At 56.6% G+C, this 115343-nt stretch carries 97 protein-coding genes and 1 tRNA gene (1 of these 98 running past the window's edge); 72 read left to right on the top strand and 26 right to left on the bottom strand.

Annotated elements, in window-relative coordinates:
* Positions 1–784 carry the end of an efflux RND transporter permease subunit gene (locus tag ACP2AU_RS11340; RefSeq protein WP_426376299.1) on the top strand. The gene continues 2306 nt to the left of window position 1, outside the view, so only the last 784 of its 3090 coding nucleotides appear in the window; the start codon falls outside the window, past its left edge; its stop codon occupies positions 782–784.
* On the opposite strand, the gene ACP2AU_RS11335 is transcribed toward ACP2AU_RS11340, so the two are convergent.
* Positions 778–2403, bottom strand: a complete 1626-nt coding sequence (locus ACP2AU_RS11335) for a methyl-accepting chemotaxis protein (RefSeq protein WP_426376298.1) — start codon at positions 2401–2403, stop codon at positions 778–780. The genes ACP2AU_RS11340 and ACP2AU_RS11335 overlap by 7 nt on opposite strands.
* 98 nt (positions 2404–2501) lie before the next feature.
* On the opposite strand from ACP2AU_RS11335, the gene ACP2AU_RS11330 reads away from it, so the two are divergent.
* Together ACP2AU_RS11330 and ACP2AU_RS11325 are read left to right on the top strand one after the other, a co-directional pair.
* Positions 2502–3257 (top strand): pseudouridine synthase, encoded by a 756-nt coding sequence (locus tag ACP2AU_RS11330; protein ID WP_426376297.1) that lies wholly within the window; start codon positions 2502–2504, stop codon positions 3255–3257.
* Between the two features lie 132 nt (positions 3258–3389).
* Positions 3390–5264: a sensor domain-containing diguanylate cyclase gene (locus ACP2AU_RS11325; RefSeq protein ID WP_426376295.1), complete on the top strand. Its 1875-nt coding sequence runs from the start codon at positions 3390–3392 to the stop codon at positions 5262–5264.
* Here the strand turns inward: ACP2AU_RS11325 and ACP2AU_RS11320 are convergent.
* The gene (locus ACP2AU_RS11320) at positions 5243–6691 is read right to left on the bottom strand and encodes an amidase (RefSeq protein ID WP_426376293.1); all 1449 of its coding nucleotides are present in this window, start codon (positions 6689–6691) and stop codon (positions 5243–5245) included. The two genes, ACP2AU_RS11325 and ACP2AU_RS11320, sit on opposite strands and share 22 nt — an antisense overlap.
* Before the next feature lie 185 nt (positions 6692–6876).
* Between ACP2AU_RS11320 and ACP2AU_RS11315 the strand changes: the two genes are divergently transcribed.
* Positions 6877–7485: a methyltransferase family protein gene (locus ACP2AU_RS11315; protein ID WP_426376291.1), complete on the top strand. Its 609-nt coding sequence runs from the start codon at positions 6877–6879 to the stop codon at positions 7483–7485.
* On the opposite strand, the gene djlA is transcribed toward ACP2AU_RS11315, so the two are convergent.
* Both djlA and ACP2AU_RS11305 read right to left on the bottom strand, forming a co-directional pair.
* Complete coding sequence (gene djlA / locus ACP2AU_RS11310; protein WP_426376290.1) at positions 7486–8268, bottom strand: co-chaperone DjlA; 783 nt, start codon at positions 8266–8268, stop codon at positions 7486–7488.
* A gap of 49 nt (positions 8269–8317) precedes the next feature.
* On the bottom strand, positions 8318–11119 hold the full coding sequence (locus ACP2AU_RS11305; RefSeq protein WP_426376289.1) for an HD domain-containing phosphohydrolase: 2802 nt from the start codon (positions 11117–11119) through the stop codon (positions 8318–8320).
* Positions 11120–11205: 86 nt separating this feature from the next.
* Between ACP2AU_RS11305 and alkB the strand changes: the two genes are divergently transcribed.
* Positions 11206–11856, top strand: coding sequence for a DNA oxidative demethylase AlkB (gene alkB, locus ACP2AU_RS11300; RefSeq protein ID WP_426376287.1), 651 nt, complete (start codon positions 11206–11208; stop codon positions 11854–11856).
* A gap of 3 nt (positions 11857–11859) precedes the next feature.
* Here alkB and ACP2AU_RS11295 read toward each other — a convergent pair whose 3' ends face one another.
* Positions 11860–13140 (bottom strand): MgtC/SapB family protein, encoded by a 1281-nt coding sequence (locus tag ACP2AU_RS11295; RefSeq protein WP_426376309.1) that lies wholly within the window; start codon positions 13138–13140, stop codon positions 11860–11862.
* Positions 13141–13456: 316 nt separating this feature from the next.
* Here ACP2AU_RS11295 and ACP2AU_RS11290 point away from each other — a divergent pair, with 316 nt between their 5' ends.
* Genes ACP2AU_RS11290 through ACP2AU_RS11280 form a run of 3 tightly spaced genes read left to right on the top strand, consistent with a single transcriptional unit; the run spans position 13457 to position 17445 of the window.
* On the top strand, positions 13457–14944 hold the full coding sequence (locus tag ACP2AU_RS11290; RefSeq protein ID WP_426376285.1) for a SulP family inorganic anion transporter: 1488 nt from the start codon (positions 13457–13459) through the stop codon (positions 14942–14944).
* Position 14945: 1 nt separating this feature from the next.
* The gene (locus ACP2AU_RS11285) at positions 14946–15884 is read left to right on the top strand and encodes a universal stress protein (RefSeq protein ID WP_426376283.1); all 939 of its coding nucleotides are present in this window, start codon (positions 14946–14948) and stop codon (positions 15882–15884) included.
* 37 nt (positions 15885–15921) lie between these two features.
* Positions 15922–17445 (top strand): phospholipase D family protein, encoded by a 1524-nt coding sequence (locus ACP2AU_RS11280; RefSeq protein WP_426376281.1) that lies wholly within the window; start codon positions 15922–15924, stop codon positions 17443–17445.
* A 20-nt stretch (positions 17446–17465) separates the two neighbouring features.
* Here the strand turns inward: ACP2AU_RS11280 and ACP2AU_RS11275 are convergent, their stop codons facing one another.
* The 3 genes from ACP2AU_RS11275 to ACP2AU_RS11265 are packed head-to-tail and all read right to left on the bottom strand — an operon-like array spanning position 17466 to position 19813.
* Entirely contained in the window at positions 17466–18656 is a 1191-nt protein-coding gene (locus ACP2AU_RS11275; RefSeq protein WP_426376280.1) for an NAD(P)/FAD-dependent oxidoreductase, read from the bottom strand.
* Positions 18657–18701: 45 nt separating this feature from the next.
* Positions 18702–19511, bottom strand: a complete 810-nt coding sequence (locus ACP2AU_RS11270) for a PhzF family phenazine biosynthesis protein (protein WP_426376279.1) — start codon at positions 19509–19511, stop codon at positions 18702–18704.
* Complete coding sequence (locus tag ACP2AU_RS11265) at positions 19508–19813, bottom strand: hypothetical protein (protein WP_426376277.1); 306 nt, start codon at positions 19811–19813, stop codon at positions 19508–19510. The genes ACP2AU_RS11270 and ACP2AU_RS11265 overlap by 4 nt, the downstream gene beginning before the upstream one ends.
* A 206-nt stretch (positions 19814–20019) precedes the next feature.
* On the opposite strand from ACP2AU_RS11265, the gene ACP2AU_RS11260 reads away from it, so the two are divergent.
* The gene (locus ACP2AU_RS11260) at positions 20020–21435 is read left to right on the top strand and encodes a PLP-dependent aminotransferase family protein (RefSeq protein WP_426376276.1); all 1416 of its coding nucleotides are present in this window, start codon (positions 20020–20022) and stop codon (positions 21433–21435) included.
* On the opposite strand, the gene ACP2AU_RS11255 is transcribed toward ACP2AU_RS11260, so the two are convergent.
* Both ACP2AU_RS11255 and ACP2AU_RS11250 read right to left on the bottom strand, forming a co-directional pair.
* Positions 21423–22073, bottom strand: coding sequence for a response regulator transcription factor (locus ACP2AU_RS11255; protein ID WP_426376275.1), 651 nt, complete (start codon positions 22071–22073; stop codon positions 21423–21425). The genes ACP2AU_RS11260 and ACP2AU_RS11255 overlap by 13 nt on opposite strands.
* Positions 22073–23587 carry a PAS domain-containing sensor histidine kinase gene (locus ACP2AU_RS11250; RefSeq protein ID WP_426376273.1) on the bottom strand — a complete coding sequence of 505 codons (1515 nt, stop codon included), beginning with the start codon at positions 23585–23587 and terminating at the stop codon, positions 22073–22075. Before ACP2AU_RS11250 ends, ACP2AU_RS11255 begins: the two co-directional genes overlap by 1 nt.
* A 147-nt stretch (positions 23588–23734) precedes the next feature.
* Here ACP2AU_RS11250 and ACP2AU_RS11245 point away from each other — a divergent pair, with 147 nt between their 5' ends.
* Positions 23735–25363, top strand: coding sequence for an acyl-CoA synthetase (locus ACP2AU_RS11245; RefSeq protein ID WP_426376272.1), 1629 nt, complete (start codon positions 23735–23737; stop codon positions 25361–25363).
* Positions 25364–25458: 95 nt separating this feature from the next.
* Positions 25459–26835, top strand: coding sequence for a solute carrier family 23 protein (locus ACP2AU_RS11240; protein WP_426376271.1), 1377 nt, complete (start codon positions 25459–25461; stop codon positions 26833–26835).
* Between the two features lie 76 nt (positions 26836–26911).
* Here the strand turns inward: ACP2AU_RS11240 and ACP2AU_RS11235 are convergent, their stop codons facing one another.
* Together ACP2AU_RS11235 and ACP2AU_RS11230 are read right to left on the bottom strand one after the other, a co-directional pair.
* Positions 26912–28267 carry an ATP-binding protein gene (locus ACP2AU_RS11235; protein WP_426376270.1) on the bottom strand — a complete coding sequence of 452 codons (1356 nt, stop codon included), beginning with the start codon at positions 28265–28267 and terminating at the stop codon, positions 26912–26914.
* Positions 28257–28922, bottom strand: a complete 666-nt coding sequence (locus tag ACP2AU_RS11230) for a response regulator (protein ID WP_426376269.1) — start codon at positions 28920–28922, stop codon at positions 28257–28259. Before ACP2AU_RS11230 ends, ACP2AU_RS11235 begins: the two co-directional genes overlap by 11 nt.
* A 165-nt stretch (positions 28923–29087) precedes the next feature.
* Between ACP2AU_RS11230 and ACP2AU_RS11225 the strand changes: the two genes are divergently transcribed.
* The 7 genes from ACP2AU_RS11225 (at position 29088) to ACP2AU_RS11195 (ending at position 36859) form a co-directional block, all read left to right on the top strand.
* Positions 29088–30392, top strand: a complete 1305-nt coding sequence (locus ACP2AU_RS11225; protein WP_426376268.1) for a ferredoxin reductase family protein — start codon at positions 29088–29090, stop codon at positions 30390–30392.
* 76 nt (positions 30393–30468) lie between these two features.
* Positions 30469–30864 (top strand): PepSY domain-containing protein, encoded by a 396-nt coding sequence (locus tag ACP2AU_RS11220; RefSeq protein WP_426376267.1) that lies wholly within the window; start codon positions 30469–30471, stop codon positions 30862–30864.
* Positions 30865–30920: 56 nt separating this feature from the next.
* On the top strand, positions 30921–31391 hold the full coding sequence (locus ACP2AU_RS11215) for a DUF2271 domain-containing protein (protein ID WP_426376266.1): 471 nt from the start codon (positions 30921–30923) through the stop codon (positions 31389–31391).
* A 21-nt stretch (positions 31392–31412) separates the two neighbouring features.
* Positions 31413–33626 carry a PepSY domain-containing protein gene (locus ACP2AU_RS11210; RefSeq protein WP_426376265.1) on the top strand — a complete coding sequence of 738 codons (2214 nt, stop codon included), beginning with the start codon at positions 31413–31415 and terminating at the stop codon, positions 33624–33626.
* Positions 33627–33802: 176 nt separating this feature from the next.
* Positions 33803–34621, top strand: a complete 819-nt coding sequence (locus tag ACP2AU_RS11205; protein ID WP_426376264.1) for a metal-dependent hydrolase — start codon at positions 33803–33805, stop codon at positions 34619–34621.
* 118 nt (positions 34622–34739) lie between these two features.
* Entirely contained in the window at positions 34740–35690 is a 951-nt protein-coding gene (locus ACP2AU_RS11200) for a DegV family protein (RefSeq protein WP_426376263.1), read from the top strand.
* A 131-nt stretch (positions 35691–35821) separates the two neighbouring features.
* Positions 35822–36859 (top strand): hypothetical protein, encoded by a 1038-nt coding sequence (locus ACP2AU_RS11195; RefSeq protein WP_426376262.1) that lies wholly within the window; start codon positions 35822–35824, stop codon positions 36857–36859.
* Positions 36860–36924: 65 nt separating this feature from the next.
* On the opposite strand, the gene fdxA is transcribed toward ACP2AU_RS11195, so the two are convergent.
* The 4 genes from fdxA to ACP2AU_RS11175 form a co-directional block, all read right to left on the bottom strand.
* The gene (gene fdxA, locus ACP2AU_RS11190; protein WP_426376261.1) at positions 36925–37248 is read right to left on the bottom strand and encodes a ferredoxin FdxA; all 324 of its coding nucleotides are present in this window, start codon (positions 37246–37248) and stop codon (positions 36925–36927) included.
* A gap of 163 nt (positions 37249–37411) precedes the next feature.
* On the bottom strand, positions 37412–40036 hold the full coding sequence (mutS, locus tag ACP2AU_RS11185; protein WP_426376259.1) for a DNA mismatch repair protein MutS: 2625 nt from the start codon (positions 40034–40036) through the stop codon (positions 37412–37414).
* A gap of 111 nt (positions 40037–40147) precedes the next feature.
* Positions 40148–40771: a TIGR04282 family arsenosugar biosynthesis glycosyltransferase gene (locus ACP2AU_RS11180; RefSeq protein ID WP_426376257.1), complete on the bottom strand. Its 624-nt coding sequence runs from the start codon at positions 40769–40771 to the stop codon at positions 40148–40150.
* The gene (locus ACP2AU_RS11175) at positions 40768–41472 is read right to left on the bottom strand and encodes a TIGR04283 family arsenosugar biosynthesis glycosyltransferase (RefSeq protein WP_426376256.1); all 705 of its coding nucleotides are present in this window, start codon (positions 41470–41472) and stop codon (positions 40768–40770) included. Before ACP2AU_RS11175 ends, ACP2AU_RS11180 begins: the two co-directional genes overlap by 4 nt.
* A gap of 117 nt (positions 41473–41589) precedes the next feature.
* Between ACP2AU_RS11175 and ACP2AU_RS11170 the strand changes: the two genes are divergently transcribed.
* The 5 genes from ACP2AU_RS11170 to ACP2AU_RS11150 all read left to right on the top strand — a co-directional run bounded on the left by ACP2AU_RS11170 (position 41590) and on the right by ACP2AU_RS11150 (position 46781).
* A complete protein-coding gene (locus tag ACP2AU_RS11170) occupies positions 41590–42717 on the top strand; it encodes an FAD-dependent oxidoreductase (RefSeq protein ID WP_426376254.1) in 1128 nt (375 codons plus the stop codon).
* Between the two features lie 12 nt (positions 42718–42729).
* Positions 42730–43227, top strand: coding sequence for a nicotinamide-nucleotide amidohydrolase family protein (locus ACP2AU_RS11165; protein WP_426376253.1), 498 nt, complete (start codon positions 42730–42732; stop codon positions 43225–43227).
* A 156-nt stretch (positions 43228–43383) separates the two neighbouring features.
* Positions 43384–44427 carry a recombinase RecA gene (recA, locus tag ACP2AU_RS11160; RefSeq protein ID WP_426376251.1) on the top strand — a complete coding sequence of 348 codons (1044 nt, stop codon included), beginning with the start codon at positions 43384–43386 and terminating at the stop codon, positions 44425–44427.
* Positions 44428–44449: 22 nt separating this feature from the next.
* A complete protein-coding gene (locus tag ACP2AU_RS11155) occupies positions 44450–44911 on the top strand; it encodes a flavodoxin family protein (RefSeq protein WP_426376308.1) in 462 nt (153 codons plus the stop codon).
* A 49-nt stretch (positions 44912–44960) separates the two neighbouring features.
* Entirely contained in the window at positions 44961–46781 is a 1821-nt protein-coding gene (locus ACP2AU_RS11150; protein ID WP_426376250.1) for an SLC13 family permease, read from the top strand.
* A 380-nt stretch (positions 46782–47161) separates the two neighbouring features.
* Here ACP2AU_RS11150 and ACP2AU_RS11145 read toward each other — a convergent pair whose 3' ends face one another.
* Positions 47162–47539, bottom strand: a complete 378-nt coding sequence (locus tag ACP2AU_RS11145) for a PilZ domain-containing protein (protein WP_426376248.1) — start codon at positions 47537–47539, stop codon at positions 47162–47164.
* 238 nt (positions 47540–47777) lie between these two features.
* Here ACP2AU_RS11145 and ACP2AU_RS11140 point away from each other — a divergent pair, with 238 nt between their 5' ends.
* From ACP2AU_RS11140 to ACP2AU_RS11130, 3 genes are read left to right on the top strand one after another with little or no spacing between them, the layout of a single operon-like run.
* Positions 47778–50186: a Lon protease family protein gene (locus tag ACP2AU_RS11140; protein WP_426376246.1), complete on the top strand. Its 2409-nt coding sequence runs from the start codon at positions 47778–47780 to the stop codon at positions 50184–50186.
* A 38-nt stretch (positions 50187–50224) separates the two neighbouring features.
* Positions 50225–50845 (top strand): response regulator FixJ, encoded by a 621-nt coding sequence (fixJ, locus tag ACP2AU_RS11135; protein ID WP_426376244.1) that lies wholly within the window; start codon positions 50225–50227, stop codon positions 50843–50845.
* Between the two features lie 51 nt (positions 50846–50896).
* On the top strand, positions 50897–52462 hold the full coding sequence (locus ACP2AU_RS11130) for an ATP-binding response regulator (protein ID WP_426376242.1): 1566 nt from the start codon (positions 50897–50899) through the stop codon (positions 52460–52462).
* A 6-nt stretch (positions 52463–52468) separates the two neighbouring features.
* On the opposite strand, the gene ACP2AU_RS11125 is transcribed toward ACP2AU_RS11130, so the two are convergent.
* Entirely contained in the window at positions 52469–53341 is an 873-nt protein-coding gene (locus ACP2AU_RS11125; RefSeq protein ID WP_426376241.1) for a MaoC family dehydratase, read from the bottom strand.
* A 235-nt stretch (positions 53342–53576) separates the two neighbouring features.
* On the opposite strand from ACP2AU_RS11125, the gene ACP2AU_RS11120 reads away from it, so the two are divergent.
* Positions 53577–54614, top strand: coding sequence for an AraC family transcriptional regulator (locus ACP2AU_RS11120; RefSeq protein WP_426376240.1), 1038 nt, complete (start codon positions 53577–53579; stop codon positions 54612–54614).
* Between the two features lie 119 nt (positions 54615–54733).
* A tRNA-Asp gene (locus tag ACP2AU_RS11115) sits at positions 54734–54810 on the top strand.
* A gap of 45 nt (positions 54811–54855) precedes the next feature.
* Here the strand turns inward: ACP2AU_RS11115 and ACP2AU_RS11110 are convergent.
* Positions 54856–55908: an AraC family transcriptional regulator gene (locus ACP2AU_RS11110; RefSeq protein ID WP_426376239.1), complete on the bottom strand. Its 1053-nt coding sequence runs from the start codon at positions 55906–55908 to the stop codon at positions 54856–54858.
* 135 nt (positions 55909–56043) lie between these two features.
* Here ACP2AU_RS11110 and ACP2AU_RS11105 point away from each other — a divergent pair, with 135 nt between their 5' ends.
* From ACP2AU_RS11105 to ACP2AU_RS11005, 21 genes are all read left to right on the top strand, one after another.
* A complete protein-coding gene (locus ACP2AU_RS11105; protein WP_426376237.1) occupies positions 56044–58107 on the top strand; it encodes an FAD-dependent oxidoreductase in 2064 nt (687 codons plus the stop codon).
* Between the two features lie 134 nt (positions 58108–58241).
* Positions 58242–59477, top strand: a complete 1236-nt coding sequence (locus tag ACP2AU_RS11100; RefSeq protein WP_426376236.1) for a DNA repair protein — start codon at positions 58242–58244, stop codon at positions 59475–59477.
* Positions 59478–59608: 131 nt separating this feature from the next.
* Entirely contained in the window at positions 59609–60493 is an 885-nt protein-coding gene (locus ACP2AU_RS11095; protein WP_011785545.1) for an NAD(+) kinase, read from the top strand.
* A gap of 2 nt (positions 60494–60495) precedes the next feature.
* Positions 60496–61509: a metallophosphoesterase gene (locus ACP2AU_RS11090; protein WP_426376235.1), complete on the top strand. Its 1014-nt coding sequence runs from the start codon at positions 60496–60498 to the stop codon at positions 61507–61509.
* A gap of 16 nt (positions 61510–61525) precedes the next feature.
* Positions 61526–62200 carry a rhomboid family intramembrane serine protease gene (locus tag ACP2AU_RS11085; protein ID WP_426376233.1) on the top strand — a complete coding sequence of 225 codons (675 nt, stop codon included), beginning with the start codon at positions 61526–61528 and terminating at the stop codon, positions 62198–62200.
* A gap of 172 nt (positions 62201–62372) precedes the next feature.
* Positions 62373–62672 (top strand): YeaC family protein, encoded by a 300-nt coding sequence (locus tag ACP2AU_RS11080; protein WP_426376232.1) that lies wholly within the window; start codon positions 62373–62375, stop codon positions 62670–62672.
* Positions 62669–63505 (top strand): DUF2797 domain-containing protein, encoded by an 837-nt coding sequence (locus tag ACP2AU_RS11075; protein ID WP_426376231.1) that lies wholly within the window; start codon positions 62669–62671, stop codon positions 63503–63505. Before ACP2AU_RS11080 ends, ACP2AU_RS11075 begins: the two co-directional genes overlap by 4 nt.
* A gap of 30 nt (positions 63506–63535) precedes the next feature.
* Positions 63536–66178, top strand: coding sequence for an aminopeptidase N (gene pepN, locus ACP2AU_RS11070; protein WP_426376229.1), 2643 nt, complete (start codon positions 63536–63538; stop codon positions 66176–66178).
* 195 nt (positions 66179–66373) lie between these two features.
* Positions 66374–67762, top strand: coding sequence for a DUF1329 domain-containing protein (locus tag ACP2AU_RS11065; RefSeq protein ID WP_426376228.1), 1389 nt, complete (start codon positions 66374–66376; stop codon positions 67760–67762).
* 138 nt (positions 67763–67900) lie between these two features.
* Complete coding sequence (locus ACP2AU_RS11060; RefSeq protein WP_426376227.1) at positions 67901–69049, top strand: WD40/YVTN/BNR-like repeat-containing protein; 1149 nt, start codon at positions 67901–67903, stop codon at positions 69047–69049.
* A 46-nt stretch (positions 69050–69095) separates the two neighbouring features.
* A complete protein-coding gene (locus ACP2AU_RS11055; protein WP_426376226.1) occupies positions 69096–71483 on the top strand; it encodes an efflux RND transporter permease subunit in 2388 nt (795 codons plus the stop codon).
* A 185-nt stretch (positions 71484–71668) separates the two neighbouring features.
* Complete coding sequence (locus ACP2AU_RS11050; protein ID WP_426376224.1) at positions 71669–72652, top strand: TAXI family TRAP transporter solute-binding subunit; 984 nt, start codon at positions 71669–71671, stop codon at positions 72650–72652.
* An 81-nt stretch (positions 72653–72733) separates the two neighbouring features.
* Positions 72734–75334 carry a TRAP transporter permease gene (locus ACP2AU_RS11045; RefSeq protein ID WP_426376223.1) on the top strand — a complete coding sequence of 867 codons (2601 nt, stop codon included), beginning with the start codon at positions 72734–72736 and terminating at the stop codon, positions 75332–75334.
* A 151-nt stretch (positions 75335–75485) separates the two neighbouring features.
* The gene (gene thrS / locus ACP2AU_RS11040) at positions 75486–77411 is read left to right on the top strand and encodes a threonine--tRNA ligase (RefSeq protein WP_426376222.1); all 1926 of its coding nucleotides are present in this window, start codon (positions 75486–75488) and stop codon (positions 77409–77411) included.
* Positions 77412–77413: 2 nt separating this feature from the next.
* The gene (gene infC, locus ACP2AU_RS11035; RefSeq protein ID WP_426376306.1) at positions 77414–77953 is read left to right on the top strand and encodes a translation initiation factor IF-3; all 540 of its coding nucleotides are present in this window, start codon (positions 77414–77416) and stop codon (positions 77951–77953) included.
* Positions 77954–78045: 92 nt separating this feature from the next.
* The gene (rpmI, locus tag ACP2AU_RS11030) at positions 78046–78237 is read left to right on the top strand and encodes a 50S ribosomal protein L35 (protein WP_007151842.1); all 192 of its coding nucleotides are present in this window, start codon (positions 78046–78048) and stop codon (positions 78235–78237) included.
* Positions 78238–78287: 50 nt separating this feature from the next.
* A complete protein-coding gene (rplT, locus tag ACP2AU_RS11025) occupies positions 78288–78641 on the top strand; it encodes a 50S ribosomal protein L20 (protein WP_011785532.1) in 354 nt (117 codons plus the stop codon).
* 136 nt (positions 78642–78777) lie between these two features.
* A complete protein-coding gene (gene pheS / locus ACP2AU_RS11020; RefSeq protein ID WP_426376221.1) occupies positions 78778–79776 on the top strand; it encodes a phenylalanine--tRNA ligase subunit alpha in 999 nt (332 codons plus the stop codon).
* Between the two features lie 62 nt (positions 79777–79838).
* A complete protein-coding gene (pheT, locus tag ACP2AU_RS11015; RefSeq protein WP_426376220.1) occupies positions 79839–82211 on the top strand; it encodes a phenylalanine--tRNA ligase subunit beta in 2373 nt (790 codons plus the stop codon).
* Between the two features lie 3 nt (positions 82212–82214).
* Positions 82215–82517, top strand: a complete 303-nt coding sequence (ihfA, locus tag ACP2AU_RS11010; RefSeq protein ID WP_011785529.1) for an integration host factor subunit alpha — start codon at positions 82215–82217, stop codon at positions 82515–82517.
* Complete coding sequence (locus tag ACP2AU_RS11005; RefSeq protein ID WP_426376219.1) at positions 82498–82863, top strand: MerR family transcriptional regulator; 366 nt, start codon at positions 82498–82500, stop codon at positions 82861–82863. The genes ihfA and ACP2AU_RS11005 overlap by 20 nt, the downstream gene beginning before the upstream one ends.
* Positions 82864–82948: 85 nt before the next feature.
* Here ACP2AU_RS11005 and ACP2AU_RS11000 read toward each other — a convergent pair whose 3' ends face one another.
* A complete protein-coding gene (locus ACP2AU_RS11000; protein ID WP_426376218.1) occupies positions 82949–83137 on the bottom strand; it encodes a YgaP family membrane protein in 189 nt (62 codons plus the stop codon).
* A 111-nt stretch (positions 83138–83248) separates the two neighbouring features.
* On the opposite strand from ACP2AU_RS11000, the gene ACP2AU_RS10995 reads away from it, so the two are divergent.
* Positions 83249–83890 (top strand): Crp/Fnr family transcriptional regulator, encoded by a 642-nt coding sequence (locus ACP2AU_RS10995; protein ID WP_426376216.1) that lies wholly within the window; start codon positions 83249–83251, stop codon positions 83888–83890.
* Here ACP2AU_RS10995 and ACP2AU_RS10990 read toward each other — a convergent pair.
* Positions 83879–85015: a glycerate kinase gene (locus tag ACP2AU_RS10990; protein ID WP_426376215.1), complete on the bottom strand. Its 1137-nt coding sequence runs from the start codon at positions 85013–85015 to the stop codon at positions 83879–83881. The genes ACP2AU_RS10995 and ACP2AU_RS10990 overlap by 12 nt on opposite strands.
* A gap of 1 nt (position 85016) precedes the next feature.
* Positions 85017–85469 (bottom strand): winged helix-turn-helix transcriptional regulator, encoded by a 453-nt coding sequence (locus tag ACP2AU_RS10985; protein WP_426376214.1) that lies wholly within the window; start codon positions 85467–85469, stop codon positions 85017–85019.
* 200 nt (positions 85470–85669) lie between these two features.
* On the opposite strand from ACP2AU_RS10985, the gene putA reads away from it, so the two are divergent.
* From putA to ACP2AU_RS10945, 8 genes are all read left to right on the top strand, one after another.
* Positions 85670–89299, top strand: a complete 3630-nt coding sequence (putA, locus tag ACP2AU_RS10980) for a bifunctional proline dehydrogenase/L-glutamate gamma-semialdehyde dehydrogenase PutA (protein WP_426376213.1) — start codon at positions 85670–85672, stop codon at positions 89297–89299.
* Between the two features lie 117 nt (positions 89300–89416).
* Positions 89417–90628 (top strand): MFS transporter, encoded by a 1212-nt coding sequence (locus tag ACP2AU_RS10975; protein WP_426376212.1) that lies wholly within the window; start codon positions 89417–89419, stop codon positions 90626–90628.
* Positions 90629–90806: 178 nt separating this feature from the next.
* Positions 90807–90929: a hypothetical protein gene (locus tag ACP2AU_RS10970; RefSeq protein ID WP_426376211.1), complete on the top strand. Its 123-nt coding sequence runs from the start codon at positions 90807–90809 to the stop codon at positions 90927–90929.
* A 125-nt stretch (positions 90930–91054) separates the two neighbouring features.
* Positions 91055–91408, top strand: a complete 354-nt coding sequence (uraH, locus tag ACP2AU_RS10965) for a hydroxyisourate hydrolase (RefSeq protein WP_426376210.1) — start codon at positions 91055–91057, stop codon at positions 91406–91408.
* Positions 91409–91474: 66 nt separating this feature from the next.
* A complete protein-coding gene (locus ACP2AU_RS10960) occupies positions 91475–92692 on the top strand; it encodes a urate hydroxylase PuuD (protein ID WP_426376209.1) in 1218 nt (405 codons plus the stop codon).
* 57 nt (positions 92693–92749) lie between these two features.
* Complete coding sequence (gene puuE / locus ACP2AU_RS10955) at positions 92750–93694, top strand: allantoinase PuuE (protein WP_426376208.1); 945 nt, start codon at positions 92750–92752, stop codon at positions 93692–93694.
* Complete coding sequence (locus ACP2AU_RS10950; RefSeq protein WP_426376207.1) at positions 93694–94545, top strand: bifunctional allantoicase/(S)-ureidoglycine aminohydrolase; 852 nt, start codon at positions 93694–93696, stop codon at positions 94543–94545. The genes puuE and ACP2AU_RS10950 overlap by 1 nt, the downstream gene beginning before the upstream one ends.
* 20 nt (positions 94546–94565) lie before the next feature.
* Positions 94566–95054: an ureidoglycolate lyase gene (locus ACP2AU_RS10945; RefSeq protein ID WP_426376206.1), complete on the top strand. Its 489-nt coding sequence runs from the start codon at positions 94566–94568 to the stop codon at positions 95052–95054.
* A gap of 18 nt (positions 95055–95072) precedes the next feature.
* Here ACP2AU_RS10945 and ACP2AU_RS10940 read toward each other — a convergent pair whose 3' ends face one another.
* Positions 95073–95810 carry a GntR family transcriptional regulator gene (locus ACP2AU_RS10940; RefSeq protein WP_426376205.1) on the bottom strand — a complete coding sequence of 246 codons (738 nt, stop codon included), beginning with the start codon at positions 95808–95810 and terminating at the stop codon, positions 95073–95075.
* A 123-nt stretch (positions 95811–95933) separates the two neighbouring features.
* Between ACP2AU_RS10940 and uraD the strand changes: the two genes are divergently transcribed.
* Positions 95934–96449 (top strand): 2-oxo-4-hydroxy-4-carboxy-5-ureidoimidazoline decarboxylase, encoded by a 516-nt coding sequence (gene uraD, locus ACP2AU_RS10935; RefSeq protein ID WP_426376204.1) that lies wholly within the window; start codon positions 95934–95936, stop codon positions 96447–96449.
* A gap of 60 nt (positions 96450–96509) precedes the next feature.
* On the opposite strand, the gene ACP2AU_RS10930 is transcribed toward uraD, so the two are convergent.
* Positions 96510–97976, bottom strand: coding sequence for a uracil-xanthine permease family protein (locus ACP2AU_RS10930; RefSeq protein WP_426376203.1), 1467 nt, complete (start codon positions 97974–97976; stop codon positions 96510–96512).
* Between the two features lie 548 nt (positions 97977–98524).
* Between ACP2AU_RS10930 and ACP2AU_RS10925 the strand changes: the two genes are divergently transcribed.
* The 7 genes from ACP2AU_RS10925 to ACP2AU_RS10895 all read left to right on the top strand — a co-directional run bounded on the left by ACP2AU_RS10925 (position 98525) and on the right by ACP2AU_RS10895 (position 104316).
* Positions 98525–99937, top strand: a complete 1413-nt coding sequence (locus tag ACP2AU_RS10925; RefSeq protein WP_426376202.1) for a tyrosine-type recombinase/integrase — start codon at positions 98525–98527, stop codon at positions 99935–99937.
* 47 nt (positions 99938–99984) lie between these two features.
* The gene (locus ACP2AU_RS10920) at positions 99985–100842 is read left to right on the top strand and encodes a DUF6387 family protein (protein ID WP_426376201.1); all 858 of its coding nucleotides are present in this window, start codon (positions 99985–99987) and stop codon (positions 100840–100842) included.
* A gap of 91 nt (positions 100843–100933) precedes the next feature.
* Entirely contained in the window at positions 100934–101134 is a 201-nt protein-coding gene (locus tag ACP2AU_RS10915) for an AlpA family transcriptional regulator (RefSeq protein ID WP_426376200.1), read from the top strand.
* Between the two features lies 1 nt (position 101135).
* Entirely contained in the window at positions 101136–101492 is a 357-nt protein-coding gene (locus tag ACP2AU_RS10910) for a hypothetical protein (protein ID WP_426376199.1), read from the top strand.
* A 120-nt stretch (positions 101493–101612) separates the two neighbouring features.
* Positions 101613–102497: a toprim domain-containing protein gene (locus tag ACP2AU_RS10905; protein WP_426376198.1), complete on the top strand. Its 885-nt coding sequence runs from the start codon at positions 101613–101615 to the stop codon at positions 102495–102497.
* Positions 102494–103708, top strand: a complete 1215-nt coding sequence (locus ACP2AU_RS10900; RefSeq protein ID WP_426376197.1) for an AAA family ATPase — start codon at positions 102494–102496, stop codon at positions 103706–103708. The genes ACP2AU_RS10905 and ACP2AU_RS10900 overlap by 4 nt, the downstream gene beginning before the upstream one ends.
* A 14-nt stretch (positions 103709–103722) precedes the next feature.
* Positions 103723–104316, top strand: coding sequence for a hypothetical protein (locus tag ACP2AU_RS10895; RefSeq protein WP_426376196.1), 594 nt, complete (start codon positions 103723–103725; stop codon positions 104314–104316).
* Between the two features lie 137 nt (positions 104317–104453).
* Here ACP2AU_RS10895 and ACP2AU_RS10890 read toward each other — a convergent pair whose 3' ends face one another.
* Together ACP2AU_RS10890 and ACP2AU_RS10885 are read right to left on the bottom strand one after the other, a co-directional pair.
* Entirely contained in the window at positions 104454–104897 is a 444-nt protein-coding gene (locus ACP2AU_RS10890) for a hypothetical protein (RefSeq protein WP_426376195.1), read from the bottom strand.
* Between the two features lie 35 nt (positions 104898–104932).
* Positions 104933–105640 (bottom strand): hypothetical protein, encoded by a 708-nt coding sequence (locus ACP2AU_RS10885; protein WP_426376194.1) that lies wholly within the window; start codon positions 105638–105640, stop codon positions 104933–104935.
* 109 nt (positions 105641–105749) lie between these two features.
* Between ACP2AU_RS10885 and ACP2AU_RS10880 the strand changes: the two genes are divergently transcribed.
* The 6 genes from ACP2AU_RS10880 (at position 105750) to ACP2AU_RS10855 (ending at position 114679) form a co-directional block, all read left to right on the top strand.
* Positions 105750–108524 (top strand): class I SAM-dependent DNA methyltransferase, encoded by a 2775-nt coding sequence (locus tag ACP2AU_RS10880; RefSeq protein WP_426376193.1) that lies wholly within the window; start codon positions 105750–105752, stop codon positions 108522–108524.
* The gene (locus ACP2AU_RS10875; RefSeq protein WP_426376192.1) at positions 108521–109312 is read left to right on the top strand and encodes a hypothetical protein; all 792 of its coding nucleotides are present in this window, start codon (positions 108521–108523) and stop codon (positions 109310–109312) included. The genes ACP2AU_RS10880 and ACP2AU_RS10875 overlap by 4 nt, the downstream gene beginning before the upstream one ends.
* Positions 109309–110340, top strand: a complete 1032-nt coding sequence (locus ACP2AU_RS10870; RefSeq protein ID WP_426376191.1) for a virulence RhuM family protein — start codon at positions 109309–109311, stop codon at positions 110338–110340. The genes ACP2AU_RS10875 and ACP2AU_RS10870 overlap by 4 nt, the downstream gene beginning before the upstream one ends.
* A 15-nt stretch (positions 110341–110355) precedes the next feature.
* Positions 110356–112449 carry a DEAD/DEAH box helicase gene (locus tag ACP2AU_RS10865; RefSeq protein ID WP_426376190.1) on the top strand — a complete coding sequence of 698 codons (2094 nt, stop codon included), beginning with the start codon at positions 110356–110358 and terminating at the stop codon, positions 112447–112449.
* A complete protein-coding gene (locus ACP2AU_RS10860; RefSeq protein WP_426376188.1) occupies positions 112439–113626 on the top strand; it encodes a GIY-YIG nuclease family protein in 1188 nt (395 codons plus the stop codon). Before ACP2AU_RS10865 ends, ACP2AU_RS10860 begins: the two co-directional genes overlap by 11 nt.
* 510 nt (positions 113627–114136) lie before the next feature.
* Positions 114137–114679, top strand: coding sequence for a PH domain-containing protein (locus ACP2AU_RS10855; RefSeq protein ID WP_426376186.1), 543 nt, complete (start codon positions 114137–114139; stop codon positions 114677–114679).
* The last annotated feature ends 664 nt before the right edge of the window (positions 114680–115343 follow it).

The following is a 115343-nucleotide window of genomic DNA, read 5'->3' as shown; positions in this document are numbered from 1 at the left end:
GCTGTCGGAATTCGTGAACCTGGAACCGGGTGACAAAGTTGGCTCGATTGTCCGGGTCGACGGCCAGCGCACCATTACCATCAAATCGGATGTCGCTCCCGGCCAGCGGATGGACGAGTTGCTACGAACTCTGCAGGCCGAAATGCCCGAGCCGCCGGAAGGCACAAGTGTGCGCTTTGCCGGTGAAAATGAAGACCAGACCCAGGCCGCGAATTTCCTGACCACGGCGTTTCTGGTGGCAGTGGGGCTGATGCTGTTGATTCTGGTAACCCAGTTCAATTCCCTGTATCAGACCCTGTTGATTCTTTCCGCCATTGTGCTGTCCACCGCGGGCGTATTGATGGGGTTGCTATTCTCCGGTCAGCCGTTCGGCATAGTCATGGTGGGCATGGGCATTATTGCCCTGGCGGGTATTGTGGTGAACAACAACATCATTCTGATTGATACGTTTAACCAGATGAAACGGGAAGGTAAGGCAGCCTACGAAGCGGCGCTGGAAACCGGTTGCCTGCGTTTCCGGCCGGTGCTGCTGACCGCCGTAACCACCATTCTTGGCCTGACTCCCATGGTACTGGGTGTGAATGTGAATCTGCTGGAGCCGTCTCTGGGGCTGGGGGCGCCGTCCACCCAATGGTGGACGCAGTTATCCAGCGCCATTGCGGGTGGGCTGGCATTTGCGACCTTGCTGACCCTGCTGCTGACGCCCGCCCTGCTGGTACTCGGTGAGCGCACCGGCCAGCAGCTTAGAGGGCTGGCCGGGCGCGTTGTAAGGCGGCGTCAGTAGCGGATGCGTTCTGACAGCTCTTTCGCTTTTTGGGCCATGGCGTCGAGCTCCGGAACCGTGCGCATATTCTCCTCGGCCGCACGGTACATGGCTTCCGAAATCTCGGCAACTTCGGTGACATTGCGATTGATGTCTTCGCTCACGCTGGTTTGTTCCTCTGCGGCCGTGGCAACCTGAGTGGTAGCGTCGTTTACGCTGACCATACGCTGGGTAATGTCTTCCAGCGTTTTGCTCACCGCATCGACAGATTCGCTGCTCTCCCGTGCGACAACTTCCGAAGCCTGCATATAGTCTGTTGCGTCCCTTGATCCACCCTGAATGCTGGCGATAATCTCATCGATCTCGACCGTGGCTTCCTGGGTTTTGGCGGCCAGGTTACGGACTTCGTCGGCTACCACAGCGAAGCCGCGCCCGGCCTCTCCGGCCCTGGCTGCTTCAATGGCCGCATTGAGCGCCAGCAAATTGGTCTGATCGGCAATTTCTCGAATGACCCGCATCACATCACCAACGCGCTGGCCGCTTTTAGCCAGTTCCGCCACGGTCGCCGCCGAGCTTCTGATTTGATCTGTCAGGCGGTTCATACTGCTGACTGCAGCATTGATCTGTTCATCGGCCTGCCGGGTCTGACTGGTGGTCTCATCAACCTGGCCGGCCACCGAAGCCGCGTGTTGAGCGACATCCTGTGCTGTGGCCGACATCTCGTTCATGGCGGTTGCGATCTGGTCGATACGCTGGTGAGCCTTGTCGGATTGTGCGGAAACCGCATCGGCGTTGGTGCGTATCATGGCGCCGGTATCGGCCAGCTGCTCGGCATTGTGTTTCATCATATCGCCGGTTTCATGCAGAAAGCGGTGCAGAGCACGGGCCGTATCGGCCAATTTACCCAGCTCATCCGGGCGTTCGAGTGTGACCGGGTCGGTCAGGTCACCCCGGCCGATGCGATCGAGTTTGCTGATCAATTCCTGTGCTGGTCGAATCACGGAGTAGACCAGTACGCCCAGGCAGGCCAGGGTGCCTATGAGAATGGCGGCCAGCAGCAAGCCGCCCATCAGCCAGGTTGTGCTGGCGGCATTATCACGGAGTTGGGTGGACTGGGCCACCGCATTATCGCGGATTCTGGCGGACGCTGTCTCAATCAGTTTGGCGGGCTCGCGATCGATCCCCGAGACCGCTTTGTCCCCTGCGGTATGGTCGTAGCCGGCCGCGACAAAGTCCTGGAATCCCTTGTGATAAGCCTCACCCATGCGCTGGTGCGCTGTCTGGAACCGCGTCATCAACGTTTTAGCCTTCGGATCTTGCAGCTTGGGGATGAGAGTAGCCAGCTGATTCTGAATGTCTGCTTCCACCCCCTGAAAGCGCTGCCAGTATTTTTCACGCTGCCCGGAATCGGCGCCGCGGATGAGTACGTTTTTCCACTCCTGAACCTGGGTTTTGAAGTCGCTGAGAATGTCCTGAGCTTGTAATGCCTGAACCATTTGAGTGCTTATCAGGCGGTCGTATTCGTTCTGGGTCTCGAGCGATCGGTCAAAGTAGATGCTGGCGACGATAGCGATGACCAGGTTGGATACGACAACGATGGTGAGAATCCGGTTTAGAATGCTTTTGGAGTACCAGTTCACGTTTGGGGTCCTGTCTTAATCCGGGGGGTGGGGTTAAGATACTGGTTCTTTGGAAGCCGGTTGGCTTTCCGCACTGATATTAACGGCCATAATTGTTCATGCTGAACCCCCTCACAGAAATTTATTGCGATGACTGGGTTCTGGCCGTCCATAAGCCCGCTGGCCTGCTGGTTCACCGCAGCCCCATCGACAAGCACGAGACCGAATTTGCCCTGCAGTATGCCCGGGCTCTGAACGGCGGCAGGCATGTGTACCCGGTGCATCGGCTGGATCGTCCTACATCGGGTGTACTGTTGTTTGCCCGCGATCAGGAAACCGCACGCTTGCTTGGGTTGGCCATGATGGCTGGCGGTGTGGCCAAGACCTATCTGGCAGTAGTGAGGGGCTGGGCTCCGGAGCAGGGGGTGATTGACCATCCGCTCCGGGAAGAGCCCGACGACCGGCGCCTCAAGGAACAGGAGCAGCCGGTTCGTGACGCGCTGACCCGCTATCGTCGGTTGGCCACCACCGAACTGCCCGTGGCGATTGAGCGTTATCCCACCAGCCGTTACAGCCTGATGGAGCTGAGGCCGGAAACGGGCCGCAAGCACCAGCTGCGTCGCCATATGAAACACATCAACCATCCGATCATTGGCGATGCCAACCACGGCCGGGGCCGGCACAATCGTTACTTCGCCGAGCGGTTCGGGCAGGGAAGGCTGATGTTAGCAGCCACGGAACTGTGTTTGCGACATCCGGTTACCGGCGACATCCTGCATCTGCACGCGCCTCCGGAACACAGTTTCGAGCAGGTTTTAGAGATTTTTCAATCCTCTATTCTTTACAGCGTCAATAATTGCAGATCGCAACCGTAAGCCCCTACTTATGTAGCTTTTTATGTCAATTTGCGACAAATCGTACCTCAGGCAGAAGATTTGAACCCCGTGGTGCATACTCGTTCAGAAGCTTATAACCAATAACAAGGGCGCATGACGCCAGAGAACGCTATGCCAAGGCTCTTTGTCTTCTTTGTACTGACGGCTTGTCTGATATTTCCCTCGCTTTGCGCCGCAGAAGCAGTGGAGTGGAGCCAGTTCTCCAAACGGCTGGAACTCTCCCGTTCGGTGGATTACTGGCCTGAAGCAGGTTCGCCTTCGATTGATCGGGTTCGCCATTTGCCGGAGCAGGCCTGGACCCGAAACGACAGTGACAGTGTCAGCCTGGGCTATGGCGATGAGGTTTACTGGTTCAGGGTGAAGCTGGCCAATACCCTGGATGCCCGTGCAGACAATTTTCTGGAAATCAGTTATCCGGTACTGGATTTCATTGAGGTATATCGGGTAGATCGCGGGGCGGTGGTGGAGTCCCTCCGGATGGGAGACAAGCGCCCCTTCTATGACCGACCGATCCATCATCGCAATTTCATTATTCCCTTGTCTCTACCTCCTGATTCGACCACGACCCTCTACCTTCGGGTTGATACCACCAGCTCGATGCAGGTGCCGATGACGCTGTGGGATCAGGATGCTTTTTATGCTGCCGAGCAAGCCCGAAGTCTCTTTGAAGGCGTTTACTACGGCATCGTTCTGGTGATGATTCTCTATAATATTTTTGTGTTCATGGCGGTGGGTGAGCGCAGCTTTCTCTACTATGTGGGTTATATAGCGGCCATGCCGCTGTTCCTTGCTTCCTTGCACGGCGTGGCTTTCCAGTATTTGTGGCCGGAGGCTACCTGGTGGAACGACCAGTCCATCATTGTTTTTCTGAACCTGGTGGTCTTGTTCGGTGGTGCATTCAGTATCCGGTTCATCAGTGTGACCCGAAAAAACCACCCGTGGCTCAACCGCTGGACCTGGGCGATGATTATGACCGCAGGCCTGCTGGCAGCCAGCGGCCTGTTCGTTCCTTATCGTTTGATGATTCTGCCCACCATTCTGGTAGCATGTACCGGGTGCTCGACCATGCTGATGCTCAGCATTGTGCGCTGGATCAAGCATGATCCAGCTGCCCGTTTTTATACGGTGGCCTGGATTTTCATGCTGGCAGGAGGGATTGTTCTGGCGTTGAGCAAGTTCACGGTGCTGCCCCGGAACCTGTGGACCGAAAATGCGACCCAGGTAGGGTCGGCGCTCGGGGTGATTTTGCTCTCACTGGCGCTGGCTGATCGATTGAACCGTGAGAAAAAGAAATCATTTGCCGCCCAGCAAAAGCTCCTGCTTGAAGAGCGGAAAGCGCGCCTGGCGCAGGAAAAATCGTTGCGTGTTCAGCAGGAGGCCAATGCCTTGCTGGAGCAGCGAGTACAGGAGCGTACCCGGGATCTCGAAACGCTGAACGAACAACTGCTTGAACTTAATGCCACCGATCCGCTGACCGGTCTGAAAAATCGTGGGCATTTCGACATAACGTTCCAGTCGGATGTCGTCCATGCTTACCGGTTTGAGGAAACCCTGTCGTTGCTTGTCGTGGACATAGATCATTTCAAGACGTTCAACGATACCTATGGCCACCTGGTGGGCGACGATTGTCTGAAAATGGTCGCGGACGGCATCAAGCGTCACGTGACCCGGCCGCAGGACCTGGCCGCTCGCTACGGAGGGGAGGAGTTTGTGGTGGTGTTACCCGACACTCCGGAGGACGGCGCACTCCGTGTTGCAGAGCGAATCCGCCAGGATATCCAGAACACGGCCTTCCGGGTGTCGGATCAAATGCTTCATTTAACCGTCAGCATTGGTGTATACAGTTGTGCTCCGGATCGGCCGGATATGACCAAGGAACTGTTCGCCTGCGCCGATGAGGCGTTGTACCAGGCCAAGGCCGAAGGTCGAAACCGGGTAGTCGCAAGCTCCGCCTCTGACCGGAATCAGGTGCTTTGCCTCGTTTGAGCTGACTGATACAGCTGTGGCCAGGGGTGATGTGCCTCCAGCAGATAGGCGATTTCCAATAGCGTTCGCTCGTCGCCGTGGTGGCCCATGAACTGTACCGAAACCGGGAGCTGCTGGTGGGTCTGGCCCATTGGCAAGGAGATGGCAGGCGCCCCGGTGGCATTGGCCAGGGGAGTAAAGTTTGCGTAGCGATTAAGGCGCTCGAACAGCGTATCAAACGGTACTTCGGGGTGAAGGTGCCCAAGTGGTGGCGTGGTCTGGCCCAGCACGGGTGTGAGCACGGCATCGTAATCACGCATTTGCTGCTGGTAGTCGCGCCAGGACCGTTTCAGTCGCCAGATGGCGGCCGGCAAGCGCCAGAACTGCTTTCGGAACAGCCGGTCCAGGCCATTGGTCAATCCATCCACCTGCCGTTTGTCGAACTCCGGGTGAAACAATTTTTTGCCTCGGGCCTTCACTCCGAAGGCAAGCATGGCCCAATACAGTGCGAAGTCCTCCGGGAAAGAGCTGGCGACGGGAACATTCATGGGTTCGATGATGTGCCCCAGCTTTTCCAGATGCCGGGCTGTGCGCTCCACCGTTTGACGGGTTTCCGGATCAGTTGCATGGCCGTTGATGGAGTCCAGCACCAGGCCGATGCGAAGTTGCCGGCCTGAATGACCGTGAACATCGCCAACAGCCGGCAGCTTGTGATTGTGGTACCAGGATTCGGCATGGGCCAGAAAGCCAGCGGTATCGCGCACTGTGCGGGTTACCACCCCGTCTGCAATGATGTTTACCGGCAGGTCCCGGGCGGCATCGTTGTCGACCAGGCGGCCCCGGGTAGGTTTCAGCCCCACCAGGCCGCAACAGGCAGCCGGTATTCGGATGGAGCCCCCGCCATCATTGGCATGAGCAATGGGAACCACTCCGGCAGCTACTAGGGCTGCGGCGCCACCGGACGAGGCACCGGACGAGTAGTTCAGGTTCCACGGATTGCGGGTGGGTTCACCGGAGGCTGGCTCTGTGGTGGCGTTAAAGCCGAATTCCGGTAGCGCCGATTTGCCAAGACAGTTGTATCCCTGGGTGAGCATCTGCGCGGCAAACGGGCTGGTGCGTTTTGCCACTTTCTGAGGCACGGCCCGGGAACCGTGCCCGGTGGGTAGCCCCTCCACATCGGTATTGTCTTTCATAAAGGTGGGGACGCCCGCAAAAGGTCCGGAGAAAACGCCGGTTTGGCGGCTTTGGGCCAGCGCCGCCTGGTACCGCTCGGTGACGACGGCCCGAATGACAGGCTCAGCCAGATGGGCGCGCTCAATAGCGGCTTTGGTCACTTCTCCGGCCGAGACCTCGCCAGCCCGGATTCGTGCCGCGATGGCGGTGGCGTCACCGTTGGCCATCGCGTCGTCGCGAAAGCAATGGAACTGAGTACTGGCTGGCGTCGTCATGGTACCTCCCGGGCTTGTTACAGAGCCCATCAACATAACCCAGCGATAAACGTGACGATATGTCATTTCAGGTAGAAAACGACAAAGTGTGAGCAAAAGCGGTGGTGCTGGTTTGATTCGTATCACTTTTAATGCGCCATCAAGCGCAGTAAGCTGGCTGTTAACCTATTGAATCAGAATGACAGATGGATTTTATCGAGCCTGCTATCCGCGCCTTTCTTGGCGTTTTTTTCCTGATGATTGGTCTGCAATTTGCCGCCCGCGCCCTTGGCCTATACTCCCGGTTAGGCTTTTCGCACATCAATTACGGCCGGGCGGGCACGGCCCCCTGGTGGCACCGTCACACCTTTAATCTGTTTCGTGCGGCCATTCTTCTGGTTTGCCTCGCCAGAATAGGGGTGGATCTCGATCCCTGGCTTGGAGTCTGTCCGGTTCTGTATCAGTGGCCGCTCCTGTTGACGGGCGTTTTGCTGCTGCTGGTTTCCTACACGGCGGTGAATTACCTGCAGGCCTATATGCATGAAGACTGGCGCTCGGGCATTGACGAAACGAATGGCAGCGGGCGCCTGATCACAACCGGGCCATTCAGCCGAAGCCGTAATCCGCTGTTTACAGGCGTGATTATAGGGCAGTTGGGGTTCTTTCTGGCCTTGCCCAGCGTGTTCTCACTGGTTTGTCTGGTCACCGGAGTGCTGGTGATTGCGCGCCAGGCCAGGGAAGAGGAAAAGGCCCTGGCGCGGCGGTTTGGCTCCGTGTACGAGGACTATTGCGCAAGAGTGCCCCGCTGGCTTTGATCAGGAGGCGTTCTTTCGTGCTTCCTTGATCACATCGTAAGCGTGGCTGATTTCCCGCGTCTTTTCCTCAGCCATCTCGCGCATACTCTCCGGCAGGCCCCGGCCTGCGAGTTTATCCGGGTGATTCTCGCTCATCAGTTTGCGATAGGCGCGCTTGATTTCCGCATCAGAGGCGGAAGACGAGACCCCCAACACTTTGTAGGCATCTTCAATCTGCTGGCTGCCGGAATAGTTAGGGGTGCCACCGGCCTGGCCAGCGTGGGCACCACGCAGCATGGCCTCGAGCTGATCAACCTGGCTTTCGGGCAAGCCCAGGCCTCGGGCTATGCGCACCAGCATTTCGTGCTCGGCCGGATGCACCTGGCCGTCTGCCGCCACGGCAGATACCTGCACCTGCAGAAACATTTGCAGCAACACCGGCTGGCGGCCAGAGGCCTGCATGAAGCGTTGGAGTTCGGCGTCCAGATCGAAGTCGGAACTTTTGCCCCGGTTGAATGCCTCTTTGGCCATGGCCTTCTGGGATTCGTTCAGGCGGAACCGGACAAACATCGTCTCTGCCAACTGGATTTCGTCGCGAGATACCACGCCGTCGGCCTTGCAGAGGGCACCCATCACGGCAAATACCGATTCGATGAAGCCCATCTGCAGGCCCTGGATCCTGCCCAGCAACCGGTTTTTCAGACGCTGGAAAAGGAAGGCACCAATTGCCGCGCCTACCAGAAAGCCCGGGAAACGACCGAAGGCGTAACCGATCAGACCGCCAACAATGATTGCAAACAGCATTCTGTATCCTTTGTTGAGTAAACAGTCATGAGAATATACGTGTTTTTGGTCAGGGCTTCATGAACAGGCTTTCATCCACGGTGTCTATCTGTTCGGCGTTCAGGTGTTGATCGCCATAGCGTCGATAGGTGCCGGACTCCACGAAGAGCTGGAATACGTCCCGGTCAATGTGTCCCCGCCGGGCCATGCCGTCCATAATGTGCAGTGATTCAGATAAGGTTTTGCCTTTCTTGTAAGGTCTGTCGACGGCGGTCAGGGCCTCGAAGATATCTGCAACGGCCATGATTTTTTCGGGAATGCTCATGTCTTTTCCCCGTAAGCCGAACGGATAGCCTTTACCATCCATGCGCTCGTGGTGGGTCCCGGCCAAACGTGGCACCCTGGCCAGACGATCAGGCAGGGGCAGGGCGTTCAGCATACAGACGGTCTGTACGATGTGTTCATTGATGCGGAAGCGTTCCTCTTCGGTCAGAGTGCCGTATTGCACGGTGAGGTTATGCAGCTCCCCGCGATTGTAGGCGTGCTCCGGCAGTGTCATATCAAAGCCCCAGACGTTGCGAGGGTCATCCCATTGTACCGGAGGCACCCGGCCATCCCAGAAGCGCAGGTGCCACGGCTTATCGGCGAGCAGAGGCTCGGTGGCCGGTAATGGGGCCTCCGGGATACCGGCCAGAGCCTGCTCTTCGTCGTCGGATAATCCCATTCGGTCACTGAAGTGACGCTGCCAGGTTTGTGCGCCAACGCGGATTATCCGCTGAACATCCTCATCAGACATTTTCTCACTGCCCAGGTTGGCTCCCGCCAGGAAACGGAAGTCTGCCTGCAGTTGCTCCTGAGCCTCGTTCCTCTGTTGTTCAGCCTTGTTCCGGTCTTCACCGTTGCAGCAGGCCTGCCAATACTGAATGTCAGCGTCTCGATGCAGTATTTCGAAGCGGGCGCGTATTTCATGGATCCGGTTGTAAATGGTCTCCAGTTTGACCGCCTTGTCGACGACATATTCCGGGCTGGTGATTTTCCCGCAGTCGTGTAACCAGGCCGCAAGATGGAATTCGTAACGTTCGTCTTCGCTCATGCGGAAGTCGGCAAATAGACCCTCTGAAGCCTGTTCAGCCTCGTCTGTGAGCATCTGGGCCAGCTTGGGTACTCGCTCACAGTGACCACCGGTATAGGGCGATTTTGCGTCTATCGCACCGGCGACCAGGCGAATGATGCCGTCGAGCAGGGCCTGTTGGCTTTCAATCAGTTCCCGGGTTTCAATAGCCACAGCTGCCGAGCCGGCGATTTCATCGACAAAGACAATCAAGTCGTCATTGAGATGGCTGTGCTCACCCACCTCCATCTCGATAATCAGGGCGCCAATGAGTTTTTTCTGGCGATTACGGAGGATGGCGAACACAGGCTGGCCGCGGATATGGGCCTTCAACTGACGGATGATTGCGTTGTCGCCCGCCTCCGGATCTACGGCGCTCAGACTGGCTGGTAGCGCCAGGTCGCGATTGACGGCCAGGTCCAGTTGCTGTTCCTGACTGGTATACAAATAGATGGCGCCGCGCTTCTGGCTGACAATAGTGATTATCTGGTCAAGGATATCCCGCAGCAGCTGGTGCAGATCCTGGCCCCGATTGAGCACCGTGGCGATACTCTGGAAGCTGCGGATGGTGCGGGCCATATCGTCCAGGGCAATGCTGAGCTCGGACGCCTCCCGAATATGGGATTCCGATCGAATGGCGGTGTCGAACCGGAACTTCGACAAATGGCTGACCCGGTCTGTCAGCTGCTCAAGCGGTTTGCCGACCTGCCGGCCCAGTAACCAGCCCAGTATTAACAACACCATCGCGAACCCTCCGGCGATGACGGTTTGATGCGCTAACGCCGCCCAGACATCCGCGAGAAGTTCGTCAGAGGGAATGGCAACCACAATGGAAAGCGACTCGTCGGGTAGGGTTTTCAGGGGTTCGACGATACCGTACCAATCCCGATCTTGCTGCTCAAAACGACGGACGTCCCGGGACGAGCCGCCGCCCAGAGTCCGGCGGATAACCGGGCCTGTTGCCTTATTGCCATCGGCGTCTGCGAGCAGTTCGCCGCCGCCACTGACAATCGCCAGCCGGCTGCCCTCGGTTTGCTTGAGTTGCGCCAGCTGCGCTCCCAGGTCGGATACTGTGACATCAATGCCGATGACTGTTCCAGGCGCGCCTGCAGCCCTTTGTGACAGGGTCAGGCCGGTCTCCTGGGTCGTGAAAAACACATAGGGGGAGGAGAGTTGCAGTTGCTCGCCGGTCCGCGCGGTGCGATACCATGGTCGGTCCCGGGGGTCGTAGTCGTAACTCGGCAGAGATCGGTGTTCGATCAGCTCAAGGTCGCTCGTATAAAAGCGCCAGACGCCCTGTCTCTGATTATGACGATGTTCCAGGCTCTGGAGCAGATAGCGACTGTTGGTCGGAGCGTCCGGAAACTGCTGCGATCCCGAAGGGTGGATTTTTCTGAACAGGAAGAAATCGCCGTTGTCATAACCCACGTACACTGCGCTGACGATGTCACTGCTGTCGAGTACGTCGGCAATAACGGGCAAGCGCTGCAGCCGCTGTGCCAGTGCAGAATGCTGCGTCAGGGGATCGTAGCGCAGCAGGGCCAGCGCAGTCGCGGGCGGTCGGGTGACGGCGTTGATGCGGTCGTCGACACTCAGGGCCAGTTGTCTGGCGGTGGCTGCGGCGGCAGTCACTTTGGCTTGCTCCATACCCCGGTAACTCTGTGCCACCAATACGATGGCCAGAACCAGCATTCCCAGGGTAATGGCTGAGGCGATCAGGAAGGCCAGGGATACCCGGGTTTTTCGTGTGGTCTTTTCCATGCAAAAAGATCCGGCAATCGGTGAAGGGCCTTATCAGTGTAGACGTTCCACAAGCGTTATTTTCACAGAACCATAGCGGGTGGCTTATGACGGCAGATCTGTTTTCCGATTTGATGGACGACGCCGCAATCGAGACCTTCGATGACGGCGTGGTTGTGCTGCGGCGTTATGCCTTGCCCTGGCAGCAAGAACTGATGAGCGATATTGACCGCGTGGCGCGGCAGAGCCCTTTTCGCCAGATGAGAACGCCGGGTGGCCACAAGATGTCGGTGGCCATGACCTGTTGTGGGCCGCTGGGTTGGGTTACCGATAAGGGAGGCTATCGTTACCAGCACCAGGACCCCATTACCCGGTCTGCCTGGCCGGCGATGCCGGAGCGTTTTTCCGAACTGGCGAGCACCGCAGCAGACACTGCGGGATTTCCCGGTTTCGAGCCGGATGCTTGTCTGGTTAACCGCTATCAACCGGGGGCCAAAATGGGGCTGCATCAGGACAAGGATGAGCAAGATTTTGCCTGGCCGATCGTGTCGGTCTCTCTGGGGCTGCCGGTTATGTTCCAGTTCGGTGGGCTCAGGCGCAGTGACCGGCCCGAGCGCATTCTGCTGGAGCACGGTGACGTGATTGTCTGGGGCGGCCCTGCGCGACTGCGCTATCACGGCGTGCTCTCTTTGAAGCCCGGAGAGCATCCCGTGACCGGGTCTGCGCGCTACAATCTTACGTTCCGCAAGGCGGGCTGACCATTACTGGAGCCAGGCCACCAGCAGACCAGCTACCAGGGAGAGTACCATCGGGCCAGCCACCAGCAGGCCGATTGTCCGGTTGCCGATGCTCCAGGCAATGCCGGATTTCACCAGATTATTCACCGCTGCCGCGATGACAATCCCCAGTACGGCTGCGTCCATGCCCAGCCCATCGTTGGACATACGGGTGAGCGACAGGGTGATGGCGTCAACGTCTGCGACGCCGGAGGTGGCTGCCAGGGCGTAGATGCCGGCATCGCCAAAGGCATTCTTGAGAAATTCCCCCAGTAAAAGAATGGCTGTCAGTAAGAGCCCGAACACCAGCGCCGAAGAAAGATCCAGCGGATTCTGGTTCATGCTGGGCTGGCTGACCTGCCGTTGCCGGGCACTCCGGCGCCAGATAATGAGCGCCGGGACGTAAAGCAGGAGGGTCATCATGGCCACGGGCCACACAAGGCTGGGCAAGAGGGCCTGGTTGATGACCAGGCAGTAAACCAGGATGCGGGGGAACATGGTGCCACAGGCAATCAGGATGCCGGCGGCAAACTGTGGGCTGAAATCCGGGTTTTTCGCCGATTGCCGGGCAAAGTGCAGGCTCAGGGCAGTGGATGAGCTCAGGCCGGCAAACAGGCTGGTGAACAGAATGCCCTTGCGGGCACCGGCGACGCGGATGGCAAAGTAACCGACAAACGAGATGGAGGCGATCATCACCACCATCCACCAGATTTCCCGCGGATTGAGCACGCCGCCGGGGCCCATGGCGGCATTTGGCAAAAGAGGCAGCATCACCACCGAAATCAGCAGCAGCTTCAGGGCGGCATCCAGTTCGCTGGCCTGGAGTTTATGCACCCAGCTGTGAATTTCCTGCTTGTTGTCCAGAATGAGGGCGGTGACCACGGCTGCCGCGGTGGCCATGACCGGATCGACCGCCACGGCCACCGCCCCGAAACAGAACGTCAGCAGCATGCCGACCATACCGGTGATGCTGAAGTTGCGGATATGTTCCAGACGCTCGCTGTACGCCACCAGCCCCATAGCCACGACACTCAGTAACAGAACCGGGAATGCCCAGGGGGTTATCTGTGCCGACAACACTGCGGCAATCCCGCCCAGCAACCCGACCAGGGAAAAGGTGCGGATACCGGCAATGCGTTCGCCGGATTTCTGTTCGCGGGCATCCCAACCCCGCTCCAGGCCGATGATAGCGCCCAGCAACAAGGCAACGGCCAGATTGATGGTGGTCTGGTTGGCTGCAAGGAACTGGCTTGCTACATCGTCCATGTGTTCGTCACCAAAAGAGTATTTGGGAGGCATTCTAGGCAATTCCCGATGCTTCGGCATCCCCGGATGGCTGATCAGGCCCTGTGCCTTACCTTGAGCGGCGCGTTCTGGTAAGCTTCGCGGCCCGATTTTGCAGTAACCCGGCTCCACTCAAGCGCAGCTCGCCAACACCGTGACGATGCTTCCATTCTGGCGTTTTATCTTTTCTTCACTGGCCTGAGTCAGTAGTGCGCGTCAGCTTTTCGTTCTTTGCCCGGCTGCCGGTGGATGTATGAATTAACCGTTATCCCTCTGAATATACTGGACTTACCCGATTATGGTGAACACGCTCAAGCAAAACTGGTTTTCCAATATCCGCGGCGATTTACTCGCCGGTGTCGTAGTCGCACTGGCGTTGATTCCGGAAGCGATCGCTTTTTCCATTATTGCCGGTGTCGACCCGAAGGTCGGGCTTTATGCCTCGTTCTGTATCGCCGTCATTATTGCCTTTGTTGGCGGCCGGCCAGGGATGATTTCGGCGGCTACCGGTGCCATGGCGCTGTTGATGGTGACGCTGGTGAAAGAGCACGGCCTGCAATACCTGCTGGCGGCGACGCTGTTGACCGGGGTTATCCAGATTGCCGCCGGTTATCTGAAGCTGGGAGGGCTGATGCGGTTCGTATCGCGCTCTGTGGTGACGGGGTTTGTGAATGCCCTGGCCATTCTGATTTTCATGGCCCAGTTACCGGAGCTGACCAACGTTACCTGGCACGTCTACGCCATGACCGCGGCGGGGCTTGGCATTATTTACCTGTTCCCGCTGATTCCAACGGTAGGTAAGCTGATTCCCTCACCGCTGGTCTGCATTGTTGGCCTGACCATCGTGTCCATGATGCTGGGGCTGGATATCCGTACCGTGGGCGACATGGGCGAGTTGCCGGATACGCTGCCGATATTCCTGTGGCCGGATGTGCCGCTGACTCTCGAAACCCTGATGATTATTCTGCCGTATTCTGTGGGTTTGGCGGTTGTCGGCTTATTGGAATCCTTGATGACGGCGACCATTGTGGATGACCTGACCGACACCACCAGTGATCGTAATCGCGAATGCCGAGGCCAGGGCATTGCCAATATTGGCTCCGGTCTGCTGGGCGGCATGGCCGGCTGTGCCATGATCGGGCAGTCGATTATCAACGTGAAATCCGGTGGTCGTACTCGTTTGTCCACGCTGACGGCGGGAGTTTTCCTGCTGATTCTGGTACTGGTGCTGGACAAGTGGCTGGTGCAGATTCCCATGGCCGCGCTGGTGGCGGTGATGATCATGGTGTCGATTGGTACCTTCAGCTGGGACTCCATCCGCAATCTCAGGGAGCACCCTTTGTCCACGAACATCGTGATGCTGGTGACCGTGATCGTGGTGGTGGCTACCCACAACCTGGCATTCGGTGTACTGGCCGGCGTGCTGCTGGCGGCCCTGTTCTTTGCCAATAAAGTGGGGCGCTACATGCTGGTGACCTCGGAACTGGACGAAGCCACCGACACGCGTCGCTACACCGTCGTGGGGCAGGTTTTCTTCAGTTCGTCGGAAAAATTCCTGGAATCCTTTGACTTCAAGGAAGCCGTGGACAATGTTGTGATAGACCTGAGCCGGGCGCATTTCTGGGATATCACCGCCGTAGGTGCGCTCGACAAGGCGGTGATCAAGTTCCGCCGGGAAGGCTCTGATGTGGAAGTGATTGGCCTGAACGAGGCCAGTGCCACCATCGTTGACCGTTTCGGGGTGCACGACAAGCCCGAGGCCGTTGATCAGTTGATGGGGCACTGATATGACCCACACCAAAGAAAACTCTGAAATTCGCAGCAATAATAACAACCAGAACCAACAGCAAGGCGAGGCAGTTATGGCGGCAGACAAGCTTAGAATTGTGGCGTGTATCGATGGTTCCCGGGCCGCCCCGGCGGTCTGTGATTATTCCGCGTGGGCAAGCCGGCATATGGAAACATCGCTGATGCTGCTGCACGTTCTGGATGAAGAACGTTATCCGGCCGAGCCCGATCTGGCGGGCAGCATTGGTCTGGGCAGCCGCGAGCATCTGCTCGATGAACTGGCAGAGCTGGATCGCAAGCGTTCCAAGCTGGCCCTGGAACATGGCCACCATATGCTGGACGAAGCCGAGGCCCGGGTAAAAACAGCAGGGGTGGGAAACACCGTCAAGCGCCAGCGCCACGACAACCTGTCTGAAGCTCTGATTGCGCTGGAAAAAGAAACCCGGTTGTTTGTCATGGGGCTGCACGGCGAGAGCAGCTCCGACCGTGACGTTCATATGGGTAGCCAGCTTGAGACGGTGATTCGCAGCGTTCACCGTCCGATCCTGCTGGTGCCGGATGAATACCGTGAACCCAAAAGCGCCATGGTTGCCTTTGACGGCAGCGAGACCGCCTTCAAGGGTATTGAAATGATTGCTGCCAGCCCGGTACTTCGCGGTATGCCGCTGCACCTGGTGATGGTGGGTGCCGATACCGCAGATCGCTGGGAGCAACTGAAAAAGGCGGAAAAAATGCTGCAGGGGCTGGGCGTGGAGATCACGCTGGCGATTCGGGCGGGTGATGTTGAGCCCACCCTGCATTCTTACCAGGAAGAGCAGGATATCGACATTCTGGTGATGGGAGCCTATGGCCACTCGCGGATTCGCCAGTTCCTGGTAGGCAGCACCACCACGACCATGCTGAAAACGGCGCATAAACCCCTGGTTATTCTCCGGTAGGGTCAAGCCATTGCTCAAACTCAGCGGGACAGGGCCGATGTTTAGCCGGGTGTTTTGCGCCCTGCTAGTGTCGTGGCTGTTCACCGGCTGTGCAGGAGGTATCCAGGCCATGGAGCACGGGCCGGTTGTTACCGTAACAGCAAAGCCAGACGCATTTTTGCAGGCGCATTATCAGCAACAGGCCGAGGCCGGACTGCCTGCGGTAAAACTGCTGAACACCGGGCAAGAAGCATTGCGGGCCCGGGCAGCCCTTATTGAAACCGCCAACCAGCGCATTGATGCCCAGTATTATATCTGGAATGACGACGGCAGTGGCCGCTACCTGGCCAGCAGGCTGGCGGCGGCAGCGGACCGTGGCGTGGTGGTCCGGCTCTTGCTGGATGATATCAATGTCGTGGGTAAGGAATCTCTGTTTGCGCTGCTGGATTCGCACCCCAACATCCGCGTTCGCATCTTCAATCCGTCCCGTTCACGGGACGGGGTTGGCCGATGGCTCTCGTTTCTCACCGATTTTGATCGTATCAACCGGCGGATGCACAACAAGACCTTTGTGGTGGACGGGCTTGTGGGCATTGCGGGCGGCCGGAATGTGGGGGACGAGTACTTCGGCCTGCATCCGTCTCTGAATTTCCGGGATCGCGATGTCATGGTGCTGGGGCCTCTGGCGGGCGACATGACCGGCAACTTCGAGGCCTATTGGCGAAGCCCCTGGTCATTGCCGCTGGAACGTCTTTACCCGAAACCGGAAAAAACCGCGGCCGGACTGCGTGCACTGATCAAGACAGCCGGAATCCAAATGGATGCCCCGGCGCTGCCAACGGAAAAACCGGCGGCCCGGGCTTATCTGGGGGAGCTGTTTGCAGATTCGGTGTCTGCCTCCGCTGAACTTGTGTTCGATCCGCCACCGGAAAATCCCGACGCGCCGGCCGATACCCCTCAGCAAACAGCCGAGACGCTTTACCAACTGGTTGAACGCGCGCGCTCCGAGATTCTGATCGAATCTGCGTATCTGATTCTCACCGACGAGCAGTTGCAGGCGGTCAATGATCTGGGCAAGAGCGAGCTGGAGGTGGCGGCGGTGACCAATTCACTGGCCACCAATGACCTGGTCACCAACCATTCCGGCTACGCCCGTTGGCGCCGTGCGATGCTGGCGCAGGGCATGGAGTTGCACGAATTACGGCCGGATGCGCCTGCGTGTAAACGCTGGGTCGAGGCCCTGGCGGCCTGTGACGGCGGCGAAGTGAGCCTGCACTCCAAGGCGGTGGTGTTTGACCGGAACACTCTGTTTATCGGGTCTTTCAATGTGAACCTTCGCTCGATCTATCTCAATGGCGAAACGGCGCTGGTGATACGCAGCCCCGAGCTTGCCGGAGGGGTTGCCGACGATATCCGCTATGCCATGGAGCCGGTGAACAGCTGGCGGGTCGATCTCAACGACAGCAATGAACTGGTCTGGCGTTCGGAAGGCGAGGACCTGTACCACGAGCCCGAGGTGGGTTTCTGGCGCAGAGCAATGTCGCGAATGCTGTCCTGGCTGCCGATCGAGAAGTATCTTTAAGGGCTGGGGCAGCCGCCAGCTTAAACCTCGTTTCCTGCCGCAACACCGGAAGCCCAGGCCCACTGGAAATTGTGCCCGCCGAGGTGCCCGGTAACATCCACCACTTCCCCGATAAAGAAGAGATTCGGCCGCTCCAGCACCGCCATGGTTTTGGAGGAGAGCTGGCGAGTGTCGATTCCGCCGAGTGTGACTTCCGCTGTCCGGTAACCTTCGGTGCCACCGGGTTTGATGGTCCAGTTGCCCAGGGTGTTGGCTATCTGTTCGATATCCTGATTGCGGCAGGCTTGAAGCGGCCCGTTCCAGCCCTGTAATTCGTTGAAAGCCTGAGCGAAACGCTTGGGCAGGTGCTGGTTCAGGTAGTGCGCCAGCGTGGATTGCGGTTTGTCTTTACGAAGTTGCAGCAGGTCGTCCCGGATGTCGCGGGCGGGCAGCAGATTAATGTGTACGGCGTCTCCTGGCTGCCAGAAGCTGGACACCTGCAGCATGGCTGGCCCGCTCAGCCCGCGATGGGTAACCAGCATGGGCTCACGGAAATGCTGGTTGGCGCAATGCGCATCCACGGGGCAGCTGACCCCGGATAGTGGTGCGAGTTGTTGTTTCAGTTCTGGCTGAAGGGTAAACGGCACCAGGCCTGCCCGCGTAGGCAATACCTTCAGGCCAAACTGTTTGGCCAGTTCGTAACCAAACCCGGAGGCACCCATGGTGGGAATAGACAGGCCGCCAGTCGCCACCACCAGGGATTCGCAGCTCAGCACACCGCTGCCGGTCACCACCTGGTAACCATGGCTGATCTCCCGCACCCTCCGGACCTCGGTTTTCAATCGAACCTCTGCGCCTGCCCATTCACATTCCGTCAGCAGAACATTGAGGATGTCTTTGGCACTGTCCCGGCAGAACAACTGGCCGGGAGCTTTTTCTTCATATTCGACGCCATGGCGATCCACCAGATCCAGGAAATCCTGGGGGGTATAACGCTTCAGGGCTGATATGCAGTAGTGCTGGTTGTCGGACAGGAAATTGGCGGGTGTGCTGTTCAGATTGGTGAAATTGCAGCGCCCGCCGCCGGACATCAGAATCTTTTTGCCCGGCTTGTTGGCATGATCCAGCACCAGCACGCGCCGACCCCGGTAGCCGGCCGTGGCGGCACACATCAGCCCGGCTGCGCCGGCGCCGATGATGATTACGTCATACGCTGAAGATGAACCTGCCATGAGACTGCCTGCCGTTGATGAAAAACGCGGGGCAGTATACCAGCCTCAGGGCAGAGACACGGAGCCTTCCATGTAGAAGACGGCCTGGCCGGCGATGGCCACGCGCTCGCCCCGGAGTTCGCAGCGCAGTTCGCCGCCGCGGGCAGAAATCTGGCGGGCCCTGAGAGCCGTTTTGCCGAGCCTTTCGGCCCAGTAGGGCACCAGTACGCTGTGGATGGAGCCGGTGACGGGGTCCTCGTCGATACCGGCACCGGGAGCAAAATAGCGGCTGACAAAATCGCAGTTCGTTCCCGGGGCGGTCACAATCAGGCCCTGGTTGCCCAGTTCAGCCAGCTTGCGGTTATCCGGGTTTGCGCTCCGCACCTCGTCCTCGGAACCCAGCACCACCATGTAATTGGTGTCGTTATGCACATAGAAAGACTCGGCCGGCGCCCCGGGCAAAGCCTCCAGAACCAGCGCCGGTGTTGGCCTGTGCTCGAAGGGCAGGTTAGGGAAATCCAGCTCCAGCCATCCTTCTGGCCTCCGGGTAACCGCCAGCGGACCACTTTGCGAATGGAAACGCACGGTGTCGCCCGCCCAGTTCAGCCGGTTGAACACCACCCATGCCGAGGCCAATGTGGCATGGCCACACAGGGGGACTTCCACCGCGGGCGTAAACCAGCGGATGTGAAAATCCGCCGGGTCGGACTCCGGTAGCCGCATCAGAAACGTGGTCTCCGACAGGTTGTTCTCAAGCGCTATTGCCTGCATTTCTTCGTCTGGCAGCCATCGGTCCAGCGGCATAACAGCCGCCGGATTGCCGCCGAACAGGGTGTTGGTAAAAGCATCGACCTGATAAATCGGTGTGGTGTTCATTGGCTCTTCCTGTTGGGGTTGGTCAGAGAATGTCTGGCTCGCGAACGGGCGAAGCGCTGCAATTCCCGCTCACTGTAGCAATGGACTTCCGGCAGCGGGCGGTTGCCGGTGAGAATCCAGTGGTTGTGGCCGGCCGGGATCACCTGGATGCCCTCCCGGGCCAGGCCTTGTATGGTTTTGAGGTGAAGGCCGTTGCCTGTAGTAGCGTCTGCACCGGCAAGGTTGAACAGGTCTTTCTGACTGGCTCTGGATCTATCTGGTTGTTGATTAAAACGCTCGTGGGTTTTCTGTACCTGTGCCATGGTGAAACTCCTTCTTCAGTGGATGGCTTTATTGTTCGCCTATCCGTGTTGCCATAACAGATTCAGTTAACCAGGCATTGAATCGGTACAGATGGCTTATAATCTGAACTGTGCTGGCCGAAAAGTAGCCAATCTGTACTGCCTGAATTGGCGCCGGATCTGCTGCAATAGATATTGACCGGCCCACCGTAAACAGGGAGATGACCATGGGCGTGCTTTATAACCAGGTGGCAGATCAGCTGCAGGGGCTGATCCGGGATGGCGTTTACCGGGAGGGGGAACGGTTGCCCGGGGTTCGGGTGCTCAGCCGCCAGTTCGGCGTGAGCATTTCCACCGTGCTTCAGGCCCACCAGACGCTGGAAGCCCGCGGCTATCTGCAGGCCAGGGAGCGCAGCGGCTATTTCGTAGGGATGCCTGCCAAGGACGTGCCGGAGCCCAGAATGTCAGAACAACGCAGCCAGCCGCTGCCGGTGTCTGCCCGGGAAATGACGCTGGATCTGTGCGCGGACGAGCAGAAGCGCATGGTGCCGTTGGCAACCGCCATACCCCACCCGGATTATCTGCCGTTGCGGCAGATCCAGCAGAGCACCCTGTGGGCTGCCCGGCGGGGCCTGGAAACCCTGGATTATGCCTTCCCGGGCAAGGAATCCTTTCGCCGGCAGATTGCCCAGCGCATGGCCAGCCTTGGCGTGCCGATCTCCCCAGACGATGTGCTTGCCACCAATGGTGCCCAGGAAGCCATCATTCTGGCCCTGCGAGCGGTCACCCAGCCCGGTGACATTGTGGCCGTGGAATCGCCATCTTTTCCGGGCATCCTGCAGGCGCTGGAAGTCGTAGGGCTGCGGGTGATAGAGATTCCAACCCATCCGTCCGATGGCATCAGTCTGGAGGGTCTTCAACTGGCCCTGGAGCAGTGGCCTTTAAAAGCCTGTGTGGTGGTGCCGAACCACAGTAATCCCATGGGTGCCCGGATGACGGACGAGCGCAAGCAGCAGCTGGTGGCCATGCTGGCGGCCGCTAATGTGCCGTTGATTGAAGATGATATCTATGGCGATCTGTACCACACGGGTGAACGACCGCGGCCGGCCAAGGCCTTTGATCGTGCCGACAACGTGATCTACTGCAGTTCCTTCTCGAAAACCATTTCACCGGGCCTGAGACTGGGCTGGATGATTCCCGGCCGACACATGGCCAGTGCCCGCCAGCACAAATATTTTGTGAACCTGGCAACCTCGTCCATTCCACAGCTGGCGGTGGCGCATTTTCTGGAGCAGGGCGGTTACGACCGATATTTGCGCGGTGCCAGGCAACACTTCCGGGAGGCGACCGAGAGGCTGCGATCGTCCGTGGCCCGGTCATTCCCGGAGGGCACGGCGGTCAGCCGACCCCAGGGTGGGTTTGTGCTATGGGTGCAGCTGCCGGATGGTGTGTCCGGTACCGAAGTGTATCGGCGGGCCCGGGCAGAAAACATCAATGTAGCGCCGGGGCTGATGTTTTCTACCACCAACAAGTTCGAGAACTGTCTGCGGCTGAACGGCGGCAACCCCTGGACGGACCGCCTGGAGACCGCGGTGATACGGCTGGGCTCTCTGGCCCACGAAGTCCAGCGTCAATCCGGCTGAGTGGGCTGCCTGAGTTCAAGTGGATCCAACAAACCCGCGGCAATGGCGACTCCGGTCACATCCGGCAGGCGCTCCGCACCCAGGCGCTTCATTACCCTTGCCCGGTACAGGTCGATGGTTTTGACGCTGACATCCAGCTGCTCGGCAATTTCCTTGCTGGTATAGCCCTGGGCCAGGGGCAGGAACACATCCTTTTCACGGCGGGTTAGGCTGGCCAGCCGTGCTTCGGTGTCGGCAGTTGGGGCCGTCATGGGGGCAGTCTCGCCGGAATCCTGCAAGGCCTGTTGCACGCTGTCCAGTAACAGCTGCTCGTTGAACGGTTTTTCGATGAAGTCGAAGGCACCGGATTTGAATGCGCGTACCACAATGGGCACATCGGCGTGGCCGGAGACGAAAATGATGGGCACATCCAGGCTTCGCTTCTGCAGCTCCTCCTGAACGTTCAGCCCACCCAGCCCGGGCATCCGGATATCGAGAATCACACAGCCCGGCTTCAGGTCTTCCACTGCCTCGAGAAACTGGCGGCCATCGCTGTAGGCATTGACGTTCAGGCCAACGGATTCGAGCAGCCACTGGGTGGATTCGAGCATACCGGCATCGTCATCGACCACATAAACGGTGTTGTCACTGTCGGGCATCAGGGGGTGTCTCCTGGTGAAAGGGCAGAATCTGGGGTGCGATGTGCGGGCGATAGTCGATTTTGATGGGGTGGGAATCGGCAAATCAGGGCCAGGCCTCCGGTACTGGCGGGCATGGCATCGAGAAAGCCGCCAAAGCCTTCGATGATCGAGCGGCTCATGGAAAGCCCTAGCCCCAGGCCTTTGGGTTTGCTGGTGAAAAACGGCTGGAACATCTGGCGGATGCCTGCCTCGCTCAGGCCCGTACCCTCGTCGGTCACCTGAATCAGTGTCTCGTGCTGCTCGTTAATGCAGGTGGTGACCACAACACGGGAGGGGCGACTGCTTTCAACCTTTGCTTCGACATTGGCTTCGATGCCGTTGCGAATCAGGTTAATGAGTACCTGTTCAAGTAGCACCGGATCTGCAGTAATGACGGGCGAATCCGCTGCCAGGTGATCCTGCAGGCGTACGCCGTTCTTTTCTGCTTCCCAGTGGCACAGTTTCACCACATCGCTGATCACCGCGTTGAGCGACACCGGTGCCATCTGTTTCTGGCCTTTGCGCAGGAATGCCCGCAGGCGCTTGATCACCTCCGATGCTCTGTTCGCATGGTGGACGATTTTCTGCAGGCCATCGTCGACTTTCAGCAGTCGCTCCGGATGGTCTGCGGCCCCTTTCAGGAACCGCTGGCTGGCACTGGCAAAATTGACGATTGAGGCCAGCGGCTGATTCATTTCGTGGGCGATGCTCGACGCCAGTTCGCCGAGGGTGGCCAGCCGGGCGGTGTGGGCCAGTTCATCGGCCAGCAGCCGGTTCTGTTCTTCCGATTCCACCCGGGCAGTAATATCCCGGGACACGCTGATGACTTCCACGACAGCCCCGGTGTAGGTTTCTCGTATGGCCCGGCTGGCAATCTCGAACCAGCGCCGGCTGCCGTCGCGATGATGAAGCTCCAGCGTCAGGGTGGCGTAGCCGTCTTCCCGCAACCGGTGCCTGGTGTCTGCCAGCTTTTCCGGCAGGTTGTCGCCCTGGAAGACGTCCCCCAGTGCTTTGCCCCGCAATTCTTCCGGCCAGTAACCCAATAATCGCCATGATGCGGGCGTTGCATCAATAAAGCTGCCGTCAGGCGCATGACGGGAGATCAGGTCCGTGGTGTTTTCTGTAATCAGGCGGTACAGGCGGTTGGAGCGGATAGCCTGTTCCTGGTCAAGAATGTCTGTCGTGGCATCCCGACCCCGCACCAGCACCTCTGACCCCCCGGCGAGCGGCACAAAGTTCCATAGGTAAATCCGGTCTGCGAACCGCGATTCCACGTTTTCAATGGCGCGCCCCTGGTTGAGGGTGGCCTGGATCAATGCCGCCGCGTTTACCGGCAACAACCGCTCCGGCGACGCCAGGCGACTGGCCAGCAGGAGCTCATGAGCCGCAGGATTGCAGCCGGTTACCTGTGCTTCTGAATCCAGAATCATCGTGGGTTGCGGGTCGCTGTCCAGTAACGGGTTGATTTTCTTGATATCGTTAGGAATGCTCATGAGTATAGTGGTTTTACCATAATACCTTGGTAGAGTTTCTAGTATTTTTTCTGTGGTCTACCATTTTTGGCAATGCTGATTATAGCTGTTTTAGCGATTCGTCTGTATACGCCATAAAAACAACATTCGAGTTAGAGGACCACACCAATGACGTCAATTTTTGACCAGGGCCTTGAGCCCCGCGATGCAAACTACGCTGTGCAGTCTCCCATTGATTTTATCGAGCGCACAGCCAATGTATACCCGGATTACCCGGCAATCATCCATGGGGCCATCCGCCGAACCTGGTCAGAAACCTACGACCGGTGTCTGCGCCTGGCCTCTGCGTTGAAAGGCCGTGGCATTGGCCGTGGAGATACAGTTGCGGCGATGCTGCCGAACATCCCCGCCATGGTGGAATGTCATTTCGGCGTGCCCATGATTGGTGCCGTTCTGAATACCCTGAACGTGCGGTTGGATGCCGAAGCTATCGCCTTCATGCTGGAGCATGGCGAAGCGAAGGTAGTCATTGCCGACCGGGAGTTCGGTGAAGTCGTCAAAGAGGCGGTCAGCCGGCTTGAAAACAAGCCTCTGGTCATTGATGTGGATGATCCCGAATACGGTGAGGGGGTTCAGGTCAGTGATCTGGATTATGACGCTTTCCTGCAGGAGGGCGATCCTGAATTCCAGTGGAACTTCCCGGAAAACGAGTGGGATGCCATTTCCCTGAACTACACCTCGGGCACCACGGGCAATCCCAAGGGTGTGGTGTATCACCATCGTGGTGCCTACATCAATGCGCTGGGCAATCAGACCGTCTGGTCGATGGGTATGCATCCGGTGTACCTGTGGACCCTGCCGATGTTCCACTGTAACGGCTGGTGTTTCCCCTGGACCATCACGGCGATGGCCGGTACACACGTCTGCTTGCGCCGGGTCGATCCGGAGAAAATTCTGCAGCTGATTCGTGATCACCAGGTGACCCATATGTGCGGAGCGCCGATTGTTCTGAATGCGCTGCTGAATGCGTCTCCGGAAGCCAAGGCCGGGATCGAGCACGAGGTGAAGTCGATGACCGCAGGCGCAGCGCCCCCCGCACAGGTCATTGGTGCTATCGAAGAGCTGGGTATCAAGGTCACCCACGTTTACGGCCTGACGGAAGTCTATGGCCCGGTCACCGTTTGCGCCTGGAAATCCGAGTGGGACGAGCTGCCGCTGCAGGAGCGCGCCAAAATCAAGGCTCGCCAGGGTGTGCGTTATCACACGCTGGGCGGCACCATGGTCGGAGACCCGAACACCATGCAGCCAGTGCCCAAAGACGGTAAAACCATTGGCGAGATTTTCCTGCGCGGTAACACCGTGATGAAAGGCTACCTGAAGAATCCCAAGGCCACCGAGGAAGCGTTCCGGGGCGGGTGGTTCCACACCGGCGACCTGGCGGTGTGGCACGAAGACGGTTACATGGAAATCAAGGACCGCCTGAAAGATATCATCATCTCCGGTGGTGAGAACATTTCCACCATCGAAGTGGAAGACACGCTGTACCGTCATCCGGCGGTCATGGAGGCCGCCGTGGTGTCCCGGCCGGACGAGAAGTGGGGCGAAACACCCTGTGCCTTCATCACCCTGAAACCCGAAGCCGGCGATGTCTCTGAAGACGACATCATCAGCTTCTGCCGGGAGCACCTGGCCCGGTTCAAGGTGCCGAAGACGGTGGTCTTCACCGACCTGCCAAAAACCTCAACGGGCAAGATCCAGAAGTTCGTGTTGAGGGACCAGGCCAAAGAACTGAACTGATTCCTTGAACGGCTGCGTCCTCACCGGGCGCGGCCAACCTCTCCACAAAAACAACACAGGCTGGCATCTGGAACAGGGTGTCTGGAGGTATCGTTATGCAAATGTTTCACCGAAAAAATGGGGAAGAGCAGCCGTTCTGGCCGGCGGGTCCCTTTAAAATAAGACTGCCCTTTGTCCATTACCGCTGGGAATTCGCGGAAATGGTGCAGGCGCTGATTATGTTCGTGGTCAGTCTGGCCATGATTCCCCTGCTGGAAAAATACCTGGGCGTGCCCTACGACGTGGCGCTGGCCTATGTGGTGGTGTGTGGTATCGGCTTTATGCTGCCTGCGCTGCTGGGGGTACCGCTGGTGCCGGGCTGGATTACCCCGGGCATCCCGGTGGTGCTGCTTTTCCTCTCCGATTACGAACCCGGCCCCGAGGCTATTCAGGCGCTGTTTGCCTTGCAGTTCCTGGTGTTTCTGATTTTCCTGATTCTGGGTGTTACCCGCCTGGGCAGTAAGCTGGTGGAGTGGATTCCCCGTTCCATGAAAGGCGGTATCATCATTGGTGCCGGTATTGCCGCATTAATGGGTGAAATCGAAGCCGGTGGCCGCCTGGCCAACACGCCGATCTCCCTGATTGTGGGCGGCCTGGTGTGTCTGTACCTGATGTTCTCGGTGTCGTTCAAAGGTTTTGTCGACAAGAGCAACATTGCCCGCAAGATTGCCAACTACGGCATGGTGCCGGGCATGGTGGTCGCCATTCTGGTGGGTTTTGCCACCGGTGAGTACGCCGTTCCGAACGTGGAGTGGGGCATCACCAAGCCGGCCTTCGACCAACTGTGGAACTACCTGCCGTTCAGTGTCGGCTTCCCGGATGCGAGCGTGTTCCTGTACGCCATTCCGACCGCGGTCATTGCCTATGTTATTGCCTTCGGTGACATTGTGGTGGGCCAGTCCCTGATGAACCGTGTTGATCATCTGCGCAAAGACGAAGACATCGACAACAGTATTGACCGGGTACACCTGGTGACCGCACTGCGTAACGGTGGCCATGCTTTCTTTGCGCCATACCCCGGCCTGGCCGGCCCGATCTGGACGGCGGTCACCGCCACCATGGCCGAGCGCTACAAGTATGGCCGCAATGCCATGGACTCCATCTACAGCGGTGGCGGTACCTTCTGGATTACCGGCTTCATTGCCCTGTTCGTGCTGCCGCTGGTGAGCTTTTTCCAGCCGGTCCTGCCGATTGCGCTGTCGCTGACCCTGCTGCTGACCGGTTACATCTGTTTGATGGTGGGCCTGGAACAACTGGAGAATAATACCGAGCGCGGCATTGCCGGTACCATGGGCGTGGTGCTCGCGGTATACGGCGCAGGCTGGGGCCTGGCGACCGGTGCGGTACTGTACTTCCTGATTGAGCGCACGCACCTGCTCGGATTCACGCCGGACCCGGAAGCACCGGGTGCGGAACCCATCAAAGAGCACTGAACCTGATGCCGCTGTCTTCGGCGGCGGCATCTACCCCCTGTGTGTCCTTGGGAGGCCTTTGTGCCTCCCTTTTTTATCAGACGGTATTTGTTGTCTGTTTTACTATTCCCGCTCTGGTTAAATCTACCTCTGCTTCAAATCCCTCTGCCTTCCCGCTTGCGGGTGATCGCAAATGCAACGTTATTCCTGACCCTGAAGCAATGGCATCAGCAATGGCAAGTCCCAGACCGGAGCCTGTGGCTTTGGTGTCGTAGCGGGAAAACCGATGTCGCAGGGAGGCCAGTTGGTCGGGAGGGACAACATCTCCATGGTTGCAGACTCTCAGGATGCCTTCACTGGTCAGGATGACCTCCACTGGCCGTTGTAAGGCACCGTGCTTCAGAGCATTTTCAATCAGGTTTCGGGCCAGAATCGCAAAAGCATCGGTGTCAAGAAGGGAGTTCACCTCACCCTCGGGCAGCGCCAGACGAATCCTGTCCGGCATCTGGGCCTCAAAATCCCGGACGATCATGGTGAGTATGGGCGCCAGATTGTGAGGTTCTTGTGAGAGGGCACCTCCGCCTTCCGCCTTGGCCAACTCGAGCAGTTTTCCAGACAGGGTGGACAGGCCGCGCAGTGCCTCCTCGATTTCAACGGCGTTCTTTTTCAGGTTTTGATCCGCCAGCTGCGTTTTCAGCCGTTGCACCTTGGCCAGTGCCGTTGCCAGGGGAGTCCGCAATTCGTGCGCGCTGTTGGCGGTGAAACTCCGTTCGGCGTCAAGCGCGCGATTCAGCCGCTCCAGCAGGTGGTTGACGGCAACGGCGGTTGGTAAAAATTCCTGTGGCAAACCCTCCTGGGTAACGGGCGAGAGATCGCTCGCGCTCCGGGATTCAATGGAGTGCTGGAATTCGACCACCGGGCGCAGAGATCGCCGAACCATCCACCAGACTCCGAACAGGCTGACCGGGATCAGGATGAGTAGCGGCAGCAAAAGCGCCAGGCCTGCTTCGAGTGCGGCCTCGCGCCGATGCGCCAGGGGCTCGGCAACGTCGATGAAGAAGGTGTCACTGACAGCCGCCTCGCCGTAGATGCGGTGGGTGGCGGTGTTGGTGAAGCCTTCGCGGGGTAGATTCTCAAAGACGCCAAGGTCGGCATCGTGCGACTTCAGCAGGAGGTTGCCCTGGCGATCCCGGACCACATAGGTGAGGTATTCGTTGTGTGGCTTCAGGGCGGGCGCGGTCCGGTTTCCCGTATCCGTTTCCCGGTTCAGGATATCGGTAACGGCCAGCGGCAGAATGCGTTGCGCGGTTTCTTCCAGGGCGCTGTCAAAGACTTCGTCCATTTCGTGCTGCGCCACCAGGCCGGACGCAGCAACCCCAAGCAGCCACAGAAGGGTAGCCCCCAGCGTGAGGCCAATGCCAAGGCGTTTTTGCAGGCTTTGGTTATGTCTCATGGGTTTCCAGCCGGTAGCCCATGCCCCGCACCGTGGCGATGGCCTCGCGCCCGAGCTTTTTCCGCAGGCGACTGACATAGACTTCAATGGTGTTGCTCTCGATTTCGGCCCCGAAGGCGTACAGCCGGTCTTCCAGTTGTTGCCGTGACAGCAGCATTCCTGGCCGCTGAATAAAGCCCTCAAACAAGGCCCACTCCCGGGCCGTTAGTTCCACGGGCTGACCATCGCGCTGGATTCGGTGATGGCTCAGGTCCACCTCCAGATTGCCGACCTGTATCAACGGGTTCGGATTGCCACGGTAACGGCGAGCGACAGCCGCCACCCGGGCAGACAGCTCCGAAAGATCGAAGGGTTTGATCAGGTAGTCGTCGGCGCCGGCATTGAGCCCGCTGATGCGGTCTGAAACCTGGTCCCTGGCGGTAAGGATAACGACGGGTGTGCGATTTCCCGTGGCTCTTAGGGTTTTCAGAAAATCCAGGCCGTGGCCATCCGGCAGCAACAGGTCGAGCAAGATCAGGTCGTAATTGGTCGTCCGCAGGCTGTTCTCAGCAAACCGGAGGGACTGCACCCAATCCACGGCGTGGCCGTCCTCGGTAATTTGTTCTCGCACGGCCTCTCCCAGCCCTGCGGTATCTTCCACCAGCAATATTCGCATAGAGCACCTGTGCTGCGATTTCTGAAAACGATACTACAGCCATAACCTGACAGCAGCCTGAAAGATCAAGAATTGGCCCGGTGGCCGGAGCGGCTTCAGTTGGCTGTCAGGTTCCGGCGTTAGCCTGATCTCTAACATTTCCTAAGCTGATCTGAGGGAGACACCATGATGCGGTTAATATTACCGTTCATTCTTTTGGCTACCGGGCTGTGGGCATGGAGCCTGACAACTTCCAGTTTGGTCTGGTCCGCCTATGACCAGAGCCTCCTGCTTAGTGGTTGGCTATCCATTGCGTTAATGTCCCTGACCATGATGCTGGCCCTTCGCCCTGCTTGGCTTGAGTGGCCAATGGGAGGGCTGGACAAGATTTATCGTACCCATAAGTGGGCAGGCATTCTGGCGGTGGCGTTCGCGGCGGCGCACTGGTTGATCGAGATGGGTGATGATGCCATCGAGGCGGTCTTCGGTGGCATCAGCCGGCTCGACAATCTGCACGTCAGCGGACTGATCGATACCATGCGTGATGCCGCAGAAGATGTGGGCGAGTTTGCCATCTACCTTTTGTTCGCCATGTTGTTGATTACGCTGTGGCGAAAGTTTCCCTACCGGTACTGGCGTTACCTGCATCGGGCAATGCCTGCGCTTTATCTGCTGCTGGCGTTCCATGCTGTTTGGTTGGCGCCGCTGGATTGGTGGCGCCAACCCGTCGGTTGGCTGATGGCCGCCTTGTTAACAGGAGGTAGCCTCGCCAGCCTGCTGTCGCTGTCCGGGAGAGTGGGTAAGCATCGTCAGGTGCAGGGCACCATTGCTGCCGTCGAGACCCCGGAACCAAACATCACGGAGGTAACCGTAGATCTGGGGCTGGCGTGGCAAGGGCACCGGCCGGGGCAGTTTGCCCTGGTAACCTTTAACAAATCCGAGGGCTCACACCCTTTCACGATTGCCAATGCTGATCTTGGTGATGGTCGCACGACCTTTCTGATCAAGGCCCTTGGCGATTTCACCCGTAATCTCGCCAACAAAATCTGTGTGGGACAATCGGTAACGGTGGAAGGCCCCTATGGTTGCTTCGACTTCAACCGCCGAAACCGTAAAGCTCATCAGATCTGGATTGCCGGCGGCATCGGTATCACACCGTTTCTGGCCTGGCTGGATGCGTCCGCGGCCGCCAATCAGACTGCGCCTGAAGCCGATCTGCATTATTGCACCGGCAATGCTTCCCGAGATCCGGTGATCGGGCGCCTTCAGACCCTCTGCCAGAAGTTTCCGGGCATCCGCCTGCACCTTCACGATAGCAGCAAAGGCCAGAGCCTCTCGGTAGAAAACCTTTCTGCCAGTGAACCGGCTGATGCCCGTGCTGAAGTCTGGTTCTGTGGACCAGTCGGACTGGGGCAGGCTCTGGAGCGGGGATTGAAGGTGGCACCGCTGCGATTGGCCGGCTTTCACCGGGAAGCTTTTCAATTCCGTTAATGCGGTTCCGGGCGTTCAGGCCCCTGTCAGGTTCGGGGCCCAGAATCGGTGTTGTGGATTCAACAGGAGATATCCCATGAAGACTAAACCCGTACTTATCAGCCTCACGGTGCTGTGCCTCAGCACACCGCTGCTGGCCGACGACGACTGTGACAATCCGATGACTGACTGGCAGCCGCGGGAACATCTGCGCCAGAAACTGGAGGCTGAGGGCTGGACCGTTTACCGCATCAAGGTGGACGACGGTTGTTATGAAGTGAAGGGGGTGGCTCCGGAAGGGTTTCGGGCCGAGGCCGAATATGCACCGGCGTCTTTCAAACTGATGGAGCTGGAGCGGGAAGACGATGACGATGACGAAAAGCACGAGCGGAATGAGTGGCGTGAGCATAAAACCCGGGACAAGCGCCCAACGGATCGCGCGGCGCCAGGTAATGGCATCGTCAAGGGGCGCCCGGCAGTGACAGTGGAATAACCCTCTCGCTGCTTCAACTCGCATTTTGAAATACAGCATGATTTCGGAGCTACGGTATGAAAACGTTCTTGCTCGCCCTGGGGCTCTGTGCCGCAGTCGCTTTGCCCGCACTTGCACAAGCCCGTGAAGTTACCTTCACAACTGAGTTGCTCAATTACGGTGGAGACGGGGCCTATATGGCTCTGTATTTGACCGATGCCTCCGGAGCGTACCAGGGGACACTCTGGGTAGCCGGGGAAAAATCCAAGTACTACAAGCACCTGAGCGGCTGGGCTCGCGGCAGCCGGATGGCCCCCGCCGAATACGACGGACTGACGGGCGCCAGCATTACCAGCGGCCGCACGCTGAAAATAACCCTGGAGCTTGACGACGCTTTGATCGACAGCGGCCATGAGATTCGTGTTGACACTGCGGTTGAGGATATGCGCGACAACCGGGCCGATGTTGTTGTGCCGCTGAGTACGGACGGAGCCGGCCAGGCTGTCTCTGGGCGCGGATACGTTCGCTCTTTCCGTTACGACTTTTAAGGATACCCGGGAGCAAGATCGATGTTGCGTAAATTACACGGCCTGCCTGGTCTGATTGCGGCACTGTTCCTGGTAATGCTGGCGGTTACTGGTGCGATTCTGGCCATCGCGCCGGCATTGGATCGGGCCGGGGTGTCGCCTTTGTCGGCAGGGGAGATCAGCGTGGCCGAGTTGGCAGGGCGGGTAGTTGATAACTACCCCGGCACGGAGCAGATTGTGCGCGATCTATCGGGTCAGGTTGTGGTTTATTACAGCCGGAACGGCCAGCCCGGAGCGGATCGGATTGATCCCACCACGGGAGAGAGCCTTGGAGCTTATCAGCCCTCGGCGTTTTTTGTCTGGATCAAAAACCTGCATCGTTCATTTTTGTTGGATACGCCAGGCAGGGTGCTGGCGGGTGTTTCAGCCGTCGTGATGCTTTTGATCTGCGTGTCTGGACTGGTGTTACTGGTGCGTCGATGCGGTGGTTGGCGGGCATTGATGCGGCCTTTGGCCGGCAGCGGCAGCGCACGCCTCCATGCCGAGCTCGCCCGGCTGGCCACTCTGGGGCTGTTGTTGTCGGCGTTGACCGGCAGTTACTTGTCGGCTCAGCGCTTTGGTCTGGTTCCCGAGGTCTCGAGCCTCGGGCCAGATTTTCCCGCCGAGGTTTCCGGAGGCCAGCCGCAGCCGGTGGATCAGCTGCAGGCGCTTTCGGGGGTTGATCTCAACGATCTCCGTGAACTGGTGTTTCCGTATCCCGGTGACCCCCGGGATGTTTACTCCCTGACCACCACGGCCGGGGCGGGGTTTGTTGACCAGTCCACCGGTGAGCTCCTGCAATTCAGGCGCCGGTCTGTGGGCAGTCAGGCCCAGCACTGGATCATGCGCTTGCATACCGCTGAGGGCCTTTGGTGGTGGGGGTTGATTCTCGGTATTAGTGCGCTTGCCGTGCCGGTGCTGTCGGTAACGGGCGCTGTGATCTGGTGGCGCCGCCGGTCTCCGACAACGGCTATCGATAACGCTTCGGCCGCCGAAGCCGATGTGATTGTTCTGGTTGGTAGCGAGGGCGGTTCGACCCGGGGCTTTGCCCGGGTGCTACAAATGCAATTGAGCGGGGCGGGGTTCCGGGTGCACTGTGCGGAAATGAATGCCTTGGCGCCGTCGTATCCGCAGGCCAGTAAGCTGCTCATAATGACCTCTACTTATGGCGATGGCGATGCTCCGGCTTCTGGCCGTCAGTTTATGGCCCGGCTTGGTGATTTCAAAGCCGGGAAGGCGTTGAAATATGCTGTGCTGGGGTTCGGTGACCGGCAATTCCCGCGCTTTTGCCAGTTCGCACTGGATGTCGATGAAGCACTATCGGACAAAGGCCTGAGCCGTCTACAACCCGTTGAATTGATTGACCGCTGTTCGCCTGCCCGGTTCAGCCAGTGGGGCGATCAACTGGGTGCCGCGCTGGGTACATCACTGTCATTGAGTCACGAGCCTTCGCCACCCGCTGCGTTCCCGCTGGAGCTTGTCGACCGGGTGGATTACGGGCAGGCGGTTAACGCCCCGACGAGCATCCTGCGCTTCCGGCCGGTCGATGAGGGGCGATCCTCGTTGTTCCGGTGGGGGCGCAAGCGTATTCCGGACTTTGAAGCCGGGGACCTGCTCGGCATTCTGCCGCCCGAAGACCAGAAGGCGCGCTTTTACTCATTGGCGTCGTCGGCACGCGATGGGGTGTTCGAAATTTGCGTTCGGAAGCAGCCGGGCGGGCTTTGCTCGGGTTACCTGCACGATTTGACGCCGGGCGATTGCGTTACGGCTTTTATTCGCCACAATTCAGGGTTTCGCCCGGCCAGTGGCACGGTGCCCGTCATTCTTATTGGGGCGGGTGCCGGGATTGGCCCGCTGGCGGGATTTATTCGCAACAACTCCGCTCGACATCCCATGTATCTGTATTGGGGAGGTCGGAACCCGAATTCGGATTTCCTCTATCAACCGGAACTGGGGCACTACCTTGCGGATCATCGCCTTACCGGATTGAGCACCGCGTTTTCAAGATCTGATGAAAAGGCCTATGTTCAGGACAAGCTCCGTCAGGATCAGACCGCGCTGCGGCAGATGGTCGATACCGGGGCTCAGATTCTGGTCTGTGGCGGGAGAGATATGGCTGCCGGCGTGAAACAGGTGTTCGAAGAGATCCTGCGGCCTTTGAGTCTCGGGGTGGAAGACTTGAGAGAACAGGGGCGTTATCTGGAGGACGTATACTGACAGCTTTGCCGGGCAGCTATTCAGTCTCGTGACAGTTTGTCATATTGTGACAAAGCGTCTGCTTTTCCCGGGATGGCCTTCCTGTCTGTGAGCAAGCGGAGTTAGACTGGCTGTGGCGATGAAACAATGCTCGCAGCCAAACCCCGATAACAACAAACAGATCACAGGAGGCTGTCATGACGATCAGCTCCACCCCCGATGGCGTCAGGGTCGAACCCAGGCATCTCAGGTTTGATGTGCGCACCGAACTGAGAACGCTCTGGCATGGCAACGATGCCTTTCGAACGGCATTTTTTAACGCGCTTTCTCTGCAGTTTCCCGATGGTGAGCAGCAGTTCATCAACGCGGTCAGGCTTTATCGGGACCAGATTACCGACCCCAAGCTCAAGGCAGAGATCAAAGGCTTTATCGGCCAGGAGGCGTTGCACAGCCGCGAACACAAGGAATACAACGAGGCTCTGAAGGCCCGTGGGTACAACATTGACGCGCTGGATAAACGCTTTCGCAAACATATGGAGTGGGTCGGGCGCTTGCCACCGAGCCGTCAGCTGGCCGGCACCTGCGGGGCCGAGCATTATACGGCCGTTCTGGCCAATGCCATTCTCAGCCATCCGGAATGGATGGAGGGCGCGACCCCGACCATGAAAAAGCTCTGGCGCTGGCACGCGATCGAGGAGACAGAACACAAGGCGGTGGCGTTTGACGTCTACCGTGCCTGCGTGGGTAACGAAAACCTGCGGCGGATTGTATTCCTGTTCGTGACCTGGAATTTCTTTAAATACACCTTTCTCAACACCTGCAGTTTATTGAAAACCGATGGCAGGCTCTGGAGCCTTCGTACCTGGGTGGGCGGTATTAATTTTTTGTGGGGAAAGCCGGGTATCCTGCGCCGGTGCCTGCCTGAATTTCTGGCGTACTTTCGCCGGGGCTTTCATCCCTGGCAGCAGGACAACCGGGGGTTACTGGAAGCCAATCTGAAAGAGCTGGAGGCCTGATTGGCCTCTGGCCGCCAAGGTATTTCATGCCCAGTGCAAAACGGGGTGCCTGAACCAACAATAATCATAAAAAGGGCCCACCTGCCACAGGATGCGCCCGAGCCGGGAGATGTTGAATATGCGAGTTGGCCTTATTGTTGATAGCGCTTGTGACCTGCCTTACGAATTTGCCCGCAAGCATGACCTGTTTGTGTTGCCGGTGACCGCCATTATCGATGGCCAGACTTATATCGACAATCACGATCCCGTTCGCACCCAGGAGTTCTATCAGAGTGGTTTGCTCGATAAAGGCCACGAAGCCGAGACCAAGGCATTCAGCGCCAGTCAGATACATGACCTGTTCATGCAGAAAATCGTCACGGATTATGATGTGGCCATCTGTGAAACCGTTACCCGAAGCCGCAGCCTGATCTACCAGAACGCTTCCGAAGCCATGAACTCGGTGATGGCGAACTATGAGGAAGCCCGCAAGGCGGCCGGCCGTGAGGGTAAGTTCTCCATGCGGGTTATCGATAGTAAACAGATCTTTGCCGGTCAGGGATTGTTGGCGGCCCATACCCTGAAACTGATTGGCGAGAAAGTTTCGAAGAACGTACTGCGTCATGAAGTGGAAAATTTCACCGACAAGATATACACCTGCGTGATCCCTCGGGACCTTCATTACATCCGCGAGCGTGCCCGGCGACGTGGTGATAAAAGCGTGTCCGCCTTGGCTGCTTTTCTTGGCAAGGCGCTGAACATCATTCCGGTGATATTTGGCCAGGGTGTTGAAGGCAAGCCAGTGGCCAAGACCCGCCACTTTGATGTCGCGGTGGAAAAGGTCATGAACTATGCCATTGCCCGGGTGGAAGCCGGTTTGCTGACCCCGTACGTGAGTCTGTCGTGCGGTTTGAGCTGGACGGAAATTGAGGATCTGCCGGGCCTGAACCGACTTCGGGACGCCTGTGAAAAGAACGGAGTTGAGCTGTTGTTGTCGCAGATGGGCATCACCAGCGCCATTTATGTGGGGCCCGGCAGTATCTGCCTGGCACTGGCATCGGAGCCTCACGAGTTCAGTGATTTTCAGTAAACCTGCGCGGGCCGGTTCCTCTGACTGGCCCGGTGTACTGCCCGCCGCCGTGTTTCCGGCAAACCCGTCATCGGCATGAACGTGTTAGCCTCGGTGCCCGACTCACGAACTCGCCAAAGGAAAACAGGCTTATGACCCAACCCACTGCAACGCTGGCCGACGAACTGCTCGAAGCCCATGTCAGGCATGAGTTGAGTGCCCTGAAGGGCGCCAAATTGAAGAAGTTCCTGCACCGGGAAGTTGAGGCGCTGCTGGAGCACGCGCAGACCATTACTCTGGCGCGCGTTATCAGCCCGGACCAGGTTATGAACCTGATCCGGCGGGTGGTGATAGACATGGAGCTGGATGCGGGCATTCCCGAGCTGGCGGCAGAGCTGGCGACCGAGGTTGTGAACGCACCGGTTCAGAAGGAAACCCGGCTGGGTGATATTTTATCCCGGGAGCAGGCCAGCGCTTTCGTTGAGGAGGCCCTTGAACTAAGGCACCAGCGCGAGCGGGTGATCATTGAAATCATGGCGCACCCGGTCTATCAGGAGTTGGTGTCGAATGTGGTCTATCACGGTCTGGTGAGCTACCTCTACGAGGATAATCTGATTACCCGTTCGGTGCCGGGTGTAGGCTCAATGATGAAGTTCGGCAAAAAGATGGCCAACAAGGCCGTGCCGGGGCTGGATGAAACCTTCGAGCGCCGGATCAAAGCCTGGTTGTCCGAAAGCTTGCCGAGCCTGATTGTCCGAAGCGAGCAGTTTCTGCAAAAGGCACTGAGCGATGACGAGTTGCGGGATACGGTGATGGCGGCCTGGGTTTCGCTGGAAGACCGGAGCATCGCCGAGTTACAGGATGGGCTGGGGGATGTCCAGCTGCAGGAATTTGTGGTGTTGGGCTATGACTTCTGGCTGCATTATCGCCAGACCCCCTATTTCCAGGGTTGCGCCCAGGCGGTTGTTGATGGGTTGTATGCGCGTTACGGCGATCAGCCGGTAATGAACCTGCTGAACGAACTGGGTGTCACACAGGAGGTGATTATTGCGGAGCTGGAAGCGGTGGGTGTGCCGCTGGTGGATGTGCTCCGTGAGGAAGGGTATCTAGAAGCTCTGCTGAGGCGGCGCCTGGAGCCTTTCTATCGCTCCACTGCCGCCAAAAAGCTGTTGGCGGGTGTGGATGGTTGAGACTGTAACAGGACAGAAACAAAAAGGCCGGAGGGGATACCTCCGGCCTTTTCGATAATTGAGCCTTAGCGCTCCAGATACTGAAGCTTGTCGGGCTTGCCGTCCCACTCTTCTGCTTCAGGCAGCGGGTCTTTCTTCTCTGTGATATTCGGCCACTTGCCAGCCAGATCGGCGTTGATTTCCACGAAGGCTTCCTGACCTGCCGGCAGTTCGTCTTCGGAGAAGATGGCCTCGGCCGGGCACTCCGGTTCACACAGTGCGCAGTCGATACACTCGTCCGGGTCGATGACCAGGAAGTTGGGGCCTTCGTAGAAGCAGTCCACCGGGCAGACTTCTACACAGTCGGTGTATTTGCACTTGATGCAGTTATCAGTAACGATAAACGCCATAGTCAGATCCCTGGTTCGTAGAAGATTCAGTCTCATCAGGAGCCTGTGAGTTACTCGGCCCCGGTTATAATTTGGAGCGATATTGTAGGGAGCCCCCTCCACTGCCGCAAGCATTGGCCTGCTATATCGTTATTACCCAGATCAAGTTTGGCTCAGATTGCCATTATTTTTCCAGCAATCTCTGGAGCTCGTAAAGCTGATTCAGCGCGTCCCTGGGGGTGAGCCCATCAAGATCCAGCTTTTCCAGTGCCTGTTCCACGGCACTTGGCTCCGCGATAGTAAACATATCGCCCTGGAACGCCGAATCCACACTGCCGGTTTTTGTTGCTGGCTGAGCAGACGGTGCGGGGGCGGCGGGGCGTTCCGCCACGGTAGCACTGCTGTTGGCTGCTTCCGTGCCTTCCAGGTGCGCCAGCTGAGCCTTGGCGTTGCGAATCACATCCTGCGGCACCCCGGCCAGTTTGGCGACTTGCAGGCCGTAGCTCTGGCTCGCCGGGCCGTCGTGGACATTGTGCAGAAACACGATGGAGTCGTCGTGTTCCGTGGCGGTCAGGTGCACGTTTACCGCGTGCTCCAGCTCGTCGGCCAGTTGGGTCAGTTCGAAATAGTGCGTGGCGAACAGGGTATAGCAGCAGATGTTTTTCGCCAGGTGCTCCGCAGTGGCCCAGGCCAGGGAGAGGCCATCGAAGGTACTGGTGCCCCGGCCCACTTCATCCATTAACACCAGGCTGTGTTCGGTGGCATTGTGCAGGATGTTGGCGGTTTCGGTCATTTCCACCATGAAGGTGGAGCGGCCACCGGCAATGTCGTCTGAAGAACCCATGCGGGTGAAGATGCGGTCCACCGGGCCCAGCACCGCGCGGTCGGCGGGGACGAAACTGCCGGTATAGGCCAGCAGGGCAATCAGCGCCGCCTGGCGCATATAGGTGGACTTACCCCCCATGTTCGGGCCTGTGATCACCAGCATCCGGCGTTTCGTGTCCATCAGCAGGTTGTTGGGCACAAACGGTTCGTCCAGTAGCTGTTCCACCACCGGGTGCCGGCCTTCCTCCACGTTAAAACCGGGTTGGTCGGTAAATTCCGGCGCGGTAAAGCGCAGGGAGGTGGCTCGCTCGGCGAAGTTGCTCAACACGTCGAGTTCGGCCAGGGCCTGAGCGGCGTCCTGCAAGGGCGCCAGCTGTTCGGCCACGGTTTCCAGAACGTCGTCATACAGGCCTTTCTCACGGGCCAGGGCCCGGCTTTTGGCGCTGAGGGCCTTGTCTTCAAATTCTTTCAGTTCGGGGGTGATGAAGCGCTCGGCGTTTTTCAGGGTCTGGCGGCGAATGTAGTCTACCGGCGCCTGTGCAGACTGGGCACGGCTGATTTCAATGTAGTAACCGTGTACCCGGTTGTAGCCCACCTTGAGGGTGGAAATGCCGGTGCGTTCGCGCTCGCGGGTTTCAACATCCAGCAGGTATTGGCCGGCGTTTTCACTGATGTTGCGCAGCTCGTCCAGCTCCTCGTCAAAGCCCTCGGCAATCACGCCACCATCACGGATAACCACCGGGGGATTGTCGATGATGGCCCGCTCCAGAAGATCCGCCTGGTCGGGGTATTCGCCGATAATCGTGGCAAGCTTCACCAGGTGATGGGAATTGACCGGCTTCAGGGCCTCTTGCAGAGAGGGCAGGGTCTGGAAGGCGTCCCTCAGGCGGGCCAGGTCCCGGGGGCGTGCCGAGCGCAGGGCCACCCGAGCCAGGATGCGTTCGATATCCCCCACCTGTTTGAGCAGATCGTGGATGGGCTCGTAGTGAAATCCATCCAGCAGTGCGGAAACCGCTTGCTGGCGCTGACGGACGACATTGACATCCCGCAGGGGCCGGTTCAGCCAGCGGCGAAGTTCCCGTGCCCCCATGGCGGTAGCGGTGCGGTCCATCACCCAGGCCAGAGTGTATTGGTTCCCGCCCATCAGGTTGGTGTCGATTTCCAGGTTGCGGCGGCTGGCGGCGTCGAGAATGACGGCGTCTTCCCGACGCTCGCGGGTGAGCTTCCGAATATGTGGCAGAGCGGTACGCTGGGTTTCCCGGGCATACTGCAACAAGCATCCGGCGGCGCAAACAGCCAGGTGGAGCTCTTCACAGCCAAAGCCGGTGAGGTCCCGTACCTGCAGCTGCTGAGTGATCACCCGCCGGGCTGAATCCGCTTCAAACAGCCAGGGGCCCTGTCGGCGTACGCCGGTGAATCCTTCCAGGATTTCGCCATAGGGGAAGTCTTCACTGATCAGGATTTCCGCCGGCAGCAGCCTCTGCAGTTCGCCTTGCAGGGCTTCCAGGCTGTCCAGTTCCGCCACTGCAAAGCGACCACTGGAAATGTCCAGCGAGGCAAAACCAAACTGTTCTTTATGATTGAAAATAGACACCAGCAGATTATCCCGCCGGTCTTCCAGAAACGCTTCGTCGCTCAGGGTGCCGGGGGTAACTACACGCACCACCTGGCGCTCTACCGGCCCTTTACTGGTGGCCGGATCGCCAATCTGTTCGGCAATGGCGATGGATTGTCCTGCACGCACCATGCGGGCAATGTAGCCCTCTGCGGCGTGGAACGGCACCCCGGCCATGGGGATGGGGTTGCCGCCGGACTGGCCCCGGGCGGTCAGGGTGATGTCCAGCAATTCCGCAGCTTTTTTGGCGTCGTCGTAAAACAGCTCGTAGAAATCCCCCATGCGGTAGAACACCAGCTCGTTCGGGTGCTCCCGTTTGATTTTCAGGTACTGCTGCATCATCGGGGTGTGCTTGGACAGATCCGTCATAATTCCTCAATTTTTCCGGCAATGATCGGCAAGGTCGGTGGTGTGCCGTCGGGGCTTTTGAAAACCCGCGATGGTATCACGGTCCGGGGGCGCCAGCAGCCGACCAGTGCCTCAGGAAACCATCAGTTCCGGGTGATCCGTCATCAGCTTTTCCAAATCGGCCGGCTCGTCAACGTCATTCAGCGGGTCGCTCTCTGCCAGCCGCCATCCCAGCGCCGCTAATCGTCGCCGTGTAATGTCGGCCACCGCTGCTGTACTCCAGGGAATCTCTGAAAAAAGCGTGGCGTTGAAGCGTTGAAGCCCCAGCAGGGCATAGCCGCCATCAGCCACCGGGCACATACAGGCATCGTGGTGCTGGAGCTGGCGAGCCATTTGCTGTAACCGGTTTGCTGTCAGATCCGGGCAGTCGGTTCCGATCAGGATGACGGGGGAACCATCGTTCAGGGCCTTTTGGGCCGCCTCTGCCATGCGGTGGCCAAGGTCGCCCCCAGCCTGGGAAGACAGGATGGCGCGATCACCGAGACCGGGCTGTTGCCAGTAAACCGCTGCCGGATCCGGACTGACGCAGAGTTCAACCGGGCCGATATTGGCCGCCAGTGCCTGCGCCAGCGTGTGGCGTAGCATTCGGTCTGCAAGCTGCGCAGCGCCGGCCTCACCCAGGGCCGGGATCAGCCGGGTTTTCACGTGCCCCGGGCGGGGCTCTTTGGCGATCAGGATAATACGTGTTTTGCTCATTGATAACGGGCTGCCAGTTGGTCTGCCGGAACGCCGCGCCAGTATGCCCAGCGTAACTGCCACATTAAAAGAATGGTCCGCCAGCTGCCGCGCTCGTCCCAGCGCCGGCCAGAGGTAACGACCTGGTCTCTCAGGCAAACCGGGGGGACGATGTGTTTCAATCGTTTACTGAATTCCACGTCTTCCATCAAGGGCTGTTCAGGAAAACCACCCACTTTGTTGAACAGTGCCCGAGTAAGAAAAAGTGCCTGATCCCCGGTCGCGATGCCGGTAAGTCTTGAGCGGATATTCATCAATGTACCAATGAGGGGCAGTAACCGTGATCGGCCCTCTATGCGCACATCAAAACGGCCCCAGGCCAGAAGCGAAGTGCGCAGGTGTGCGAAGATGCGGGCATCGGCGTGTTCCGGCAAGCGAGTGTCGGCGTGCAGAAATAGCAGATAGGGTGCGGTGCTGGCATTGGCACCGGCATTCATCTGCAGAGCGCGCCCTTGGGCTGAGCGGATAACGGTAAAGCCACGCGAGCGGATAACCGCCTCCGAATTGTCGTTGCTGCCGCCATCCACCACAATGACCTCAGCGCCGCGCCGCTGCCAGAACCGGAGATGGTCCAGCAGTGCGTTTATGCCCTGCATTTCATTCAGTACGGGAACGATGATCGCCAGCGAGGGATCTTCCCTCGTGAGTTGTTGTTGGAACATGGGTGTCGGTCGCCTCCGGTGAAGAGCATATCAGAGGCCAGGATGTTGAGCATGGTGAACGGGTCCCGTTGTCATCACGTACGAGTGTCGGGCCAGCGGATAACAGAGGATGAGTGAATGAAGCGACTGGTTTTACTGGGTGCCGGCCACGCGCATATGGTGGCTTTGCAGCACTTTGCGCGTCATCCGCTGCCAGATACCGAACTGGTGGTGATTACGCCATCTTCCTGGCAGTACTACTCCGGCATGATTCCTGGCTGGGTTGCGGGCCATTATCGGCTCGATCAGTGCCGCGTGCCGGTTGAGCCTATGGTTACGGCCGCCGGTGGTCAACTCGTGCTTGATCGGGCTGATGGGTTGAAGGCGAAAGAGCAGGTCATCACGCTGGCCAGTGGTAAGCGGCTGACCTACGATTTTCTATCGATTGATGTCGGCTCTGCCAGTAACAGTGTGCCCGGGTGCCCAGGGGCGGAAGCAGCGATGGTGGGCGTTAAACCCATCGAGCGTTTTGCCGAAACCTGGCAACAAGCCAGCTCATCACTCGACACTCGCCAAGGCCCTTGCGTTGCCGTGCTCGGAGGCGGAGCGGGCGGAGCCGAGCTGGCCATGGCCATCGCCCGGTGGCTGGAGGGGCAGGGCGGAGCTTACGTTGTGCTGGTGGCTGGCGGCAAGGGTGCGGTTCCGGATTTTCGGCCTCGTTTTCGCCGGCTCGCGCATCGGGCGCTGGTCCGAAGCGGGGTGGAGGTTATTGAAGACTATGGCGAGCCGCTGGCAAACGGGGTTCATCTCGGCCGGGGTGGTGACATTCGTGCCGATGTCGTATTGGTGTCTACGGGGGCGAAGGCGTTGCCATTTCTCGCTAACAGTGACCTGGCCACGGATGAGGCCGGATTTGTCAGCGTGGATGCCTGTCATCGCAGTACCTCACACCCGAACGTGTTTGCCGCAGGCGATGCCTGTGCGAGGGTAGACCGGCGCCTGGACCGGTCTGGGGTTCATGCCGTTCGGGCGGGGCCGATATTGGCCCGTAACCTCGCCGCCGCGGTATGTGACGAGCCGCTGAAACGCTTTTATCCGCGCCGCTTTTCGTTGTATTTGCTAGCGTCGGGCGATCAGACGGCGATCGGAAGTTATGGCCCTCTGACTTTTTCTGGGGCCTGGGTGTGGCGCTGGAAAGACCGCATCGACCGGGGATTTGTTGACAGTTTTCCGGAGGTTGAACAGGTCGCCGGCGGTGGTCATTAACAGGAGAATACGATGAAGGTGACAGACAGGCAGTTGGCAGATGCTGGTGATGCGCTGGGGCAGGTACTTGAGCGTAAGGGGCTGACCATTGCCACAGCAGAAAGCTGCACCGGAGGCTGGGTGGCCAAGGTGCTGACCGACAGGGCCGGATCGTCCGGATACCTGATGGCAGGCCTGGTGACCTACAGTAATGATGCCAAACAGGGAATTCTGGGGGTAAAGGAAACAACGCTGGAGCAGTACGGCGCGGTAAGCGAGCCCGTGGTACGACAGATGGTGCAGGGCGCGGTGGATGCCGTGGGCGTTGATGTTGCCGTGGCCGTCAGCGGCGTTGCCGGGCCAGGAGGCGGAAGTGCCGATAAACCCGTTGGGACTGTCTGGTTTGCCTGGGGCGGGGCAGACCGGGTTGAAGCCCGTGTGATGTATTTTGAGGGCGACAGAGATGAGGTGCGCAGGCAATCGGTTTTGTATGCTTTACAGGAAGTTGCCAGTTTCGTTGAAACACTGTGACGAATTTCCCCTTGCCAGGGGTTGGTCTCGTTCTGGCCATGTGTTTTAATACTGTTCAAATATACAGGAAAATACTGGATGACTATTCAGGTTTTCTCCGGATTCGCCGCATTGACCGAGAGGGTGGAGCGGCTCAGGTAACGAGGGTTTGCAAGAATGGAAGATAACCGCAAGAAGGCGCTAGGCGCAGCATTGAGCCAGATTGAACGCCAATTCGGCAAAGGTGCCGTGATGAAAATGGGCGATCAGCCCCGTGAAGCGATTCCTGCTGTATCCACTGGCTCTCTCGGTTTGGATGTCGCCCTGGGTATTGGTGGTTTGCCGTATGGCCGGATTGTGGAAATCTACGGGCCTGAGAGTTCCGGTAAAACCACGCTGACCCTGCAAGTAATTGCCGAAGCGCAGAAGCAAGGCAAAACCTGTGCGTTCGTGGATGCCGAGCACGCCCTGGACCCGGTCTACGCGGAAAAGCTGGGCGTTAACGTCGATGAACTGCTGGTTTCCCAGCCAGATACCGGCGAGCAGGCGTTGGAAATTGCCGATATGCTGGTACGTTCCAATGCGGTTGATGTCATCATTGTTGACTCGGTGGCGGCCCTGACCCCGAAGGCGGAAATCGAAGGTGAAATGGGCGACAGCCACGTGGGCCTGCAGGCCCGTTTGATGTCCCAGGCCCTGCGGAAGCTGACCGGTAACGTGAAGCACGCCAACTGCCTGATGGTGTTTATCAACCAGATCCGAATGAAAATCGGCGTGATGTTCGGCTCGCCGGAAACCACCACAGGCGGTAATGCTCTGAAATTCTACTCGTCCGTGCGGCTGGATATCCGTCGTATTGGCGCGGTGAAAGACGGTGACGAAGTGGTGGGTAACGAAACCCGCGTGAAAGTCGTCAAAAACAAGGTGTCACCACCGTTCAGGCAGGCCGAGTTCCAGATTATGTACGGCAAGGGCATTTACCACATGGCCGAAGTGCTGGACATGGGCGTTAAAGAGGGCTTTGTGGACAAGTCCGGCGCCTGGTACGCGTACAACGGAGACAAGATCGGCCAGGGTAAGGCGAATGCCTGCAAGTTCCTGGAAGAGAATCTGGACATGGCCCATGAGATTGAAGCCAAAGTGCGCGACAAGCTGATGCCGAAGCCGGACAAGAAAGAGGCGGCCGAGGCCCCCGCCGAAGCGAACGGCGAGCTGCTCTGATCCGAAGGGGTGGAGGCAAATGATGAAGCGATTGCTGATTGTTGCCCATGCTCCATCCCCGAATACCGTCCGGTTGCGGGACGCCGTTGCAGGCGGCGCCCGCCATCCGGATATTGAAGATATTGACGTTGTCGTCAAGGCTCCTCTGGACACCGGGCCGGAAGACATTCTCACCTGTGATGCCATCATCCTCGGCACCACTGAAAACCTCGGCTATATGGCCGGTTTGATCAAAGACGTTTTTGATCGCTGCTATTATCCCTGCCTGGAGAAGACCCAGGGGCTGCCTTTTAGCTTTTACATTCGTGCCGGCCATGATGGCACGGGCACACGCCGAGCCATCGAAAGTATTACCACAGGACTGCGCTGGAAGCTGGCTCAGGAGCCTCTGATCTGCCGGGGTGAATATCGGGAAGATTTTGAAGCTCAGTGCTCTGAGCTCGGGATGTACGTGGCGGCTAGCCTGGAAGCGGGCATTATCTGAGATAACTCTGTTAACGACGACCGCTTTTGCCCGCTGAAGGAAACTGCCTGTGAACGCCGAGATTATTTTCGTCCTCACGCTGCTTGCGGCCACTGTCGGTCTTTTTCTGATCGACAGAATCCGTATGGATATGGTCGCGCTACTGGTGGTCGCTGTGCTTGCCCTGTCCGGCTTGATCTCTCCCGGCGAGGCGGTCTCCGGCTTCGGAAACCCGCTGGTGGTGATGATCGCTGCCCTGTTTGTGGTGGGCGAAGGGCTTTTCCGGACCGGTGTTGCTGCAGCTGCAGGGCAGTGGCTGCTGCGGGTAGGTGGATCTGACGAGACCCGCCTGCTGGCTGTACTCATTCCCCTCACTGCGCTGCTCTCAGCCTTCATGAGCTCAACCGGCGCCGTAGCGCTATTGCTCCCTGTAGTACTGAGCATGGCTCGACGTTCAGGAATGAACCCGGCCCGCCTGCTGATTCCGCTGGCCTATGCTTCCCTGGTAGGAGGTATGCTGACGCTCATCGGAACGCCGCCCAATCTGGTGGTCGCCAGCCAGATGAGCGAATCCGGCATGACCCCTTTCGGATTTTTTGACTTCACGCCCATTGGCCTTGTGGTGCTTCTGGTGGCCGGGCTCTACCTGATTTTCGTTGCCCGTCACCTGCTGCCCACCCGCATAGTAGAGAAACGCGGTGCAGCCCACCCTCCCCTGGCAGAATTTGCCCAACGGTACGACATTGCCGATCAGCTGCACCTGCTTGCGGTGCCTGCAGGCTCGGGGCTGGCCGGCAAAACCGCGGCCGAGGCCGCCCTGCGTACACGCTACGAAGTCACGCTTTTTGGCATCCGACGGGCGGGGCGATTACTTTCCACTCTGGTGCCGGTTCTGGCGGAATCCCGCATAGAGGCCGGCGACCGGCTGCTGGTGTATGGTTCACCCGAAGCTGTTGAACAATTGTGTTTGACACAGCGCCTGTCGTCTCTGGGATTTCCTGAGGCTGAAATGGAGCGGGCCAGGAAGGAGTTCGGGGTGGCAGAGGTGGCACTGAGACGCAGATCTTCACTGATCGGGAAGACCCTCAAGGAGGGGCGCTTCCGTGAACGGTTCCAGCTCAGTGTTATTGGTGTCCGGCGGACGGGACAGCCTTTAGCCACTCAGTTTGGTGCTACCTGCCTGGAAGAAAACGACACCCTATTGCTGGCAGGTGGCTGGAACCGGCTACGTGAATTGCAGCAGGAGCGTGACTTTGTCCTGCTGGACACGCCCGAGGAAATGGAAGACGTGCCCAGCCACGGCCAGCGTGCCCCGCTTGCGCTGGCGATTATGTTCGGGATGCTGGTGCTGATGGTTAGCGGCCTGACATCGAACCTGACCGCTGTTCTGCTGGCTGCGCTGGCAATGATCGGCAGTGGCTGCGTGACACTGCCGGAAGCCTATCGATCCCTCAACGCCACCAGCCTGGTCCTGATTGCCGGACTGTTACCGCTGGCGCTGGCGATGGAACGAAGCGGTGCCCTGGCACTGATTGTCGACCAGCTTGTGGCTGGCCTTGGCGATGCCGGTCCCCGTGCACTCTGCGTCAGCCTGTTTCTGCTGACATCCGTTTTCAGTCAGTTTATCTCCAATACCGCGACTACCGTGCTGGTGGCCCCCATTGCCATTGCCACTGCGCAGCAAATGGGGGTCAATCCCGAACCGGTGTTAATGACCGTGGCCTTGGCGGCGTCCACCGCCTTTGCCACCCCCATTGCCTCGCCGGTCAACACTCTGGTACTTGCACCGGGAAACTATCGTTTCCTCGATTTCGCCAAGGTAGGGGTGCCCCTGCAACTGCTTGCCATGGGCATGGTAATCTGGCTTACGCCGCTGCTTTTTCCGTTTTGAGGTCTCTCCCTAAAGCCTTTTTCATATCTCTCAAAGACACCGTCGCAGCCAGCGCAGCCGCATTGGTGATGGAAAAATGGGCGTGCATCAAACCTTCCGTAGTTTGGGGTCCGACAATACGGACGTTGCGGTCCCTGGAAAGAGATGGTCCGGGTGGTGAAAAACGTAGCGCTTTGGGACCAGGTTGGGGCGCAGAGAACAATCATCTGAACCATACTTAAAGGCCCTTTCCCTCCAAAGAAAGAGGGCCACGTCATGACATTTCCTCTCAGCAAAGCTCCCTGGAACAAAGGGAAGCTTGGCGGCCATAATGGCACGGGCGCGGGCCAGGCCATCGAGAGTACTACCACGGGACTGTACTGGAAGCCGGGCTGATCTGATCAGCTCGCGTAACGGTTGTAAAAACCCTCGATACGTGACAAAGCGTTGTCCATGGCCCGGGAGTAGGCGTTCTTGTCGAGGCAGTAGGCAAATTGGAGGCTTACCCGATACCCGGTCTGAAAGGGTTGGCAGGCAATGACTCTGGCGCCCACCCGCGATTCGCTGATGTACTTGCCTTCAATATCCAGGAACAAGCGAACACCGATGTCGATCGGTCTTGGGCAGAGCACGGCCATGCCGTAGCGGTTCATGTCCAGACAGGTAACCGTAACCGGTTGTCTGCCCCGCCAGAACAGACCGCGCTCACGCAGCTGCACCCTCAGGCAGGACGCCGGGAAGCGATCTTTGATGCGACGATCTGTAGAGTGGTTCGCCATAGTTTCAGTTATCACACATTTTTGTAGTTTTCGTGACCGTATCCCATACGGGTAAGGAAGTGTAGTAATTGAGCGGCTGGTTGAAAAATGACCGCAGCCTGATGTGTGACCGAGTTGGCACTTCTGTCGCTGGCTGGCGGCATCCCACAAATCCGGACGAGGTAGGCGACAGGCCCGCATACAGGCACTACAATGGCCCACCTGAAGTTCGACAAAATGACCGTTACGGGAAGCCAATTTGAAGTCTCTGCCCCTGCACCAGCTGTATAAAGCCTGCGTCCTCAAAGATCTGCCGTTCAAGACCACAAGGCAATTGGAGCCTCTGGCCGAAATCGTTGGCCAGAACCGTGCCCAGGAAGCGGTTCGCTTTGCCCTGGCCATGCCTCATGGCGGCTACAACGTTTACGCCGTTGGCCGGAACGGATTGGGCAAGCGCACCATGATGCTCCGTTACCTTGAGCATCATGTGGACACCCTTCAGCAAAGCCACGACTGGTGCTATGTCGCCAATTTCGAAGAGCCACGGAATCCCAAGCTGCTTCAGCTGCCGGGTGGCATGGGCACAAAGCTGAAGCAGGACATGGAAAAACTGATGACGCGGCTGGTGAAGACAATCCCCCAGACGTTTGACAGTGACAGCTTTCTGGAGCGTTCAGAGCAGCTGAAGAACGAATACGGCAAGATGCAGGAAGACGAACTGGCCAAGGTGGCTGCCCAGGCCAAGCGCAAAAAGGTGAGCCTGACGGTTACTACGCCTGGCGGCTACCGTCTGGTTGCGATGCATGGGGATGAGCCACATACCGCAGAGAGCTTTCAGGCCCTGACGCAAGAGCAGCGGGACAAGTTTGAGGATGCCATCAACAAGCTGGAAAAAAAGCTTCGCCAGGCATTGCGGAAAATGGCGGACTGGGAGCAGGAATACGCGGACAAACAGCAGGCTCTGAACCAGGAAACCCTTGAGGGTATCTCCGGCCACCAGATTGATGAACTGGCGGAGAAGTACCGTGACCAGCCAGATGTAGTTGCCTATCTGGAAGCGGTTCGCAAAGACCTGGTGGACAATCTGGACATTTTTCTGGAAGACGACGAAGAGCAGGCGGCCATCGCCTGGGCGTCGCTGGACAAGAAAATGCCCCGGCGTTACCAGGTCAACGTGCTGGTGCACCAGAAAACCAACGAAGTGCCTGTGGAAGTGGAAGATAACCCCACGTATCACAACCTGTTCGGCTATGTTGAAAACGTTACCTACAAGGGCACCGTGTTTACAGACTTTTCCCTGATTCGAGCCGGAAGCCTGCATCGTGCTAATGGTGGCTATCTGCTTATGGATGCCATCAAGGTGCTGGAGCAGCCGTTCGTGTGGGATGGTCTCAAGCGTGCGTTGCGCTCCAGGTCTATCCAGATCAATTCGCTGGAGCGGGAGTTAACCCTGTCGGGCACGATCTCTATTGAGCCGGAAGCCGTGCCACTGAACGTCAAGATCGTGCTGTTCGGCGACCGCGAAACCTGGATGCTGCTGCAGGAATACGATCCCGAGTTTGCCGAGCTGTTCCGGGTGACTGCTGATTTCGAGAACGAGATGTACCGCACGGAAGAGAGCCAGCTTCTTTATGCCAAGTTTATTGCCAGCCTCGTAGACGAGAAAAAGCTGCTGCATTGCACCAACAAGGCGGTGGCGCGGGTTATTGAACACAGTGCCCGAATGGCAGAGCATCAGGACCGTCTGTCGTTGCACGCGGCCGATATTGCCAACCTGTTACGGGAGTCCGATTTCTGGGCTCGCCAGGCCGGCGCCAGGCTGATCACCGATGTGCATATTGAGCGCGCACTGGAAAGCGCCCGCTATCGCAGCAGCCGTATCCGCGATCAGTTCTACGATTCCATCCGCGATGGCTCCACTCTGGTGAGCACTTCCGGCACCTGCGTGGGCCAGGTCAACGCCCTGTCGGTTCTGTCGACGGGCGGGTTCGAGTTTGGTTTGTCCAATCGTGTGACGGCGAGCTGCTACTATGGTGATGGCGAGGTTATCGATATCGAGCGCGATGTGAAGCTTGGTGGCAACATCCATTCCAAGGGTGTGATGATTCTGAGCTCCTGGCTGTCATCTCACTTTGCCGTGAATGACCCCATGCACTTGTCTGCCAGCCTTACGTTTGAACAAAACTATGGCGAAGTAGATGGCGATAGTGCCTCGCTGGCGGAACTTTGTGCGCTTGTGTCGGCTCTGTCTGGTATCCCGGTAAGGCAGGATCTGGCAATCACTGGATCGGTCAACCAGTTTGGTGAGGTGCAACCTATTGGTGGAGCCAATGAAAAAGTTGAGGGTTTCTTTGCCACTTGCGAGCTAACAGGCGGTCTCTCCGGTAGCCAGGGCGTCATTATACCGGCGACCAATGTCCAGAATCTGATGCTGGACAGCGAGGTGGTTCAGGCGTCCCGTGCTGGCCGGTTTGCCGTGTATCCGGTTGCCCGGGTGGAAGAGGCTATTACCCTGTTACTGGGCAAGCCTGCGGGTAAAGCGGATGACAAAGGCCGGTACCCGAAGCAGAGTGTTTTTGGCATTATCCAGCAGCGGCTCGAAAAAATGCGTGAACAGGAGCGGCAGGAACACGCCCAGGACGATCATAAAGACCCGTCCATTCACTGACCGGCACCATAATAAAACGGACAGGAGAGTACAGATCCATGACTGATACCCAGCAAACTGTATACGTGGTAGAGGATGACGAAGCCGTTCGTGATTCACTGGAGTTGTTGCTGAAATCCGACAGCAAACCGGTGAAAACTTACGAAAGCGCCAATGCCTTTCTGCAGGACTATTCCGACAAGATGGCCGGCTGCATCGTGCTGGATATCCGTATGCCCGGGATGGATGGCATGGAGCTGCAGAAAAAGCTGAACGACAAGCACTCGATTCTGCCCATCATATTTGTGACAGGCCATGGCGATGTGCCGATGGCGGTGGATGCGATGAAAGAAGGGGCGGTGGACTTTATCCAGAAGCCGTACCGCGAAGAGGCACTGCTGGAGAAAATCGAGGCAGCCCTGGAGCAGGATCGCGAGCAGCGTAAATCTCTGGACGAAAAGCAGGAGATTATCCGCCGCGTTAAAAGCCTCACGCCCCGTGAACGCGAGATTATGGACCGAATGATTGCTGGCCAGGCGAACAAGGTGATCGCGATCGAGCTGGAGATCAGCCAGCGCACCGTGGAGATTCACCGCTCCCGCGTGATGCACAAGATGGGCACGCATTCTTTGGCGCATCTGGTACGTATGGTTCTGTCCGTAAAGGACCTTATCGACTAGGCAGGCCGGTACCGTCATCATATTTGAACGTTTTTAACCGGCCGTATTTCTATGACTGAAGCTGTCAGTGAGAACTCTGAGGTTACGGTTCTGTTGGTCGACGATAACCCGCAGAACCTGAAAGTCCTCTACGAAACTCTGAAAGACAAAGGCTACCGGTTGCTGATTGCCAATGAGGGCGAGAAAGCGCTGGATCTTGCGCACCGGCATCACCCTGAAGTCATTCTTCTGGATATCATGATGCCGGAAATGGACGGTTATGAGGTGTGCGAGCGCCTGAAAACCGACCCGCAGACGGCAGATTGTGCTGTGGTTTTCCTGTCGGCACTGGATGATCTTCAGGCCAAGGTGAAAGGGTTTGCCCTTGGTGGCGCAGACTATATTTCCAAGCCATTTCAGTCCCAGGAAGTGATTGCGCGGGTAAAGACCCACGCCCAGGTTATCCGCCTCGAGCGCCAATTGCAGGCGCGTAACCGGGAGCTTCAGAGCGACCAGGCCCGTATTCTCAACTCGATCAGCGAGGGGATCTACGGTCTGGATGAAAACGGCATTATCGAGTTCGCCAACCCCGCGGCCGGTATGATTATGGGCTGCCCGGCTGATGATCTGATTGGCAAGAATTTCTTCGAGGTGCACTTTTCGACCGCCGCGGATTCGGAGGATAACCTGCCGGTTATGGCTACCTGCCGCCAGGGAGTCGCTGAAAATCAGCGGGATATCCGGATGTTGCGGGCCGATGGTTCTGGCTTTCCTTCGGAGTACCGGTCAACGCCCAAACTGGATGACGAAGAGCTTCACGGTGCGGTGGTCGTGTTCCGGGATATCGCAGCAGAGCTGGAGAATGAGCGGGCCCTCGACGACGCCCGGGCGACGGTTCAGGAGCAGCGCGATCAGTTGGCCCACACGTCTCGCTTGAGCACCATGGGGGAGATGGCCGCCGGGTTTGCCCATGAGGTGAATCAGCCACTGACAGCCATCACCAATTATGCCCGCGTTGCCAAGCGTATGATGGGCAAAGAGCAGCCGGATCTCGGGCTGCTGCAGGAAACCCTGGACAAGGTCGAAGCCCAGTCTCACCGCGCCAGTGAGATCATCCGGCGAATCCGTCGATTCATGAAAAAGCCGGCAACGGGCAAAGAGGTTCTATCGGTATCCGAATTGCTGGAGGACACCCGCCAGTTTGCCGAAGTGGATATGCGCAATAACGAGGGTGGCATTGAGGTGCATCTGGAGGACTCTTTGCCGGATGTGCTGGCCGACCCGATTCAGGTGCAGCAGGTTGCCTTGAACCTGATTCGCAATGCTCTGGAAGCCACCCGCAGCGCTGGGGCCTCGAGCCCCGTGCTGGTGAGCGCCCGGCGGTGTGGTGACCGGTGTGTGCGGGTTCAGGTGAGGGACCATGGCATTGGTGTCGCTGAAGATGCCGAAGAAAAACTGTTTCACCCGTTCCATACCACCAAGGAAGACGGTATGGGGATCGGGCTGGCCACCTGTCGCTCGCTGATCCAGGCCCAGGGCGGGGATATCGGATACGAACGCCCGGAGGGCGGCGGCGCCTGCTTCTGGTTTACCTTGCCCAGCGCTGAAGCCGGTGGCCAGCCCTGTTCGGTGGACTAATCATCTCTAAAGCCATTCGATGCGCCCGGTCAGATAAGGCGCATTGCCTTTCGTGTTCAGCAACTGGTAATCCCAGCTTTCCCCGCCGGTTCGCCAGTTAAGCAGTGCGCTGCCGGGCAGCAGCAGAGGTTTTTTGAACTGGCAGCTGGCCCGAACCGGGCCGTCTTTCCAATCCGCTTGCTTTTCGAGTGTTGCCAGCGATCGCGCCTTGCTCCACATACCATGGGCAATGGCCCGGGGAAATCCGAAAGCTCGGGCGCTCAGAGCGTGCAGATGAATCGGGTTTCGGTCTCCGGAAACCTTCGCATAGCGCCGGCCGAGATTCTCCGGTGCCGGGATTTCTTCGGAAAACGGCAGGGTCTCTATGGCCGGCCGGGGCTTTGCACCGGACTTGCCGGGGGCCGCCTCCCGAAAGAGGTTGGTGCTCGTTTCTTCCCATACCAGCCGCCCAGCCGCTCTCGCTTCGGTAATCAGATCAAATTCCAGACCTCTGTCTGTGTGACGTGAATGGTCGATGATGACCCTCAGGTCGAGATTCTCACCGCAGGCGAGAGGACGATGTTGGGTGATGCTGTTGCGAAGGTGCACAAGGCCGAGCAGGGGCAGGGGGAATGCAGTCTCTGTCAGGAGTTTCAGGTGTAAAGGAAAAGCCAGTATGTGCGGCCAGGTTATCGGCAGCCGGCTGCCCTGCGGAAAGTCGCACACCGTCCGGTAGTCCGTAAGTTCCGGAGTATGGGTCGCGACACCCAGTAAATGGGCCTCCAACGGCGGAATCTGGATGTCCTGAAGTTTGCGGTTTCCGGCTTTGGGCAGGAGCGCCTTGCCGTAGAGTGGCATAAGGGCGGGTGGTGTGTGATGGTAGACCAGTGGCGCCGGCATAATGTTTATCTCCTTGAACCGTTGATATTTTTGTTTCCATGGCAGGTTGCTCTGGCACGGCGTGCCTGTTCTGCGCCTTGCCAATTTCTGGTACAACTGTGCGTGTGTGGCCCGATATGCTCTAATGCACTTCGAAAGTCTGGCAAACCCGGCCAGATCTGACATTGACCTGGCGTGCTCCGGGCGCTGTCCGGCGGGTCAAAGTAGTAATCAATAAATAAAAAAGCGGGATACTATGCAGGAACTACGTGATGCAGGCGTCATGCTGCGCCTGATATACGAGGCGATGAAGCGCAAGGGCATTGATACCGATGCCATCTTCAATCGCCTTGGCGTTGACGAGCAATACGTGTACATGGATCAGCTAAGAACACCTCACAGTGCCCAGCTCTATTTCTGGCAGGCGGTGGAAGATGTTTCGGGTGATCCGGACGTTGGTTTGCATCTTGGGCCATTGCTACCCGCCTACAAAGGCCAGGTGCTGGAATATCTGTTTCTGAGCAGTCCCACGTTTGGCGAGGGGTTGCGCCGGGCCCAGAACTACCAGCGTTTGCTCAGCGATGCCGCCAATACCGATTTTTTTGTGGAGGGCAGTGAAGCCTGCATGGTGCTGGATACAGCGTCAGACGATGTGCGCCGCCTCAAGCATTTCAACGAATGTTTTGTTCAGGGCCTGATTACCTTTTTCAGGTCCATTACCGATGGCAATTTCTACCCTTCCAGAATTGAGTTCGAGCACGAGCGAGGCTCGGCACAAGAGCAGGCGCACGTGCGTGATATTCTGGGTTGCGATGTGGTTTTCGGAGCTGAGGAAAACCAGTTGTACTTCCCGGCAGAGTTGCTTTCTCATGCGTCACCCCACGCGGAACCCGAGCTGCTGGCGCTGCATGAACGGTTTGCCAGTGAGCAGGTGGCGCGGCTCGAGAAAAAAGACATCGTCGGGCAGGTTGAGCGTATCATTGCTGAGCTGCTTGATAGCGGCGAGGTAACGCTGGATGCCGTCGCGGAGCGGCTGGGTATCAAGCCTCGGACCCTTCGTACCCGGCTGACAGAGGCGGAGACCAGCTTTAATCAGGTGTTGGCAGATTTCCGTTATCGCCTGGCGCGTCAGTTGCTGGCGACCACGGATGAATCGATTGATGAGATTGTCTACCTGACGGGGTTTTCAGAGCCCAGTACGTTTTACCGGGCGTTCAAGCGGTGGTCGGGTATGACGCCGATTGAATACCGCAAGACGGCGCAGGGTAAAGACGCGATGGTTGATGCCATGTAGCCGGTGGTTTTCGGGGATTTTGAAAAAATTTCAGAAAAACCGTTGACATAAACGAGGGCCTCTATATAATTCGCCCTCGTTGTCACAGAGCAGTCGCAAGACGATCTGAGATACAGCGCGGAGCGGTAGTTCAGTTGGTTAGAATACCGGCCTGTCACGCCGGGGGTCGCGGGTTCGAGTCCCGTCCGCTCCGCCAACTTTCCCCCCCCCCTTTTTCTTATCCTATTGTCTTTACGTTTCTTTATTTCGCGGTCTTTTCCAGCCTCAAGGTTTTACGGTGTTCGCCCGGACTGATTCCGTGCCATCTGTGATAAGCCTTGTGAAAAGCCGGTGGATTCGCAAAGCCCAGTAGCCAGGCAATTTCTGCCAGCGAGCTGTCGGTCTCTTTCAAATAGTCCAAAGCCAATTGTCGGCGAGTGTCGTCGAGCAATGCCCGGAATCCGCTGCCTTCCTCGGCGAGCTGCCTTTGCAGTGTCCAGGGCGGTATGCCCATTTTGGCAGCCAGCGTCTCGAGCGAGACCTTGCCTCCCACCAGCAAGGGTGTCATCTGATGGCGGGCACGATCAGCCATCCGCCAACCTCTTTCAATCTGCCGCAGTTCCTGTTCACACAGCCCCATGAGTTTTTCATGCATGCCCGGCTGGGACTGGGCGGGTGTCAGTTTCCAAACTGCGCTTTTTACCCGGATATCGTTCACTGGCGTGCCGAATTCCACCGGGCACCGGAACCAGCTCTCGAACAGGTCATCCAGCCCGATTGACGGATACTCTATTCTGACTCGCTCGAGAACATCGTAACGACCTGTCATGTGGCGAATCATCTGGGTCCAGGCGGCCAGAACAGAGTCCACGACAAAATAGTTATAGGCGTTGTAGGGGCGAATGGAGTAGAAGCGGAGGGTTCGGTTCTGCCGGCAGATCCCCGGCGCACCTCTTGAATTCCGGCTGGTAAGCAAGGAAAAGCGAATAAGCCGCTCCATCGCATCGGCGACCGTATTGGCCGTTTCCGCGGCCAGCCCGGCCAGGCCCGCGTCGACAGGCCGGGACAGGGCGCCCATGCGAAGCCCCAGGGCGGGATTGCCCGTCTCGCTGATGCCGGCATGGCCCAGGCGCATGAATCTCGGAATGCTGATGCGGGCATCCGTTGCCGCCAGCTCCGGTGCGTTAAGGTAAAACCGGGCTTTCAGCGATTCCGGATCGCCACCCTCGGCGGCAACGGCTCTCAGCAAGACGGAGACGTAAAGAAGGCTGATATCGCCCAGGGCATTTCGGGTGAGCGGTTGGTTGTCTTTCATGGCGATATTATGGTTGTTGTCTGGGGATAATCAAATGTTATATATGGATATTGTTGGCCCGGTTGAGGCTCGGTAGTGTTAGGCCCATAACAAATGGGGCCAAGCCCCCGTACCTGGACTGATGAGGAGAATTCCATGACGGCAACTCCGGGCGATAGCAAGTACCCGAACCTTCTGAAACCGCTCGACCTGGGCTTTACGTCCCTGCGTAACCGCACCCTGATGGGTTCTATGCACACCGGCCTTGAAGAGGTGAAAAACGGTTTTGAGCGCCTGGCAGCTTTTTATGCGGAGCGCGCCCGAGGCGGCGTTGGCTTGATTGTGACCGGTGGCATCGGCCCGAACACCGAAGGTGCGGTATTCCAGCACGCGGCCAAGATGAGTACCGAGGAAGAATCCGACAAGCACAAGGTAATCACCCGGGCCGTGCATGACGAAGGCGGCAAGATCTGTATGCAGATTCTGCACGCTGGTCGTTACGCTTATTCTCCGGAGCTGGTGGCGCCATCGGCTATTCAGGCTCCCATTAATCCGTTCAAGCCCAAAGAGCTGGACGAGGCGGGTATCCAGAAGCAGATCGACGATTACGCCAACTGTGCTGCTCTGGCCCAGCGCGCCGGTTACGATGGCGTTGAGATCATGGGGTCCGAGGGCTATTTCATTAACCAGTTTATCGTTGCCCATACCAACCATCGCACCGATCAGTGGGGCGGGAGTTACGAGAACCGTATCCGCCTGCCTCTGGAAGTTGTTCGCCGGGTGCGCGAGCGGGTTGGCGAGAACTTTATCATTGTCTACCGTCTGTCGATGTTGGATCTGATTGAGGATGGCAGTACCTGGGAAGAAGTGGTGCATCTCGCCAAGGAAATCGAAAAAGCCGGTGCCACCATTATCAATACGGGCATCGGTTGGCACGAGGCCCGTGTGCCGACGATCGCCACATCGGTACCCCGTGCTGCCTTTACCAAAGTGACGGCGCGCCTGAAGGGCGAGGTGAGTATTCCTCTGGTAACGACCAACCGCATTAATATGCCGGACGTCGCCGAGAAGGTCCTGGCTGATGGTGATGCCGACATGGTGTCTATGGCGCGCCCGTTCCTGGCGGATGCGGAGCTGGTACTGAAGGCCGAGCAGGACCGGGCAGACGAGATCAATACCTGCATTGGCTGCAACCAGGCCTGCCTGGACCACACCTTCAGCGGCAAGCTGACGTCTTGCCTGGTTAACCCGAGGGCCTGCAACGAAACCGAACTGGCTTATGTGAAAACGGCTCAGCCTAAATCCATTGCGGTTGTGGGTGCAGGGCCTGCCGGCCTTGCTTTCTCCACCGTTGCCGCTGAGCGTGGGCACAAAGTGACCCTGTTTGATGCAGGCACCGAAATTGGTGGCCAGTTCAATGTGGCCAAGCGTATCCCGGGTAAGGAAGAGTTCTACGAAACCCTGCGTTATTTTCAGAAAATGCTCGACAAAACCGGTGTTGAGGTTCGCCTGAACACGCGTGTGTCAGCTGACGAGCTCAAGGCCGGCGGTTTTGACGAAGTGGTGTTGGCCACTGGTGTTGAGCCCCGCACCCCGGATATCGAAGGCATTGATCACCCGAATGTGATTGGTTATCTGGATGCGCTGATGGAGCGCAAGCCGGTTGGTGAACGTGTGGCCGTGATCGGCGCCGGTGGTATCGGCTTCGATGTGTCCGAGTTTATCGTTCACAAAGGCGATTCGCCCTCACTGAGTACCGATCACTTCATGAAAGAGTGGGGCGTAGATCTGTCTGTCGAGCATCGGGGTGGCATCAAGGGCGTGACGCCGGAAGTGCCGGCGCCGGCGCGTGAGGTTTACCTGCTTCAGCGCAAAGCGTCCAAGGTCGGGAAAAACCTGGGCAAGACAACGGGCTGGATTCATCGGACCTCCCTGAAGCAGCGCAACGTGCAGATGGTGCCCGGCGTTACCTATCGCAAGATTGATGACGAGGGGCTGCACATCACGGTGACGCCGAAGGGTGCCGAGCACGGCGAAGACAAGGTGTTGCCGGTTGATACCATCATCGTGTGCGCCGGCCAGGAGCCGTTGCGGGAGTTGCAGGCCGGTGTTGAAGGCGCGGGCATTCCGGTCCATCTGATTGGCGGCGCGGATGTTGCGGCCGAACTGGACGCCAAGCGGGCCATTGATCAGGGGAGCCGGCTCGCTGCGGCGATTTGATCACAAAACGTTGCAGTTTTTCTCTGTGCTTCGGCACTTGTCTGGCTAGACTATGTCGGACAAGTGTATGAAATGGAACCAAGGGGCGTCAGCGGGCGCCTGGTATTCAGATGTCCGGGGCACGGAGAAGATTAATGGTAAATGCCAGCCAGGCCGCCGAGGGTTATTCGGCGGTTTTTTTCATAGAAGGTAGCCAGGTTTCCCGGCAGATGAGACTGTCTGAATTTGGTGCCTTTCTTGATGGCTATGTCGGGCTCTCGGACCTCGCCGAGACAGACGTCCGGGCCGTTTTAGTGACGCTCCGCCCGGATCTTAACGTGCAGGCTCTCGTGTTCTTCCGAATCTGGTTTGATGAAGAGGGGCGCGCAGACAGCCATTGGAACGTTCCCATCGAGGCCCTGGCCGAACAGGGCGCCAAGGGCCCTGATCTGGGCGGCGGTGCCATTCGCCTTGTGTGTCGCAGCCAATGCCCCTCTCCCGAGTTCGCCAATGAACTGTGGGACCCGGACATGACGCCCGGAAACAGTCATTTCCAGTCTATTCGCAAGGCCGTTGAGGCCAACGCCCTGCGCTTCCAGAAGGCCGAGCCTGAAGAAGAAAACATTCCGACGCTGACAGCCTCGCCGGCCGGCCCGGAGAGTGATGACGGGCACAAAGACCGGGCGCGTCTGGCCCAGGTGCTCAGAGAGCAGCGGCTTCGAATCAAGACCCTGCAGAGTGTCCATCGCGATTCCCTGGCGGATCTGCAAAGAGAGCACCGGCTGGAGATGCAGGGGCTTCGCAGAGACATGGCGGACCTGGAGCAGAAGCACGAACGCCTGAAACTGGCGAACGAGCAACTGAAAAAACGCCTGTCCCAGCGTAACGAGCAATACCTGACCATGCAGGAGAAAATGGCAGAGGGAAATGCCGGGTCGGGCAGGGACGATGCCAATGCCAGCGCCGAAACCGTTTTGTTGAAAGAGCAGCTGGAGCGCAAGCAGCGAGAGCTGGAATTGCGCGAAGACAAGATTGTGGCGCTGGAGCAGGAAAATCACGAACTTCGCCACCGCCAGCCGCCGGAGGATTCTCTGTTGGAACAATTGCGTTCTCAGGCGGTGTTTCTGGTGGCCTACCATCCGGGCGTAGGGCACATTACCTTGCCCTATGAAGATATTGATACCTATTTCGGCAATCCGATGGCTTATGCGGCAGAACGCTGCGGCCTGAACGAGCCTGCGTATCGGGAGTGGCTCGGCCATTACGAGCACCCGGTGTGCAAGCACGTTGATGACACTGGCGAGGCCTGTCTTGAGCCCATCATGCGTGTCACCCAGCCAGCGGAATTCGAACCCGGGCAGGACGACCGCTGCGACCGGCATAAAGTCTGATCCGCATCTTTTTTCAGAATCTGCCTGACTTTCGTTAAACTGTGGGTCTGTTCCTTACCGATCAGGGGGTAGTCGCATCCGAGCAGCGCGATCGGCACCTTCTGTCCCATTCAGAGACCACGGGATACTTCATGGACCAGTTCAGGAATATCGGCATCGTCGGGCGCATGGGTAGCGTCAAGGTGGTGGAGTCTTTACGGCAGCTTAAACAGTATCTTACGGCTAACAACTACCACGTAATCATCGAGGAAGACACTTCCACCATGATTCCCGGCCATGGCCTGCAGGTTGCCAGCAAGAAACTGTTGGGCGAGATCTGTGATCTGGTGATCGTGGTGGGCGGCGACGGCAGTCTGCTGGGCGCGGCCAGAGAGTTGGCCAAATCCAAGATTCCCATTCTTGGCGTTAACCGCGGCAGGCTGGGGTTTCTGACCGACATTTCACCGTCGGATCTCGAGGAGCGTCTCGCCCGGGTGCTGGAAGGCGATTACATTGAGGAATCGCGGTTTCTTCTCGATGGCCACGTGGAGCGCAATGGCCAGCCCCTGGGCTATGGTTCGGCCCTGAACGACGTCGTTCTGCACCCGGGTAAATCCACCCGGATGATCGGGTTTGACCTGTTCATTGATGGCCATTTCGTCTACAGCCAGCGTTCCGACGGCCTGATTGTGGCCACCCCCACCGGCTCAACGGCCTACTCGCTGTCTGCGGGAGGGCCTATTATGCATCCGAAGCTTGACGCGGTTGTGCTGGTTCCCATGTTTCCGCACACGCTCAGCAGCCGCCCCATCGTTGTGGACGGCAAGAGTGAGATCAAACTGGTGATCGGCGAAACCAATGAAACCTATCCTCAGGTCAGCTTTGATGGTCAGATGAATATTGCCTGCGCACCCGGCGATATTATCCGGATCACCAAAAAGCCTTTCAAAATCCGTCTGATTCATCCCACGGACCATAACTTCTACGCCACCTGCCGAGACAAACTGGGCTGGGCAAGTGAAATAGCAGCGAGTTAAGCATGGCGGCATTGAAGAACAGTACAGATCGCGGCTACGACATCATCGGTGATATCCATGGCTGCGCCCATACCCTGGAGCGCCTTCTGGTGCAGATGGGCTACCGGAAACATAACGGTATCTATCAGCATTCCCGGCGCCAGGCCATTTTTATCGGCGACATCATTGATCGCGGCCCCCGGATTCGTGAATCCCTGCACCTGGTTCGGGATATGGTTGAACACGGCCATGCCCGTATTGTCATGGGAAACCATGAGTACAATGCACTGGGATATTGCACGCGCGCGCGGCCGGGCAGCGGCAAAAAATTTCTTCGGGAGCACAATGCCCGCCACGATCGGCTGATCAAGGAAACCCTTGAGCAGTTTGATGCGTATCCTCATGAGTGGAACGAATTCCTGGAGTGGTTCTACACCATTCCGCTGTTTATCGAAGAGGACGACTTTCGCCTGGTGCATGCCTGCTGGGATCAGGGGCTGATTGACCAGTTCCGTGAGAACCAGGGCGGGGCGTGCATCGACGATGATTTTCTGCACGCCTCGGCGGCGATTGAATCCTTTGCCGGGCAGGTAATGGACACCCTGTTGCGGGGCACGGATCTCAGGCTGCCTGAAGGGATGTCGATTACCGGGCGGGATGGCTATGTCCGGCAGTTTTTCCGGACCAAGTTCTGGGCAGATAACCCGCAAACCTACGCCGATGTGGTGTTTCAGCCTGATCCGCTGCCGCCGGAAGTCGCCCGGATGAAGCTGAGCGAAGAAGAGCGCAAGCAGTTGATCACCTATCCGCTGGATGCGCCTCCGGTGTTTGTTGGCCATTACTGGATGGATGGCGCACCGGCACCGCTCAAGCACAACGTCGCCTGTATTGATTACAGCGCGGTCAAGTATGGCAAGTTGGTGGCCTATCGGTTTGATGGGGAGAAAGCGTTGTCGCCAGACAAGTTTGTCTGGGTTGACGTGGACCGTCCGGAACAGCCGGATTACCCCACCAGTGAAGACAGTGTCGCCCGTTAAGACCAGAGAGGTAGGTTTGGATAATCCGTCGTCGTCTCCCGTTACGCCCAGTGGTCGCTGGCAGCCAGCGCCCCGCCACGCCCCGTTCGTGATTGGCCTGATCGTTACCGCGGTGGTTATGGTCTGGCTTACCGGGATGGGGCAGAGCAATCTCGCGGCGACCCTGATGATTGTCGATCCGCGGTCTTTTGCCTGGGAGACCTTCAGTACACTGGCGGGTCGCCTGGAGGCGCTTTCGATCACCTTGTCGGGCGGGCAACTCTGGCGGCTTCTGACGCCCGATTTCCTGCACTTCAGCTGGACTCATATTATTTTCAACGCGGTCATGCTCTGGTTTCTGGGTAGCCAGATCGAGTGGATTGACGGCCGGGCCAGGCTGGTCGCCCTGTTTCTGGCCACCAGCCTGGCGTCGAACCTGCTGCAGTATCTGGTGTCGGGGCCCTTGTTCGGAGGGCTGTCGGGTGTGGTCTACGGCATTCTCGGTTACTGCTGGCTGAGCCAGCGACGGTTGCCCCGGTTCCAGTTTCCGCCGGCGCTGGTGACGTTTGCACTGGTGTGGATGGTGGTCGGCTTTACTCCGGTGCCGGAGATGCTGGGTGTAGGCCGCATGGCAAATGAGGCGCACCTGGGTGGTTTCCTGGCGGGCCTGGTGATGGCGGCTGTGGTGCCGCCGAGACGTTACCGGCGTTGAAATAAAAAAAGCCCCACCAAAAGGTGAGGCTGTAAAAGAGCTTAAAGCTCCTGATGAGAGAGACCAAATGATACGACCGTTGTCATTTGGTAGGATAATGATAATCGTTATCATTTTTAATTGTCAAATGGTGTGGCCTTTTTTTGCATGAAGAAAAGTTCAGGAGGCGAAAATGACATATGAAGAACTGATTGAGCGGCTGGATCCGACGGTTTATCGCAACCTGAAGCAGGCCATTGAACTGGGCCGGTGGCCGGATGGCCGTGCCCTCACTCGTGAGCAGCGTGAGATCAGCCTGGAGGCTGTGATTTTCTACGAAGAGAAACACAACATTCCTGAGGAGCAGCGGGTGGGTTATCTCGACCGGGGTGAAAAAGCCGGTACCGCGTGCGACCCGTCCGTGCAGTTCCGCAAGGATCGCCAGGGCGGCAATGATGCCGATCCGGAGCAGTATGTAGAGGTCAAGGTTTGAGTGAATCGATTGATGTAACTGGCCGACTGCGCAAGATGCCGGCCGAGGCCGGTGATCCGGTGGCTTATAATCTGGCGGTGGGCGATACCCGCATACCGCTGAATGAGCTGGTTGGTCGTAAAGTCCGCCTGGATTTCGAAGGTGTTATCCGCTGCATTCATTGCGACAGAAAGACCAAAAAAAGCTTTAACCAGGGATTTTGTTACCCTTGTTTTCGCAAGCTGGCGGCCTGCGATAGCTGCATCATGAGCCCGGAAAAATGTCATTACCACCTGGGCACCTGCCGCGAGCCGGAATGGGGCGAAGCCAACTGTATGGTTGAGCACGTGGTGTATCTGGCAAATTCCAGCGGGTTGAAAGTGGGCATTACCCGGGCTTCCCAGGTACCAACACGCTGGATTGACCAGGGCGCGGTAACCGCAATCCCCATGCTCAGAGTCGCCACCCGCTATTTGTCAGGCCTGGTAGAAGTAGCGTGCAAGGCTCATGTGGCGGACCGCACGAACTGGCGGGCAATGCTCAAGGGCGATGTGCCCGAACTCGATCTGCACCAGGAGCGTCAGCGACTACTAGGCCTGATAGAAACGGATCTCGCCGAGTTGCGGGAACAGCATGGTGCGGACAGCATTCGTGTTGTCGGCGAGGATTCACTGGGGCTTGGTTATCCGGTTGAGGTATGGCCTGCCAAGGTGAAAACCCATAATCTGGATAAAACACCGGAGGTCGAGGGCTTGCTGGAAGGCATCAAAGGCCAGTACCTGATGCTCGACACCGGCGTGATCAATATCCGCAAATTTACCGGGTATGAAGTCCGGTTCCGGGTTCTTGACTGAGCCCGCCATATTTTTGTCTGGAGAGAATAAATGCGAACCAACCAGCCACAAACCATCTACCTGAGTGAATACAAGGTTCCGGAGTATTTGGTTGACCATGTGGATCTTTGCTTCGAACTGTTCGAAGACGGTGCGCGCGTACGCAGCACTTTGACTGTTCGCCGCAACCCTGAGTCGACGGACACCGGGGCGCCGCTGCACCTCCATGGTGACAGCCTGACGCTGGAGTCGGTTGCTCTGGATGGCCGGGTGTTGAACGCAGGTGAATTCGAGGACGCTGAGGACGCGCTGGTGGTGCCTTCGGTGCCGGCACAGTTTGAATTGCAGGTGGTTACCTGGATCGAACCCCAGAACAACACACGGCTGGAGGGGCTGTACAAGTCGTCCGGGATGTTCTGTACCCAGTGCGAGGCCGAAGGGTTCCGCTGCATTACCTTCTACCCGGACCGCCCTGATGTCATGGCGCGTTTCCGCACCCGCATTGAGGCAGACAAAAGCGCCTACCCGGTTCTGCTCTCGAATGGCAATCCAGTCGAGCAGGGGGACCTGGAACAGGGTCGCCATTTCGTAACCTGGGAAGACCCGTTTCCCAAACCGGCCTATCTCTTTGCCCTGGTTGCCGGCGATCTGGTGGAGAAAAAGGATGCCTTTACCACCTGTTCCGGCCGACAAATTGATTTGCGAATGTACGTAGAGCCGCGTAATGCCAGCAAGTGCGACTTTGCCATGGATGCGCTCAAGCGCTCCATGCGCTGGGATGAAGAAGTCTACGGTCGGGAATACGATCTGGATATCTTTATGATCGTGGCCGTGGACGACTTCAACATGGGCGCCATGGAAAACAAGGGCCTGAATATTTTCAACTCGTCGTGCGTGCTGGCCAGCCAGGAGACCGCAACAGACGCAGCGTTCCAGCGCATCGAGGCGATTGTTGCCCACGAATATTTCCATAACTGGTCCGGTAATCGCGTGACCTGCCGTGACTGGTTTCAGCTCAGCCTCAAAGAGGGCTTTACGGTCTTCCGGGACTCCCAGTTCTCGGCTGATATGGGGTCGCCCACGGTTAACCGTATCGACAATGCCTCACTGCTGCGCACGGCCCAGTTCGCCGAAGACGCGGGGCCCATGGCTCACCCGGTGCGGCCGGCGTCCTACATGGAAATCTCCAACTTTTATACCCTGACCATCTATGAAAAAGGGGCCGAGGTTGTGCGAATGATCCACAACCTTCTCGGTGAAGAGATGTTCCGGAAGGGCAGCGATCTCTACTTTGAACGCCACGACGGCCAGGCTGTCACGACCGATGATTTTGTCCGGGCGATGGAAGATGCCTCCGGTCGGGACCTGGGCCAGTTCCGGCTTTGGTATGAGCAGGCTGGCACCCCGGTATTAACAGTCACCGATGAGTTTGACGAGGCGGCCGGTGTGTATCGCCTAACTGTGCGCCAGAGCCTTCCCGATACGCCGGGCCAAACAAACAAAAAGCCGCAACATATCCCGTTTGCGGTGGGGCTACTGGGTAGCGATGGTCAGCCCTTGCCTCTTCAGCTTTCCGGTGAACAGCGTGATGGCCCGCGGGAGCGGGTGCTGGAGTTGACCGAGGCAGAGCATTGCTTTGAGTTTCAGGGCCTGCCAGAGCGCCCGGTGCCGTCATTGTTGCGAGATTTCTCTGCCCCTGTGCGGGTACATTACCCGTGGACGCGAGAGCAGTTACTGTTCCTGATGAGCCACGATCCGGACGGTTTTAATCGTTGGGATGCGGGCCAGCGGCTGGCGGTGGATGTGATTCAGTCTCTGGTGGGGCAGTCGCCGTCTGCCGAGGTTGAGCCTCGCCTTGTGGATGCCTATCGATCCTTGCTGCAGGATGGCGAACTGGACCAGGCGTTGATGGCAAAAATGCTGCAACTGCCTTCCGAGGCTTATCTTATTGAGTTGTCTGAGCGGGCCGATGTGGCGGCTATTCACCAGGCGCGGGAAAGAGTGCTCAGGCATCTGGCCGAAAACCTGCGTAATGAACTCCTGGACTGCTATCAGCGCAATCTGGGGTCGGGCGATTACGAGCTGACGCCTGAAGCCATTGCGAGTCGTAGCCTGAGAAATACCGCGCTGGGTTGGTTGCTGCACATTGGCGATACCGAAGCCCTGGCGTTGGCAGAAGCCCAGTTTGAGTCTGCTGACAACATGACCGACAGGCTGGGCGCACTCCGGGCGCTGGTAAACTCGGATTTCGCGGAGGTTCGGGCCGGTGCCCTGGAAACCTTCTATAAACGTTTCAGTGAAGATCCCCAGGTGGTGGAGTTGTGGTTTTCAGTGCAGGCTTCCAGTGACCGCGCGGGTCAGCTGCCGCAAATCCGCAGCTTGATGGAGCATCCTGCATTTGACTGGAAAAATCCCAACAAGGTGCGCTCGGTGGTAGGGGTGTTTGCCGGCCAGAATCTGGCTGCATACCATAACCCCGATGGCACTGGTTACGAGTTCCTGGCCGAGCAGGTGTGTCGTCTGGATGACAGTAACCCCCAGATCGCGGCGCGGCTGGTCGCACCGCTGACCCGCTGGCGGAAGTTTGCGGCTGGTTACAGTTCGCAGATGAAAACCGCTCTGGAGCGGATTCGCGACAAGGCGGGACTGTCGAATGACGTTTACGAGGTAGTCCACAAGAGCCTGGCAGACTAGCGCCATGGCTTGCCCCGGCTCCGGGGCGTGTGTCCGGCTGTGATTGTAAAACCGTCGTCACCGCCGGACACAAAATCGCACTTTCGGTCGATAGACAATGTTGCCGTATCGGCTAACCTGTCAGAAAGTCTGCGATTGCATCAGACCATAACAAAAAAGCCCCAAGAGGCTTCCAGACGGATTTAAGGTTTCACAATGAGATACAACAAGAATGTTTTTCTTGGCGGGTTGCTGGCTCTGTCATTTGCAACTTCGCCATTATATGCGGCTGTTTCTGCTTCTGAAGCGGCACGGCTTGGCAAAGATCTAACACCCTTCGGCTCCGTTAAAGCGGGTAATGAGGCTGGCACCATCCCGGCATGGGATGGCGGGCTGACCGAGGCGCCCGAGGGCTACGAAGGCACTGGCCAGCACCATATCAATCCTTTCCCCGAGGATGACGTTCTCTTTACGATCACGGCGTCGAATATGGACCAGTTCAGCGACCATCTTTCGGATGGTGTGCGAGCGATGCTGGAAATCTATCCGACCACGTTCAAAGTGCCCGTGTATCAGTCGCGTCGCACCCATGCTGTACCGGAATGGGTAGAGGAGAATATTCGTAAAAACGCGGTGAACGCTACCATTGTTGGCCAGTCTGAAGGGCTTGACGGTGCCTTCGGTGGTTACCCGTTTCCGATTCTTCATGGCAACAATGAACAGAAAGCCTGGCAGGTGATGTGGAACCACCTCACTCGCTGGCGCGGTATCTCCGGTACCCGGCGGACCAGTGAAGTTGCGGTTCAGGCCAACGGTGACTACAACCTGGTCACATCGCAGCAGGAAGTCTTTTTCAACTTCTACAACCCCGAAGGCGGACAGGAAGATCTGGACAACGTGATCTTCTACTACCTTTCGTTTACCCAATCACCACCGCGGCTGGCCGGTGGCGCCATTCTGGTTCATGAAACCCTGAACCAGATTATCAGCCCGCGTAATGGCTGGGGGTACAACGCAGGCCAGCGCCGTGTCCGGCGTGCGCCCAACCTTGGTTACGACTCTCCCATCGCTGCCGCGGACAATCTGCGCACCGCAGACGACACCGATATCTTTAACGGCGCCATGGATCGCTACAACTGGTCCTACAAGGGGATGAAAGAGATCTACATTCCCTATAACAACTACCGGCTGAGTGAAAAGGGGACGCCTTACTCCGAGATTCTGGGGATGTCGCACCTGAACCCGGATCTCACTCGCTGGGAACTGCATCGTGTTCACATCGTGGAAGCCGACCTGAAAGAAGGTGAGCGTCACATCTATGCCAAACGCCGGTTCTACGTGGATGCGGACAGCTGGAACACCCTTCTGGTTGACCAGTACGACGGCCGTGGCGAGCTGTGGCGCGTGACGTTCGGTATGGCGAAGAACTATTACGAACTGCCGGGGGTCTGGACGACGCTGGACGTCTACCATGATCTTCAGGCTCGCCGTTATCACGTCCTTGGGCTCGATACCGAAGAGCCGAATACCCGTGTCTTCACCGATGATGTACCGAACAAGCGGTATTTCTCACCGGCTTCTCTGCGCCGGCGCAGTGTACGCTGAGGCGTCGGCGGTGCCGGCACCTGTAACGCCCGAATAGGATGTCGACCGGCGGCCCTGAGGCTGCCGGTTTGTTTGCAAAGGCTGCTGCCGAATGTGCAGCAGGCGCACCAGGATTTAACCAACGTAAAGGCAATCTGAATGGCTAAAAGGTTCATGTGCGAGACGCTGGGAACTGCCTGCCTTGGCCTCTCTATGGCACTGGCAGCACCGGCGGCATTTGCACTCGCGGATATTATCGACACACCGGCCAGGCCAACCGAGCTGGCTCCCGAGTCATTGCTGACCGACGTCACCCGGGCAGGGGAACGCATCGTATCGGTCGGCGAGCGTGGTCACGTGATTTACTCCGACGATCAGGGCCAATCGTGGCAGCAGGCAGAGGTTCCGGTGGCGGTGACACTGACCGCCGTGGATTTCGGCACTCCTACCCATGGCTGGGTGGTCGGCCACAGTGGTGTTGTATTGCATTCCGGCGATGCCGGCGAGAGCTGGGAGCTGCAGCTGGATGGTATTCAGGCTGCGGAGCTGGTCATTGCCAGCAAGGAAGAGCAGATCGCTGAAATGGAAGAGCGTATCGAACAGGCGCCTGAAGAAGAAAAAGAAGATTTGGAGTGGGCTCTGGACGATCTCTTTTTCGCGCTTGAGAACACCCGGGCGGACATGGACATTGGCCCGGTGAACCCGTTTCTTGATGTGTGGTTCGAGAACGACAGCCACGGTTTTGTGGTGGGTGCCTATGGCATGATTCTGCGGACCCAGGATGGCGGCGAAACCTGGGAAGACTGGGCGCCAAAGCTCGATAACCCGACAAACTTCCATTACAACAGCATAGCCCAGGTGGCTGGTGGCGGATTGGTTGTCGTGGGTGAGGCTGGCCAGATCCACGTATCGGTGGATGGTGGCGATACCTGGGAACGGCGGGAAAGCCCTTACGATGGTTCGCTGTTCGGTGTGACCGGCACGGGCCGGGTTAATGAGATGCTGGCGTTTGGTCTTCGGGGCAACACTCTGCTTTCAACCGACCTTGGCCGCAGCTGGGCGATGGTGCCCAACGAGGGCGGCGCCACCCTCAACAGCGCAGCGGTGGCCGACGATGGCCGCATCACCCTGGTAGGTAACGGCGGTGCGGTGCTGATGAGTTCCAACAATGGGGAAACCTTCCGCCCCTACTTCCGCAATGACCGGGAGGGTGTCATGGGTGTGGTCCCACTGCCGGGTACCCAATTATTACTGGTTGGTGAGGGTGGCGTGAAGACCACCGACGCTCGCGGCCGGAACCTGAATTAACGCCCTGGTGTGGCATCAACGGATTAATGGATAGAGGGGTTTTTTAATGTCTGACCCGATGCATGACAGGGGTGAACATTACTTCACAACGCCCAAGGCAGAGCCGTTCCTTGAGCGTGTGATTTTTAATAACCGGGCGCTGATTCTGATCGCCTTTTTTGTACTGACGCTGTTTCTCGGCTACAACGCCATCAAGATTGAGCCTGACGCGAGCTTCGAGCGGATGATCCCGTTGGAGCATCCTTACGTCGTCAATATGCTGGATCATCGGGACGATCTGGAGAACCTGGGAAATTTCGTCCGGATTGCCGTTGCGGTTGAAGAGGGCGATATCTTCACAGCCGAGTATATGGAAACCCTCAAGCAGATTACCGACGAGGTTTTCTATCTTGACGGCGTCGATCGATCCGGCCTGAAAACGCTTTGGACATCAAACGTCCGCTGGGTAGAGGTGACTGAGCAGGGGTTCCAGGGCGGTACGGTGATTCCAGACGGCTACGACGGATCGCGAGCCAGCCTTGAACAGCTGCGCCAGAACGTTTTGCGCTCCAACGAAGTGGGCCGGCTGATCTCGGACAACTTCAAGTCGACCATTGTTTACGCGCCGCTGTACGAGAAAAACCCGGAAACGGGAGAAGCTCTCGACTACGCCGCGTTCTCCAGGGAGCTGGAAGAGAAAATCCGGGAGAAATACGAAGCGCAGAATCCGAACGTCAGTATTCACATCGTCGGCTTCGCCAAGAAAGTAGGCGATCTGATTGAAGGTATTGGCTCCATTGCCTGGTTCGCCGGTATCACGATTTTGCTGACGACAGTGCTGTTGTTCTGGTACTCCCGCTGCCTGGTGGGAACCCTGGTGCCGATTTTCACCTCCATCATTGCGGTCTTCTGGCAACTCGGGGCGCTGCGTCTGTTGGGCTACGGGCTGGACCCCTATTCGGTGCTGGTGCCGTTCCTGGTGTTTGCAATCGGGATCAGTCACGGCGTTCAGATTGTGAATGCGATGGCGGTTGAGTCGGCGAAAGGCTTCGATGCCATTACCTCTGCGCGTCTGGCATTCCGTGCGCTGTACATTCCGGGAATGCTGGCCCTGATTTCAGACGCTGTTGGCTTTCTTACCCTGGTCTTCATCGAGATCGATGTCATCCGCGATCTGGCGGTGGCCGCCGGCCTGGGTGTGGCTTTCGTGATTATCACGAACCTGGTCTTGCACGTGCTGATCATGTCCTATATCGGGATTTCCAAGGGCGGTGTGCGTCATGTCCAGAATCACGGCGAGAAACAGGATCGCAAGTGGCGCGTGATGTCCTACTTCTCCCATCCGGGAGTTGCTCCGATCTCGCTGTTGATCGCCGTCATCGGTCTGGGTCTTGGGGTTTACTACAAGCAGGACCTGAAAGTAGGGGATCTCGACCAGGGGGCTCCGGAACTGCGTCCCGACTCGCGCTACAACAAGGATAATGCCTATATCATCAATAATTATTCGACCAGTGCGGATGTGTTGGTGGTGATGGTGAAAACCCCGGTAGAGCAATGCACGCAATACAATGTGCTCAGAGCCATGGATAGTCTGCAGTGGGAGCTGCAGAACACTCCGGGGGTTCAAAGCTCTGCATCGCTTGCCGATGTCTCAAAGCTGGTCACCAAGGCGCTTAACGAGGGTAACTGGAAGTGGTATGAAATTTCCCGCAACCAGACCATCATTAACGCTTCAATCCGGGATGCGCCGTCTGGTCTGATCAACACCGACTGCAGCCTGACGCCGGTACTGGTGTTCCTTGAGGACCACAAGGCGGAAACCCTGGAAACCGTCGTCGAGCGTGTTGAGCAGTTCGCGGGTAATAACAGCAATGAAGAGCATACCTTCCTGCTGGCAGCGGGTAATGCGGGCATTGAAGCCGCCACCAACGAGGTGATCTCCAATGCCAAGGATATGATGTTGCTGTTGGTCTACGGTGTGGTGAGTTTGCTGTGTTTCCTGACCTTCCGCTCAATCCGTGCGGTAGCCTGTATCGTGATTCCGCTGGGGCTGACCTCCATTCTTTGCGAGGCGATCATGTCGGTGTCTGGTATCGGTATCAAGGTTGCGACGCTACCGGTGATTGCGCTTGGGGTAGGTATCGGTGTGGATTACGGCATCTATATCTACAGCAAGCTCGAGAAGTTTCTGCTGGAGGGTAAAACCTTGCAGGAGGCGTACTATGAAACGCTACGCTCTACCGGCAAGGCCGTTATCTTTACCGGTGTGACCCTGGGTATCGGTGTGGTTACCTGGATCTTCTCGCCGATCAAGTTCCAGGCGGACATGGGCTTCCTGTTGTTCTTCATGTTCTTGTGGAACATGGTGGGCGCCATCTGGCTGCTGCCGGCGCTGGCAAGATTCCTGCTCCGTCCGGACAGGATGCTGGCCAAGGCCCGGGCCGCGAAGTCCTGAGGTTCGCCCTCGTCATGAAAAAGCCCGCGCAAGCGGGCTTTTTTGTTGAAAGCTCAGCTGGTTAGCGTGCTAATCCTTCCTTTATTTATGGCCTGAAGTGTTCTATGTTCTTAAATGAGCAGAATGTTCGCCCGCGTACCCGTTCGGGTGATCAACTATAACTATGAAGAAAAGGAAGAGCACACATGACACTGAAACTTAAAGCGTCCGCTTTTGCTGTTGCCACCGCCGTGAGCCTCGGTGCCGCGTCGTCTGCGGTGTCGGCGCAGGAGCAGCGTTTCGTGACCATCGGTACCGGTGGTGTTACCGGCGTTTATTACCCCGCTGGCGGTGCTATCTGTCGCCTGGTAAATATGGACCGCAAAGAGCACGGTATTCGCTGCTCGGTCGAGAGTACCGGCGGCTCGGTTTACAACCTGAATGCTATTCGCCAGGGCGAGCTGGATCTGGCGGTAGCCCAATCTGACTGGCAATTCCACGCCTACAACGGCACCAGCCAGTTTGAAGATGCGGGCAAGAACGAAAAGCTGCGTGCGGTGTTCTCACTGCACCCAGAGCCATTCACCGTGGTGGCCAGCAAAGGTTCCGGCATCAAGACTTTTGAAGATCTGGAAGGCAAGCGTGTGTCTGTCGGTAACCCGGGCTCGGGCCAGCGCGCCACAGCAGAAGTGCTGATGGATGAAATGGGCTGGACCATGGACAAGTTCTCGCTGGCAGCAGAAATCAAGGCCGCTGAGCAGTCCCAGGCGTTGTGTGATGGCAACATTGATGCTTTCTTCTACACCGTTGGCCACCCCTCCGGTGCCATCAAGGAAGCTACCACGTCCTGTGACAGTGTGATCGTCTCTGTCGACAATAATTCAACAGAAGCGCTGATCGATGAGAACCCGTATTACCGTAAGGCGGTTATTCCGGGTGGAATGTATCGTGGATCAGACGAAGACGTGACCACCTTCGGTGTGGCTGCTACCTTTGTTTCCTCAACCGACGTGCCGGAAGAGGTGGTTTACGAAGTGGTCAAGGCCGTGTTCGAGAACTTCGACAGCTTTAAGCGTCTGCACCCGGCCTTTGGTAACCTGAAGCGAGAAGAGATGGTCTCTGATGCCCTGAGTGCGCCACTGCACCCGGGCGCGGCCAAGTACTATCGCGAAGCAGGCCTGATCGACTGATCGGCCGGACACTTCAACAGAGCGGGCGGTCAGCCCGCTCTGTTGATTCAGCAAGGTTAATTTCCATTACAGGAATCCTCTATGGCAAAGAATGACCCAGGCGTTGGGGCGGGTGAGGATGCCGGCAAGGTCGAGCAGTTTTTGCAGACCGAGACCGGTGGCCGGGCACTAACCGGGCCTGCCGCCGTCCTGTTGTTTATTGTTCCGGTATGCTGGTCTCTGTTCCAGCTCTGGATAGCGTCGCCCCTGCCGTTCATTCTGAATTTCGGAATTCTGAATTCTACCGAAGCGCGCTCAATTCACCTGGCGTTTGCGGTATTTCTGGCGTTTTCGGCCTTCCCGATGGTCAAGGGCGTTCATGCCACCAAAATTCCCATCTACGACTGGATTTTGGCGCTTGCGGCTGCGTTTTCGGCCTCTTACCTTTATGTATTTTACGATGCGCTGGCGCAGCGGCCCGGGGCACCAATCACTGTGGATTTGTGGGTGGCACTGGTGGGGTTGGTGCTGCTGCTGGAGGCTACGCGCCGGGCCCTTGGCCTGCCACTGACGATTGTCGCGGCCGTGTTCGTTACCTATTCATTGGCCGGCCCGTATATGCCGGATGTTATTTCCCACAAAGGCGTCAGCCTTAATAAACTGGCATCCCATCAATGGCTCGGCACCGAGGGTGTGTTCGGGGTTGCTCTGGGGGTCTCTACCAGTTTTGTTTTTCTCTTTGTTCTTTTCGGGGCACTGCTCGAGCGAGCCGGTGCGGGGAATTACTTTATTAAAGTCGCTTATGCAATGCTTGGGCATATGCGGGGCGGGCCCGCAAAGGCGGCCGTCGTCTCCAGTGGCCTGAGCGGCGTAATCTCGGGCTCCTCTATTGCCAACGTGGTCACCACGGGAACGTTCACCATCCCGTTGATGAAGCGCGTCGGCTTCCCGGCCACCAAAGCGGGTGCGGTGGAAGTTGCGGCCTCAACCAACGGGCAGCTTACGCCTCCCATTATGGGGGCGGCGGCTTTCCTCATGGTTGAATACGTGGGGATTTCTTACCTCGAAGTGATCAAGCACGCCATTCTGCCGGCGCTGATCTCCTATGTGGCTCTGATTTACATTGTGCACCTTGAAGCGTGCAAGCTGAAAATGGAAGGCCTGGAGCGGCCGAACCGGCCGAGCCTTGCCCAGCGCCTGTTGAACTGGGTGGTGGTGCTGATCGGCCTGATCGTGCTGACGTTTGCCGTGTACTATGGCGTTGGGTGGACCAAAGGGGTGTTGGGCGAAGCTGCACCCTGGGTGCTTGGGCCGATATTGGTGATGATTTACGTTGGTCTTGTGGGGTATGCCACCCGGTTTCCGGAATTGGAAGAAGACGACCCAAACAAGGATATGGATGAATTGCCGGAGGTGGGGGCCACCGTAAAGACCGGTTTGTATTACCTCCTGCCTGTGGTGGTGCTGGTCTGGTGTTTGACGGTCGAGCGGTTCTCGCCGCAACTGTCTGCGTTCTGGGCAACTCTGTTCATGATTTTCATCGTGATCACGCAAAGGCCGCTGAAGGCCTTTTTCCGGAAGCATGGTGGGCTGGTGTCGGAATTCACCGGAGGTGTGACTGATCTGTTCCACTCACTGGCAACGGGTGCCAGGAATATGGTGGGTATTGGCGTGGCGACCGCAACGGCGGGCATTGTCGTTGGTACGGTAACGCTGACCGGTATCGGGCTTGTGATGACCCAGTTCGTGGAGTTCCTGTCTGGCGGGAACCTGCTGCTGATGCTTATTTTCACGGCGATTATCAGCCTGATCCTGGGTATGGGTCTGCCAACCACCGCCAACTACATCGTGGTCTCAACGCTGATGGCGCCGGTTATTGTGACCCTGGGTGCCCAGAACGGATTGATCGTGCCGTTGATTGCGGTGCATCTGTTTGTGTTTTATTTCGGGATTCTGGCGGACGACACGCCGCCCGTTGGCTTGGCCGCCTACGCGGCGGCGGCCATCTCCGGTGCGGACCCGATACGAACGGGTGTGCAAGGCTTCACCTACGACATACGAACCGCCATTTTGCCGTTCATGTTCATTTTCAATACCCAATTGCTGCTGATTGGCCTGACCGGCTGGTTTGATTTGCTGGTGACGGTGTTCAGTGCGGTTACCGCCATGCTGGTGTTTTCGGCGGCCACCCAGGGCTTCTGGTTCACCCGGAGCCGTAAGTGGGAAACCCTGCTGCTATTGCTGATTACGTTCACCATGTTCCGGCCCGGTTTCTGGTGGGATATGATCTATCCGCCGAACGAAGAGCGCCCGGGGGCCGCCATCATGGAGTATGTGGAAGACGTTCCGGCCGACGGCGAGGTGGTACTCAAAGTCTCCGGGATGAACATTGATGGCAGTGATGTCACCACCTATGTCCAACTCGAAATCCCCCCCGGGGAAACCGCTCAGGACCGTCTTGCCGGTGCTGGCCTGGAGGTGTCCGAGCAGGGTAGTGATCTGGTGGTGGATTTCGTCAATTTCGGCAGCGCCGCAGAGGATGCCGGGATACAGTTCGGCTGGACCATTGATGCGGTTCAGGTAGAGCTACAGCGACCGCCCAAGGAATTGATGTTCATTCCCGCGTTGTTGCTGCTGGGACTGGTTGCCTTCGGGCAGCTGAGGCGTAAAGCCAGGGAAGACGCAGAGCTTCAGCCCGCCTGATCGGCCCTGGCTCCGTAAAAACCCGGCGTTGCTGCCGGGTTTTTTTCTGTTAGACTCGCCTTCAACTCCGGCTCGCGGTTTGTATCGCGCAGTTCGGCAACCAAGTGATCTTTGGTATAGATCACCGCTGAGACATCATGAGGAGATCATCATGCCCGTCGTTACCCTGCCGGATGGCAGCCATCGTAGTTTTGCAGAGCCCGTAACCGTTCATGACGTTGCTGCCGATATCGGCGCAGGTCTGGCCAAGGCGGCCCTTGCCGGGAAGGTCGACGGGAAACTCGTGGATACCAGTCATCTGATCGAAAACGATGCCGAGCTGGCCATTGTGACGGAGCGTGATGACGACGGTGTCGATGTTATTCGCCATTCCACTGCCCACTTGATGGCCATGGCCGTTCAGGAGCTGTTTCCGGGCGCCCAGGTTACTATCGGGCCGGTGATCGACAACGGCTTTTACTACGACTTCAAATATGAGCGCCCGTTTACCAATGAGGATATGGCGCGCATAGAAAAGCGTATGGAAGAGCTGGCCAAGCAGGATCTTCCGGTTTCCCGCTCCATTATGTCCCGGGACGAGGCGATCAAGCTGTTCAACGAGATGGGTGAGGAGTACAAGGTCCGTATCATCGAGGATATTCCCGGTGCGGAAGACCTGTCTTTCTATCGCCAGGGGGATTTTATCGACCTCTGCCGTGGCCCTCACGTGCCCAGTACCGGCAAACTGAAGGCCTTCAAGTTGACCAAGGTGGCTGGTGCCTATTGGCGCGGCGATACCAGCAATGAGCAGCTACAGCGCATCTACGGTACGGCCTGGGGCAACAAAAAAGACCTCAAGGCCTACCTGCACCGCCTGGAAGAGGCCGAGAAACGCGATCATCGCAAGATTGGCAAGAAACTCGGTCTGTTCCATATGCAGGAAGAAGCGCCGGGCATGGTGTTCTGGCATCCGGACGGCTGGTCCCTTTACCAGGAAGTCGAGCAGTACATGCGTGGCCAGCAGCACAAGCATGGTTACAAAGAGATCAAGACGCCGCAGGTGGTGTCCCGTACGCTCTGGGAGAAATCCGGGCACTGGGACAAGTTCAAGGACGATATGTTCACCACCGAGTCCGAGAAGCACGATTACGCGATCAAGCCCATGAACTGCCCGTGCCACGTGCAAGTGTTCAATCAGGGCTTGAAGAGCTACAAAGATCTGCCTCTGCGCCTGGCTGAGTTTGGTTGCTGCCATCGTAACGAAGCATCCGGTGCGCTGCACGGCCTGATGCGGGTGCGTGGGTTCACCCAGGATGATGCCCACATCTTCTGTGAGGAAGATGCGATTCAACAGGAAGTGTCGGCGTTTATCGCCATGCTTCACGAAATCTATGCGGATTTCGGTTTCGATCAGATTCTTTACAAACTCTCCACCCGTCCAGAGAAGCGGGTTGGGTCCGATGAAGTCTGGGATAAATCGGAAGCCGCGCTGGAAGAAGCGCTGAACCGTGAAGGTGTTGACTGGGAGCTGTTGCCGGGTGAAGGTGCGTTCTATGGTCCCAAAATCGAGTTCTCTCTGAAGGATTGCCTCGGTCGGGTGTGGCAGTGTGGTACTATCCAGGTAGACTTTTCAATGCCGGGGCGCCTCGGGGCCCAATACGTGGCTGATAACTCCGAGCGCAAAACGCCGGTCATGCTGCATCGGGCCGTGCTCGGCTCCTTTGAGCGGTTTATCGGTATCCTGATCGAAGAATACGAAGGGGCGTTCCCAACCTGGTTGGCCCCGACGCAGGTTGCGGTGCTGAACATTACCGACAAACAACGTGATTATTGTCAGAATCTGGCCAAAAAACTGGATTCTTTAGGCTTTCGGGTTAATGCTGACTTGAGAAACGAGAAGATCGGCTTTAAAATCCGCGAGCATACTTTAAATAAGGTTCCCTATCTGGTCGTTGTTGGCGACAAAGAGATCGAGAACAACGCCGTTGCCGTGAGAACACGTAAAGGCGACGATCTGGGAACCATGTCGGTCGACGAATTCGAAAAGCTGCTTGCAGCCGAGGTCGATCGCAAAGGTAGAACCAAAACGGAGATCTAATTATTAAACAGCGAGCGAATCGGGGTGGGCGCGCACCCAAAGCGCCTATCAATGAGAACATTGACGCAACTGAAGTCCGACTGATTGATGCCGAAGGCAATCAGGTCGGGATTGTTCCGATCGCAGATGCCTTGCGTATGGCGGAAGAGGCGACCCTGGATCTGGTACAGGTTACGGATTCCGATCCGATCGTCTGTAAGATAATGGACTACGGCAAAAAGATTTTTGAAGAGAAAAAGGCCAAGGCGGCTGCCAAGAAAAAGCAGAAGCAGACCCAGGTCAAAGAGCTGAAGTTCCGACCAGGAACGGAAGAAGGGGATTATCAGGTCAAACTACGCAACCTGATACGTTTCCTTGAAGCAGGGGACCGCGGCAAAATCACAATCCGGTTCCGTGGGCGTGAGATGGCACACCAGGAAATTGGTATGAAGCTCATGCAGCGGATTGAGGAAGATGTGACAGAAATAGCCCAGGTTGAGATGCGGCCGAAAATGGAAGGCCGGCAGATGACCATGGTTATCGCCCCCCGCAAGAAGAAGTGAACCTGATCCTTTGACGGGTCCCCCGCAGTGGCGGGGGATTTGTCGTTCAGGGGCACAATTGTTTATCCAAAATAGAATGCGGAGTTTTAAAAATGCCTAAGATGAAAACCAAGAGCGGAGCTACCAAGCGGTTCAAGAAGACCGCCACTGGCTTCAAGCACAAGCAGTCCTTCACCAGCCACATCCTGACCAAGAAGAGCCCGAAGCGTAAGCGTCAGCTGCGCGGCACCAAGCTCATCGCCAAGTCGGACGTAGCATCTATCAAGCGCATGACCGCGTGCTGATCCAGCCGCGCACATTGTTCCTTAGAAAGTAAAGGTAGAAGGATTAAAGTATGGCTCGTGTAAAGCGTGGCGTGGTAGCACGTCGTCGTCACAAGAAGATTCTCAATCAGGCCAAAGGTTACTACGGTGCCCGTAGCCGTGTTTACCGCGTTGCCAAGCAGGCGGTTATCAAGGCAGGTCAGTATGCCTACCGTGACCGTCGCAACCGTAAGCGTGCATTCCGCGCCCTGTGGATTGCCCGTATCAACGCCGGCGCCCGCGCAAACGGCCTGTCTTACAGCCGTCTGATTGCTGGTCTGAAGAAAGCAAATGTTGAGATCGACCGTAAGGTTCTGGCTGATCTGGCCATGAACGAGCAGCAGGCGTTTGCCGCTGTTGTTGAGAAGGCCAAAGCGTCCCTGTGATCGCTTAGCTCTTTCATCGATTGCTGATCGATCCGGGCGTCTCATGACCTATGATGACGCCTTCTGATAGGGGAAGGGCACGCTCTTCCCCTATTTTTGTTTTAACCTACCCCATTTCTGGTTTGGAGCAGGGTCAATGGAAAACCTGGAGCAACTGGTTCAGGACGGGTTGAGTGCCGTAGAGAAGGCCGACAACCTGCAGGCGCTTGATCAAATTCGCGTGGAATACCTCGGTAAAAAAGGTGTGATTACCCAGCAGGCAAAAACACTGGGCAAACTCTCCGCGGAGGAGCGTCCGGCGGCTGGCCAGAAGATCAACGAAGCCAAGGGCCAGGTTGAGCAGGCCATCAACGCGCGGCGTTCAGATCTTGAGGCGGCAGCCATCGAGGCCAGGCTTGCGGCTGAATCCATTGACGTATCACTACCGGGCCGTGGCCAGGATCTGGGGGGGCTGCACCCGGTCACTCGCACATTGCAGCGTATTGAGGAAATTTTCGCCCAGGCCGGTTACAGCGTGGAGCAGGGGCCGGAAATCGAAAACGATTATCATAATTTTGAAGCCCTGAATATTCCGGGGCACCACCCGGCTCGTGCCATGCATGACACGTTTTATTTCAACCCGGGCACCCTGCTGCGCACTCATACCTCGCCGGTTCAGATCCGCACCATGGAGGCTGGTAAACCGCCATTCCGCATGATCTGCCCCGGGCGCGTGTATCGTTGTGATTCCGATATGACCCACACCCCCATGTTCCATCAGGTGGAGGGGCTGTTGGTCGAAAAGAATGTCAGTTTTGCCGACCTTAAAAGCACCGTTGAAGAGTTCCTCCGGGTGTTTTTTGAGCGTGATCTGAAAGTGCGTTTCCGCCCCTCTTATTTTCCGTTTACCGAGCCCTCGGCCGAGGTTGATATTGAATGGGGCCGAGAGCCGGATGGCAGCATCAAGTGGCTGGAAGTGATGGGGTGCGGCATGGTGCACCCGAAAGTGTTCGAACATTGCGGTATTGATTCTGAAGAGTATCGCGGGTTTGCCTTCGGCCTGGGCGTTGAGCGTTTGGCTATGCTCCGCTATGGCGTAAAAGACCTGCGTATGTTCTTCGAAAACGACCTGCGTTTCCTGCGCCAGTTCCGTTAATCGGGCGCCGGGAATCAACTCGACAGGCTAAGAATCAACCGTATCAGAACAGGATCAGGACAATGAAATTCAGTGAACAGTGGCTGCGTGAATGGGTGAATCCGAGCATTGGTTCCCAGGAGCTGATGGATCAAATCACCATGGCGGGCCTGGAAGTGGATGGCTTCGAAGCCGTGGCAGGCGATTTTACCGGTGTGGTTGTCGGCGAGGTGGTTTCGGTTGCCTCGCATCCGGACGCCGACAAGCTGCGGGTGTGCCAGGTAAGTAATGGCCAGCAAACCGTTCAGGTCGTTTGTGGCGCTCCCAATGTTCGAGACGGGCTCAAGGTTCCGTTTGCCGAGGTGGGGGCGGTCCTGCCCGGTAATTTCAAGATCAAAAAGGCCAAACTCCGGGGGCAGCCCTCCGAAGGTATGCTTTGCTCGGAGTCTGAGCTGGGCTTATCCGATAGTCATGATGGCCTGATGGAGCTGCCGGTAGACGCTCCGGTCGGAGAGCCGGTGGCCGATTACCTCAGGCTTGACGACATCACCATTGATGTGGACCTCACGCCGAACCGTAGCGATTGCTTGTCCATTAAAGGGCTTGCCCGGGAAGTAGGTGTGTTAAACAGTCTGGTCACCCATGCGCCAGAAATCGAACCGGTCGCGGCCGCGCATTCGGGCGTGCCGGATATCCGGGTTGAAGCGCCGGCAGGCTGTCCCCGTTATCTCGGGCGCATTCTCAGGAACGTGAATCTGCAGGCTGAGACACCGCTATGGATGCAGGAAAAATTGCGCCGCTCCGGTGTGCGTTCAATCGACGCTGCGGTCGATGTGACGAACTATGTCCTGCTGGAGCTGGGCCAGCCGATGCACGCATTTGATCGGGATGAGATCAAGGGCGGCATTGTGGTGCGTATGGCAACGGCGGGTGAAAAACTGGTGCTGCTGGATGGCCAGGAGGTGGAGCTGACACCGGAAACGCTGGTGATTGCGGACCATGAGAAACCGGTGGCGATTGCCGGTGTTATGGGGGGCGAGCATTCCGGTGTGAGTGAGAAGACCCGAGACCTGGTGCTTGAGTCGGCCTACTTCGATCCCATCACGCTGGCGGGTAAAGCCCGTCATTATGGGCTTCACACCGATGCCTCCCATCGTTTTGAGCGAGGCGTTGACTACGAACTGGCGCGTGCTGCCATGGAGCGGGCGACCCGTTTGCTAATGGCTATTGTCGGCGGTGAGCCGGGTGAAATTGTTGAAGTGGCGAGTCGCGAGCACTTGCCGAAAGCGCCGGTTATTGATCTGCGGGAGCAGCGCCTGGCCGATGTGCTCGGCATGAAAATTGATCGGACGACGGTAGAGGAAATTCTTACCCGTTTGGGGCTGCACATCGACAAACTTCTGAAAGATGGCTGGCGCATCAGCGTACCGAGCTTTCGGCCGGATATCTCCATTGAGGAGGATCTGATCGAAGAGGTGGGGCGCATTTTTGGTTACAACAACCTTCCGGTTACCGAGCCCACCGGCGCCCTTGGTTTGCGTGCGCGGGAAGAGGCTGTTCGGCCGCTGTCTGCCGTCCGTAATTTCTTTGTGGCCCAGGGTTATCAGGAAGCGGTGACCTACAGCTTTGTGGACCCCAAGGTTCAGCAGCTGCTAGACCCTGATCGCCAGGGAATTGCGCTGGCTAATCCGATTTCAGCAGACCTGTCGGTGATGCGCACCACGCTGTGGAGTGGTCTTCTGAAAACCGTTGGCCATAACCAGAACCGGCAGCAGCCCCGAATTAGGCTGTTTGAGACTGGCCTGAGGTTTGAGCAGGGCGCCGAGGGAATCCGGCAGCAGCCGATGCTGGCCGGCGTTGTAGTTGGCAACCAGAATCCTGAAAACTGGGTAAACGGTCGCAGAACCACGGATTTCTTTGATGTAAAAGGGGAATTGGAAAGCCTTTTCCGATTGCTGGGTATCGAAATCAGCTTTATTGCCAGCCAGCACCCCGCGCTGCATCCAGGCCAGACTGCTGAATTAGTGCGCGACGGGGAGCATATCGGCTGGTTGGGGACCTTGCACCCGCAAGTGCAGAAAAATCTTGAACTTAATGGCACGATTCTGATGTTTGAGCTATTCTTGGAATCGATCGTTACCGGTTATGTGCCTAATTTCAAAGATATTTCGAAATTCCCGGAAGTTCGTCGGGATTTGGCTATCATTATCGGAAGCGATGTGGCGTTCGCGAAGGTAGAGCATGTGGCCCGAAAACATGCCGGCGAGCACCTCACGGCATTGCGTGTGTTTGATGTTTATGAGGGTGAGGGTCTCGGAGAAGGTAATCGCAGCCTGGCCCTGAGTCTGTTCTGGCAGCATCCGGAGCGCACGCTGAACGAGGACGAAGTGCATTCTCTCTTCAATGGGGTTATCGAGGCCCTGAAAGAAGAGTTGGGGGCAACACTGAGGAGTTGACAGATGGCGGCTTTGACGAAAGCAGATATGGCGGAGCGGTTGTATGAGGAGTTGGGTCTCAACAAGCGGGAAGCCAAGGAAATGGTGGAAGCCTTCTTCGACGAAATCAGAGGTGCGCTCAGTCATAACGAACAGGTGAAGTTGTCTGGATTCGGCAACTTCGATCTGAGGGACAAGAAACAGCGGCCGGGACGGAACCCGAAAACGGGCGAGGAAATTCCGATCAGTGCACGGCGTGTAGTGACGTTTCGACCGGGTCAGAAACTGAAACAGAAAGTAGAAGCATATGCTGGAACCCAGTCATAACAACGAGCTCCCCGTTATTCCGGGGAAACGTTACTTCACCATTGGCGAGGTAGCAGAGCTGTGTGCGGTCAAGGCGCACGTGCTGCGTTATTGGGAGCAAGAGTTTCCGCAGCTGTCACCAGTCAAGCGTCGGGGTAATCGGCGTTACTATCAGCGGGCCGACGTTATTACCATCCGGCAGATCCGCAGTCTGTTGTATGATCAGGGCTATACCATCGGCGGTGCCAAGCAGAAGCTAAGTAGCAGCGAGGTTAAGGACGACACCTCTCAGTACAAGCAGCTTATTCGCCAGATGATCACCGAACTTGAAGAAGTGCTGGATGTGCTGAATGCGCCGGTGCGGTAACGTTTGGTTGGATGCTTAAGCGTAAGGATCGAAAAAGCCAGAGTGGCCCGCCACTCTGGCTTTTGTTTTTCTGAAACCTGCAGGTTTATTTGCTTTTACAGGTTTTGATGCCCAGAAGGGAGTACGCAGGGCAGTTTCCGGCCAGTGCCGTCGCCAGCGGAACAAGGCCAATCCAGCCCCAGGGGGTTTGGGGGCCAACAAAAACCAGGGCCAGCAGGACAACGCCTGCAATGGCGCGAATAATACGATCAGCGGAACCCATGTTTACGGTCATTGTGTCTCTCCTGTGTGCTATCGGATGATAATAAGACTATAGGCCTGCCACTGGCCGGGTTCAGTGATAAAGTCACACAGGCAAACAACTTTCCCGACAAGGCTTTGGAAAATGGCCAAACATAGTATTCTCGACACGCTTGCCGGGTCTTTGCGGCAGGACACCCTTGACGGGCTTCAGACCATGCGTTTCCCGCCGGGGCAAGTGCTGTTTAGTGCCGGCGAGCATTGCCGTGGGCTGCCACTGGTGCTGTCCGGGAGTATCAAGGTTCAGATGACCGGGGTTTCCGGCCATGGCATCGTGCTCTATCGCATGGGCGCGGATGATATCTGCACCCTGTCTATTGGCTGCCTGATGACTGGCCGCGGATACCGCGCCGAAGCCATTGTCGAGGAAAACGCAGAGGCAGCCATCATTCCGCGGGGCTTGTTTGATCGGTTGATGGATCAGTCGGCGCAATTCCGGTTGGGTATTATGGAGTCTTATGGCCGTCGGCTTGATGACTTGATGCTGTTGGTGGAAGAGGTGGCGTTTCACCGGATGGATGAGCGTCTTGAAGAGTGGCTTCAGGCCAGGGCAGCCATGGGCCAGCAGCTATTAACCATTACTCACCAGGAATTGGCGGTTGAGCTTGGCACGGCCCGTGAAGTGGTCAGTCGCCTGTTGAAAGAGCTTGAGCGTCGGGGGCAGGTCAGGTTGGCCCGGGGCCGGGTTGAGCTCACCGGGCTGCTGAAATCCGCGTCAATGGTTTGAGAGGCTGTGTACCAAGCGTGCGAGCTGCTCTGCCGAATGCTGCAGGTTGTACTGTGCGGCCGTGTAGGCGTCGGTTAACGTCATGGGGGCGGGAGTGATCGAAAACGCGGCCGTTAATCCTGCGTCGTGCAGTGGCCCCAGTCCGGTGCCCAGCTTGCCGCACAGGCCGATCACCGGAACCTTGCAAGACCTGGCCAGCCGGGAGACCCCTGCCGGGGTTTTGCCAAAAGCGCTCTGGGCATCAATGGCACCTTCTGCCGTAATCACCAGATCGGCATCCCGAATCTTTTCCTCCAGTTTTACGGCTGCCATGACCAACTCTATACCGGGCTGAAGCCGTGCTCCCAGCAGGCCCTTGATCATACCTCCAATGCCCCCTGCCGCGCCGCTCCCTGGAAAGCTGGCCATATCCATTCCTTGCGCCTGCGCCAGCGTTGAAAAGTGCGACAGGTTTGCGTTTAGCAGTCGTACCTGGTCGCTGTCTGCACCTTTTTGTGGCCCGAAAATGGCGGCTGCCCCCTGGGTGCCCAGTAGCGGATTGGTCACGTCGCAAGCGGCGACAATACAGACCCCCTCTAGTTGCTTCATGGCCGGCCGCAGGTCCATCAGGGCCAGTTGTGCCAGGCCTGCGCCGCCCGGCCTGATAGGATTCCCCTGATGGTCCAGTAACTGCGCGCCCAACGCCTGCAGAATACCGGCCCCGCCGTCGGTGGTAGCGCTGCCGCCGAGGCCGAGGATCAGCGTTTTTGGACGATGTGCCAGGGCTGCCAGAATCAGTTCTCCGGTTCCCCGGCTGGAGGCGTGAAGCGCATCGCGTGTATCGCGGGGTGTGCATTGAAGGCCGCTGCCTTCGGCCACTTCGACGATGGCTGCGTTACCCCCGTCGGCGATACCGAAGCACGCCCGGACCGGAATACCGGCAGGCCCGGATACGGTTACCGTGTGAAGCTCTCCGCGAAGGGCTTTGGTCAGGGCAACCGTTGTTCCCTCGCCGCCGTCGGCAAGAGGGACCTCAACCAACTCATCGTCCGGAGCCGCGCTTCTCCACCCTGTTGCGATGGCCGCGGCCACCTCATGGGCGGGCAGGCACTCTTTGAAAGAGTCCGGTGCAATCACAATCCGCATCTTAATGGCCCCGGTCTTTGACGTTTTCCATAACCGCAAACGTGCTGGTTTGCAGAACGTGAGGCAAGCTGGAGATCTGCTCCCCCAGAACCTGACGATATTCCGCCATATTGCGCGTCCGTACTTTCAGAAGATAGTCGAAATTGGCCGCCATCATGTGGCATTGCTCTACCGCGGAGATTTGCCGGACGGCTTCATTGAACGCGGCCAGTGCTTTGCTGCTGGTATCGTTCAGGGTGACCTGGGCGAATGCGATATGCGAGAGCCCCAGTTTGGTCTGGTTCACCATGGCGCTGTAGCCGGTGATGTACCCCTGATCTTCCAGCCGTTTCATTCGTACCTGACAGGGAGTCTTTGATAATCCTACCCGGGAGGCCAGGTCGGTAACGGTAATGCGGCCGTTCTTCTGCAGTTCCCGGACGATAGAGAGATCGATTCTGTCGAGATCCGCCATGACTGCTATCCTTTAGGTTCGTCGGAGTAATTTTTTTAAAAGGCCGAATCGTCCAATTTTAGCGAATAGATAGTCCAATGGGTAATTTTTGAGGTGCTAAAAAAGGAAAAGAACGCTCTACCCGGTCGATTTACAGGATAATTGTATGTACCTGCTTCGCTAAAATGCGGTCAGTATTCAAACAATCAGGAGGGTACACCATGAGTCTTCAGCAATCCGTGGCTCCGGAACTCAATGACATCCGCCAAGCGATCCGCGCGAATTACCTGGCGGACGAACACGAAGTGATCCACCGGTTGATTGCTGAGGCCCAGCTGTCTGACGAAACCCGCAAGGCGATTTCAGCCCGGGCAGCCGTTCTGGTGCGTGATGTGCGCAATAGCGCCAAGCCGACCATCATGGAGAAGTTTCTGGCGGAGTACGGGCTGACGACCAAAGAAGGCGTGGCGTTGATGTGCCTTGCTGAAGCCCTGTTGCGGGTGCCGGACAACCTGACCATCCAGGATCTGATCGAAGACAAGATCACCTCCGGGAATTGGGGTGCCCACGTGGGTAAAGCCAAGTCCGGCATGATCAACTCGGCGACTCTGGCCCTGTTGATGACCAGCAACCTGCTCAAGGATTCGGAACGCCAAAGCGTGGGCGATACCCTGCGCAAGCTGGTCAAGCGCATGGGCGAGCCGGTGGTGCGCACCGTTGCGGGCCAGGCCATGAAAGAAATGGGGCGGCAGTTCGTGCTGGGCCGCGATATTGACGAGGCTCAGGAGCGTGGCAAGCCTCAGGAGCAGCGTGGCTATACCTATTCTTATGACATGCTCGGTGAGGCTGCCCGCACCGACGAGGATGCCCAGCGTTACTATCAGTCGTATTCCGATGCGATCGACAGCATCAGCAAGCGCTGTGAAGGCGATGTAAGAACCAACCCGGGAATTTCCGTGAAGTTGTCGGCTCTGCTGGCCCGTTACGAATATGGCCATAAAGAGCGGGTAATGAGTGAATTGATGCCCCGGGCCCTCAAGCTGGCCAAAAAAGCTGCGGCGGCCAACATGGGCTTTAACATCGACGCCGAGGAACAGGATCGCCTGGACCTCTCCCTTGATGTGATCGAGGCCATCCTCTCTGACCCTGAGCTGAAGAACTGGGACGGGTTCGGTGTTGTTGTCCAGGCTTTCGGAAAGCGCGCCTCGGAAACTCTCGACTGGCTCTATGCCCTTTCTGAAAAGCTGGATCGTCGGATTATGGTCCGCCTGGTGAAAGGCGCCTACTGGGATGCCGAGATCAAGCGTGCACAGGTTATGGGCCTGCCGGACTTCCCGGTGTTCACCCGCAAGGCCTGCAGTGATGTAGCCTATCTGGCGGGCGTCCGTAAACTTCTGGGGATGACCGATCGAATTTATCCCCAGTTCGCGACGCACAATGCCCACTCGGTCTCTGCGGTGTTGGAGCTGGCCAAGGATCTGAGTCGCGACAAGTTCGAGTTCCAGCGCCTTCACGGCATGGGTGAGTCACTGCACGATCAGGTACTGGCAGACAGCGGTGTGCCATGCCGGATTTATGCGCCGGTGGGGGCCCATAAGGACCTGCTGGCCTACCTGGTGCGCCGTCTGCTGGAAAATGGCGCCAACAGCTCGTTTGTTAACCAGATTGTAGACACCAGCATCACGCCGGAAGAGATTGCCCGGGATCCCATTGATGTGGTGGTCGACCTGGGCGACAACCTGTCCAGCAAGGCGATTGTGCACCCATCGAAAATCTTCGGTGAGCAGCGCCGTAACTCCAAAGGTTGGGACATTACCGACCCCGTGACCGTCGCCGAAATTGATGAGGGGCGTAACCGTTACAAGAGCCATCAGTGGCAGGGTGGGCCGATCCTTGCGGTTGAGCCTGCCAGCGACGAAGTGGTGGAAGTTCGCAATCCGGCCAACCCGGACGACCTGGTGGGCCATATCACTTACGCGTCTGAAACCGACGTTTCTGCGGCACTTGATGCGGCCCGGGATGGTTTCAAGCATTGGTCTGCGGTTCCTGCCGAAGAGCGCGCCGCGATAGTCCGGAGAGTTGGCGACCTGTACGAAGAGAACGTGCACGAACTGTTTGCCCTGACCACTCGCGAGGCAGGCAAATCCCTGTTGGATGCCGTTGCGGAAATTCGTGAGGCTGTGGATTTCGCCATGTTCTATGCCAACGAGGCTATCCGTTACGAGCAGGACGGTGATGCCCGGGGCGTGATGTGTTGCATCTCGCCCTGGAACTTCCCGCTGGCAATTTTTACGGGCCAGATTCTGGCGAACCTCGCTGCTGGTAACGCGGTTGTGGCGAAGCCGGCAGAGCAGACGTCCTTGCTGGCGTGTCGAGCCGTTGAGCTGATGCATGAGGCGGGAATTCCCCGGGCTGCGATCCAGCTGCTGCCGGGCACCGGGGCCACAGTGGGGGCGGGGCTTACCTCGGATTCCCGGGTCACCGGCGTATGCTTTACCGGGTCTACGGCAACTGCGCAACGCATCAACAAAGCCATGACCGAGCATATGGAGCCCGACGCACCTCTGGTTGCCGAGACCGGCGGCCTGAATGCCATGATTGTGGATTCCACAGCGTTGCCAGAGCAGGTAGTGCGTGACGTGCTGGCATCCTCCTTCCAGAGTGCCGGTCAGCGCTGTTCCGCGTTGCGGATGCTTTACGTTCAGAAGGACATCGCCGATAACCTGCTGGAAATGCTCTACGGAGCGATGGAAGAGTTGGGTATTGGCGACCCCTGGCAGCTGTCCACTGACGTTGGTCCGGTCATTGACGAAAACGCCCGAAAGAAGATTACCGACCATTGCCAGAAATTCGAGCAGCAGGGCAAATTGCTGAAAAAGCTGAAGGTTCCGGAGCAGGGGCTGTTTGTTTCGCCGGCCGTGCTGAAGGTGAGCGGCATCGAGGATATGGAAGAGGAAATCTTCGGCCCGGTGCTGCACGTGGCAACCTTCGAGGCCAAAGATATCGACAAGGTGATTGATTCGGTCAACGCCAAAGGGTACGGCCTGACATTTGGCATCCACAGCCGCGTTGACCGTCGTATCGAGCACATTGCCAGTCGGATCAAAGTGGGCAACACCTATGTTAACCGCAACCAGATTGGTGCCATTGTCGGTTCCCAGCCATTTGGTGGTGAGGGCTTGTCCGGTACCGGACCGAAAGCCGGTGGCCCGCACTATGTGCGTCGGTTCCTGAAGGGCGACGTGGTTGAGAAATCCGCACCGTCCACCGATAAGATGGTCGGTGTCGAAAAGGCTCAGAAACTGATCAACAAACTGGCTGACCTCGAATTACCAGAGCCGAAGGAGCGCCAGGCACAGCTAGAGCCCCATTTCGGGACAGTGCCTGCACCGCTGGATGACGGTTATGAGGAGATGCCCGGGCCGACCGGCGAGCAGAACCAGCTGGCCTGTCATGGGCGTGGCGTGGTTTTGTGCCTGGGCCCGGATGCGGAGACCGCTGTTGAGCAGGCTGGCACCGCGTTGTCTCAGGGTAACAAAGTGGTTGTTATTGCACCCGGGGCAGACAAGGCGTTGGCGGATGCCATCAAGGCCGGTCTCCCGATCGTGGCCAGTGACGGTATGCTGAACCCGGACGCCCTGGCAAAACTGACGGGCTTCGAAGCTGTTGTCAGCGTGGCAGAAAAGCCGTTGCTCAAGCAATACCGCACCGCGCTGAGCGAGCGGGAGGGCGCACTGCTGCCGCTGATTACCGAGCACAAGCTGGATCAGCGATATGTAATCGAGCGCCATCTGTGTGTGGACACCACGGCAGCCGGCGGCAACGCAAGCCTGATTGCATCGGCTGAATAGGCCTGTGCCGGGGGCGGGTTCTGCCGCCCCCGGCTTCTTTTCGCATTACGTTTCTGTCTGAATCACTTCGCGTTACCATAGCCTGCTTTGCCAACCCAGCCAGAAACGGGTCCTCCCTTGTCGGTTAACCATTTCAACTCTCCGGATTGTTCAAATCAAAGCATTGAGCCCGCGCGTAATTTTTTCGCGGTTTGTCTGGCTCTGACCTTGTGCTTCATTGTTTATTCCATGCTCATCGTGGTGGTGCCGGTCTATGGGCTTGCCCTGGGGGCGTCGCCATTGATGCTGGGTGTTGTTCTCAGTGCCCAGTATGTCCTACCGTTGGTATTGGCGATTCCGCTGGGTGGCGTGGTTACACGGTTTGGAGGGCGGGCGACCTTGATAGCGGGGGCCGGCATCATGGTGTCCGGCTTGCTGGCCATGCATCTATGGCCGGGTTTTACCGGCCTGATCGTGGGTCAGTTGCTGGTCGGGCTGGCCCACCTGCAGGTGGTTCTGTCTGCCCAGACCATTATTTCCAATCTGGGGAGTGGCCCGCGGTTGGAGAAGTATTTTGGCTGGTATGCCACCTGGTTGTCTGGCGGCCAGGTGATTGGCCCGCTGCTCGCGGGTGCCATGTTGAAATCGTCGGGAACAGAGTGGGTGTTTCTGGTGATGGCGCTGTTTGCGCTGGTTTCAGGCCTGGTGGCGATTCGGCTGAGCGGCCAGGCCAGGGAGCGTGTGGCCGTTACCCGAACACAAGCGGGCTTCCGGGCTCAGTGGCAGCTTATGCTCAGCAGCCGCGGGGTGCAGATGTCTGTCATGGTGACGGTACTTGGAATGTTCGCCCTCGGGGTTTACGGCAGCTACCTTCCGGTATACCTGGAGAGCCTCGAGGTCAGCCCTGTCATCATTGGTATTCTGGTGAGTCTTCGTGCCGGTGTTGCCATGCTGATACGCCCGTTCATGGCGCGCATCATCGGATTGTCGGGCGGCCGTATGCCAACGGTCTGTATTTCGCTGATTGTTCTCGCGATCGGTATCGCCTTGATGGGAGTGTCCGAGCAGATAATGCTGATCGCTGCCCTGGCAGTCCTGGTCGGTATAGGGTCTGGTCTTACCCAGCCATTGTCCATGGTTATTCTGGCTGAGGCCGTAGAAAGAGAGCGTCGGGCGGGTGCGCTGGGTATGCGCCTGATGGCCAATCGCGCGGTGCATTTTCTTGCGCCCTTGTTGTTCGGGTTATTGCTTGAGTTGGGCGGTTTTTCGCTGGCTTTCGCCGCCTCAGGTTTGTTGATCTTTCTGGTGCTGCTTCTGTCCATCCGGCGATTCAGATCCGCGATCTTGTAACCAGCGCCTGCATTTCCCGCTCTGCTGCCCTCCGTCTGACTGATAGTCCGAAGAATTATCAATTTTTGTATTCGATTAATGGAAAATGTGTATTCGTTTTCTTAGATTGTTGTCCGTTGGCTACGTTTGTCTAGTGCGTGGCCTCCGACGATAAATAACAACAAAAGTTACTTTTAGGATGCTCAGTAAAACGCTCATCGCGCTGGCCGGCATGGAGTATTCATACTGGCACACCAAATACGGCAGCAAAACCTTTGATACCGAAAGCGCGGTCAGTGCTCTGGTGAAGTTCCATTTCTAGAGGTCACCCGGCTGCATTCAGAATGTATACATTTTGATGATGTAAGTGTACGCTAAAACAAATGTGAATCTGACGCGTGAGCTGGCGGAGGGTGCCAGCTGCGCAATGAACAACGGGAGAGCTTTATGGGACGCCTGACGACACACGTGCTGGATACCTCTGCGGGTAAACCGGGGAAGGGATTGCGCATTGATCTCTACCGGCTGGAGGCCGAGAGCCGGAGCTTCATCAAGACAGTTACAACCAACGACGACGGTCGCTGCGATGAACCCGTACTGGAAGGTGATGCGTTAACGGAAGGGCAATACGAACTGGTTTTTCACGCCGGTGACTATTTTCGCAGCCAGGGCAGCACACTCCCGGATAATGCGTTTCTGGATGTGATTCCCCTGAGATTCGGAGTCGCCGATGCCTCGCAGCACTATCACGTGCCGTTGCTGGTTACCCCGTTCAGCTATTCCACCTACCGAGGCAGCTGACCGGCAGTCGCTGGTCAGAGGTCTGAATCCCCAGAATAACCAAAAAGCCCACGAGAGATCTGTCCCATGGAAGCGTATATCCTGGATTTCGTGAACTTCATGCTGCGTTGGCTGCATGTGATTGCTGCGGTCGCCTGGATTGGCGAGTCTATTTATTTCGTTATGCTGGATAACAGCCTGCGTCCGCCAAAAGGCGATGTCTGTAAAAAGCGTGGCGTGTTCGGTGAAATGTGGGCCGTTCATGGCGGCGGCTTCTACCACAATCAAAAGTACGCCACGGCACCGGCCAACCTGCCGGAAGACTTGCATTGGTCGTTCTGGAAAGCTTACACCACCTGGCTGTCCGGCTTTGCCCTGTTCACCATCCTGTACATGGTGAACCCGAGTTTTTATCTGGTAAACCCGAACAGTGATTGGCAATGGGCCGCCCAGCTGACCGGCTGGCAGGCAAACATCCTGGCGCTGGCCTTCCTGGTTTCAGGCTGGGTGGTTTATAACGAATTGTGCAAGCGTATCAGCCCGAACATGGAGCGCGACGGTGTATTGAGTGTGGCGGTGGCCATCATGATGGTGATCGTGGCTTACCTGAGTACCCATATGTTCTCTGGCCGTGCCGCGTTCCTGTTGACCGGTGCCGTGATGGCCACCGCCATGAGTGCCAACGTGTTCTTCTGGATTATTCCCGGCCAACGCAGAATGGTTAAGGCGATGACGGCTGGCGAGAAGCCCAATCCTATCGACGGTAAGCGTGGCAAACAGCGTTCCGTGCACAACACGTATTTCACGCTGCCGGTATTGCTGCTGATGATCAGCAACCATTATGCCTTCGCGTATACCCACGATCTGGCGTGGGTCATCATGACCATTCTTATTTTTGCCGGCGCGATTATCCGGCAGTTCTTCGTGCGTATGCATCAGGGCAACAAAAAGCCGGGTTATCTGGTGGTGGGCGCGGCGCTTATTCTGCTCTCTTTCTGGGTGGCGGCACCTGCCAGCAAGCCTGCCACAGAGGCCGTCAGCCAGGCGGACGGTGTGTCTGCAGGAACCAGCTTTGCAGAGGTTGAACAAGTGATTGGCCAGCATTGTGTGTCTTGCCATGCTGCCAAGCCAACCCATCCCGGGTTCAATGCGCCGCCGGCAGGCGTGATGCTGGATAGTAGTGATCGTATCAGCCAGCTCGCCCCGAGGATTCGGGAAGTGGTCGCCAGCCGTTATATGCCGCTTGGCAACATCACCGGCATGACCGACGAAGAGCGGGCACTGATTGCCAACTGGCATGATTGACTCGCCGCTCAGATGATAAGCCCATTGTTGTGATTTTGACGTTCAGGAAGCCAATCGATGAGTTTGACCAAACAGAGTGAGTATCCAAGGGATCTGGTTGGCTATGGCAACAACCCGCCCCATGCCGACTGGCCAGGCAAGGCCAAAATTGCGGTGCAGTTTGTACTGAATTACGAAGAGGGCGGGGAAAATTGCGTGCTTCACGGCGATGCCCACTCCGAACAGTTTTTGTCCGAGATCGCGGGGGCAGAGGCCTATCCGGCTCGCCACATGAGCATGGAGTCTATCTATGAGTATGGCTCCCGGGCGGGTGTGTGGCGGATTCTGAATGAGTTCAAGCGCCGCGATATGCCGCTGACGGTTTTTGGCGTGGCCATGGCACTGGAACGTCACCCAGAAGTAGCCAGGGCCTTCAAAGAACTGGGGCATGAAGTCGCTTGCCATGGCTGGCGCTGGATTCACTATCAGAACGTGCCTGAAGACGTTGAGCGCGAGCATATGCGTAAGGCGATTGAAATTTTCCAGTCACTCTATGGCGAGAAGCCGCAAGGCTGGTATACCGGCCGCGACAGTGAGAATACCCGCCGGCTCGTGGTTGATGAGGGCAGCTTCCTCTACGACAGTGACTACTACGGTGATGACTTGCCGTTCTGGACCTGTGAAGCCGACAGCCAGGGCGAGAAACAGCCCCACCTGGTGGTGCCCTATACCCTGGATACCAACGATATGCGCTTTGCATCACCCCAGGGTTTTGCCACGGGCGAGGACTTCTTCAATTACCTCCGGGATGCGTTTGATGTGCTCTATGCCGAAGGTGAAGAGGCTCCAAAAATGCTTTCTATCGGTTTGCACTGCCGGTTAGCTGGCCGCCCCGGCCGCTTCCGGGCCTTGCAACGATTCCTGGATCACATTGAGAGCCATGACCGGGTTTGGGTGGCCCGGCGCATCGATATCGCGAAGCATTGGGCTGAGCGCCACCCCTATACAGCCAAGGAGTTGTGATGAGTAACAAGACCGTCAAAAAACACAGTTATTACGCGCCAACCGGGGGGCATCCGCCACAGACCCAGTTGCTATCAGATCGTGCGGTTTTCACTGAAGCTTACGCGATTATCCCCAAAGGTGTGCTCCGGGACATCGTGGCGAGTTTCCTGCCGCACTGGGAAAAGACCCGTTTGTGGGTGCTCTCCCGCCCGCTGTCAGGTTTCGCAGAGACTTTCTCTCAGTACATTATGGAAGTGCAGCCCGGCGGTGGCAGCGACCGGCCGGAGCTGGACCCGGGTGCTGAAGGGGTGCTGTTTGTCGTCGAGGGGGAAATGACCCTGACCCTGAACGGCGAGAAGCACCAGATGGAAGAGGGCGGCTACGCTTTTATTCCGCCAGGTACAGATTGGCAACTGCACAACCAGGCCGACCGGATTGTGCGCTTCCACTGGATTCGTAAAGCCTACGAGCCGGTAGAGGGGCTGGGTACGCCAGAAGCCTTCGTCGTCAATGAAAATGACATTGAACCGGTTGAAATGGCCGGTACCGACGGGCGCTGGACCACCACCCGTTTTGTCGATATGCAGGATCTTAGGCACGATATGCACGTGAATATCGTGAACTTCCAGCCTGGCGGTGTTATCCCCTTCGATGAGACCCATGTGATGGAGCATGGTCTTTATGTTCTCGAAGGTAAGGCGGTTTACCACCTGAATCAGGATTGGGTGGAAGTTGAGGCCGGTGACTATATGTGGCTCCGGGCTTTCTGCCCGCAGGCCTGCTACGCCGGCGGGCCCGGGCCTTTCCGGTACCTGCTGTACAAGGATGTGAACCGACACATGAAACTGAACGGATTCGGCGCACGCTGAATCCAGGATACGAGGCGCATATGCTCGAACTTCACGCACAGCCGCTAACGGCAGAAGCATTCCAGACATTTGGCGAGGTTATTGAGCGCCGCGACGACAAGTCGTTCCCGATCAATGCCGGGCGAACCCAGCGCCACCATGATCTGGCGAAGGTGGAGGCTCTGGGCGACGAGGCCCGGGTGCTGGTAAGTATCTTTGTCAGTCAGCCGGTATCCTTACCACTGGAGCTGACCTTTCTGGAGCGTCATCCCCAGGGCAGTCAGGCCTTCATGCCGTTGAATCGTGAACGCTTCCTGATTGTGGTGGCGCCGCCGGGAGACGGGATTGATCCCGGTGATGTGCGGGCATTTGTCACCGACGGCCGGCAAGGTGTGAATTACCGGGCCGGCACCTGGCACGCCATTCAGTCTGTACTGGAAACAGAAGGTGAGTTTGTGGTGGTGGACCGGGGCGGTGCCGGCAACAATTGCGACGAGTTTGCGATTGATGTGCGGGTAACCCTCGACTGAATGACCGGGGCCGCCGGCTTACTGGCCGGCGGTATCGGGCGACAGGTATGAAAAAATCGAGTGCAGGTCCTGGCTTGTGCTCTCATCTTCGAAATGCAGCTTGGCTTCAATATGGTCCATATGGTGCATCATCAAGTCTGAAGCCTTCCTGGCGTCCCCTGCCGCGATGGCATCGACAAGCTCGGTATGTTCGTCGAACGAGCAGTGGGATACCGTCACCCGCTCGTACTGGGCGATAATCAGGGATGTCTGGGACACCAGGCTGCGTTGAAAGCCTATCAGTGGCTTGTTGCCGGCTACTTCGGCTAACCGGAGGTGGAATTCGCCGGAAAGGCGAATCGCCGTCCCCGTCTCACCCCGGTCGAAACAGGCTTTCTCTTCCTGAATCATCTGGCGTAACTGTTGTACCTGCTCTTTGGTGGCGTTTTGTGCGGCAAGCTCGGTTACGGCTTTTTCGATGATGCGGCGGGCCTGGAGTATCTGCCGGGCTTCTTCGATAGTGGGGTTTGCCACCATGGCGCCACGGTTTGGCCGCATGGAAACCACGCCCTCGTGGGCAAGCTGAAGCAACTCACGCCGGATGATGGTCCGGCTGACACCGAAAATCTCCCCGAGCGCTTCTTCACTGAGCTTGATGCCCGGCGCCAGTCGGTGTTCAAGAATAGCGTCGAACAGATGGGCGTAGATCTCGTCGTGTTTTTTGCCGGCGTGCTTTTTCTTCGGCTGGCTGGATATGGCTCGATCCTGTGTGCTCATAAATTCTCCGTTAGCCGCCGAACATTGATCTGACTTGCGGCATGTAGTCTAATCTAATTGTATACAATAAAATTGAATGTTGTTCAAAATATAGCGTATTTTCCGCTATCCAAGGAGAACCCCATGAGTCATTTTCAGACACTGACCCCATCCAAACTCAGTCGCGAGGAGTTCGTGAAAGCGTTTGCCGATATCTATGAACACTCGCCATGGGTGGCAGAGCAAGCCTACGACCGGGGAGTGGATGAGACCCTGGACGAGGTTGAAGGGCTGCACGCACGGATGTCCCAGGTGTTTCTTGAGGCCAGCGACGACACGAAGCTGGCGCTTATTAATGCCCACCCGGACCTCGCAGGCAAGGCGGCCACCCGGGGGGAGCTTACCGCTGCGAGTACCTCTGAACAAGCGGGAGCCGGCATCCAGGAGTGCACACCGGACGAGTTTGAACGTTTTACTCGCTACAACGAAGCTTACAAAGCAAAATTCGGGTTTATTTTTATCATGGCGGTACGGGGCAGTAACCGTCACCAGATTCTCGCCGCGTTTGAGGAGCGCCTGGAAAATACCCGGGAGCAGGAGTTTGAGCGGGCGGTGTCGGAAATCAACAAGATTGCGCTGTTCCGTTTGCAGACCATGTAAACAAAAAAACGCCCCGGTGCAATTGCAGCGGGGCGGAGAAGGCTGAGAGCGTGGTTTCGATTAACCGAGACTCTCAGCGACTGACTTTTTTGAAGTTATGCGGGACTCCTCCGCAGACTTGATTCGATCGCATCTCTCTTTCTCTGCGAGCTCGATTTCCCGCCGCTCGCGCGCTTCATCAGCCAAAGTCTTGTTGGGCAGTACAATGTTCAGGGTGAAAGCAACGAACGCTGCGACAACAATGGGGGACCCGCCGATAATGTTTTTCAGGGTTTCCGGGAACATTGCAGTTGCCTCGGGAACCGAAGAGATGCCCATGCTTAAGGCCAGTGACAGACCGACAATGGTCATGTTGCGTGCTGACAGCTCATCTTTGATCAACAGCTGTATACCGGTCATTGAAATCATGCCGAACACGGCAATGGTGGCACCACCGAGAACCGGCATCGGAATAGTGGTGATCGCGGCACTGAACACCGGGCTTAATCCGGCGATTAACAGCAGGCAGCCGGTAATGGCAAGAACGAAGCGACTGATCACCTTGGTCATCGCGACAATGCCAACGTTCTGACTGAAGGTCGAGGTGGGCATGGCCGCAAAAAAGGCGCTCAATGCGGTTGTGAGGCCGTTGCCCAGTAAACCCCCGGTCAGTTCTTTGGTTTTCAGTTCCCGGTTCATGCCGCCGACGGTCGTTGCCGAGAGATCGCCGATGGTCTGCACCGAGTTGATGATGCAGATAACCACCATGGAAGTAATGGCGGCGGCGTGGAATTCCATCTCAAAGGGCATGAATTCGGGAATGGCGACGGCAGCGGCGTTGCCCACATTGTCGAAATTGACCATGCCCAGAGGAAGGGCAATAACATAGCCTACGACAATGCCTACAATAACAGCGGCCAGCTTGAAGACACCTTTGCCGAACTGGGCGGAGATGAGCACGGTCAGCATGGTAACAATGCCGACCAGCCAGTTGTTGGGGTGTCCGAATCCTTCTGCATTCACATTGCCACTGCCCGCCATATAACGGATGGCGACGTCGTAAAGAGAAAGGCCGATGACCAGAACAACGGTGCCCGCAACAACGGGTGGGAACAGATGCCGGATGTACTGGATAAAGTAGCCGATGACCATCATGGAGATGCCGCCGATCAGCTGGGCGCCCATGATGCCTTCAATTCCGTATTGGCTGCCGACGGCAATCAGCGTGGGGACGTAGGCGAAGCCGACGCCGAACAGCGCCGGAACGCGGGCTCCCAGCTTCCAGACGCCGTACAAATGAAAGAGGGTACAGATCCCTGAAGCCAGAATGGCTGCCTGAATCAGCAGCATTCGGTCGGGCACCGAGGCGCCGACGACACCAGCAACAATGATGGGCGGGGTAATAATGCCGGCTATTGCCGCAAGCAAGTGCTGCAAGCCCAGCGGCAAGGCCTTGGTGATTGACGGACGACTGTGGAAATCAAACAGGGAGGTGCTGGGGACGCCGGAATCTTTGCGCTGTGTCGGAGGGGCGTGTGCATCGGTCATAAGAATCATCTCGCCTTGTTATTGTATCCATTACGGACATTACGTGTATCTATTCTGTTCCATGTATTGTACTCAGATCAACCCAAAGTTTTCACCATGGGTACTTTTTTGCGTTCAGATTTGTACAAATGTCCGGGAGGAGGGGGCGGTGGCGCTCGAGGCGTGATCTGGTAAGGCGGTCTTGGTGGTCGGTGTTGGTGCCTGGCGAGGGTGTGGCGCGCTTTTGTCGCTCGTGAGCACCCGAAAAGATGTGGGTGTGGCAGATACAACAAAGCCCGGACCTTTCGGCCCGGGCTTCGTGGGGAAATTCTGGTCGGGACGGTAGGATTTGAACCTACTACCCCTTGCACCCCATGCGGTTACAAAGTGTATTTTGTTAGATATAAATAGACTTCTCTGGATTTTAAAAAAAGTAGAATAAATAGAGAGTTAAGGTTATTATTCTTCCATGGTTGTCCATTAAGGAACACTGAGAGCTAGCCGATCCGGTGGGGCAAAAAGTGGGGCAAAAATGGACTTTGGTGAATCTGACCTGGGGTGGATGAATAATGGCCAAGCTGACTGTCCGGCAGTTGGAATCTCTGACTGAGGCTGACGACGGAAAGACACTGCGCGAGGACGGAGGAATTGTCGGGAAGGTTCGCGCAGGAGTTCGCGGCATTACGGTCTTGTTCCGTTACGAGTTCAAACTCGATGGCCGCAAACATGACCACCGGCTAGGTTCCTGGCCGAAGAAATCCCTGGCTGAACTACGGGTTGAGCGTGATGTAGCCAAGACGAAAGTTGCCAAAGGCATTCACCCCACCAAAGCAAACAAAGCCGCAAAGATCGAAGCCCAGGCTGCCATAGCAGCAACTATTGCCGAGGCTGAGCAACAGGCTACCGAAAACCTGACCGTAGCGGATCTTTTTACTGAGTGGCTTAAAGATGGAGTTGCCCGGCAAGACGGTAACGCCGGACTGAAACGTTCCTTTCAAAAAGATGTGCTACCAAAGATCGGCAAGAAAACGATCCGTGAACTCTCAGAGAAGGATCTTTTAGCTGTACTGCGCTCCGTTCGAGCACGAGGCTTAAACCGGACGGTCGTGATTCTGAACAATGATATGGGCCAGATGCTGCGCTGGGGGGAGAAACGGAAGCCATGGCGCGGGCTCATGGTTGATGGTAATCCCGCAGATCTAGTAGATGTGGAAAAGTTGCTTGATCCGGACTATCAGGAAGAACGTGATCGGGTTTTGTCTGCGGATGAGATTCGAGAGCTGAGAGATATTTTCGCCAAACTTGAATCGGATTATGCGGACTTGCCTGCGGGAGAGAAGTATTCAGGTATACGGCCCGTTACTCTGAGAACTCAGTGCGCTTTGTGGATCTGTCTTGGCACCCTTTGTCGGATAGGAGAACTATTAAAAGCCGAGTGGCGGCATGTTGACCTGGATGCCGGTACCTGGTTTCTTCCCGCTGAAAACACCAAGGGAAAGCGTGGAAAGCGCCAGGATCATCACGTCTTTCTATCTCCCTTCGCACTGTCCCAGTTTAAGCGGCTCCATGCTGAAACTGGGGATACGCCTTTTTGCTTCCCGTCGAAAACCAAAACCGGCCATGTGTGCGTCAAATCTGTAAGTAAACAGGTCGGCGACCGCCAATGTCGATTTAAAAACCGCTCAAAGCCTCTGCTTGGTCGCCAGCATAACGACACGTTGGTTCTAGCTGACGGGGCCAACGGTGACTGGATACCTCATGACCTGCGCCGCACTGGCGCGACAATGATGCAAAGTCTTGGTATCTCGATTGACCTCATTGACCGTTGCCAGAATCACATAATGAAAGGCAAGGTGCGCCGTCATTACCTTCACCATGATTATGCTCGAGAGAAGGCCGAGGCATGGAGTTTGTTAGGTGAGAGAATCGAGGCGATTTTGACAGCTGACAACGTTATACAAGGCCAGTTCAAACGGGCTTAACTCATCCGGACAAGAATTCTTCGCATGTTATCGAGGGGCTGACTTCCATGGCGCATTATTACAAAGATCGCAGCTTGCCGGATTGGTTCGAGTTAAAAAAATATGAGGGAACCGAAGAATTTCGAGCGGCAGAGTGGTTGGCAGCTGTTCGGATAAGAAAGAACATCATGGATGTCTTTTCGATACATGAATTGGAAGGCCTCTCATTGCATGACGAAACAATGTGGGAGTTGACAGACACTTACGACCTGATGCCGGAAATGCGTGAGGAGCTAAAGGCGCTTAGACAATCACCGTTAGATTTAGATGCCTGTAGGAGCTGGGCTTCATTTACAGCAGATTACAATTATAGGCGTCTTAAATATCCCGTGCGGACGATGCTCTTTTCAGACTTGGTAAACCAGTGGGCAGCAGATCGGTTGCAAGCTGACAGTGAGGGTATTTCTTTAGAGCGGTGGCATGCGCTGGAGCAGTGGCCGACGATTTCGAGCGAGGTTAAGCAATCTCCCCTTGGTGCTGGCATGAAGGGTCACGTTTTACTTGTGGTTGATATGAGGGCTTCAAATGATGCCTTGATTGGTGCGTTTAAAGCGTGGTTAGAGGAATGGCGGCGCCAAGAACAAAGCAAGCAACGAAAGCCACTCTATTTGCGCTGGGCGAGCTATAAGGTATTGGAATACCTAGACCTTTGGATCTGGTGTATCGAAAACGGTGTCACAAAATCCTCTGATGACATGGTCGATGGGGTGGGATACCCAAAGAGTGTTGATAACTATAAGAAAACCATTGAGCCAATGATTAAAGCTCTGATGAAAGACCTTGGCCAGCTTGAGGTTATTGCAGCAAAAGAAGCCAGAGCTGGAGCCCCAACTCATAGCCAGGGGCAATTCAAGGAAACTTTTTAGCCGAAAAACATGGTCTAGTTTCCCGGAATCTGATCTAGATAATAGGTAACCGAATCCACAAAGCGCTAGGAAGCGCAAAGGAGATTTGGTTATGTATACCCAAGAGCACCCCCGCCGCATCATGCGCCTTCCTGAAGTCAAAGCCGCCACTGGCTTTGGTCGGGCACACATCTACAACCTCATGAAAGAAGGTCGGTTCCCAAAATCTCGCAAGATCGGGCCTCGGGCCGTTGGCTGGGATAGTCATTTGGTAGAAAACTGGGTAGCCGCCCAGCTGGATGGGGAGGTCTAACATGAAAAAAGCGACCCATTCCGAAGAACAAAGCCGCCTGAGCAAGGCCCATTATACCAAAAAGCCGCTGAACAAAACCGCCCGCATTCTCAAGGTGATGCTTGACGGCGGCAGCCTTAATCGCTTCGACGCTGAACCGGTTGGTGATCACTGCCTGAATAGTACGATCTCAACGCTAAAAAATCATTATGGATTGGTTTTTAACCGTTCATGGGAGCGCGTGCCAAACCGCTGGGGCTCACACACCCCGGTGGTTCGTTACAGTCTCTCGGAAGCTGAGCGCGAGAAAGGCCAGGTAATAATGAATCTCCTCACTCGCACACGCAGATCGTTAAAGGGGAGAGCAGGCGATGAGTAAAAAGTCCTCAATCCGAAACCTACTCTTCAAAGCCGCAGTCTGGTTCCAGGATCGGCCCGCAGTCATGGACTTACTGGTTACTGTAGTTGCCGTGACATTGATTTTGGTGGGAGGTTATGTATGAGCGCCACTGCCACCATGTTCGCTGATGAACTCCAAGAAGCGTTTGGCCCGCTTGGATGGATACCGACCCCGGACGGAGAGATTCATCGGTTTTATGTGCCAGGGGATAAGCCCGGTACCAAAAATGGTTGGTACATTTTTTTCTTGGATGGCATTGCCGCCGGAGTTTATGGAAATTGGAAGGATGGCGAAACCAGAAAATGGTGTGCCCGACAGTCGTATGGCCGGAGTGAGGCCAGACAAGTTTCTGAGCTAGTACGCCATGCCATTCGTTCTCGAGAAGCGGCAAAGGCCGAAGAGCAGAGACTTGCGGCGGATCGTGCTAATCGACTGTGGCATGAAGCCCGGAAGGCGAATAGCCAACACGGCTACCTCGTTCGAAAACGGATTGAGCCCTACGTGCTGCGCCAAGCTGGCGAGATTCTGTGTGTACCGCTTTACGGTGAAGGTTTGTTGGTAAACCTACAGAGGATTGCACCTGATGGTACTAAACGATTTCTGAAAGGAGGCCGGATCAAGGGGTGTTACGCACCCCTCGGTCAGCCAGAACCCGGAAAGCCGCTGTACGTCTGCGAAGGCTTTGCTACAGGCGCCACGATCCATGCGGAGACAGGTGCGGCGGTGGCATGTGCTATGACTGCTCAGAACCTGCTGAGTGTGGGGCGCTATCTACGGCGCCGTTATTCAAGAAGCTCACTGATTATCTCCGGTGATGATGACCGCAAAACGGCTTCGGAGGGCAAGAGTAATGTTGGTGTTGAATACGCCACTAAAGCTGCTCAGGAGCTGGGATGCGCAATGGTGTTTCCCGACTTTCCGCCGGAAGCACCGCTGGAACTCTCGGATTTTAACGACCTGGCGGTTTGGAGGGCGGTTAAGTGAACGCAGTTACGATTCCACCGCTTATACCCGCACCCGTGTACCCGCAACCGGAGACCCCCTTTGGCTTCGTGTCGGCTGCCAATATGCCGGTAAACCCTATTGCCTGGTTAGTTGAGGGGTATATCGAAGAAGATGCGATTGCCGTGATGTATGGCGCTCCGGGCAAAGGTAAGTCATTCCTTGCCTTGGACGTTTCCTGCTGTATCGCCAGTAAAACACTGTTTCATGAGCGTGATGTAAAGCCTGGGGCGGTGTTCTACATTGCTGGTGAAGGCCACAACGGCCTGGCGCGACGGCTGCGGGCATGGGCCCAGCTCAATCAGCAAGAGATGCCAGAGCTGTTGTTCATCTCAGAGGCTGCTGCTGAACTTTCCAGTAGTACCAGCGCCGCAAGTGTGGCTCAGGCTGTTCAAGAGCTGGCGGACGCAACCGGTGAAAACCCGGTACTGATTGTTGTAGATACGCTGGCCCGAAATTTCGGCGGGGATGAAAATAGCGCTACCGATATGGGCCAGTTTGTTCGCAACGCCGACACACTTCGTAGGCGCTGGAATGCCACCGTGCTCATTGTTCACCATAGCGGGAAGGATGGAGACCGGGGCGCTCGGGGATCATCGGCCTTGAAAGGCGCTGCGGACGCTGAATATGAGGTGACACGCGGCAACGAGGATAAGCTTATTCGCTTGATCCCTCGGAAGATGAAAGACGCGGAAGAGCCCGAACCTCTTGCCTTCGAATTGGCAGGGGTGCCAATTCAGGATGATCAAGGGAATTCAATAATGGGGGCGGCACTAAAGCCTGCTGAATACACAGCACCAGAGCCCGATACGGCAAAGCTCGGCAAACAGCAGAGGGCAGCGCTGAGTGTTCTGGAGCAGCGCCATGCTGAGATTGCTGAGAGGCTTGAAAGCCAAGGCCGAGGAGATCATCCAGTCCACATTACCGTAGTGGAGTGGAAAAAGGCTTGTGAAGAGAAAGGTGTTCCCCGTCAGCGCTTTCACGATGCCAAAAATACGTTGGCCGATAGGGGGCAGGTCAGATTTGAAGGGCCGCATGTTTATCTTGTCCGTCCGGAAGGGAGCCCATTAGGGGCAACGGACAGGACGGACAAAGCAATACACATCAATAACGGACAAGGCGGACAACAATCGGACAACCTCCGGACACAGGCCGGACATAAAGCGAAAACCGGCAAGCCGGGGAGAGAATGACTGTGGAAAACCCAGTGACTAAACGACAGCAGGACGCGGTGACCGACCGGGGTCGCTCAGAACAAACGCTGGCGCAGACCATAACCACTCCGGAATGTCTCAGTGCCTCTGTATTAACCATTTGCCAGAGTATAGATAGTGCCAATGTGACGGAGCTGGTGGCTGAGCTCAAAAGGCAGTCGGACGCAATTAATACGGACGATCTATCCCGGGCTGAAGCCATGTTAACCGCCCAGGCCCACACTCTGGATGGCCTGTTCGCCAAGTTAACAAGCGATGCGCTCACAAGCGGCAATCTTGAAAAACTGGAACGCTATATGAAGCTGGCCCTCAAGGCTCAGAACCAGGCCAGGGCCACCCTGCAAACACTGGTTGAGCTGAAGGCGCCAAAGAGGGTTGCCTTCGTTCAGCAGGCCAATATCGGTAACCAAGTACAGGTTAATAACGAAGCGCAAGGCGCGCGCACGCGGAAAAAACGAAAAGCGCCAAACAAACTATTGGAGACAGACAATGGCGAACGGCTGGACACCAGAGCGACGGGCCAGGCAGGCGGAGCTGATCCGGCAATGGCAACCGTGGAAAAACAGCACCGGCCCTACAAGCGGTAATGGCAAAGCGAAGGTCTCACGCAATGCCTGGAAAGGTGGGGAGAGGTCACAACTGCGGGAATTGGCAACGATGCTCAGGGAGTTAGAAAAGAAACGGCGGGAGCTTTTGTAAGCCCCGCCAAGGGCGGCTCACAAGGTTATTCGTATCCACTATCAATATAGTTAGATATTCTGGCGTTGCTCCAGTCACTGGCCGACGTGAGCAGCTCATCTTGCAAGTAGGCCACCACATCATGTGCCATAACGGGGTAGGCGTCTCGCTCCTCTTCCAGCTCTGTGTCCCAGTCGTCACCTTCCTGTGTAAGAAGCCACACCGCATCCAGTTCATAGGGGAGTAGCTGGTCTACCCGGTGTTCGATAAAAGCGTCTATTGTGGCTTGGTATACATCCCAATAAATGGACTGTTCCTGTTGTTGCTGTACGCAGATTTCATCCCATATATTTTCAAGGCCAGAGTCCTCGCCTGATAATAGGCTTTCCTTCATCGCTTGGAGGTCGCGGATACAGCCTGTAACAAGGCGTTTGGTTACTGCCTCTCCAAGTTCTCTGGCGATTCGATATTCCGAGAGTTTCCTTGTCATTTATTGTCCTTATGTTGGTTGAGCAAGTGGCGGTACTATGAGGCTGCCTGTCTTGCTCCGGCAATGCTCAGAATGATTTCCAATGCCTGTGGGTGGAGCTCATCATAGGCCGCTTCCATCAACTGGATGATGTTGTGCGACTCAAATTCTTGATCTAAGTCGTCTGGGCAGAAACGAGGCCGTGAACCGGCAAAATTGCCGCTATCGATCCTCGGAATTCTCCGATGCTTTGTGACGTTGACTAGGGTATTGAGCTGTTTGTAAAGAGAGCTACCCCTTAGAGTTTTAATCTGCTTTCGCGGTGCCTCGAAATCCGGCCTTTCAGTGAGCCATTCAGTTAAGGTTTTCCAGTTAACATCTCGAGCTTCGACATCCTCCTTGACAGTCAAAATAATGTTAAGGAGGTACGGAAGTGACTCAATCATTGCGTGCAACGCACGAAAGAATGCGTACGCGTTGGCCTCAAACGCTATTCGGTAATACTGGGGATTTTGAATCTGGTCGAGGGGAAGCGCCCCTCTCATGGCTGCTTCGTGGCGTTCGTGCTCCGCTTTGAACTGTTCGTAGTGGTATAGGCAGTAGTCGGACTGGTAGCTCAGCCCCCGGAAGGCGATGTTGAATCTCTCAATCGTCTTGGGAGATAGATGGTCGGGCAGGGCCACGGCGATTTCGTCTAGCGCTAGCTTCATGGTGAGTCCTTCTGCCATTGCCCTTTCTGAAGCTCTATCGAGCTGTGCGAACATTTTCCCTTTTCTGTCACTGGGATATGGTGGCTGGTAAACTTCGGGCTTAAATTTTCTTTGTCCATCAGTAAAGCAGTATCTTGTAGGCTTATCAAAGGCGGTTTGGTCAATGAACGCAGTAGAAATCGAAGAAGCAATATCCGATCTAGCCCTGGAGGCATTCGACAAAGACGAATTCCCCTTCGCCTTCCTGCGCGCATTTGGCAATAAAGAAACCACCATCAAGCGGCTGAGGGCCGGCACTACCAACAAGTCGGACGCTGGCGGTGTATTACAGACCAATAACATCCACATAGCGGTGGCTGATGCCGGAGAGGTTACTCATAAGCTGGGTGAGCTCAGGGGGAGCCCAGCGACTGCCCGGGCTAAGGCGCGGTTTATCCTTTCTACGGACGGTGCTGATTTTGAGGCTGAGGATCTGGAGACGGGTGAAACTGTTGCCTGTGAGTACCAACAGTTCCCTGACCACTTCGGTTTCTTCCTGCCGCTGGCCGGCATTTCTACCGTTAAGCAGCTGCGTGACAGCTCCTTTGATATACGGGCCACCAGCCGCCTGAACCGCCTTTATGTTGAGCTGCTGAAAGACAACCCGGACTGGGGCGGCAGTGAGCAGCGCCATGAGATGAACCACTTCATGGCCAGGCTGATCTTCTGCTTCTTTGCTGAAGACACCGATATCTTTGCCGGCGAAAGCTTGTTTACGGACACCGTAGAGCAGATGAGCGCCCGGGATTCTTCCAATACCCATGAAGTGATTAGCGAAGTCTTCCGGGCCATGAACACCCGGGCAGCTGATCGCCAGGCTGCGGGCCTGCCAAGGTGGACAGAGCGTTTCCCCTATGTGAATGGCGGTTTGTTCTCCGGAAGTGTTCAAGTTCCAAAATTCAGCAAGATCGCCCGCTCCTACCTTCTTCACATCGGGAATCTGGACTGGACTCAGATTAACCCAGATATCTTCGGTTCGATGATCCAGGCCGTTGCTGATGATGAGGAGCGAGGCTCGCTGGGAATGCATTACACGAGCGTTCCAAACATCCTCAAGGTGCTAAACCCGCTTTTCTTGGATGATCTTCGTGAGAAGTTAGAGGAGGCGGCTGATAGCCCTCGTAAACTGCTGAATCTCCGCAATCGCATGTCCCGGATTCGTGTGTTTGATCCGGCCTGCGGCTCAGGGAATTTCTTGGTAATTGCCTATAAGCAGATGCGAGAGATCGAAAATGAGATCAATGAGCGGCGGGGTGAACCTGGGCGGAAGAGCGATATTCCGCTTACGAATTTTCGAGGCATCGAGCTCCGAGATTTCTCCGCAGAGATCGCGAGGCTTGCACTGATTATTGCAGAGTACCAGTGCAATGTCGTGTATCGAGGGCAAAAGGAAGCTCTTCAAGAGTTTTTGCCACTCGATGCTGAAAACTGGATCACTTGCGGCAATGCACTGAGGTTGGACTGGCTAACAATTTGTCCTCCTACAGGTACTGGCGTGAGGTTTAATGCGGATGATTTGTTTGGGACTCCTTTGGATCAATCTGAAATTGATTTTCAGAACGAGGGTGGAGAGACCTATATATGCGGAAACCCTCCATATCTAGGCTCGACTTGGCAAAGTAAGAGTCAAAAGCAGGAAATAAAGGAGATCGTTAACGGAAGAGTAGGCTCTACAGGATTTCTTGATTATGTTGCCGGTTGGTTTTTAAAAGCTGCGGACTGGATGTCACTATGTGGAGGAAAAGCAGCATTTGTATCAACTAATTCTATATGTCAGGGACAAATGGTTCCTCTTCTCTGGCCGCCGATTTTTGAAAAAGGCTTGGAGATAGACTTTGCTCATACCTCATTTCAATGGTCGAACTTAGCTAGTCGAAATGCAGGTGTGACTGTAGTCATTGTTGGCATCTCTCCAGTTTCCAATCGGTCCAAGTCATTGTTTGAAAGCTCGCGCGATGGAGCGGTCTCTGTGCGTTTTGGAGACGCTATCTCGCCATATTTGACGCTTGGTTCGGTGACCATTGTTAATAAAACTCGCACACCAATTTCTGATGTTGCGCCCATGGAATTTGGTAATAAGCCGAGTGATGGCGGCAACTTACTCTTGGATGAATATGAACTTAAAAAGCTCGAATTCGATGAGTTTACCAAGGCCAAATTTATACGGAAGATCTACGGGTCTTCAGATTTCATAAACGGTAGACACAGATATTGCGTTTGGATTGAGGACCGGCATCTTGAAGAGGCAATGTCAATCCCCGAACTGGCTGAACGAATAGAGAGGGTGCGTGCCCTTAGACTTGCAAGTCGGGATAAGGGAGCCAACGCTCTTGCCAAAAGGGCCCACCAGCTAAAGCTAATGAGGATTGGTGGGAGGCATACGATTGTGGTCCCCTCGGTTTCTTCAGAGAGGCGGCCTTACCTGCCAGTAGGCGTAATCGATAATAAGGCTACTCTGACAAACCTTGCATTTGGGCTCTACGACGCTCCTCTTTGGAATATGGCTCTGATCGCCTCGCGCATGCATTTGGTCTGGATCGGTTCGGTGTGTGGAAAAATGAAAACAGATTTCAGATATTCCAATACCATGGGGTGGAATACTTTTCCAATCCCCAGGCTCACGGAGAAGAACAAGTCTGACTTAACTCAATGTGCAGAGAATATTTTGCTTGCTCGGGAGGGGCATTTTCCGGCAGCTATTGCGGATCTTTACCGCCCGGAAGCAATGCCTGCGGACTTGAGGCAAGCCCACGAACAGAATGATGAGGTGCTAGAGCGCATTTACATCGGCCGGCGCTTTAAAAACGATACCGAGCGACTGGAAAAGCTGTTCGAGCTCTACACAAAAATGACAGCCTTTTCTTCCTCGACGAACAAGACAAAGCAGAGAGCATCATGACGGGAAGATACTCGCTGTTTCAAATGTGGGAACCTTTCCGGCGGTCGCTAATTGCCAATCATCGTTTCTACGTCGAACAGTCCAGAAAGCGCTTGCTGTCACAGTTTTCTGATATTGAGGCCGAGGCGAACCAAGCGGCTGATAAATGGCTAGAGGACAACGATCATCGTTTCAATCCAGATTTTCATTTGCCTGGAGACTTTGAAGAGCAGGCATTTGATGCTGGTCTGGAGTTTTATGAGTTGTTGAAAGGTATGGAGGCTCGCACTCGACTGAGTGTAGTTGCGGGTATGTACCATGAGTGGGATAAGCAGCTTCACCAGTGGATGGTGGACGAGATGAGGGGATGGTGCTCGGGGACGAAATTCGAAAAGGCTGTATGGAAAGCAACGCTTACCAATTTTGCTGAGTTGGTCGAGCCTCTAGGCTGGGATATCCGAAGCAAGCCCTACTATATCCACCTGGATGCCTGTCGGCTGGTTGTTAATGTCTATAAGCATGGAAATGGTGACTCTTTAACACAGCTCAAGCAGAAGTATCCTGAATACCTACTTGACTCTGTGTGTGGCAGGACCGCTCCACTATTTTTTGACGGCCTCAGCCATAAAGATCTTTCGGTCAGTGATGATCAGTTTCAAGCGTTCTCAGATGCAATTGAGTCATTCTGGCGGGATGTTCCGGCAGACCTTTGGGATCATGATCAAGCCGTTATGCCAGCCTGGCTCAGTAAGGCTCTCGGGCTCAACGGCAATGCCCCCAGAAAGAAACAAGGAAGCTCCAGTCCATGAGTGAACTAATTCTTTACACTTCAGACGACGGCCAAACCCAGATCCACCTGCGCACCGAGAATGGCAGCGTCTGGCTTACCCAGCTCGAAACAGCGGAGCTCTTCCAAACCACAAAGCAGAATGTGTCACTTCATGCCAAGAATATCTTCGAAGACGGTGAATTAACTCCGGAGGCAACTGTCAAGGAATCCTTGACAGTTCGAACCGAGGGTAGCCGCCAGGTTCAACGCAAAATAAGCCATTACAATCTGGATCTAATTCTGGCCATCGGTTACCGCGTCCGTTCCCCACGTGGTGTCCAGTTCCGGCAATGGGCTAGTGCGCATTTGAAGGAGTTCCTGCTCAAAGGCTTCGTCATGGACGACGAGCGCCTGAAGAATCCCGGTGGTTGGGACTATTTCGATGAATTGCTCGAACGTATCCGCGAGATTCGGGCATCGGAAAAGCGGTTCTATCAGAAGGTGCGTGACCTGTTCGCTCTTAGCTCGGATTACCGGGCCAGGGAGCGGGAAACCTCTATTTTTTTTGCTGAGGTACAGAACAAGCTGATCTACGCCGTTACCGGTTACACAGCTGCTGAGCTGGTGCTGAAACGTGCAGACCCGGATCAGCCGAACATGGCCTTGACCACTTGGAAGGGTTCCCGGGTGCGCAAACAGGATGTGATCATCGCCAAGAATTACCTGACTGCTGACGAAATGGATAGCCTAAACCGCCTGGTGGTGATCTTCCTCGAGCAGGCGGAATTGCGGGTGAAGCAACAGAAAGACCTTACGCTGGAGTTCTGGCGCAACAATGTGGATCGCATGTTAGCCTTCAACGACCAGCCGATTCTGGAAGGGGCTGGTTCCGTCAGCCGGGAAAACATGGAGAAGATTGCTCACCAACGTTATGGCGAGTTCGACCAGAAGCGTAAGACCAACGAAGCAATGTTGGCTGACGAGGAGGACCTCAAGGAGCTTGAGAAGCTCGAGGAACAGGTAAAGCGCCAGGCCCGCACGCCAGATAAAAAACCAGACTGGGATTAAAACAGGAAGTACCCAATGACTAAAAGCGTTCCGTCCGTATCAGTCTCTTATGCCCGCAACGGTAGCTCTACCAAGTCCAACGAGCTGGGTATGCGGCCAATGCAAGAGCGTGCCTTTGAGCGGCGCGGAGAGCAGTACCTTTTGATCAAATCGCCACCGGCCTCAGGCAAGAGTCGGGCGTTAATGTTCATTGCGCTGGACAAGTTACACAACCAGAGTTTGAAACAAGCGATCATCGTAGTACCGGAGAAATCCATCGGTTCCAGCTTTGCCGATGAACCTTTGAGCGATTTTGGTTTTTGGGCAGATTGGCATGTGGAGCCGAAGTGGAACCTGTGCAATGCACCAGGTTCCGATAACGGCGGCAAGGTGAAGTCGGTAGGTGCCTTTTTGGCCAGTGACGATAGGGTGCTGGTGTGTACCCATGCCACATTCCGTTTTGCGGTGGATCAATTGGGTATCGAGGCGTTTGATGATCGACTGATTGCCGTGGATGAATTCCACCACGTTTCCGCTAACCCGGATAATCGGCTGGGGTCGCAGCTGGGGCAGTTCATAGCCAGGGATAAAGTCCACATTGTTGCCATGACAGGCTCGTACTTCCGGGGTGACGCGGAGGCAGTTCTGGCTCCCACCGATGAATCCCGCTTTGATACGGTGACCTACACCTACTATGAACAGTTGAACGGTTACGAGTATCTGAAACAGCTTGATATTGGCTATTTCTTTTATTCTGGCTCCTATGCGGACAGCATTCTGGAGGTCTTGGACCCGAACGAGAAGACGATCGTCCACATACCGAATGTGAACTCCCGTGAGAGCACCAAAGACAAGATCCGGGAAGTTGAGCACATAATTGAGGAACTGGGTGACTGGCAGGGTACTGATCCCGAAACCGGGTTCCAATTAGTCAAAACCTCGAGTGGCAAAGTGCTGCGCATTGCTGATCTGGTGGATGACGATGCCTCCAAGCGTGACCGAGTATCTGCTGCGCTGAAAAATTCTGCCCAGAAGAATAACCGTGATCATGTAGACATCATCATTGCTCTGGGTATGGCCAAAGAGGGCTTCGACTGGATCTGGTGTGAGCACGCTTTGACCGTGGGTTACCGTTCGAGCCTGACTGAGATTGTGCAAATCATCGGCCGTTCTACCAGGGATGCACCCGGCAAAACCCGCGCACGTTTTACCAATCTCATTGCAGAACCCGATGCCTCAGAGCAGGCAGTAACGGAAGCGGTAAACGATACGCTCAAGGCCATAGCCGCCAGTTTGCTTATGGAGCAGGTACTGGCTCCTCGCTTCGAGTTTAAGCCTAAAGCAACAACGGCCACCGGCCCAGTTGAGGGCTACGACTATGGTGAAGACGGCTATGATCTGAATAAGTGTAATGTGGGGATAAATGAGGAGTCTGGTCAGTTCCAGATAGAGATAAAGGGCCTGGCCGAGCCAAAGAGCGAAGAGGCATCCCGAATTTGCACGGAAGACCTGAATGAGGTGATCGCCAGCTTTGTTCAGGATAAGAATACGATTGAGCGGGGCTTGTTCGATGAGGAGATGATTCCGGAAGAGCTTACCCAGGTCAGCATGGGCAAGATCATTAAAGACCGGTATCCGGAACTGGATGAGCACGATCAAGAGGCTGTGCGGCAGCACGCTATTGCTGCGCTAAATATGACCCAGCAAGCGAAACAGGCCTTACTCGAAACCATTGGTGGCAACGAAGGAGAGGGGGCCGGGGCCGGTGGTGAATCGAGCACCAAGCCGAATACCGCGCTGATAGCTGGGGTGCGGAAGTTTGCCATGGATGTAACCGAGTTGGATATCGACCTGATCGACCGGATTAATCCATTCAGTGAAGCCTATGCCATTCTGGCAAAGACCATGAGTGAGGACAGTCTTAAACAAATTGCGTCCATCATATCAGCCAAACGCACAACGCTGTCTCCGGACGAGGCAAAAGAACTGGCGATCCGCGCGGTGAAATTTAAGCGAGAGCGAGGCCGCCCGCCCTCCAATACCTCCCAGGATGCCTGGGAGAGGCGAATGGCCGAGGGGGCAGCTGCGTTCATGAGATATCGAGAAGAGGGCCGTTACGATGGATCTTGATGAGCTCAGTGCAGAGCTACAGGACTTTGCCCAGCCAAAGAAAGAGAAAAGCCGCAGCGCCCGGGACGAGCGGATTATTGCCGGCTTTGCGGAAGTTCAGCGCTTCGTGGAGGAACATGGCCGGGCTCCACAGCATGGCGAAGACAATGACATCTTCGAACGCCTGTACGCCGTGCGCCTCGACCGGATTCGTTCGCTGGAGGAATGTCGTGAGCTAGTGGCTGACCTTGATTATCAGGGGCTGTTGGATGGTAAGGCAGCTGTTCAAAGCGAGTCTGCCGAGGAGCTGGATGATGAGGAATTGCTCGCAGAGCTTAGTGATATGGCGCCTGCTGGCGGACTCACTGAGTTGCGCCACGTTCGCTCTACCGCCGAGAAACGTGCGGTAGAAGACATTGCCAATCGCACAAAATGTGAGGACTTTGACCAGTTCAGGTCGCTATTCCAGCAGGTAGAGGCAGAACTCAAAGCCGGGATACGTGAGACCCGTCGCTTTGGGCAGGACGCCAGTATCGAACAGGGCAATTTCTTCATCCTGAATGGCCAAATGGTCTACGTGGCAGAGGTAGGGGAGGCCTTTAAAGCTCCCAACGGCGAAAGAGATGCCAGGCTACGGGTGATCTACTCCAATGAGACAGAAAGCGACATCCTGCTCCGGTCTCTCCAGCGAGCCCTCTACAAGGATGAAACCGGTCGCCGGGTTACAGAGCATGATGCCGGGCCGCTATTCCGGGATACCTGGGATGACGATGACGTAGAAAGCGGGACTATCTACGTGCTCCGAAGCAAGTCACAGAATCCCTTCGTAGCCGAGCACCGGGAGCTGATCCACAAGATCGGAGTGACCGGTGGGAAGGTGGAGGCTCGCGTCGCCAATGCCGAGCATGATGCCACTTACCTGTTGGCCGAAGTGGAAATCGTGGCCACATACAAACTGGCCGGGATTAATCGAACCAAACTGGAAGCGCTGCTTCATCGCGTGTTTGCGCCTGCCCAGTTGGATCTGGAGATCAAGGATAGGTTTGGGCATCCCGTTAAACCGCGTGAGTGGTTTCTGGTGCCGCTATCGGTGATTGATGACGCGGTTGGTCGGATTCGGGATGGGTCGATTACTAAACTGGTATACGATCCCGGCAATGCCCGGCTTGTGCAGGGATCGCTTTTGGGTTCGAACTGATTTCTCTCGCATTAGATCTCGGCAAGCTACTCGTCTTGACCTGTTGCTCACTGGGGTAGGTAACCTCGAATTCTGTACCTTACGTCAAGGAATCGGAGCCAGAGGCCATCATAGGGCTAATTTATGGAGGGGCGCAGGTTAGTGTAACTTTATGCATAAAACTGTATTTTTTTGCTACATACAGGAAGAAGTCATTCTAATCTAAATTTTAATTTGGTAGTTTTCAGAAAAGAGTAATGAAAAGCTTTTAAGCATTTAAACCAAAAAGGTGGAAAAAATATGATGGGAACCTGTAAGGAATGCGAGGGGCAGGTGTCTAGCTCGGCGGAGACTTGTCCGCATTGTGGATCAACCGATCCAAATGGTCCAGTTCACAGCCTGAAAAATTACTTAATTCTAGGGGGTATCGTTATGGTCTTGATGATCATGGGCTCGTGTGCGGGTTAATAAAACTAGACGCTAAAAATACCTTCGCTTTGACCAAACCTACCTCGTTTAGAAAGAGAAGCAATGGTTAAAAACCGAGATCAGAGTGTAGCTGACCTAAAAAATATTGCTCTGGAGATGGGTGATGATCAGTTTTTCACGAAAAAGGAGTTCTTTCTACTACCAGGTCTTCTTCAGTCCGGAGAGGTGGTATTTGCTTTAGCTTCCGGCATGGTTGGTGGAGCAACTTGGCTCATATCCTTAACCAATCTTAGGGTTTTAATCATAAATAAAGGCTTGGTTTTTGGCTTGCGTCAAGATTCTATTCCAATAGATCAAGTTAGCTCTATAACGAGTTCTTCCGGTCTGCTATTGGCTAAAATAATTGTTACCGCAAGTGCAAAACGCATAATCGTAGAGAATGTAGAAAAAAGGTCTGCAAAAGAGTTTGTTAGAAGATTCGAGGTTGTGTTGAATGGTGGGCGAGGTCAGGTTTCAGAAAGGGAAAGTAATTTAACTGATAAATATTCAGAGCTTAGCAAATTAGGGAGTCTTTTGGAAAGAGGGCTTGTCACCGAAGAGGAGTTTGATATCGAAAAGAAAAAGATTCTGGGGTATTTGGATTGAATCTCTTAATTCTAACTTTTTCTATAATATCGATATTTATAATTTATATATTCTTGGGTGCCATACTAAAGTTATTGGTTTCATGGGGTCCTTTAGTTATAGGGTTTTGCATCGGTGGGTCCATTTCTTATTTTGATGGGCTTTTTAATTCTGCTCTTGGTCTTGCAATAATAATTTTTTCATTTTTTATCACTAACTATTGGCAAGAAACTAACCTGTGCCTGAGGGCGGAGGAAATCATTGAAAAGCTATTTTTCTTTTACGACTGAATGGCTGGTAGTTAGGTTTTAAAGGTGGACGACTCCATGTCATGCTTGCCACCTAGTTCATGTTTTTATATCACGATCACCGTTAACCGGTGCCCACGATCTTCCGCCCATAATATCTGAAATTCTAGTTTGGATTTTGCCCCGCTACTGCATACATCCCTCAAAAGAGGCTGGACTCCCCCCCCCGTTATAGTGGTCACACCTAACCTATGGGGTTTGTTTCTTGAAGATCACCAAAAGTGATTTGACTCAAACTGGCATATTTTTCATCGCGATATTCAGTCTGGGAGGGCTCTTGGTATGTAAACATCCCTGTTTCAGTTGCACCGCTGATTAGAGTTTTCCGCTCGTTGGTGTTTCGCCAGGTATTCCCATGGCGTCAGGTCTTCCAGTGA

The sequence above is a fragment of the Marinobacter sp. VGCF2001 genome (assembly GCF_049943275.1).
Taxonomy (GTDB): Bacteria; Pseudomonadota; Gammaproteobacteria; order Pseudomonadales; family Oleiphilaceae; genus Marinobacter.
The sequence above is the reverse complement of the archived record's forward strand: the minus strand, read 5'-3'. Positions and strand labels throughout refer to the sequence as shown.

Coding starts and splice junctions, on each gene's coding strand:
- ACP2AU_RS11330 (WP_426376297.1), top strand. CDS start 2,502: ATGCTGAACCCCCTCACAGAAATTTATTGCGATGACTGGGTTCTGGCC.
- ACP2AU_RS11325 (WP_426376295.1), top strand. CDS start 3,390: ATGCCAAGGCTCTTTGTCTTCTTTGTACTGACGGCTTGTCTGATATTT.
- ACP2AU_RS11320 (WP_426376293.1), bottom strand. CDS start 6,691: ATGACGACGCCAGCCAGTACTCAGTTCCATTGCTTTCGCGACGACGCG.
- ACP2AU_RS11315 (WP_426376291.1), top strand. CDS start 6,877: ATGGATTTTATCGAGCCTGCTATCCGCGCCTTTCTTGGCGTTTTTTTC.
- djlA (WP_426376290.1), bottom strand. CDS start 8,268: ATGCTGTTTGCAATCATTGTTGGCGGTCTGATCGGTTACGCCTTCGGT.
- ACP2AU_RS11305 (WP_426376289.1), bottom strand. CDS start 11,119: ATGGAAAAGACCACACGAAAAACCCGGGTATCCCTGGCCTTCCTGATC.
- alkB (WP_426376287.1), top strand. CDS start 11,206: ATGACGGCAGATCTGTTTTCCGATTTGATGGACGACGCCGCAATCGAG.
- ACP2AU_RS11295 (WP_426376309.1), bottom strand. CDS start 13,140: ATGGACGATGTAGCAAGCCAGTTCCTTGCAGCCAACCAGACCACCATC.
- ACP2AU_RS11290 (WP_426376285.1), top strand. CDS start 13,457: ATGGTGAACACGCTCAAGCAAAACTGGTTTTCCAATATCCGCGGCGAT.
- ACP2AU_RS11285 (WP_426376283.1), top strand. CDS start 14,946: ATGACCCACACCAAAGAAAACTCTGAAATTCGCAGCAATAATAACAAC.
- ACP2AU_RS11280 (WP_426376281.1), top strand. CDS start 15,922: ATGTTTAGCCGGGTGTTTTGCGCCCTGCTAGTGTCGTGGCTGTTCACC.
- ACP2AU_RS11275 (WP_426376280.1), bottom strand. CDS start 18,656: ATGGCAGGTTCATCTTCAGCGTATGACGTAATCATCATCGGCGCCGGC.
- ACP2AU_RS11270 (WP_426376279.1), bottom strand. CDS start 19,511: ATGAACACCACACCGATTTATCAGGTCGATGCTTTTACCAACACCCTG.
- ACP2AU_RS11265 (WP_426376277.1), bottom strand. CDS start 19,813: ATGGCACAGGTACAGAAAACCCACGAGCGTTTTAATCAACAACCAGAT.
- ACP2AU_RS11260 (WP_426376276.1), top strand. CDS start 20,020: ATGGGCGTGCTTTATAACCAGGTGGCAGATCAGCTGCAGGGGCTGATC.
- ACP2AU_RS11255 (WP_426376275.1), bottom strand. CDS start 22,073: ATGCCCGACAGTGACAACACCGTTTATGTGGTCGATGACGATGCCGGT.
- ACP2AU_RS11250 (WP_426376273.1), bottom strand. CDS start 23,587: ATGAGCATTCCTAACGATATCAAGAAAATCAACCCGTTACTGGACAGC.
- ACP2AU_RS11245 (WP_426376272.1), top strand. CDS start 23,735: ATGACGTCAATTTTTGACCAGGGCCTTGAGCCCCGCGATGCAAACTAC.
- ACP2AU_RS11240 (WP_426376271.1), top strand. CDS start 25,459: ATGCAAATGTTTCACCGAAAAAATGGGGAAGAGCAGCCGTTCTGGCCG.
- ACP2AU_RS11235 (WP_426376270.1), bottom strand. CDS start 28,267: ATGAGACATAACCAAAGCCTGCAAAAACGCCTTGGCATTGGCCTCACG.
- ACP2AU_RS11230 (WP_426376269.1), bottom strand. CDS start 28,922: ATGCGAATATTGCTGGTGGAAGATACCGCAGGGCTGGGAGAGGCCGTG.
- ACP2AU_RS11225 (WP_426376268.1), top strand. CDS start 29,088: ATGATGCGGTTAATATTACCGTTCATTCTTTTGGCTACCGGGCTGTGG.
- ACP2AU_RS11220 (WP_426376267.1), top strand. CDS start 30,469: ATGAAGACTAAACCCGTACTTATCAGCCTCACGGTGCTGTGCCTCAGC.
- ACP2AU_RS11215 (WP_426376266.1), top strand. CDS start 30,921: ATGAAAACGTTCTTGCTCGCCCTGGGGCTCTGTGCCGCAGTCGCTTTG.
- ACP2AU_RS11210 (WP_426376265.1), top strand. CDS start 31,413: ATGTTGCGTAAATTACACGGCCTGCCTGGTCTGATTGCGGCACTGTTC.
- ACP2AU_RS11205 (WP_426376264.1), top strand. CDS start 33,803: ATGACGATCAGCTCCACCCCCGATGGCGTCAGGGTCGAACCCAGGCAT.
- ACP2AU_RS11200 (WP_426376263.1), top strand. CDS start 34,740: ATGCGAGTTGGCCTTATTGTTGATAGCGCTTGTGACCTGCCTTACGAA.
- ACP2AU_RS11195 (WP_426376262.1), top strand. CDS start 35,822: ATGACCCAACCCACTGCAACGCTGGCCGACGAACTGCTCGAAGCCCAT.
- fdxA (WP_426376261.1), bottom strand. CDS start 37,248: ATGGCGTTTATCGTTACTGATAACTGCATCAAGTGCAAATACACCGAC.
- mutS (WP_426376259.1), bottom strand. CDS start 40,036: ATGACGGATCTGTCCAAGCACACCCCGATGATGCAGCAGTACCTGAAA.
- ACP2AU_RS11180 (WP_426376257.1), bottom strand. CDS start 40,771: ATGAGCAAAACACGTATTATCCTGATCGCCAAAGAGCCCCGCCCGGGG.
- ACP2AU_RS11175 (WP_426376256.1), bottom strand. CDS start 41,472: ATGTTCCAACAACAACTCACGAGGGAAGATCCCTCGCTGGCGATCATC.
- ACP2AU_RS11170 (WP_426376254.1), top strand. CDS start 41,590: ATGAAGCGACTGGTTTTACTGGGTGCCGGCCACGCGCATATGGTGGCT.
- ACP2AU_RS11165 (WP_426376253.1), top strand. CDS start 42,730: ATGAAGGTGACAGACAGGCAGTTGGCAGATGCTGGTGATGCGCTGGGG.
- recA (WP_426376251.1), top strand. CDS start 43,384: ATGGAAGATAACCGCAAGAAGGCGCTAGGCGCAGCATTGAGCCAGATT.
- ACP2AU_RS11155 (WP_426376308.1), top strand. CDS start 44,450: ATGAAGCGATTGCTGATTGTTGCCCATGCTCCATCCCCGAATACCGTC.
- ACP2AU_RS11145 (WP_426376248.1), bottom strand. CDS start 47,539: ATGGCGAACCACTCTACAGATCGTCGCATCAAAGATCGCTTCCCGGCG.
- fixJ (WP_426376244.1), top strand. CDS start 50,225: ATGACTGATACCCAGCAAACTGTATACGTGGTAGAGGATGACGAAGCC.
- ACP2AU_RS11130 (WP_426376242.1), top strand. CDS start 50,897: ATGACTGAAGCTGTCAGTGAGAACTCTGAGGTTACGGTTCTGTTGGTC.
- ACP2AU_RS11125 (WP_426376241.1), bottom strand. CDS start 53,341: ATGCCGGCGCCACTGGTCTACCATCACACACCACCCGCCCTTATGCCA.
- ACP2AU_RS11120 (WP_426376240.1), top strand. CDS start 53,577: ATGCAGGAACTACGTGATGCAGGCGTCATGCTGCGCCTGATATACGAG.
- ACP2AU_RS11110 (WP_426376239.1), bottom strand. CDS start 55,908: ATGAAAGACAACCAACCGCTCACCCGAAATGCCCTGGGCGATATCAGC.
- ACP2AU_RS11105 (WP_426376237.1), top strand. CDS start 56,044: ATGACGGCAACTCCGGGCGATAGCAAGTACCCGAACCTTCTGAAACCG.
- ACP2AU_RS11100 (WP_426376236.1), top strand. CDS start 58,242: ATGGTAAATGCCAGCCAGGCCGCCGAGGGTTATTCGGCGGTTTTTTTC.
- ACP2AU_RS11095 (WP_011785545.1), top strand. CDS start 59,609: ATGGACCAGTTCAGGAATATCGGCATCGTCGGGCGCATGGGTAGCGTC.
- ACP2AU_RS11090 (WP_426376235.1), top strand. CDS start 60,496: ATGGCGGCATTGAAGAACAGTACAGATCGCGGCTACGACATCATCGGT.
- ACP2AU_RS11080 (WP_426376232.1), top strand. CDS start 62,373: ATGACATATGAAGAACTGATTGAGCGGCTGGATCCGACGGTTTATCGC.
- pepN (WP_426376229.1), top strand. CDS start 63,536: ATGCGAACCAACCAGCCACAAACCATCTACCTGAGTGAATACAAGGTT.
- ACP2AU_RS11065 (WP_426376228.1), top strand. CDS start 66,374: ATGAGATACAACAAGAATGTTTTTCTTGGCGGGTTGCTGGCTCTGTCA.
- ACP2AU_RS11060 (WP_426376227.1), top strand. CDS start 67,901: ATGGCTAAAAGGTTCATGTGCGAGACGCTGGGAACTGCCTGCCTTGGC.
- ACP2AU_RS11055 (WP_426376226.1), top strand. CDS start 69,096: ATGTCTGACCCGATGCATGACAGGGGTGAACATTACTTCACAACGCCC.
- ACP2AU_RS11050 (WP_426376224.1), top strand. CDS start 71,669: ATGACACTGAAACTTAAAGCGTCCGCTTTTGCTGTTGCCACCGCCGTG.
- ACP2AU_RS11045 (WP_426376223.1), top strand. CDS start 72,734: ATGGCAAAGAATGACCCAGGCGTTGGGGCGGGTGAGGATGCCGGCAAG.
- thrS (WP_426376222.1), top strand. CDS start 75,486: ATGCCCGTCGTTACCCTGCCGGATGGCAGCCATCGTAGTTTTGCAGAG.
- rpmI (WP_007151842.1), top strand. CDS start 78,046: ATGCCTAAGATGAAAACCAAGAGCGGAGCTACCAAGCGGTTCAAGAAG.
- rplT (WP_011785532.1), top strand. CDS start 78,288: ATGGCTCGTGTAAAGCGTGGCGTGGTAGCACGTCGTCGTCACAAGAAG.
- pheS (WP_426376221.1), top strand. CDS start 78,778: ATGGAAAACCTGGAGCAACTGGTTCAGGACGGGTTGAGTGCCGTAGAG.
- pheT (WP_426376220.1), top strand. CDS start 79,839: ATGAAATTCAGTGAACAGTGGCTGCGTGAATGGGTGAATCCGAGCATT.
- ihfA (WP_011785529.1), top strand. CDS start 82,215: ATGGCGGCTTTGACGAAAGCAGATATGGCGGAGCGGTTGTATGAGGAG.
- ACP2AU_RS11005 (WP_426376219.1), top strand. CDS start 82,498: ATGCTGGAACCCAGTCATAACAACGAGCTCCCCGTTATTCCGGGGAAA.
- ACP2AU_RS11000 (WP_426376218.1), bottom strand. CDS start 83,137: ATGACCGTAAACATGGGTTCCGCTGATCGTATTATTCGCGCCATTGCA.
- ACP2AU_RS10995 (WP_426376216.1), top strand. CDS start 83,249: ATGGCCAAACATAGTATTCTCGACACGCTTGCCGGGTCTTTGCGGCAG.
- ACP2AU_RS10990 (WP_426376215.1), bottom strand. CDS start 85,015: ATGCGGATTGTGATTGCACCGGACTCTTTCAAAGAGTGCCTGCCCGCC.
- ACP2AU_RS10985 (WP_426376214.1), bottom strand. CDS start 85,469: ATGGCGGATCTCGACAGAATCGATCTCTCTATCGTCCGGGAACTGCAG.
- putA (WP_426376213.1), top strand. CDS start 85,670: ATGAGTCTTCAGCAATCCGTGGCTCCGGAACTCAATGACATCCGCCAA.
- ACP2AU_RS10970 (WP_426376211.1), top strand. CDS start 90,807: ATGCTCAGTAAAACGCTCATCGCGCTGGCCGGCATGGAGTATTCATAC.
- uraH (WP_426376210.1), top strand. CDS start 91,055: ATGGGACGCCTGACGACACACGTGCTGGATACCTCTGCGGGTAAACCG.
- ACP2AU_RS10960 (WP_426376209.1), top strand. CDS start 91,475: ATGGAAGCGTATATCCTGGATTTCGTGAACTTCATGCTGCGTTGGCTG.
- puuE (WP_426376208.1), top strand. CDS start 92,750: ATGAGTTTGACCAAACAGAGTGAGTATCCAAGGGATCTGGTTGGCTAT.
- ACP2AU_RS10950 (WP_426376207.1), top strand. CDS start 93,694: ATGAGTAACAAGACCGTCAAAAAACACAGTTATTACGCGCCAACCGGG.
- ACP2AU_RS10945 (WP_426376206.1), top strand. CDS start 94,566: ATGCTCGAACTTCACGCACAGCCGCTAACGGCAGAAGCATTCCAGACA.
- ACP2AU_RS10940 (WP_426376205.1), bottom strand. CDS start 95,810: ATGAGCACACAGGATCGAGCCATATCCAGCCAGCCGAAGAAAAAGCAC.
- uraD (WP_426376204.1), top strand. CDS start 95,934: ATGAGTCATTTTCAGACACTGACCCCATCCAAACTCAGTCGCGAGGAG.
- ACP2AU_RS10930 (WP_426376203.1), bottom strand. CDS start 97,976: ATGACCGATGCACACGCCCCTCCGACACAGCGCAAAGATTCCGGCGTC.
- ACP2AU_RS10925 (WP_426376202.1), top strand. CDS start 98,525: ATGGCCAAGCTGACTGTCCGGCAGTTGGAATCTCTGACTGAGGCTGAC.
- ACP2AU_RS10920 (WP_426376201.1), top strand. CDS start 99,985: ATGGCGCATTATTACAAAGATCGCAGCTTGCCGGATTGGTTCGAGTTA.
- ACP2AU_RS10915 (WP_426376200.1), top strand. CDS start 100,934: ATGTATACCCAAGAGCACCCCCGCCGCATCATGCGCCTTCCTGAAGTC.
- ACP2AU_RS10910 (WP_426376199.1), top strand. CDS start 101,136: ATGAAAAAAGCGACCCATTCCGAAGAACAAAGCCGCCTGAGCAAGGCC.
- ACP2AU_RS10905 (WP_426376198.1), top strand. CDS start 101,613: ATGAGCGCCACTGCCACCATGTTCGCTGATGAACTCCAAGAAGCGTTT.
- ACP2AU_RS10890 (WP_426376195.1), bottom strand. CDS start 104,897: ATGACAAGGAAACTCTCGGAATATCGAATCGCCAGAGAACTTGGAGAG.
- ACP2AU_RS10885 (WP_426376194.1), bottom strand. CDS start 105,640: ATGTTCGCACAGCTCGATAGAGCTTCAGAAAGGGCAATGGCAGAAGGA.
- ACP2AU_RS10880 (WP_426376193.1), top strand. CDS start 105,750: ATGAACGCAGTAGAAATCGAAGAAGCAATATCCGATCTAGCCCTGGAG.
- ACP2AU_RS10875 (WP_426376192.1), top strand. CDS start 108,521: ATGACGGGAAGATACTCGCTGTTTCAAATGTGGGAACCTTTCCGGCGG.
- ACP2AU_RS10870 (WP_426376191.1), top strand. CDS start 109,309: ATGAGTGAACTAATTCTTTACACTTCAGACGACGGCCAAACCCAGATC.
- ACP2AU_RS10865 (WP_426376190.1), top strand. CDS start 110,356: ATGACTAAAAGCGTTCCGTCCGTATCAGTCTCTTATGCCCGCAACGGT.
- ACP2AU_RS10860 (WP_426376188.1), top strand. CDS start 112,439: ATGGATCTTGATGAGCTCAGTGCAGAGCTACAGGACTTTGCCCAGCCA.
- ACP2AU_RS10855 (WP_426376186.1), top strand. CDS start 114,137: ATGGTTAAAAACCGAGATCAGAGTGTAGCTGACCTAAAAAATATTGCT.